The 113,090-nt window shown below is 67.2% G+C and carries 107 protein-coding genes, 1 tRNA gene and 1 riboswitch (1 of these 109 running past the window's edge); of the genes, 57 read left to right on the plus strand and 51 right to left on the minus strand.

From position 1 onward, the window contains the following. A partial coding sequence (locus CGK74_RS09740) for a zinc-ribbon domain-containing protein (protein WP_165770068.1) occupies positions 1 to 715 on the plus strand: 715 nt, incomplete at its 5' end. A gap of 199 nt (positions 716 to 914) precedes the next feature. Continuing rightward, complete coding sequence (locus tag CGK74_RS09745; protein ID WP_094268300.1) at positions 915 to 1,208, plus strand: H-NS histone family protein; 294 nt, start codon at positions 915 to 917, stop codon at positions 1,206 to 1,208. 1,652 nt (positions 1,209 to 2,860) lie between these two features. Here the strand turns inward: CGK74_RS09745 and CGK74_RS09755 are convergent. Next, a tRNA-Ser gene (locus tag CGK74_RS09755) sits at positions 2,861 to 2,953 on the minus strand. Between the two features lie 528 nt (positions 2,954 to 3,481). Here CGK74_RS09755 and CGK74_RS09760 point away from each other — a divergent pair. After that, on the plus strand, positions 3,482 to 3,775 hold the full coding sequence (locus CGK74_RS09760; RefSeq protein WP_094268302.1) for a helix-turn-helix domain-containing protein: 294 nt from the start codon (positions 3,482 to 3,484) through the stop codon (positions 3,773 to 3,775). A gap of 19 nt (positions 3,776 to 3,794) precedes the next feature. Here CGK74_RS09760 and CGK74_RS09765 read toward each other — a convergent pair whose 3' ends face one another. Then, positions 3,795 to 4,667, minus strand: a complete 873-nt coding sequence (locus tag CGK74_RS09765) for a radical SAM protein (RefSeq protein WP_094268303.1) — start codon at positions 4,665 to 4,667, stop codon at positions 3,795 to 3,797. An 86-nt stretch (positions 4,668 to 4,753) separates the two neighbouring features. Between CGK74_RS09765 and queD the strand changes: the two genes are divergently transcribed. Further along, a complete protein-coding gene (queD, locus tag CGK74_RS09770; protein WP_094268304.1) occupies positions 4,754 to 5,197 on the plus strand; it encodes a 6-carboxytetrahydropterin synthase QueD in 444 nt (147 codons plus the stop codon). A gap of 46 nt (positions 5,198 to 5,243) precedes the next feature. Here queD and CGK74_RS09775 read toward each other — a convergent pair whose 3' ends face one another. From CGK74_RS09775 to CGK74_RS09805, 7 genes are all read right to left on the minus strand, one after another. Next, entirely contained in the window at positions 5,244 to 5,885 is a 642-nt protein-coding gene (locus tag CGK74_RS09775; RefSeq protein ID WP_094268305.1) for a trimeric intracellular cation channel family protein, read from the minus strand. A 113-nt stretch (positions 5,886 to 5,998) separates the two neighbouring features. After that, on the minus strand, positions 5,999 to 7,168 hold the full coding sequence (locus tag CGK74_RS09780; RefSeq protein WP_094268306.1) for a DesA family fatty acid desaturase: 1,170 nt from the start codon (positions 7,166 to 7,168) through the stop codon (positions 5,999 to 6,001). A gap of 184 nt (positions 7,169 to 7,352) precedes the next feature. Next, positions 7,353 to 7,904, minus strand: a complete 552-nt coding sequence (locus CGK74_RS09785; RefSeq protein ID WP_094268307.1) for a phospholipase D family nuclease — start codon at positions 7,902 to 7,904, stop codon at positions 7,353 to 7,355. Between the two features lie 34 nt (positions 7,905 to 7,938). Continuing rightward, on the minus strand, positions 7,939 to 9,231 hold the full coding sequence (locus CGK74_RS09790) for an RsmB/NOP family class I SAM-dependent RNA methyltransferase (RefSeq protein WP_094268308.1): 1,293 nt from the start codon (positions 9,229 to 9,231) through the stop codon (positions 7,939 to 7,941). A 7-nt stretch (positions 9,232 to 9,238) separates the two neighbouring features. After that, positions 9,239 to 10,429: a DUF3108 domain-containing protein gene (locus tag CGK74_RS09795; protein ID WP_094268309.1), complete on the minus strand. Its 1,191-nt coding sequence runs from the start codon at positions 10,427 to 10,429 to the stop codon at positions 9,239 to 9,241. Positions 10,430 to 10,441: 12 nt separating this feature from the next. Further along, the gene (gene purN / locus CGK74_RS09800) at positions 10,442 to 11,083 is read right to left on the minus strand and encodes a phosphoribosylglycinamide formyltransferase (RefSeq protein WP_094268310.1); all 642 of its coding nucleotides are present in this window, start codon (positions 11,081 to 11,083) and stop codon (positions 10,442 to 10,444) included. A gap of 32 nt (positions 11,084 to 11,115) precedes the next feature. After that, a complete protein-coding gene (locus CGK74_RS09805; RefSeq protein WP_206186229.1) occupies positions 11,116 to 11,868 on the minus strand; it encodes a hypothetical protein in 753 nt (250 codons plus the stop codon). Positions 11,869 to 11,978: 110 nt separating this feature from the next. On the opposite strand from CGK74_RS09805, the gene mutL reads away from it, so the two are divergent. Next, a complete protein-coding gene (gene mutL, locus CGK74_RS09810; protein WP_094268312.1) occupies positions 11,979 to 13,820 on the plus strand; it encodes a DNA mismatch repair endonuclease MutL in 1,842 nt (613 codons plus the stop codon). A gap of 19 nt (positions 13,821 to 13,839) precedes the next feature. On the opposite strand, the gene CGK74_RS09815 is transcribed toward mutL, so the two are convergent. Further along, positions 13,840 to 14,418 carry a YqaA family protein gene (locus CGK74_RS09815; RefSeq protein WP_094268313.1) on the minus strand — a complete coding sequence of 193 codons (579 nt, stop codon included), beginning with the start codon at positions 14,416 to 14,418 and terminating at the stop codon, positions 13,840 to 13,842. A 179-nt stretch (positions 14,419 to 14,597) separates the two neighbouring features. Between CGK74_RS09815 and CGK74_RS09820 the strand changes: the two genes are divergently transcribed. From CGK74_RS09820 to CGK74_RS09830, 3 genes are all read left to right on the plus strand, one after another. After that, positions 14,598 to 16,346 carry a sensor domain-containing diguanylate cyclase gene (locus CGK74_RS09820; RefSeq protein ID WP_240498682.1) on the plus strand — a complete coding sequence of 583 codons (1,749 nt, stop codon included), beginning with the start codon at positions 14,598 to 14,600 and terminating at the stop codon, positions 16,344 to 16,346. A gap of 144 nt (positions 16,347 to 16,490) precedes the next feature. Beyond that, complete coding sequence (locus tag CGK74_RS09825) at positions 16,491 to 17,066, plus strand: sigma-70 family RNA polymerase sigma factor (RefSeq protein WP_094268315.1); 576 nt, start codon at positions 16,491 to 16,493, stop codon at positions 17,064 to 17,066. Continuing rightward, positions 17,066 to 17,257, plus strand: coding sequence for a hypothetical protein (locus tag CGK74_RS09830; RefSeq protein WP_094268316.1), 192 nt, complete (start codon positions 17,066 to 17,068; stop codon positions 17,255 to 17,257). Before CGK74_RS09825 ends, CGK74_RS09830 begins: the two co-directional genes overlap by 1 nt. A 9-nt stretch (positions 17,258 to 17,266) precedes the next feature. On the opposite strand, the gene CGK74_RS09835 is transcribed toward CGK74_RS09830, so the two are convergent. Further along, a complete protein-coding gene (locus tag CGK74_RS09835; RefSeq protein ID WP_240498691.1) occupies positions 17,267 to 18,184 on the minus strand; it encodes a DNA ligase in 918 nt (305 codons plus the stop codon). A gap of 89 nt (positions 18,185 to 18,273) precedes the next feature. On the opposite strand from CGK74_RS09835, the gene miaA reads away from it, so the two are divergent. The 3 genes from miaA to CGK74_RS09850 all read left to right on the plus strand — a co-directional run bounded on the left by miaA (position 18,274) and on the right by CGK74_RS09850 (position 20,159). Continuing rightward, on the plus strand, positions 18,274 to 19,251 hold the full coding sequence (miaA, locus tag CGK74_RS09840; RefSeq protein ID WP_094268318.1) for a tRNA (adenosine(37)-N6)-dimethylallyltransferase MiaA: 978 nt from the start codon (positions 18,274 to 18,276) through the stop codon (positions 19,249 to 19,251). A 41-nt stretch (positions 19,252 to 19,292) separates the two neighbouring features. Beyond that, the gene (locus CGK74_RS09845; protein ID WP_094268319.1) at positions 19,293 to 19,838 is read left to right on the plus strand and encodes a DUF1415 domain-containing protein; all 546 of its coding nucleotides are present in this window, start codon (positions 19,293 to 19,295) and stop codon (positions 19,836 to 19,838) included. A gap of 99 nt (positions 19,839 to 19,937) precedes the next feature. After that, complete coding sequence (locus tag CGK74_RS09850; RefSeq protein WP_094268320.1) at positions 19,938 to 20,159, plus strand: HP1242/YdcH family protein; 222 nt, start codon at positions 19,938 to 19,940, stop codon at positions 20,157 to 20,159. Positions 20,160 to 20,247: 88 nt separating this feature from the next. On the opposite strand, the gene CGK74_RS09855 is transcribed toward CGK74_RS09850, so the two are convergent. From CGK74_RS09855 to CGK74_RS09880, 6 genes are all read right to left on the minus strand, one after another. Next, complete coding sequence (locus CGK74_RS09855) at positions 20,248 to 23,325, minus strand: efflux RND transporter permease subunit (RefSeq protein ID WP_094268321.1); 3,078 nt, start codon at positions 23,323 to 23,325, stop codon at positions 20,248 to 20,250. Between the two features lie 35 nt (positions 23,326 to 23,360). After that, the gene (locus CGK74_RS09860) at positions 23,361 to 24,470 is read right to left on the minus strand and encodes an efflux RND transporter periplasmic adaptor subunit (RefSeq protein ID WP_094268322.1); all 1,110 of its coding nucleotides are present in this window, start codon (positions 24,468 to 24,470) and stop codon (positions 23,361 to 23,363) included. Between the two features lie 173 nt (positions 24,471 to 24,643). Further along, entirely contained in the window at positions 24,644 to 25,129 is a 486-nt protein-coding gene (locus tag CGK74_RS09865; RefSeq protein WP_094268323.1) for a DUF1810 domain-containing protein, read from the minus strand. Between the two features lie 60 nt (positions 25,130 to 25,189). Beyond that, positions 25,190 to 25,699, minus strand: coding sequence for a GDYXXLXY domain-containing protein (locus CGK74_RS09870; RefSeq protein ID WP_094268324.1), 510 nt, complete (start codon positions 25,697 to 25,699; stop codon positions 25,190 to 25,192). Then, a complete protein-coding gene (locus CGK74_RS09875; RefSeq protein ID WP_094268325.1) occupies positions 25,696 to 26,760 on the minus strand; it encodes a DUF4401 domain-containing protein in 1,065 nt (354 codons plus the stop codon). Before CGK74_RS09875 ends, CGK74_RS09870 begins: the two co-directional genes overlap by 4 nt. Then, a complete protein-coding gene (locus tag CGK74_RS09880; protein WP_094268326.1) occupies positions 26,757 to 27,743 on the minus strand; it encodes a DUF2157 domain-containing protein in 987 nt (328 codons plus the stop codon). The genes CGK74_RS09875 and CGK74_RS09880 overlap by 4 nt, the downstream gene beginning before the upstream one ends. Before the next feature lie 119 nt (positions 27,744 to 27,862). On the opposite strand from CGK74_RS09880, the gene CGK74_RS09885 reads away from it, so the two are divergent. Continuing rightward, positions 27,863 to 28,642: a Mut7-C RNAse domain-containing protein gene (locus CGK74_RS09885; RefSeq protein WP_094268327.1), complete on the plus strand. Its 780-nt coding sequence runs from the start codon at positions 27,863 to 27,865 to the stop codon at positions 28,640 to 28,642. A gap of 12 nt (positions 28,643 to 28,654) precedes the next feature. Here CGK74_RS09885 and CGK74_RS09890 read toward each other — a convergent pair whose 3' ends face one another. The 4 genes from CGK74_RS09890 to purM all read right to left on the minus strand — a co-directional run bounded on the left by CGK74_RS09890 (position 28,655) and on the right by purM (position 32,714). After that, positions 28,655 to 29,113, minus strand: coding sequence for a hypothetical protein (locus CGK74_RS09890; RefSeq protein WP_240498683.1), 459 nt, complete (start codon positions 29,111 to 29,113; stop codon positions 28,655 to 28,657). A 60-nt stretch (positions 29,114 to 29,173) separates the two neighbouring features. Further along, a complete protein-coding gene (locus CGK74_RS09895; RefSeq protein WP_094268328.1) occupies positions 29,174 to 31,069 on the minus strand; it encodes an ATP-binding protein in 1,896 nt (631 codons plus the stop codon). 122 nt (positions 31,070 to 31,191) lie between these two features. Then, entirely contained in the window at positions 31,192 to 31,560 is a 369-nt protein-coding gene (locus tag CGK74_RS09900; protein WP_094268329.1) for a DUF2784 domain-containing protein, read from the minus strand. Positions 31,561 to 31,655: 95 nt separating this feature from the next. Then, positions 31,656 to 32,714: a phosphoribosylformylglycinamidine cyclo-ligase gene (gene purM, locus CGK74_RS09905; protein ID WP_094268330.1), complete on the minus strand. Its 1,059-nt coding sequence runs from the start codon at positions 32,712 to 32,714 to the stop codon at positions 31,656 to 31,658. A 175-nt stretch (positions 32,715 to 32,889) separates the two neighbouring features. On the opposite strand from purM, the gene CGK74_RS09910 reads away from it, so the two are divergent. From CGK74_RS09910 to CGK74_RS09955, 10 genes are all read left to right on the plus strand, one after another. After that, complete coding sequence (locus tag CGK74_RS09910; RefSeq protein WP_094268331.1) at positions 32,890 to 33,996, plus strand: AI-2E family transporter; 1,107 nt, start codon at positions 32,890 to 32,892, stop codon at positions 33,994 to 33,996. After that, positions 33,993 to 34,685, plus strand: a complete 693-nt coding sequence (gene hda, locus CGK74_RS09915; protein WP_094268332.1) for a DnaA regulatory inactivator Hda — start codon at positions 33,993 to 33,995, stop codon at positions 34,683 to 34,685. The genes CGK74_RS09910 and hda overlap by 4 nt, the downstream gene beginning before the upstream one ends. A 24-nt stretch (positions 34,686 to 34,709) precedes the next feature. After that, on the plus strand, positions 34,710 to 35,372 hold the full coding sequence (locus tag CGK74_RS09920) for a histidinol-phosphatase (RefSeq protein ID WP_094268333.1): 663 nt from the start codon (positions 34,710 to 34,712) through the stop codon (positions 35,370 to 35,372). A 70-nt stretch (positions 35,373 to 35,442) separates the two neighbouring features. After that, the gene (gene pcnB, locus CGK74_RS09925; protein ID WP_094268334.1) at positions 35,443 to 36,819 is read left to right on the plus strand and encodes a polynucleotide adenylyltransferase PcnB; all 1,377 of its coding nucleotides are present in this window, start codon (positions 35,443 to 35,445) and stop codon (positions 36,817 to 36,819) included. Positions 36,820 to 36,833: 14 nt separating this feature from the next. Further along, complete coding sequence (folK, locus tag CGK74_RS09930; protein ID WP_094268335.1) at positions 36,834 to 37,319, plus strand: 2-amino-4-hydroxy-6-hydroxymethyldihydropteridine diphosphokinase; 486 nt, start codon at positions 36,834 to 36,836, stop codon at positions 37,317 to 37,319. Positions 37,320 to 37,358: 39 nt separating this feature from the next. Further along, entirely contained in the window at positions 37,359 to 37,742 is a 384-nt protein-coding gene (locus CGK74_RS09935) for a DMT family protein (RefSeq protein ID WP_094268336.1), read from the plus strand. Positions 37,743 to 37,767: 25 nt separating this feature from the next. After that, positions 37,768 to 38,406 carry a deoxynucleoside kinase gene (locus tag CGK74_RS09940; protein ID WP_094268337.1) on the plus strand — a complete coding sequence of 213 codons (639 nt, stop codon included), beginning with the start codon at positions 37,768 to 37,770 and terminating at the stop codon, positions 38,404 to 38,406. 81 nt (positions 38,407 to 38,487) lie between these two features. After that, positions 38,488 to 39,303, plus strand: coding sequence for a 3-methyl-2-oxobutanoate hydroxymethyltransferase (panB, locus tag CGK74_RS09945; RefSeq protein ID WP_094268338.1), 816 nt, complete (start codon positions 38,488 to 38,490; stop codon positions 39,301 to 39,303). Between the two features lie 41 nt (positions 39,304 to 39,344). Then, a complete protein-coding gene (panC, locus tag CGK74_RS09950; RefSeq protein ID WP_094268339.1) occupies positions 39,345 to 40,172 on the plus strand; it encodes a pantoate--beta-alanine ligase in 828 nt (275 codons plus the stop codon). A 130-nt stretch (positions 40,173 to 40,302) separates the two neighbouring features. Further along, the gene (locus CGK74_RS09955; RefSeq protein ID WP_094268340.1) at positions 40,303 to 40,749 is read left to right on the plus strand and encodes a CBS domain-containing protein; all 447 of its coding nucleotides are present in this window, start codon (positions 40,303 to 40,305) and stop codon (positions 40,747 to 40,749) included. Positions 40,750 to 40,831: 82 nt separating this feature from the next. Here CGK74_RS09955 and pepN read toward each other — a convergent pair whose 3' ends face one another. From pepN to CGK74_RS09980, 5 genes are all read right to left on the minus strand, one after another. Next, entirely contained in the window at positions 40,832 to 43,516 is a 2,685-nt protein-coding gene (gene pepN, locus CGK74_RS09960) for an aminopeptidase N (protein ID WP_094268341.1), read from the minus strand. Between the two features lie 100 nt (positions 43,517 to 43,616). Further along, complete coding sequence (locus CGK74_RS09965; RefSeq protein ID WP_094268342.1) at positions 43,617 to 44,513, minus strand: universal stress protein; 897 nt, start codon at positions 44,511 to 44,513, stop codon at positions 43,617 to 43,619. 11 nt (positions 44,514 to 44,524) lie between these two features. Next, positions 44,525 to 46,276, minus strand: a complete 1,752-nt coding sequence (locus CGK74_RS09970) for a cation:proton antiporter (RefSeq protein WP_094268343.1) — start codon at positions 46,274 to 46,276, stop codon at positions 44,525 to 44,527. Next, the gene (locus CGK74_RS09975; RefSeq protein WP_094268451.1) at positions 46,276 to 49,017 is read right to left on the minus strand and encodes a cation-transporting P-type ATPase; all 2,742 of its coding nucleotides are present in this window, start codon (positions 49,015 to 49,017) and stop codon (positions 46,276 to 46,278) included. Before CGK74_RS09975 ends, CGK74_RS09970 begins: the two co-directional genes overlap by 1 nt. Before the next feature lie 139 nt (positions 49,018 to 49,156). Beyond that, positions 49,157 to 49,657, minus strand: coding sequence for an RDD family protein (locus CGK74_RS09980; protein WP_094268344.1), 501 nt, complete (start codon positions 49,655 to 49,657; stop codon positions 49,157 to 49,159). Positions 49,658 to 49,997: 340 nt separating this feature from the next. Between CGK74_RS09980 and CGK74_RS09985 the strand changes: the two genes are divergently transcribed. The 5 genes from CGK74_RS09985 to CGK74_RS10005 all read left to right on the plus strand — a co-directional run bounded on the left by CGK74_RS09985 (position 49,998) and on the right by CGK74_RS10005 (position 55,863). After that, positions 49,998 to 51,710, plus strand: a complete 1,713-nt coding sequence (locus CGK74_RS09985; protein ID WP_240498684.1) for an acetolactate synthase 3 catalytic subunit — start codon at positions 49,998 to 50,000, stop codon at positions 51,708 to 51,710. A 34-nt stretch (positions 51,711 to 51,744) separates the two neighbouring features. Then, positions 51,745 to 52,236 (plus strand): acetolactate synthase small subunit, encoded by a 492-nt coding sequence (gene ilvN / locus CGK74_RS09990; protein ID WP_094268346.1) that lies wholly within the window; start codon positions 51,745 to 51,747, stop codon positions 52,234 to 52,236. A 93-nt stretch (positions 52,237 to 52,329) separates the two neighbouring features. Next, the gene (ilvC, locus tag CGK74_RS09995; RefSeq protein WP_094268347.1) at positions 52,330 to 53,346 is read left to right on the plus strand and encodes a ketol-acid reductoisomerase; all 1,017 of its coding nucleotides are present in this window, start codon (positions 52,330 to 52,332) and stop codon (positions 53,344 to 53,346) included. Positions 53,347 to 53,494: 148 nt separating this feature from the next. Beyond that, positions 53,495 to 54,325, plus strand: a complete 831-nt coding sequence (pssA, locus tag CGK74_RS10000; RefSeq protein WP_094268348.1) for a CDP-diacylglycerol--serine O-phosphatidyltransferase — start codon at positions 53,495 to 53,497, stop codon at positions 54,323 to 54,325. Positions 54,326 to 54,327: 2 nt separating this feature from the next. Then, positions 54,328 to 55,863 (plus strand): 2-isopropylmalate synthase, encoded by a 1,536-nt coding sequence (locus tag CGK74_RS10005; RefSeq protein ID WP_094268349.1) that lies wholly within the window; start codon positions 54,328 to 54,330, stop codon positions 55,861 to 55,863. An 89-nt stretch (positions 55,864 to 55,952) separates the two neighbouring features. Here the strand turns inward: CGK74_RS10005 and CGK74_RS10010 are convergent, their stop codons facing one another. Further along, entirely contained in the window at positions 55,953 to 56,312 is a 360-nt protein-coding gene (locus CGK74_RS10010; RefSeq protein ID WP_094268452.1) for a DUF2069 domain-containing protein, read from the minus strand. Next, on the minus strand, positions 56,312 to 56,911 hold the full coding sequence (gene wrbA, locus CGK74_RS10015) for an NAD(P)H:quinone oxidoreductase (protein ID WP_094268350.1): 600 nt from the start codon (positions 56,909 to 56,911) through the stop codon (positions 56,312 to 56,314). Before wrbA ends, CGK74_RS10010 begins: the two co-directional genes overlap by 1 nt. A 66-nt stretch (positions 56,912 to 56,977) precedes the next feature. Here wrbA and CGK74_RS10020 point away from each other — a divergent pair, with 66 nt between their 5' ends. Continuing rightward, positions 56,978 to 58,204 carry a YihY family inner membrane protein gene (locus CGK74_RS10020; RefSeq protein WP_094268351.1) on the plus strand — a complete coding sequence of 409 codons (1,227 nt, stop codon included), beginning with the start codon at positions 56,978 to 56,980 and terminating at the stop codon, positions 58,202 to 58,204. Here the strand turns inward: CGK74_RS10020 and CGK74_RS10025 are convergent. Continuing rightward, positions 58,192 to 59,661: a hypothetical protein gene (locus tag CGK74_RS10025; protein ID WP_094268453.1), complete on the minus strand. Its 1,470-nt coding sequence runs from the start codon at positions 59,659 to 59,661 to the stop codon at positions 58,192 to 58,194. The two genes, CGK74_RS10020 and CGK74_RS10025, sit on opposite strands and share 13 nt — an antisense overlap. Positions 59,662 to 59,866: 205 nt before the next feature. On the opposite strand from CGK74_RS10025, the gene rpsP reads away from it, so the two are divergent. The 4 genes from rpsP to rplS all read left to right on the plus strand — a co-directional run bounded on the left by rpsP (position 59,867) and on the right by rplS (position 62,002). Beyond that, positions 59,867 to 60,118: a 30S ribosomal protein S16 gene (rpsP, locus tag CGK74_RS10030; RefSeq protein ID WP_004261573.1), complete on the plus strand. Its 252-nt coding sequence runs from the start codon at positions 59,867 to 59,869 to the stop codon at positions 60,116 to 60,118. A 31-nt stretch (positions 60,119 to 60,149) separates the two neighbouring features. After that, positions 60,150 to 60,656: a ribosome maturation factor RimM gene (rimM, locus tag CGK74_RS10035; RefSeq protein ID WP_094268352.1), complete on the plus strand. Its 507-nt coding sequence runs from the start codon at positions 60,150 to 60,152 to the stop codon at positions 60,654 to 60,656. Between the two features lie 8 nt (positions 60,657 to 60,664). After that, positions 60,665 to 61,504, plus strand: a complete 840-nt coding sequence (trmD, locus tag CGK74_RS10040) for a tRNA (guanosine(37)-N1)-methyltransferase TrmD (protein ID WP_094268353.1) — start codon at positions 60,665 to 60,667, stop codon at positions 61,502 to 61,504. A 96-nt stretch (positions 61,505 to 61,600) separates the two neighbouring features. Further along, a complete protein-coding gene (gene rplS / locus CGK74_RS10045) occupies positions 61,601 to 62,002 on the plus strand; it encodes a 50S ribosomal protein L19 (RefSeq protein WP_094268354.1) in 402 nt (133 codons plus the stop codon). 119 nt (positions 62,003 to 62,121) lie between these two features. Here rplS and lptG read toward each other — a convergent pair whose 3' ends face one another. After that, entirely contained in the window at positions 62,122 to 63,198 is a 1,077-nt protein-coding gene (gene lptG, locus CGK74_RS10050; protein WP_094268355.1) for an LPS export ABC transporter permease LptG, read from the minus strand. Continuing rightward, positions 63,195 to 64,277 (minus strand): LPS export ABC transporter permease LptF, encoded by a 1,083-nt coding sequence (gene lptF, locus CGK74_RS10055; protein WP_094268356.1) that lies wholly within the window; start codon positions 64,275 to 64,277, stop codon positions 63,195 to 63,197. Before lptF ends, lptG begins: the two co-directional genes overlap by 4 nt. A gap of 112 nt (positions 64,278 to 64,389) precedes the next feature. Here lptF and CGK74_RS10060 point away from each other — a divergent pair, with 112 nt between their 5' ends. The 4 genes from CGK74_RS10060 to CGK74_RS10075 all read left to right on the plus strand — a co-directional run bounded on the left by CGK74_RS10060 (position 64,390) and on the right by CGK74_RS10075 (position 70,142). Beyond that, positions 64,390 to 65,889, plus strand: coding sequence for a leucyl aminopeptidase (locus CGK74_RS10060; RefSeq protein ID WP_094268357.1), 1,500 nt, complete (start codon positions 64,390 to 64,392; stop codon positions 65,887 to 65,889). Between the two features lie 14 nt (positions 65,890 to 65,903). Next, on the plus strand, positions 65,904 to 66,344 hold the full coding sequence (locus tag CGK74_RS10065; protein ID WP_094268358.1) for a DNA polymerase III subunit chi: 441 nt from the start codon (positions 65,904 to 65,906) through the stop codon (positions 66,342 to 66,344). Further along, positions 66,341 to 67,018, plus strand: coding sequence for a hypothetical protein (locus CGK74_RS10070; protein WP_094268359.1), 678 nt, complete (start codon positions 66,341 to 66,343; stop codon positions 67,016 to 67,018). Before CGK74_RS10065 ends, CGK74_RS10070 begins: the two co-directional genes overlap by 4 nt. 139 nt (positions 67,019 to 67,157) lie before the next feature. Next, positions 67,158 to 70,142: a valine--tRNA ligase gene (locus CGK74_RS10075; RefSeq protein ID WP_094268360.1), complete on the plus strand. Its 2,985-nt coding sequence runs from the start codon at positions 67,158 to 67,160 to the stop codon at positions 70,140 to 70,142. Between the two features lie 227 nt (positions 70,143 to 70,369). On the opposite strand, the gene CGK74_RS10080 is transcribed toward CGK74_RS10075, so the two are convergent. After that, the gene (locus CGK74_RS10080) at positions 70,370 to 70,600 is read right to left on the minus strand and encodes a sulfurtransferase TusA family protein (RefSeq protein WP_094268361.1); all 231 of its coding nucleotides are present in this window, start codon (positions 70,598 to 70,600) and stop codon (positions 70,370 to 70,372) included. A gap of 102 nt (positions 70,601 to 70,702) precedes the next feature. Continuing rightward, positions 70,703 to 72,136, minus strand: a complete 1,434-nt coding sequence (locus CGK74_RS10085; RefSeq protein WP_094268362.1) for a M48 family metalloprotease — start codon at positions 72,134 to 72,136, stop codon at positions 70,703 to 70,705. 112 nt (positions 72,137 to 72,248) lie between these two features. On the opposite strand from CGK74_RS10085, the gene moaC reads away from it, so the two are divergent. Beyond that, positions 72,249 to 72,737, plus strand: a complete 489-nt coding sequence (gene moaC / locus CGK74_RS10090; protein WP_094268363.1) for a cyclic pyranopterin monophosphate synthase MoaC — start codon at positions 72,249 to 72,251, stop codon at positions 72,735 to 72,737. Between the two features lie 16 nt (positions 72,738 to 72,753). Here moaC and CGK74_RS10095 read toward each other — a convergent pair whose 3' ends face one another. From CGK74_RS10095 to adh, 12 genes are all read right to left on the minus strand, one after another. Next, positions 72,754 to 72,984, minus strand: coding sequence for a hypothetical protein (locus CGK74_RS10095; protein WP_338056371.1), 231 nt, complete (start codon positions 72,982 to 72,984; stop codon positions 72,754 to 72,756). After that, positions 72,981 to 73,706 (minus strand): ABC transporter ATP-binding protein, encoded by a 726-nt coding sequence (locus CGK74_RS10100; RefSeq protein WP_094268365.1) that lies wholly within the window; start codon positions 73,704 to 73,706, stop codon positions 72,981 to 72,983. Before CGK74_RS10100 ends, CGK74_RS10095 begins: the two co-directional genes overlap by 4 nt. An 8-nt stretch (positions 73,707 to 73,714) precedes the next feature. Next, positions 73,715 to 74,419, minus strand: a complete 705-nt coding sequence (locus CGK74_RS10105; protein WP_094268366.1) for an ABC transporter permease — start codon at positions 74,417 to 74,419, stop codon at positions 73,715 to 73,717. Between the two features lie 91 nt (positions 74,420 to 74,510). Beyond that, positions 74,511 to 74,801, minus strand: coding sequence for a DUF1330 domain-containing protein (locus tag CGK74_RS10110; protein WP_094268367.1), 291 nt, complete (start codon positions 74,799 to 74,801; stop codon positions 74,511 to 74,513). 61 nt (positions 74,802 to 74,862) lie between these two features. After that, on the minus strand, positions 74,863 to 75,171 hold the full coding sequence (locus CGK74_RS10115) for a hypothetical protein (protein ID WP_094268368.1): 309 nt from the start codon (positions 75,169 to 75,171) through the stop codon (positions 74,863 to 74,865). Between the two features lie 3 nt (positions 75,172 to 75,174). Continuing rightward, complete coding sequence (gene thiS / locus CGK74_RS10120) at positions 75,175 to 75,444, minus strand: sulfur carrier protein ThiS (RefSeq protein WP_094268369.1); 270 nt, start codon at positions 75,442 to 75,444, stop codon at positions 75,175 to 75,177. A gap of 9 nt (positions 75,445 to 75,453) precedes the next feature. Further along, a complete protein-coding gene (locus CGK74_RS10125; protein WP_094268370.1) occupies positions 75,454 to 76,746 on the minus strand; it encodes an NAD(P)/FAD-dependent oxidoreductase in 1,293 nt (430 codons plus the stop codon). 59 nt (positions 76,747 to 76,805) lie between these two features. Further along, positions 76,806 to 78,653, minus strand: coding sequence for an aldehyde ferredoxin oxidoreductase family protein (locus CGK74_RS10130; protein WP_094268371.1), 1,848 nt, complete (start codon positions 78,651 to 78,653; stop codon positions 76,806 to 76,808). 12 nt (positions 78,654 to 78,665) lie between these two features. Continuing rightward, positions 78,666 to 79,145, minus strand: coding sequence for a 4Fe-4S dicluster domain-containing protein (locus CGK74_RS10135; RefSeq protein ID WP_004300497.1), 480 nt, complete (start codon positions 79,143 to 79,145; stop codon positions 78,666 to 78,668). Between the two features lie 163 nt (positions 79,146 to 79,308). Beyond that, positions 79,309 to 81,327, minus strand: coding sequence for a sigma-54-dependent Fis family transcriptional regulator (locus CGK74_RS10140; protein ID WP_094268454.1), 2,019 nt, complete (start codon positions 81,325 to 81,327; stop codon positions 79,309 to 79,311). Positions 81,328 to 81,567: 240 nt separating this feature from the next. Next, positions 81,568 to 81,948: a DUF779 domain-containing protein gene (locus CGK74_RS10145; protein WP_094268372.1), complete on the minus strand. Its 381-nt coding sequence runs from the start codon at positions 81,946 to 81,948 to the stop codon at positions 81,568 to 81,570. 89 nt (positions 81,949 to 82,037) lie between these two features. Next, on the minus strand, positions 82,038 to 83,558 hold the full coding sequence (adh, locus tag CGK74_RS10150) for an aldehyde dehydrogenase (RefSeq protein WP_094268373.1): 1,521 nt from the start codon (positions 83,556 to 83,558) through the stop codon (positions 82,038 to 82,040). 500 nt (positions 83,559 to 84,058) lie between these two features. On the opposite strand from adh, the gene pedF reads away from it, so the two are divergent. Genes pedF through CGK74_RS10170 form a run of 3 tightly spaced genes read left to right on the plus strand, consistent with a single transcriptional unit; the run spans position 84,059 to position 86,291 of the window. After that, positions 84,059 to 84,496: a cytochrome c-550 PedF gene (gene pedF / locus CGK74_RS10160; protein WP_094268375.1), complete on the plus strand. Its 438-nt coding sequence runs from the start codon at positions 84,059 to 84,061 to the stop codon at positions 84,494 to 84,496. Beyond that, a complete protein-coding gene (locus CGK74_RS10165) occupies positions 84,486 to 85,343 on the plus strand; it encodes a substrate-binding periplasmic protein (protein WP_094268376.1) in 858 nt (285 codons plus the stop codon). Before pedF ends, CGK74_RS10165 begins: the two co-directional genes overlap by 11 nt. Before the next feature lie 54 nt (positions 85,344 to 85,397). Continuing rightward, a complete protein-coding gene (locus CGK74_RS10170; protein WP_094268377.1) occupies positions 85,398 to 86,291 on the plus strand; it encodes a transporter in 894 nt (297 codons plus the stop codon). A gap of 90 nt (positions 86,292 to 86,381) precedes the next feature. Here CGK74_RS10170 and CGK74_RS10175 read toward each other — a convergent pair whose 3' ends face one another. The 4 genes from CGK74_RS10175 to katG form a co-directional block, all read right to left on the minus strand. After that, positions 86,382 to 86,960, minus strand: coding sequence for a histidine phosphatase family protein (locus tag CGK74_RS10175; protein WP_094268378.1), 579 nt, complete (start codon positions 86,958 to 86,960; stop codon positions 86,382 to 86,384). Next, entirely contained in the window at positions 86,957 to 87,688 is a 732-nt protein-coding gene (locus tag CGK74_RS10180) for a GNAT family N-acetyltransferase (protein WP_094268455.1), read from the minus strand. Before CGK74_RS10180 ends, CGK74_RS10175 begins: the two co-directional genes overlap by 4 nt. A gap of 14 nt (positions 87,689 to 87,702) precedes the next feature. Continuing rightward, positions 87,703 to 88,575 (minus strand): bactofilin family protein, encoded by an 873-nt coding sequence (locus CGK74_RS10185; protein ID WP_094268379.1) that lies wholly within the window; start codon positions 88,573 to 88,575, stop codon positions 87,703 to 87,705. A gap of 609 nt (positions 88,576 to 89,184) precedes the next feature. Continuing rightward, on the minus strand, positions 89,185 to 91,359 hold the full coding sequence (gene katG / locus CGK74_RS10195) for a catalase/peroxidase HPI (RefSeq protein WP_094268381.1): 2,175 nt from the start codon (positions 91,357 to 91,359) through the stop codon (positions 89,185 to 89,187). A gap of 405 nt (positions 91,360 to 91,764) precedes the next feature. On the opposite strand from katG, the gene bioA reads away from it, so the two are divergent. The 12 genes from bioA (at position 91,765) to CGK74_RS10255 (ending at position 104,472) form a co-directional block, all read left to right on the plus strand. Beyond that, entirely contained in the window at positions 91,765 to 93,204 is a 1,440-nt protein-coding gene (gene bioA, locus CGK74_RS10200) for an adenosylmethionine--8-amino-7-oxononanoate transaminase (RefSeq protein ID WP_094268382.1), read from the plus strand. Then, the gene (bioF, locus tag CGK74_RS10205) at positions 93,170 to 94,396 is read left to right on the plus strand and encodes an 8-amino-7-oxononanoate synthase (RefSeq protein WP_094268383.1); all 1,227 of its coding nucleotides are present in this window, start codon (positions 93,170 to 93,172) and stop codon (positions 94,394 to 94,396) included. The genes bioA and bioF overlap by 35 nt, the downstream gene beginning before the upstream one ends. Next, positions 94,389 to 95,120 carry an alpha/beta fold hydrolase gene (locus tag CGK74_RS10210; protein ID WP_094268384.1) on the plus strand — a complete coding sequence of 244 codons (732 nt, stop codon included), beginning with the start codon at positions 94,389 to 94,391 and terminating at the stop codon, positions 95,118 to 95,120. The genes bioF and CGK74_RS10210 overlap by 8 nt, the downstream gene beginning before the upstream one ends. Beyond that, positions 95,113 to 95,907, plus strand: a complete 795-nt coding sequence (gene bioC, locus CGK74_RS10215; protein WP_094268385.1) for a malonyl-ACP O-methyltransferase BioC — start codon at positions 95,113 to 95,115, stop codon at positions 95,905 to 95,907. Before CGK74_RS10210 ends, bioC begins: the two co-directional genes overlap by 8 nt. A gap of 91 nt (positions 95,908 to 95,998) precedes the next feature. Then, a complete protein-coding gene (gene bioD, locus CGK74_RS10220; protein ID WP_094268386.1) occupies positions 95,999 to 96,724 on the plus strand; it encodes a dethiobiotin synthase in 726 nt (241 codons plus the stop codon). Next, positions 96,721 to 97,734 carry a biotin synthase BioB gene (gene bioB, locus CGK74_RS10225; RefSeq protein WP_094268387.1) on the plus strand — a complete coding sequence of 338 codons (1,014 nt, stop codon included), beginning with the start codon at positions 96,721 to 96,723 and terminating at the stop codon, positions 97,732 to 97,734. The genes bioD and bioB overlap by 4 nt, the downstream gene beginning before the upstream one ends. 88 nt (positions 97,735 to 97,822) lie before the next feature. Next, positions 97,823 to 99,082: an Hsp70 family protein gene (locus tag CGK74_RS10230; RefSeq protein WP_094268388.1), complete on the plus strand. Its 1,260-nt coding sequence runs from the start codon at positions 97,823 to 97,825 to the stop codon at positions 99,080 to 99,082. Positions 99,083 to 99,355: 273 nt separating this feature from the next. Further along, a complete protein-coding gene (locus CGK74_RS10235; RefSeq protein ID WP_094268389.1) occupies positions 99,356 to 101,155 on the plus strand; it encodes a methanol/ethanol family PQQ-dependent dehydrogenase in 1,800 nt (599 codons plus the stop codon). A gap of 66 nt (positions 101,156 to 101,221) precedes the next feature. After that, positions 101,222 to 101,689 (plus strand): cache domain-containing protein, encoded by a 468-nt coding sequence (locus tag CGK74_RS10240; protein WP_094268390.1) that lies wholly within the window; start codon positions 101,222 to 101,224, stop codon positions 101,687 to 101,689. Beyond that, the gene (locus tag CGK74_RS10245; protein ID WP_240498685.1) at positions 101,686 to 102,507 is read left to right on the plus strand and encodes a quinoprotein dehydrogenase-associated SoxYZ-like carrier; all 822 of its coding nucleotides are present in this window, start codon (positions 101,686 to 101,688) and stop codon (positions 102,505 to 102,507) included. Before CGK74_RS10240 ends, CGK74_RS10245 begins: the two co-directional genes overlap by 4 nt. Beyond that, positions 102,504 to 103,484 (plus strand): quinoprotein relay system zinc metallohydrolase 1, encoded by a 981-nt coding sequence (locus tag CGK74_RS10250; protein WP_094268391.1) that lies wholly within the window; start codon positions 102,504 to 102,506, stop codon positions 103,482 to 103,484. Before CGK74_RS10245 ends, CGK74_RS10250 begins: the two co-directional genes overlap by 4 nt. Positions 103,485 to 103,584: 100 nt before the next feature. Then, on the plus strand, positions 103,585 to 104,472 hold the full coding sequence (locus tag CGK74_RS10255) for a trypsin-like serine peptidase (protein ID WP_133091823.1): 888 nt from the start codon (positions 103,585 to 103,587) through the stop codon (positions 104,470 to 104,472). Here the strand turns inward: CGK74_RS10255 and CGK74_RS10260 are convergent. Both CGK74_RS10260 and CGK74_RS10265 read right to left on the minus strand, forming a co-directional pair. Then, entirely contained in the window at positions 104,385 to 104,948 is a 564-nt protein-coding gene (locus CGK74_RS10260) for a DUF2242 domain-containing protein (protein WP_240498686.1), read from the minus strand. The two genes, CGK74_RS10255 and CGK74_RS10260, sit on opposite strands and share 88 nt — an antisense overlap. A 96-nt stretch (positions 104,949 to 105,044) precedes the next feature. After that, the gene (locus tag CGK74_RS10265; RefSeq protein WP_094268457.1) at positions 105,045 to 106,553 is read right to left on the minus strand and encodes an acetyl-CoA hydrolase/transferase family protein; all 1,509 of its coding nucleotides are present in this window, start codon (positions 106,551 to 106,553) and stop codon (positions 105,045 to 105,047) included. A 217-nt stretch (positions 106,554 to 106,770) separates the two neighbouring features. On the opposite strand from CGK74_RS10265, the gene gcvA reads away from it, so the two are divergent. From gcvA to CGK74_RS10290, 5 genes are all read left to right on the plus strand, one after another. Further along, positions 106,771 to 107,694 (plus strand): transcriptional regulator GcvA, encoded by a 924-nt coding sequence (gene gcvA, locus CGK74_RS10270; RefSeq protein WP_094268393.1) that lies wholly within the window; start codon positions 106,771 to 106,773, stop codon positions 107,692 to 107,694. Between the two features lie 49 nt (positions 107,695 to 107,743). Then, on the plus strand, positions 107,744 to 108,658 hold the full coding sequence (locus CGK74_RS10275; protein WP_094268394.1) for a ketopantoate reductase family protein: 915 nt from the start codon (positions 107,744 to 107,746) through the stop codon (positions 108,656 to 108,658). Next, positions 108,658 to 108,863, plus strand: a riboswitch (cobalamin riboswitch). It overlaps the preceding gene by 1 nt. A gap of 157 nt (positions 108,864 to 109,020) precedes the next feature. After that, positions 109,021 to 109,593, plus strand: a complete 573-nt coding sequence (locus CGK74_RS10280) for a GNAT family N-acetyltransferase (RefSeq protein ID WP_133091826.1) — start codon at positions 109,021 to 109,023, stop codon at positions 109,591 to 109,593. Between the two features lie 93 nt (positions 109,594 to 109,686). Further along, positions 109,687 to 112,476 (plus strand): ribonucleoside-diphosphate reductase subunit alpha, encoded by a 2,790-nt coding sequence (locus CGK74_RS10285; RefSeq protein WP_206186231.1) that lies wholly within the window; start codon positions 109,687 to 109,689, stop codon positions 112,474 to 112,476. Then, on the plus strand, positions 112,473 to 113,090 hold the 5' portion of the coding sequence (locus tag CGK74_RS10290) for a ribonucleotide-diphosphate reductase subunit beta (RefSeq protein ID WP_094268396.1). Its footprint extends 561 nt past the window's final position; only the first 618 of its 1,179 coding nucleotides appear in the window; its start codon is at positions 112,473 to 112,475; its stop codon lies beyond the right edge, outside the window. The genes CGK74_RS10285 and CGK74_RS10290 overlap by 4 nt, the downstream gene beginning before the upstream one ends.

Below are 113,090 nucleotides of genomic sequence, written 5' to 3' on the forward strand. Positions count from 1 at the left end.
CTATATGCCGATCATCGGTGGCTCTATTGTGGCGGTCAGTGACACCAAGGGCCACGTTTTTGCCGTTCGTGTGGACAACGTCAAGTCCGGAACCTGGTGTATCGAGTGCGCGCAAAGAACGAGGTGGACGATGGAGCGGGTAGACATGGAGATGCAGGGGCGCGACATACAATGCATCTCAGATCGTCGCGCGGCGGTGACGAATCAATCCCGCCTGAGATGGCGGTGTTCTTACGGCCACGAATGGGAAGCGACCATCGCCAATGTCTGGCATCGCAAGAGCGGCTGCCCATACTGCCGGCACAAATCGGAGTCCCTGTGCAGAGAGGTTTTTGAGGAGTTCTTCAACGCTAGATTCCCCAAGATCCGGACGGCTTGGACACAGGGACTGGAGCTGGACGGGTACTCGTCCGAGCGAAATGTTGCGTTCGAATACCAAGGCACTCAGCATTACAGGACGGTCAAGCACTTTGGTGTGGATGACGAGAAGCTGAAGTTGATTCAAGAACGGGACCGCCAGAAGGTGCTTATATGCCGCTCAAACTTCATCTCGCTCTATCAGATCAAACACCATCCTCACGACTGCAACCGCAAGGATGATTTTCAAGCGTACGTTGAAAGTGAGTTGGTGTCTCAGATCATGAAGGAGCGCGAGGAGCTGGAAGCAGGCAATCACTGGCTTCAAAAGAGCTTTCCCCGGCTCTCACACCGGTAGCAAAAGTGACATTCAAGTAGAAGAGGTCATGATCAAGCGTCCTTCAGCCCATCGAAAGATGGGCTTTTTTATCATTCCGAACTAGATTAACAGAGGCGGCCGGGATAGACTTTGTGCGCTCGCCATCGTTCGGTATCGAAAGTAGCTCTCCGATGGCGACAAGTTTCGAATCAAACCGCGATTTTAAAAAGGAAAAAAGATGACCTCCGCTGAACTCCAAGCGCTGATCGAGCAGCGCAACGAACTCGACGCAAAGATTGCTCAACTCAAAGCCGACAAGCGCAAGGAAGCCGTCCAGCAAGCGCGCTCACTTATCGCCGACTTCGAACTAACTGCCGAAGAGCTCTTCGGCAAGGCGAAATCAGCCGAGAAGGTGGCTCGTAAGAAGCCAACAGCGAAGTACCGCTGCCCTGAAACTGGAGCGGAATGGTCTGGCATGGGTCGCCCGCCGCGCTGGACCGAAGGCAAGAATTTGGACGATCTGCGTATCTAAGGGTCCCGCGCTGCGAACTGGGCGTTGCAACCGTGCAACTCCCACTCTTACTTGCAAGCAACTGTCCGAATTAAGGCGCACTTGGTCGCCCATGTCGGCTCCTTGTCACCAGTTTTGCTGCTGGTGACAAGGATTATGGCGAGGCGACTTCGGGTCCTAGAGCGCCATGCGAGAGACTCACCGAGGCATCTGAGGGCGCGGAATCGGAGGTTGGAACAATTGTTGCTCTCTTCCCGCCGACGTTCCGGCGTGGAAGGCGCAAAGCCGCCAGTCCCCGACTATGAAGCTGCGGCCAAACAAAGCTTCTGGTTTCTTCGGAGTTTGGCCCACCAAGACCGAGCAAGGTTGAATCACCGCTTCCAGTACAGGAGCCACTGTTAGGTCAGAAGCTATGCGACATGGCGGTCCCATCACTCACGCTTGATAACAACGGCTGCTGGGTCGCGGCGGGTTTGAGCCGAGCGGTCCCAAGGTGATGACAGAAACGCTGAAGGCAGCAAAGAGAGTCGCTGATGACGTGACGGGGTGGATACCTGAGCGCGTCTTGACGATGAAGGGCCAAATAGAGACCCGCCATGCCGATGTCTACGCCGATTACCGCCTATGGGGCCCAGCCTCCTCAAGCCCCTTGCGCTTTTGCTGAAGCTCAAGCGCGACAGCATGGATAACCTCAAAGAGTACCCGCGCCGGTAGCGGGACACTAAACCCTTGCTCGATCGTGCTCCGTCCGATCGAAGGTGAAGGTCCCGCCAGCAACGATTTCATTCCTCAAGCAGGCTGAAAGAACCAAGATGCCCTAGGCCGTAACGCCCTGAAGCTACGATCAGGCCCTGTTTAGGACAACGGTCCAGCCGACACCATCAAGGTAGTACGCACGGCGGACGTGACGGCTCTCGTACCTCACAACAAGGGTAGCTCTTGCTGCACCGGCGGCATCATCCTGCAAGCACGAGAGGACGTAGTCCAAGTCCTCACGGCTCTCAGCAAACCCTTTCGTCTCTTGGCGCAGCTGGACACCACTGGACTCCGTCCATCTGACAAAACTGAATGACCACGCGCTGACGGGCAACCCCGGCTGAGTCAAGAACCCTTCGGCCAACTCGACTAAGAAAGCAGCCTCTTGAGGATCTACGCACGATGCTGCAAGACGCCGAGCCACGGTGGCTGCCTGATGGCGCATCTCCATCAGCCGAGCCCCGATGCTGCTCTTAGCTCCGCGAGGCTTACGCTCACCTGCCGACTGTGCGCCGCGCCCGGCACCCTTCGGGCGTACAGCCCCAGTTTGCTCTGGTGACACCCCCTCCTGTCCTCCCGTGGCCAGCCAATCTGCCAACTGGAAGATGTCAACGCACTTGCGCCCCCCCAAAGACTTCAGTTCAAACGGAAGACGGTCTCGCGAGATGAGATGCGCCAAGGCCTTCTCAGTCTTACCGAGAACCTTGGCGAGCTCGGCAGCGTAGAGGACAACCTGCCCAGGGTATTGAGCCTGAAGATGACTGAGGACTTGCTCGGGTGTCACGGCGGCGTCCGCTAGGAGACGTAAAAAAACCCACCAAAAACCCACCAACTGGTGGAGTGCGGTGGGCTTCTGGGGGGTCAGATGGGTTAAACTAACTTAAGCAACTATCCGCTAACCCATTGATTTATAAGGCTGGCGGAGACGGAGGGATTCGAACCCTCGATACCGTTTTTGACGGTATGCTCCCTTAGCAGGGGAGTGCCTTCGACCTCTCGGCCACGTCTCCATCAGGAAGGCGCGATCATAGCGAGTTCGCGTCGCCCGGTCAAACTCTATTCACTGGCTTTATCCAGCCGCACCGACTCCGCCTGCAGCGGCCATTTCCAGCATTATCTTGACGGTGTTGACCGCGCTCTCATCCCGGCACCGCCCGCTGCCGCCGACGGCAGCCTCGCGTTCGCCCCGGTCTTCGCACAGGGCATTTCATCGCCATGCCGGAAAACGCGGGAGACGTGGACACCCGCTTCGCTTCGCTTCTGAACTATCCGTGCCATCGTCCTATCCAACGACGTGTGGATAAAGCTCGGGATTCTCGCGAAGACGGAACTTTGGTGGGAGCTACGAGCCCAACCCAACAAATGCGCCTCATACAACTTCTAACGCAAAAATGCGAAATTTGTCATTGTATGTGGAGCGAATAGTGATTTATACTTTTCTTAGGCTATAACTTTAGTCGTAGAAGCCCGCATACCAAACTGATTCGGAGTCATGCAGAATTCATGCACTCACTCCATACTCAACCGAGGAAACACAGATGAAAGCCACTGACAGCCTTGACGTCCGCGAAATCCGCCGCAAGCTCGGCCTGAACCAGTCCCAGTTCTGGTCGAAGATCGGCGTCACCCAGAGCGGCGGCTCCCGCTACGAAAGCGGCCGCAACATTCCGCGCCCCGTCCAGGCTCTGCTGCGCCTGGTTCATATCGAGCAGATCGACATCAACAAGGTCAAGCGTGACGACGTCGACGTCGCCGAGTACCTGAAGACCACCAACCCCGAGCTCTACAAGACCCTCAAGAAAGAAGCGCGCGCCAAGAAGAAAGACCGCTGAGCGGAATGCCGTCCGGCAATCAAGGGCTGACGCGAACCGTCAGCCCTTTTTTTTCGATCCGGCTGGCGATCGCCTGCAGTTCATCCACTGCCAACGGCGAGAGGTGCGTGGCCTCGGGCTGCATCGATTGCCGCGCGATGCCGTAGAGCAACACGCCCTGCAGCTTCGCCACCCCGGCCTGCTCCAGCAACGCAAGGTAGGCGTCAATCTCCGCCTCCGACGGCACCGCATCGTCCCAGCGGAACATGCAGGTCTGCACCCAGGTAGCACACAGTTCGGTGCAGCGTCCCAGATTGCGCGCGACCGAATCGGGCTCAAGCTGCACACCGTTGATGCGCGCCATGGCCTCCGACGTCCCCGCATCCACCTTGAACCATACTTCGCCGCCCGCCTCGCCGAGCCGCCTTACACCTTCCTGCACCCGCGCCTGCGCCAGCAGGCTGCCGTTGGTGATCAGCCGCACGGGCACGGTCTCGTCCAGCCCGAATTCCGCACGCAGGCGCAATACGAGCTCGACCGCCTCCGGGAATACCGTGGCGCTGGTCGGCTCGCCGTTGCCCGAGAAGGCGATGTCCTTGATCACGCGCGCGTCCTCGGGCACGAAACGCTGCATCCAGTCGCCATGCAGCAGATCGGCAAGGAAGCCGCGCAATTCGTCCTCCAGACGAACGAGGTCGATTTCCGGCGCCTTGCCGCGTACCAGCCCGGGCACCTGGCAGTAGGCACAGTGCCAGTTGCAGGCGTTGTTCGGATTGAGGTTGACGCCAACCGACACGCCTCCCGCACGCCGCGACAGCACGGGATAGACGTAGGTCAGCCCCGCAAGGTCACGGTCGTGGTTGCGGACACTCAGGCTACGTGGATGCACCGGGGATGCGGAAGGGGAAATCATCGTCTGCTCAATCACTTGCGGAATATACGGAACGGCCGGCGCGCAGGCTCGATGCTATAATCCGCGCCCTTTGCCAGAGGTCAGCCATGCGCATCACCCGCCGTCTAGAATTCGATGCCGGACACCGGATCCCCGACCACGCCAGCCAGTGCCGCCACCTGCACGGCCACCGCTACGCCATCGAGGTGACGCTGTCGGGTGAAATCATCAAGGCCGACGGGCTTGCGGTCAATGGCATGGTGATGGACTTCGCCGACGTCAAGCGCATCGCCAACGAACTCGTGGTCAGCCAATGGGACCACGCCTTCCTCGTCTACCGTGACGACACGCTCGTGGCAGACTTCCTCGCCGCCGTCCCTGGCCACAAGACCGTCGTGCTCGACGTGGTGCCGACGGCGGAGAACCTGGCGGCGGAAGCCTTCCGCATCCTCGATCCCGCCTATCGCGACACCTACGGCAATCACCTGCGCCTCGAGCGCGTGCGCCTGTACGAAACCCCCAACTGCTGGGCAGACGCGGTTCGCGCCTGAGGGCCGCCGGCATCGTCCGCGAGCGCTGCCGCTCACTCTGACGGCGTCACCCGGTTCGGTCCATATGCGCCGGCCAGGCCGGCAGCCGCCAGCCAAAGACCACGGCCAGCAGCCGCGAGCCGGTCGCTGTGCAGATGCCGGCGATCATCGACAGGTGCGATGCCATGCCAAGGGCGTCGAGCCCAAGGAATACGCTGCAACCGACCACAGCACACAGGGCATAAGGACGGTGGTCGTGGTAGACCTTCGGGATCTCGTTGCACAGCACGTCGCGCAACACCCCGCCGAACACCGCCGTTATCACGCCCATCAGGACCGCCACCAGAGGAGGCATCCCGGCCGCCGATGCGATGGAGGCGCCAGAAATGGCGAACAGGCCCAGGCCGCAGGCATCGGCAAACTCCATCGCTCTTTCCATCAGTCGATGACGGACGGTCTTCACCCACAGTGGCGCCGTCAGTGCAAGCGCGATCACGAGCCACAGGTATTCCTGGTTCTGGATCCAGAACAGCGGCCGGCGATCGAGCAGGATATCTCGCAAGGTGCCGCCGCCGAAGGCCGTGACGAAGGCCACCGAGAACACACCGACGATGTCCATGCGCTTGCGGATCGCCTCGAGCAGGCCGGACATCGCGAACGCGAGCGTACCGCCGACCTCGATCACCAGCAGAATGGTCTCGAACTTCATCTACTCAGCACAGGAAACACGGTCACGCCTCAAGCGGCGGACCGGTGGTTGGCCAAAGAAAAGGCACGCGTCGCACCGCGAGGCGTGCCGCATCTCCCGAGAGGGCTTCGGGTTCAGACCGCGTAGCGACGCAGGCGCTGCGAGAACTCCTGCAACTGCTTGATGCCGCTCTGTTCGGCGCGCGCGATCCAGTCCTGCAACTGGGCCAGCAACTGCTCGCGAGTCGCGTTCGAACGCGCCCAGATCGCCGCCAACTCCTCGCGCATCGTCATCACGGTGCTGAGCGCCTCGCTCTCCTTGACCACCACCTGCAACTGCTGGCGCTGCTCCTCGGCCAGACCACGGTCCTCGCCCGCCAACACCCAACGCTTCAGCGCGCGGGCATCGAAGCGCACGCCGTGCGTGGATTTCAGGCGCTCGATCTCGTCCGCGCACACCCGCTTCAGCGAGCTCATGTAGCGCGTCATCACGTCGTAGCGGTGGGTGACGATCGCCTGCAGGGTATCGAAGTCGGGCACGTGCTTGGCTTCGCCGAAGCGCGGCGTCGGAATCACCTTCTTCGCCTTCGCCAGCCCGAACATCTCCAGGATGCGGATGTACATCCAGCCGATGTCGAACTCGTACCACTTCGACGACAGCTTGGCCGAGGTGGCGAAGCTGTGATGGTTGTTGTGCAGTTCCTCGCCGCCGATGAGGATGCCCCAAGGCGAGATGTTGCGCGAGGCGTCCACGCAGTCGTAGTTGCGATAGCCCCAGTAGTGGCCGATGCCATTGATGACGCCGGCCGCCCAGAACGGGATCCACACCATCTGCACCGCCCAGATCGTCAGGCCGACGGCACCGAATGCGATCACGTCGATCACAAGCATGATCGACACGCCCAGCACCGAACGGCGATAGACATTGCGTTCGAGCCAGTCGTCCGGCGTGCCGTGGCCGTACCGCTGCAGCGTCTCCTGGTTGTTCGCCTCGGCCCGATAGAGTTCGGCGCCTTGCCACAGCACCTTGCGGATGCCCCGCGTCTGCGGGCTGTGCGGATCCTCGGGCGTCTCGCACTTGGCGTGATGCTTGCGGTGGATGGCCGCCCACTCCTTGGTGACCATGCCGGTGGTCAGCCACAGCCAGAAGCGGAAGAAGTGGCTCGGGATGGGATGCAGCTCCAGCGCCCGATGCGCCTGGTGACGATGCAGGAAGATCGTCACCGAGGCGATGGTGATGTGGGTCAGGACCAGGGCCACGACGACGTAGCCCCACCAGGGAAGATCGAACAACCCGGTATACATGCGGATGAATATCCTTGAAAAACAGATAGCTTGATGATTCTACGTGAAGCGCGGAGCGCCCGTCCTAGGGATTACCCTCGTGCGGCCTGACGATGCCGCAGGGCCGCGGCGACGTGTCCCGAGAGTCCTATGCGGCAGTCGAACTCTGACCCGCTCCGGGTCGGCACGTTCCGTGGCGGCCCGCTCAACGCTTGAGCGGCAACGCGGTCACGGCGACTGCATCGCGGCGGTGCTGCAGCCAGTTGTCGCGATAGGCCCGCGCGACCTCGCAATGGCCGCGCAGGATCAGCACGTTCTCAGAGTTCCGGTTCTGTGCCGACCAGGTGAAATTGAACGAGCCCGTGACCACGGCGCAGCCCGGCCCGTCCGCGTCGACGATCAGCACCTTGTTGTGGGCCGCGTTGTACTTGGTCTCCAGCGCCACCGGCACACCCGCCGCGAGCAAGCGTGGCAGGGCATTGCCCTTCTCGCGCCGGTTCATGCGCTCGTCGGCCAGCACCTGCACGTCGACGCCGCGCCGATGGGCCTTCACCATCGCATCGGCGATGCGGCGATTGGTGAAGGCATAGGCCTGCACATGCAGGCTGCGCCGCGCCTGGCCGATCACACGGACCAGCAGCGACTCGGCATCGTCACGTGGCGTGAATGCGACCTCGATCTCGCCGCGACCGGCAAAGCGTTGCGAAGCCTCGACGGACAGCGCCGCAGGCAGCGACGCACACAGAGCGGCCGCCAATGCAAACCGCCCCAGCCCGCGCCGACTGCAGCGATCAGGCACCCGCAACCCGCTCCATCACCGCGGCGAAGAAGCCGTCCGTATCATGGACATGGGGCAGCAGGCGCAGGCGCTCGCCCGTTTCCAGCGTCACGCCCTGCTTGTCCAGCACCTCCTGTGCCGACACTGCGCGGAACTCCGGATGGGCGGCGAGGAAGGCATCGACCACCGCATCGTTCTCCTCCGCGAGCAGGCTGCAGGTCGCATACACGAGACGGCCACCGGGACGCACGAGGCGGGCCGCGGCAGCGAGGATCGCGCCCTGTTTGGCAACCATTTCATCGACGGCCGCGGGCGACTGGCGCCATTTCAGGTCGGGGTTTCGGCGCAGCGTGCCCAGGCCGGTGCACGGCGCATCGACTAGCACGCGGTCGGCCTTGCCGGCGAGGCGCTTCACCTTGGCGTCGTTCTCGTGCGCGATCAGCACCGGATGCACGTTCGAGAGTCCGGCACGCGCCATGCGCGGCTTGAGCTTCGCCAGGCGCTTCTCCGACACGTCGAAGGCATACAGGCGGCCCGTCGAGCGCATCATCGCGCCCAGCTGCAGCGTCTTGCCGCCAGCGCCAGCGCAGAAATCCACCACCAGCTCGCCGCGCTTGGGCTGGACCAGCAGGCCAAGCAACTGGCTGCCTTCGTCCTGCACTTCGAAGCTGCCGTCGAGGAAGAGCGGATGCTTCTGCAGCGCAGGTTTGCCCGCCAGGCGCACCGCCTGCGGCGACAGGGTTCCCGGCTCGGCTACAATGCGGTCCTCGCGCAGGCGCGCGAGCAGCGTGTCGCGGTCGATCTTGAGCACGTTGGCGCGCAGGTCGAGCGGCGCCGGCCTATTCAGCCCCTGAGCCAGCGCCAGCACGCCCTCCTCATCGAAACTGCGCAGCAGGCGCTCGGCAAGCCAGTCGGGCAGATCGGCCCGCTCCGCCAGCGTCGCTTCGCCCAGGCTCACGGCCTTGAGCTTCTCGATCCACTCGCGCTCGGTCGCCGATGCCAGCCCTTCGAAGTTGCGCATCGGCCAGCCTTCGCCACGGGCGAACCAGGCCAGCAGCAGCTCGCGCGGCGTCGCCTTGTCGCCTGCGAGACGGCGCAGCCAGCGCAGCCGGCGCAGCACGGCATACACGGTCTCGGCGATGAAGCCACGGTCACGATGCCCAAGCTCGCGGTTGTCGCGGAAATGCCGCGACAACACGGCGTCGGCAGGAAACTCGAATGCGAGCACGGTGCCGAGGGCCTGGGTCGCCTGGATGAACAGAGCGCGCGAAACAGCGCCTTCGGGGGTCTTGTCAGTCTTCTTCATATCGGTATCAGTTCCTGTAGAGATCGGCCAGCGGGTCGATCTCTTCCTTCAATTCGATCGGTTCGGTGAGCGCAACACCGCCCCCCTCGTCGTCTTCGGCGCTCTTGGTTGGCTCGCCCGCCGGCGTCAGGCGCAACTGGATGGCCTGCTGATCGAGCACCTCACCCTCATCGTCGGCGATACGGATGCGCACCGGCAGCATGCCGTAGCGGCTCGCCAGCCAGATGTCGATCGTCAGGCTGCCATCTTCGGCCTGCGCCCGTAGCCGCAGCGTGTCCAAGCGACCGATAGGCAGGCGCAGCCCCTCCGGCCCCACCACCTCGAGCAAGGCCGGCTTGGCACTCTTGTTGGTCAGCACCGTCAGCGTCGCCGGCAGACCGTTGGCACCGACGATGCCGACCTGATGCCACAGGCTCAGCACGTCCTGATCGCCCGGCAGGATGCGCGCCGTGCGCGGCGCACGATTGCCGCGGCGGATCGTCGCCTCGCCGGCCTCCCAGTCGAAATCGACCGCATCCGATGCGCGGCCGCGTTGTTCTACGGTGAAGCGCTGGGGGCGCAGGCCGCGGTCGCCCACCTCGCCTTCGCTGCGCTGCGTGTACTGGAAGCTGCGCATCAGCGCCGCCACGCCGGTGGTCTTCAGCTCGACCCGCATGTCGTAGCGCCGGGTGTCGTGCGACCACTGGTGGGTCGCCTGCCCGACCTCGAAGCCCTTGTCGCCCATCATCACGCGATAGACGATGCGCCCCTCGCGCGGCCAGCCGTCCGCATCTGCTACGTCGAAGGCCGCACCGGCCATCGGATCGAGGTTCGGGACTGTCGGCACGAGCGCTGCCGGCGTCGGCAGGTCGGCCATGACGGGCGTAGTCTCGACAGCGGGCACGGCCAGCGCCACCTGCACGGGTTCGGGCGGCGCAATGGCCGCTGGCGCCGGCTTGGCTACGGGCTTGGCGACTGGCCTGGATCTGGGTTTCGGGGCCGGCGCGACCGGCGGCGCACTGGGCGCCGGCGTCTCGGCAAGCGCCGCCGGTGGAGGGACGACTGGTGGCGGAGGCGGCACGATCAGGCGCGCCTGCATGAAAGGCTCCGGCAACTCCGGTTCGACCGTCGGCGACAGGTTCAACTCGGCCCCGCCCAGCAGCGCGACATGCGCCACAAGCGAGATGCCAAGCGCGGCCAGGCCGTAACGGTCGATCACCGGTCCAACTCCTCAATCCAGCGCAGGCACGGTGCAGCCCACGGCATGGTCATCCTCGCCCGCGAGGTGGACGCGCCCCTGCCCGTCCACACTCAGGCGGCCATCGACGAACCAGCGCACGGCCTGCGGATAGATGCAGTGCTCCTGCGCCAGCACGCGCGCCGCCAGGCTCGCCTCGTCATCGCCGGGCAGTACCGGCACCACAGCCTGGACGATGATCGGGCCGCAGTCGAGCGTCGCCGTCACGAAATGCACGGTCGCGCCATGCACGCGCACGCCCGCCTCGAGCGCGCGCCGGTGGGTGTGCAGACCAGGAAAGGACGGCAGCAGCGAGGGGTGGATGTTGATCAGGCGGCCGTCGTAGCGGCGCACGAAATCGTCGGTCAGCACGCGCATGAAGCCGGCCAGCACGACGAGGTCGGGCCGGTAGCCGTCGATGCATTCGGCCAGAGCCAGGTCGAATGCGGCGCGATCGGCGTAGGCCTTGTGATCGACCACTGCGGTCTCGATGCCGTGTTCGGCGGCAAACGCCAGCCCGCTGGCGTCGGGACGGTTGCTGATGACCGCGGCGATGCGGGCACCGGGAATGGCGGCGTCAACGATGGCCTGCATGTTGCTGCCGCGGCCGGATACGAGAATGACGATGGACTTCATCTGGAAAATTTGAATGAAACGCCCGCGCACCTTCAATACACAGGCAGAAAGACCGCGGTGGTCAGGTTCTGGACAACGCGCGTCACCGTGCGTTCGGTCTCTTCCTCGACCACATCGGACAGCACATCGAGCAGACCGACGATGCGGCCGAATTCGCGCTCGAAGCTGAGGTTGGACGATTCGCCGAGTTCGTTAGACAGCAACAGCAGCTGTCCCTGCCCGTCACGGGCGGTCGCCAGCTTCCAGGCTGCGATCTCAACGTTGCGGGCCGCATTGTAGAGGTGCTGGGGCTCGAGATCATCCAGAAGGTAAAAAACTTCGCGATCGCCGAAGGCGGACTGCACCATGCTTCCCAGCCCGACGATCAGCGCCTGCACACGGTCGCCGCGGAACTCCGGGTGCAGGGCGACATGCAAGGCATCGAGATCGCGCCGGTTGCCGAGCGATTCGAAACGCCAGCGGTGCTGCTCGTCGAAGATGCGCGAGATCGCCGCTTCGGCGCTCGGCGCGCCGGTCTTGCGCCATTCGCGGGGGTTGCGCTTGTAGAGCTTGTCGGCCAGGCGGCGCAGGCTCGCGAAGATGTGCTGCTGGTGCGTTTCGGCCACGCGGTTGATGTCGGTCTTGATCAGCTGCCGCGGATCGAAGCCGCGCTCGCGCTTCGCATTCGGCGCCGTGCCCGGCGTGGAGCAGCCAGCCAGCGCAACGACGGCTGCCACGACCAGCCCTGCACACAGCCACGCCAGGGGGCGGCGATCGACCTTCAACGCGAGTGAAGTCTTGCGCATGCGCATCATCCCGGCAGGTGCTCTGACCGCATCATACCGGAAGCTCCCGCCGCAACCGCAGCAAGCCCGCAACGTATAATCGCGCCCTTCCCGACCGCGGCCTTCCACCCATGTCCGTCATCCATCGCCTGTCCGACCTGCTGGTCAACCAGATCGCCGCCGGCGAGGTCGTCGAGCGCCCGGCCTCGGTCCTTAAGGAAGTGCTGGAGAACGCGGTCGACGCCGGTTCGCGCGCCATCGAGGTGCAGCTGGAACAAGGTGGCGTGCGCCGCATCCGCGTCGCGGACGACGGCTGCGGCATCGACCGCGACGACCTCGAACTGGCACTGGAACGCCACGCGACGAGCAAGATCGCCACGCTGGACGACCTCGAACACGTCGGCACGATGGGTTTTCGCGGCGAGGCGCTGGCCGCCATCGCGGCCGTGGCGCGCACCTCGATCACCAGCCGCGCAGCCGGCGCCAGTCACGCCTGGCGCATCGACGGCAGCGACCGCAGCCTGACACCGGCCGCGCTGAACCAGGGCACGGTGGTGGACGTCGCCGACCTGTATTACAACACCCCGGCACGGCGCAAGTTCCTCAAGACCGAAGGCACGGAATACGCTCACTGCGACGACATGTTCCGCCGCGTGGCGCTGGCCCGGCCCGATATCGGCCTGCAGCTGTCGCACAACGGCCGCGTCATCCACCGCCTGCCTCCGGGTAGCCCGGCGACGCGAGTCGCGGCCCTGATGGGCGACGACTTCCTGCAGCATGCGCGCGAGGTTTCGGCCGAGGGAGGGGTGCTGCGCCTGACGGGCTTCGCCTCGCTGCCGGCCTACTCGCGCGCCAGCCGGGATGCGCAGTTCTTCTTCGTCAATGGCCGCTTCGTGCGCGACAAGCTGCTGACCCACGCGGTGCGCGAGGCCTACACCGACATCCTGCATGGCAGCCGCCATCCCGCTTACGTGCTGTTCCTCGAGCTCGATCCCGCCGGCGTGGATGTCAATGTCCATCCGGCCAAGATCGAGGTCCGCTTCCGCGAGTCGCGCGCGGTGCACCAGTTCGTCTATCACGCCCTCAAGCGCGTGCTGGCCGAATCGGGCGCCGGACGCATCGAGGCCGAACCGGCCGCCGCGCAACCTGCGGCGGGTGCGGGCTTCGGCATCGCTGCCAACACCGCCACTTATCCCGTTGCCGGCGGGCATACGAACACAGCGTCGCCGCCCCCGGCAGGCGGACGCTCCTGGGGCGCCGCGCCCCCGCAACAAGGCCAGCTCGCGATGGATTCCGCCAGCCGCGCCTATCTGGATTTCGCCGCCCGGGCACAGACCCCGCTTTCGGGCACCGCGAACGTGGCCGCCCCGCCACTGCCGGATGGCGACGGCGCGCCGCCGCTTGGGTTCGCGCTGGCCCAGCTGCACGGCGTCTACATCCTGGCGCAGAATCGCACCGGCCTCGTGCTGGTCGACATGCACGCTGCGCACGAGCGCATCCTTTACGAGAAGCTCAAGACCGTGCTCGACGGCCGGCCTTCGGTGCAGCGCCTGCTGATCCCCGCGGTGTTTTCCGTCGGCCCCAAGGACATGGCGGCAGCAGAGGAATGTGCCGACGTGCTCGCCGGCATGGGCTTCGACGTGGGCGCGGCCGGCCCGCAGGAGCTGGCGGTGCGCAGCGTGCCGGCACTGCTCGCCAACGCCCCGGTGGCCGAGTTGATGCGCAAGCTGCTCGAGGAGCTGCGCGAGTTCCCGGCGTCCGAGGTCGTCACCGCGCGCCGCAATGAACTGCTCGCCACCATGGCCTGCCATGGCGCGGTGCGCGCGAATCGTCAGCTGACGCTTCCCGAGATGAACGCGCTGCTGCGCGACATGGAAGCCACCGAGCGCGCCGACCAGTGCAACCATGGCCGCCCGACCTGGACGCAGCTCACGATGGCCGACCTCGACCGCTTCTTCATGCGCGGCCAGTGATCGCGCCGCGCCGTCTGGATCAAAGCTTGTAGATCAGCGCCGCAAGCGCGACCACCGCCACCGTTGCCCAGCCGATCCGGTCCACATAGGTACGCAGCACGCTTTCCATGCGTGCGCCGCCCCACGCCATCAGGCCGGCAACGAGAAAGAAGCGCGCCCCCCGCCCGATGAAGGACGCCAGCGTGAATGGCAGCAAGGCCATCGACGCCACGCCGGCAGCGATGGTGAACACCTTGTAAGGGATCGGCGAGAAGCCGGCGATGAAGATCGCCCAGAAGCCCCAGGCGTCGAACCACGCCACCGCCTGTTCGTAGGCGCCCCAGTAGTTCGAGCCGCGCAGCCAGGGCTCGATCGCGTCGAAGGCAAAATATCCGATCAGATAGCCGAACAGGCCACCTGCCACCGAGGTCAGCGTCGTAAGCAGAGCGAACCACCAGGCGCGCCGGGGGTTCGCCAGGCTCATCGGCGCCAGCATCACATCGGGCGGAATCGGAAAGAACGACGACTCGGCAAAACTCAGGCCGCCCAGCAACCAGGGCGCGCGCGGGTGGCGCGACCAGCGCATCGCCCGTTCGTACAGCGGCGAAAAAATCTTCACGTCACGTATTCCCTGAAACATTCTCGACCTCGCACCCGGTCGAGCGCGAGGGCGCAATGATACCCGCACGCCCCTGCCAGCGATGCATTCCACCTTGCCATGCAAAACGAGTTGCGCAATGACGGCGCAGTGGCCAGAATCCTGCGTTCGACCCAATCGCCTCGTTTTGGGGCACTGACGTGTCAGCCACCATGCCGATCCGCTTCTTCAAGCCCTTCTCCCTGCGACTGGTCCTGATCGTGCCCTATGTGGTGCTCGTCATCGGCCTTGCGATCGCGATTGGCATGCTTTCCTATTCGGCGGGCAGCCAGGCCGTCGCGACGGTGTCGTCACATCTGCTGCTGGAGACCGTCGGGCGCATCGCCCAGGCGGTCGACCGCCACATCGTCGGCTCCAGTGCCGTACTCGAGACAGCCTTCCCGACCGGCGTGCCGGCGCCGCAGTCCATCGAGTCGGACTTCCACGAGATCCGCAGCCGCTTCTGGGTCGCCACCACGCTGCACACCGACCCGAACAACTATGTCTATTTCGGCAACGAGGCGGGCCAGGGCCTGGGGTTGTTCCGCCATACCGCCGACGAGGTCGAGCTGCGCATGAAGTTGCGCCCCGACGAGCACAGGGCCATCTACACCTTCAGCGGCATCGACGGCCCGCTGCAGTTCCAGCGCCGCGAAGCCAACCTGTTCGACCCCCGCACACGCCCCTGGTACGCCGACGGCAAGCGCAACAACGGCCATACCTGGACCTCGGTCTACATCGACTTCGGCACCCGCCAACTCGTCGCCACGCGCGCGCGCCAGGTTCATACCGCGAGCGGCAGCTTCGACGGCGTCGTCGCGACGGACGTGTCGCTGAAGGCCCTCAACGACTTCGTCGGACGCCTGAAGGTGTCGCCCAATGGCGTCGCCTTCATCATCGAACCGGACGGCAATCTCATCGCCTCGTCAGCCAGCCGCAACGTCGTCACCCTGCCCGATGGCAGCAGCGGTCGCCTCAACGCGGGCCGCAGCGATCATGGCCTGCTCAAGGCCGCTTACGACACCGTGCAGGGGCGCATCGCCGCGCGCGACGACAAGGACCTGCCGCGCGTATTCGACTTCCACACCGCTGACGGCAGCCTCGTGCATGCGGCATTTGACCGCATCCGCGATGACGCCGGGCTCGACTGGGTGATGATCGTCGCGATGCCCGCCAGCGACTTCCTCGGCGGCGTACGCGAGAACGTCAGCCGGACCATCATCCTCGCGACGCTGGCCGTGCTGTTCGCGATCTTCATCGGCCTCAGCATCCTGGGCTGGGTCTCGGACGATCTGCGCCGCCTGACCGAGGCGGCCCGGCGCGTGGGCAATGGCGAACTCGACGCACCGGTCGGCATCGAGCGCCGCGACGAGATCGGGGCACTGGCCCGCAGCTTCGAGACCATGCAGAACCGCCTGCGCACCGACCGCCTCACCGGGCTCGCCAACCGCGAAGCCTTCATGGACCAGTTGCGCCGGCGCATCGACACCGCGCGCGAGGATCGCCGCAAACACGGTCTGGGCGTGCTGTTCATCGACCTCAACGGCTTCAAGGCGATCAATGACACCTACGGCCACGACGCTGGCGACCGGGCATTGCAGGAAATCGGCCGGCGCCTGTCGGACCATGTGCGTGAGAACGACCTCGTCGCGCGCTACGCCGGGGACGAGTTCGTGATCCTGCTCGACCCGGTGGACGATCGCAGCAGCCTGTTGAGCGTGCGCAGCCATATCGAACGGAGCCTGCGCGAACCGCTGGAATCCATCGGCAGCCCGCACAGTCCGGTAACGAGTGGCGGCGCCGTCGGCGCAGCCCTGTTCCCCGAGGACGGCGACGAGGCCGAGGGTCTGCTGAAGAGCGCCGACCGCGCCATGTATGCAGACAAGCATGGCGAAGCGGGAACGACCTGAAGCCACGCGGCAAATTCTCCTGTCAGGTTTTTCAGCCCCGTCCGACTTGAAGGGTACGCGCGCTTCGTTGCCTGCCTTCCCCGCGGGAGAGATCTGATAGTAAGGCGAAGCGCGCACCATGATCGGCACGACCGAGGAGATTTCTTGCTGGCGCAGAAGATGGATTTTGAACAACTCGCACGCGACTTTCGCCCGCCGATGCTGCGCTTTGCACAACTGCATCTTCCGCGTCGCGAAGATGCGGAGGACGCGGTACATGACGTGCTCACGGCAATGCTCGCCACCGACTGGAGCAAGGTGAGCGAGGGTGGGATCAGGACCTATCTGTTCGGCATCCTGCGTCACAAGATCACCGACCGCCTGCGTCACAAGTACCGCGGTGAGATCGCATGCGGCGAGGTGTTCGAGGATGATCTCGATGACATGCTGTTCACGACTCGCGGACACTGGTCGACCGGGGTTGCCCCCGGCCTGTGGAGTTCCCCCGACGGGCAGCTTGAAACCGAGCAGTTCTTCGCCGTCGTCGATCTCTGCGTCAACAGGCTCCCGCCGAAACCGGCCCGCGTGTTCAGCATGAGGGAGTTCCTCGAATGCGAGGCCGGGGAGATCTGCAACGTGCTCGGCCTGACGCAGGCAGACTACTGGCAGTGCATGAGCCGGGCACGCAAGCAGTTGCAGTTGTGCCTGAACCAGCGCTGGTTTGGAGGACGCACATCGTGATGACGTGCAAGGAATACATTTTCAAGCTGACATCGGGACAACTCGTCGACGCCGGCCTCATCGAGCGCTTCTGGGCCGGACAGCACCGACTCATGTGCCGTCGGTGCCGCACCTTTACCACCAACGACGAGAAGCTGGGCAAGGCAGTACGCGCCTACAGGGCCCACCTCGACGGCGCTCCGAAGGAGTGACCGGGCCGCTCAAGGCAGCTCGCGAACTCGCACGAACACCGGGAAGCGCGGCAGTCCGCCGCCCGTGAGTTCGCGGTAGCGATAGGTCACCTCACTGCCGACCGCCGGCGGATTACGCCGGTCCGCGTCGCTCAGACCGGTGCCGATGCGAAAGCGCCGGCCGTCCGGCCTTTCCACCTCGAGCGCGCCAACCACCTTGGCGTATTTGCCGCGCCCCGGCAGATGCCCGACGACGCGGGCCTCCGCATCGAGGAAGGGCGTCAGCTTGAGCAAGGCCTCGCTGCGGCCGTTATCCCAATGCGCGTCGGCCCGATGCAGCATCAGCCCTTCGCCACCCGCCGCAAGGACTGTGTCGAGCGTTGCCGCGAGCGACGCGGCATCGGCGACGCGGAACTGGGGAACAACCTGTAGCCACGGCAGCTCGGCCCCCTCGACGATGCGTTGCAGGCGCACCAACCGCTCGCCGAAGGTCCCGGCGCCGCCCGGGGTATCGAACACCATGTAACGCACCGAACGCCAGCCGGCCTCGTCCACCGCCTCCCGCCGCACGAGACCCGACAAGGCCTCGAAACGTCCGCGCCCGAGCCACAGCTCGCCATCGAGCGGCACGTCAGGCAGGGCAGCAACGAACCAGCCCGGCGCCGGAATCGAGCGGCCGCTGCGAAAGCGCAGGCGCCGCCCGTCCCAGCAGGCACGCACGCCGTCGAGCTTTTCGCTGACCCAGTAGCGGGCCGGATCGAGTCCTTCGCGCCAACGACCGGCGAGCATGGCAGCGGGCGGAACGTCGTCGCCGGCGATGCCGGGATGGATGAACGCAAGGCCCGCGCAAATGATGGTGCGCAGCGTGCGACGACGTGCTGGAGAGGGGTGGAGGAGCTTCATCTGGCGCTTATGGGGCGGGAACAGGCAGCGCCATAATAATGTCATTTCCATAACCAGATCAGCTTCGGGCGCAAATCGCCTCGCCCGCCCCTGCCCCTTCCCCGCCGGAAAGCGGATAATCCGCGGCGCCTGCCATGAACACCCGAACCGTGACCGACGCTACGTCCTCCCTGCCCCCCGCCCTGCTGCTGATGGGACCCACCGCCAGCGGCAAGACCGCCTGCGCGCTGGCGCTTGCCCGGGCGCTGCCGATCGAGATCATCAGCGTCGACTCCGCGCTCGTGTATCGCGACATGGACATCGGTACGGCCAAGCCGAGCGCGGCGGAACGGGCGAGTTGCCCACACCACCTGATCGACATCGTGTCGCCGGAAGAGGCCTATTCGGCAGCGCGCTTCCGCGCCGACGCCGTGCATCTGATGGCCGAGATCACCGCCCGCGGCAACATCCCGCTGCTGGCCGGCGGCACCATGCTGTACTTCAAGACCCTGCGCGATGGGCTCTCCGACCTGCCGCCGGCCGATGCCGAGCTGCGCCGCGCCATCGACGAGGACGCCGCCGCACGCGGCTGGCCGGCGCTGCACGCCGAGCTTGCGCGGCTCGACCCCGACGCCGCCGCCCGACTCGAACCGAGCGACGCCCAGCGCATCCAGCGCGCGCTCGAGATCGTGCGCCTCACCGGTCGGCCCCTGGCCGAAAGCTACGCCCGCAAGGAAGATGACGCCCTGCCCTGTCGCCTGCTGCCGATCGCGCTTGCGCCCTCCGACCGCAGCGTGCTGCATGTGCGCATTGCCGAGCGCTTCGACGCCATGCTGCATGCCGGCTTCGTCGACGAAGTGCGCCAACTGCGCCGCAACTACCACCTGACGCCGGACATGCCCTCGATGCGCTGCGTCGGGTACCGCCAGGCCTGGGAGTACCTGGATGGCGACATCGGCTACGACGAGCTGCGCTTCAAGGGCATCGCCGCCACGCGCCAGCTGGCCAAGCGCCAGCTCACCTGGCAACGTCAGTTCCGCGAGACCTGGCCAGGCTTCGTCGAAGTCGACTGCCTGCGGCCCGACCTCGCCGACGCGGTCGGCCACGCCGCGCTCAGGCTGCTGGGCCGATAGGCGCCTGCCACCCGACAAACCACCCGCAAGGAATCACGAACATGGACCAGCAGATCATCGACGACATCAACCAATGGCTGGACGAAGTGGTCATCGGCCTCAACCTCTGTCCCTTCGCTGCCAAGCCGCGGCGCGAAAAGCGCGTGCGCATCGCCATCAGCCATGCCACCGACGAGGAAGCCCTGCTCAACGACCTGCAGGCCGAGCTCGAGCGCCTGTCCGACACCCCGGTCGAGGAACTGGAAACGACCTTGCTGGCGATCCCCGACATGCTCGAGAACTTCGAGGACTACAACGACTTCCTCGACGCGGTCGACCTGTGGGTGGAGCAGTTCGGCTGGGAAGGCGAGCTGCAGGTGGCCAGCTTCCATCCGCAGTACCAGTTCGCCGACACCGAGGCCGACGAGCCCGGCAACCTGACCAACCGCTCGCCTTGGCCGATGCTGCACATCATTCGCGAGGAAAGCCTGGAACAGGCCGTCGACCACTACCCCGACGTCGAGGGCATCCCCGAGCGCAACATCAAGCGCATGGAGGCACTGAGCAAGGACGAGAAGCGCAAGCTCTTCCCCTACCTGTTCGGCTGAAACCTGCCCATTCTGGGACCTTGGCCGGTCGCGGACGAAGGAGTAGAGTAGCTGCAACGAATCCGGTTTTACCTACCATTCAACAACCGGAGTGCGCCTATGTTCCCTGAGTACCGCGACCTGATCACCCAGCTCAAGACCACCGATCGTCACTTCCTGCAGTTGTTCGACAAGCACAACGCGCTCGATCAGCAGATCAAGAATATCGAGACGCATATCGAGCACGCCACGCATGAAGAGGTCGAAGTCCTGAAGAAGCAGAAACTGCTGCTGAAGGACCAGATGTACGCGATCCTGAAGAAAGCCGAATCCCCCGCCTGAGGATCCGGCAAGCGAAGGACGGCAGGTTTGCCGAGACGCCCCCCGAAGCCAGATGGCTGCCCGGGGGCTTTTCGTTTCCGCAGCGCGCTCAGGTTTCAACGCCGGCCGGCTTCACGTCCAGCTCCATCGCCTCGCGCTGCCTGCGCGCCAGCAGCGAATACACCGTCGGCACCACGAACAGCGTGAAGAAGGTCCCCAGCAGCAGGCCGCCGACGATCACCCAGCCGATCTGCTGGCGGCTCTCTGCCCCCGCACCGGTCGCCAGCGCGAGCGGCACCGAGCCCAGCACCATCGCCCCGGTCGTCATCAGGATCGGGCGCAGGCGCAGCACCGAGGCCTCGATCACCGCGTCCACCAGCTCGCGCCCCTGCTCGCGCAACTGGTTGGCGAACTCGACGATCAGGATGCCGTGCTTGGTGATCAGGCCCACGAGCGTCACCAGGCCAATCTGGCTATAGACGTTGAGCGTGCCGCCGGTCAGCCACAGCGCGCCGAGCGCACCGGTCATCGACAGCGGCACCGTCAGCATGATGATGAAGGGGTCGCGAAAACTCTCGAACTGCGCTGCGAGCACCAGATAGATGAAGGCCAGCGCCAGCATGAAGACCAGCGCCAGGCTCGCCGAGCTGGTGCGGAACTCGCGCGACTGCCCGTCATAGTCGGTGGCGTAGCCCGCCGGCAGGATGCGCGCCGCGGTCTGGTCCATCCACTGCAGGGCCTCGCCCAGCGCGTAGTCGGGCGCGAGGTTGGCCGAGATCGTCACCGAGCGACGCTGGCCGAAGTGGTTGAGCTCGCGCGGCGCCACCGCCTCGCTCACCTTCACCACGTTGGCCAGCGGCACCATCTCGCCATTGCGCGCACGCACGAAGATGTCGCGGATGTCACGCGGATCGGCCCGGCTGGCGGCGGCGACCTGCACGATCACGTCGTACTGCTCGGCATCCTGCTTGTAGCGGGTGACCTGGCGGCCGCCGAGCATGGTCTCGAGCGTACGGCCGATGACGTCGACCGGCACGCCGAGATCGGCCGCGCGGTCGCGATCGACTTCGACGGAGAGTTCCGGCAGGGTCAGCTTGAGGTCGGTGTCGGGCGAGATGAAGCCCGGGTTGTTGCGCATCTCGTCGAGGATCAGCTCGGTATAGCGGGCCAGTTCGTCGTAGGACTCGGAGGTCGACACCACGAAGCTCAGCGGCCGCGAGCGCGGACTCTGGCCGAAGGATGCCGGCATCACCGGGAAGGCATTCACGCCGGGAATCGCCCTCAGCTTCGGCCCCAGTTCCTCCGCGATCTGCGCCGCACCGCGTTCGCGCTCGCCCCAGTCGGTGAAGCCGACGAAGGAAATACCCTGCGAGACCGTCGGATTGCCCGCGATGACCAGATAGCGGTCCACCTCGGGCAGGCCGGCATAGATGTCCTCGAGTTCGCGCGCATAACGTCCCATGTAATCGATCGTCGCCCCTTCCGGGCCGCTGAAGATGCCGATCACGCGGCCGCGGTCCTCCTGCGGCGCGAGTTCGGTCTTCAACTGGCCCATCAGCAGCACCGAGGAGCCGGCGACCAGCGCGAACACCAGCATCACCAGCCAGCGCGCCTTCAGCGCCGCCGCCAGCACGCCACGGTAGCCCTCGGTCATCCAGTTCAGGAAGCGCTCGATGCCGTTGTAGATCGGGCCGTGCCTGGGCTCGTGGCGCAGCAGCTTCGAGCACATCATCGGCGACAGCGTCAGCGCCACGAAGCCGGACACGATCACTGCGCCGGCCAGCGTCAACGCGAACTCGGTGAACAGCTTGCCGGTGCGCCCGGTCATGAAGGCGACCGGCGCATACACGGCAGCCAGCGTGATCGTCATCGCCACCACCGCGAAGCCGATCTCCCTGGCGCCCCTGAAGGCCGCGGCCACCGGTTCCATGCCCTCCTCGACGTGGCGGTAGATGTTCTCCAACACCACGATCGCGTCGTCCACCACAAGGCCGATCGCCAGCACCAGCGCGAGCAGCGTCAGCGTGTTTATCGAGAAGCCGAACGCGAACATCAGCGTGAACGCGCCCACCAGCGACACCGGGATCGTCACCAGCGGCACCAGCATCGCGCGCCAGTTGCGCAGGAAGAACAGGCACACGCCCGCCACCAGCAGCACCGCCTCCCAGATCGTGGCAAACACCGCGTCAATCGAGCGCTCGATGAACACCGTGGTGTCGTTGGCGATGGTCATCGACATGCCCTCGGGCAGCTCGCTCTCGAGCCGCGGCAGCATCTCGACCAGCCCCTGCTTGAGATCGAGCGGATTGGCCGTGGCCTGCTTGATGAGACCGATCGAGATGGAGGGCCTGCCCATGAAGCGCACCGACGTACGCTCGTTCTCGGGCGCCACCTCGACGCGGCCGATGTCGCGGATGCGCACCGGATAGTCGGCGGCGTTGGCCGGCTGGCGCACCACCACGGCCTCGAATTCGTCCACCTGGGCCAGATCGGTGCGCGCCACCACCGCGAATTCGCGCTGACTGCTTTCGATGCGGCCAGCGGGCAGCTCGACGTTCTGGCCACGGATCGCGTTCTCGATCTCCTGCACGGTGAGGCCGAAAGCCGCCAAGCGGTCGCGATCGAGCCAGATCCGCATCGAATAGCGGCGCTCGCCGAACACCCGCGCATCGGCCGCGCCTGGCAGGGTCTGCAGCCTGGGCTTGATGATGCGGCTGGCGAAATCGCTCATCTCCAGTGGCGAATGCCGGTCGGACGAGAAGGCGACCCAGATGATCGGGTTGGCGTCGGCCTCGACCTTGGCGATCACCGGTTCGTCCACGTCATCCGGCAACCGGCGCCGCACGCGCGACACCCGGTCGCGCACGTCGGCCGCGGCACTGTCGGCGTCGCGCTCGACCCGGAAGCGGATGGTGATCTGGCTGCGCTCGGAGCGGCTGATCGAGGACAGCACGTCCACGCCCTCGATGCCGGCCAGCGAATCCTCCAGCGGCTTCGTCACCTGCGACTCGATGATCTCGGCGCTGGCGCCGGTATAGGTGGTATCGACGGTCACCACCGGCTCGTCGATGTTGGGATACTCGCGCACCGTCAGCCGCGAGTAGGACATCAGCCCCACCAGCAGCACCAGCAGCGACAGCACGGTGGCAAACACCGGGCGCTTGATGCAGATCTCGGAAATGACCATCGTCGCGGCTTCCTGTAGCTCGTCGGGCCCGGCGCTCAGCGCGCGGCAGCCGCGGTGTTCTGCGGCGCCTGCAGCACCTTCACGGGCGCACCGTCGCGCAGCTTGAGCTGCCCGGCGGTCACCACCTGCTCGCCCGAGGCAAGCCCGCTGACGATCTCGACCACCGCCTCGCGCCGCACGCCTGTCGTCACATTCACTCGTTGTGCCTTGTCATCCGCCACACGGTAGACGAACTGCACGTTGCCCGGCGCCGGCACCAGCGCCGCCTCGGGCACCACCAGCACGTCGGGCCGCTCGGCCAGGATGAGGCGCACACGGGCGAACACGCCCGGCCGCAGCCGCCCATCCGGATTGGGCAGACTTGCGCGCAGGCGTACGGCGCGCCCCTGCGCATCGACCAGCGGGTCGATCGCATCCACGCGCGCGGCAAAGGTCTCGCCCGGCAGCACGTCGCTGGCCAGTTCGAGCGACTGACCCGGCTTCACGCGGTCCAGGTACAGCTCTGGCAGGCGAAAATCCACCTTCAGCGTGGCGATGTCCTCCAGGTTGATCAGCGCGTCGCCGTCCTTCACGAAATCGCCGGGACTCACGCTGCGGATGCCGACCACGCCGGCAAAGGGCGCGCGGATCTGCGTGCGCTCGAGCCGGGCCTGCGCCAGCGCCACGCCTGCCCGCGCCAGCTCCAGCTCGGCGCGGGCGTTGTCACGGCTGCTCTGGCTGACGAACTTGCGCGCGAACAGGTCTTCGGTGCGGCCGAAATTGGCCTCTGCCAGCGTCAGCTTGGCGCGCGCCTGTTGCAGCTCAGCGCGCTGCACGGCGGCGTCCAGTTCGACCAGCACCTCGCCGCGTTTCACCGCCTCGCCATCGCGAAAGGCGATGCGCGAGATCCGCCCTGCCACCTCCGGTCGCAGCACCACCGATTCGTTAGACACCAACGAGCCCACCGCCGTCACATCGTCGGCCATCGCGCGCGCCGCCACCAGCGCCACCTCCACCGGGACCGGCGCATTCTGGCCCGCGCCGCCCCCTGCCTGCTGTGGCACCGCGCTGCGGCTACCTGGCTGGTTGGCGTACCAGGCGTAAGCCACCAGGCCGGCAAGACCGATGACGCACAGGGCGATGACGAGGGGACGACGAGAGGACATGGCGATCCGCTTGGGCTACGAAAAGGGGAAACCCCGCGATTGTCACACAGGGTGGCGAGACGGCGCTGAAGGCTGACAGCGCACGCGGGCCGCGAGTTCATGGACCGGCGAAAATCGAACTGTCCAGAGGTCTCCGGGCATTCGCAGATCGGCCATGACGGCGCCCAGCGCCCCTAGTCACGGGATTCGGCGGTCCTCTCAGGCGAGTCGTACTCCAGCAGCTGCAGGGTGCGTACGTCCCGTTCGCCGCCGTAATACTTGTCCAGCACTGCACTGAAGCACGAGTCGCCATCCGCAACCGCGTCGAACAAGCTCATGCAAGAGCGCAGCTTGAGCACGTCGGGGTAGCCGAAGATCTCCGCCGCCGAACGCCCGTGCAGGTCGAGCAAGCGCTGCGCGCACTCACGCAGGCGGGCACCCAGAGTCGGATGTGCGAGGTAGGCTCGGGCCTCCGCGCAACTACGGATGCCGTAGAACCACGCCGTGGGGCTGTTGCCGAGCCCGGCCAGTTGCGGGAAAACGAACCACATCCAGTGCGAACGCTTGGACCCCGCACGCAACTCGGCGAGGGCCTCGTCGAACACGGCCGCCTGCGCCGTCACGAAGCGCTCGAGATCGAAAGGATCGGCATCGCCTGCCGCACGCCCGTCCGTCGTCATCGCCGTTCTCCACGCAGACTCGCACCGGCTTCGGTGCGAGCGATGTCAGTTCCAGTGCCCTCAGCGCAGCTGCTCGCCCAGCCGGTTCAAGTCGGCATCGCGCAGATGCGTCAGCAGTGCGCTGCCATCGGGCGCGACGCGGAACTCGCCCCAGCGGGCCGCCTCGTAGCGGTCGGCCGTGCCCTCCTGGAAGAAGAAGGCATTCGGGCCGATCGTCGGGCGCCCGTCCCGCTGCCGGATGCGCATCGCCACGGCCTCGCCGGCGGGCCGCTTGTCGGACATGCCCGCCAGGCGCGCGCGATCCTGCACGTCCAGCGTGAGCACCGCATAGCGAGCAGGTGTCGCGCGTCGCGCAGGGTCCGGCGCCGCCAGCTCGTTATCGATGGCGAAGCGCAGCGCCATGTAGTCGCCCTGCATCAGCGAGCGCGGATCCACCGGAGCCAGTTGCACCAGCACGACGCGACCCTGCGCCAGGGTCTGCTCCCTGTCGTGGATGGCCTTCGACGCCGCACCCAGCACCAGGGCAAGCGCCGCGAGGATGGCGGCAGGAACGTGGCCTGCAGGCTTCATGACACGTCTCCCGGATTCAAGCGCCGCAACCCGCTGCGCACGGCCAGCAGGGCCACGCCCCCCAGCGCCAGCAGGCCCGACTTGTGCAGCAGGCTGACGTCCATCAGATAGTAGAACTCGCCAACGTAGAGCACGGCCGCCAGCAGCGCGAACGCGGCGAGCGTGCGCTGGCTGGCCTGGAATGCAGCAAGGAACACGATCGCAGCCACGATCAGCCCCGGCGCGGCCTGGAACGCCAGCACCCACAGCAGCGCCACCACCGCGACCGTCAGGCGCAAGCGTTGCGACACGCCCCGCAACAGATATGCGCCCAGGGCAAACAGCACCAGCGCAGACCCCGTCGCCAGCCAGCCCATGCCGCCGGCAAAGCCGGCATGGCCGACAAAGGCAGCCGCCCACGCATCGCCCCGCGCCAGCCTCAGAATGGCCGGCAGGGCCAGCGCAGCCACGCCCGCCGCCAGCATCAGCGCGCCAAGCAGTCCGCCGCGCGGATGCGCCGTCCAGCGCGGGCGCGTCACGCACGACCACGCCACGCCCGCTGCCAGTGCCACGCCCAGAGCCTCGACGCCCGGACCGGTACCGACCAGCACGCCGACGTCAAAGATCAGGATCAGGCCGCACACCACCCGGTGCAAGCGACTCGCACGCGGCAACAGCATCGCCCCCGTCACCAGCACCCCGAAGCCCGCCAGCTGTCGCTGGTTATCGAACACCAGGTCCCAGCGATCCCCCAGGGCCCACACCAGCAGGCCCTGCCCCGCAAGGGAGAACGCCAGCGCCATCTGGTTGGTGAACAGGCCGTCGCGGCGGAACAGCCAGATGGCCGTCGCGCACAGCAAGGCTCCCGCCACGCCGCGCACCAGCGCCGTGGTGCCGAATCCGGCCAGCGGCAGCGAGACGGCCGACATGATCAGCAACGAAGCGAACCACGCCGCCAGTCCCTGCAGCAGCATCAGCCACCACGGCCCGGGCCGTCTGGCCAGCAATGCCGCGTGGCCCGCCGCATCGACGATGCCGCGTTCGCGCAGCACGTCCACAAGCTCCGCCTCGGTCGCCCTCATGACGTGGCCTCCTCGCCCCGGCCCTCGCGATGAAGGCGCATCAGCCACAATCCTGCCGCCGCGGACGTGAAGATGACGAAGAGCCCCAGCCCGTTCAGCGCCAGAAAACTGCGTCCGTCGAGCAACTCAGCCAGTCCAGCCGTCAGCACCGCGATCGTGGCGTAGCTCAGCAGCGCGAGGATCGCGATGTCCTGCCGCAACGCCCGATACACGATCGCCCCCACGAGCGCTGCCGCGGCGAACACTACCAGGCCCGGTCGGAAGGCCGTCTCGAACCAGCCGGCGACCGCGGCCACGCACAGCGGTGCCACGACCCCGATCGCGGCCAAGCGTGGTATCCAGCGCCGCGGCTCCCCAACAAGCACGCGTCCGAAGGCCTCGAACATCAGCAGCACGAGCAGGTTCAGCCCCGCAATCGCCAGCAGCGAACGCAGATGGAACAGGCTGTCGATGTAGCCCCAGACGGCCGATTGCGGCAGCGCACGCAGCATGGCCGCGTTGACGACGACCAGCCACAGCGCCCAGCAGGCCGACGAGCGCGACAGGAGCGCGAAGGGCAGCATCAGGACCGCCCACGCCGCGAACAGCTCCCAGACGTCCGCGCCGGTCTGGTAAGCCTGACCGATGAGGGCCAGCAGCGCCCCGGTCGCGATGCAGGCGCCGAGCAGCGCGGCGCGGAATGCGACATCGCGCGGCCTGGCCCACAGTGCGACCAGTCCGCAAGCCACCAGCGCGGTCGCCGCGAGGCCGAACTTGGCGAAGCGGTGCAGGGCATCCCAGTTGTAGGCGAAGAAGAACACCAGCGCGGCACCCAGCAGCAACGCGCCGCCGAAGGCGAGCAGGCGGTCGAAGGTCCGCAGCCACTCCCGCGGCTCGGGCTGCATCGGCGCCTGCGCGACGGCCTGCCCGAACTGCGCGGGGGTCAGCGCAGCGGCCTCTGCGAGGCCGAGGATCTGCGCACGTTGTGCGAATGTCCAGCGCATGAATGGGACCCCGAAAATGAAGATTGCGTAGCGTAGCAGCAAGAAGGCCGCCCGGCGCCACGGAGGCCCCGGCAAGCGCTATGCTTTGTTCGTTGCCATCCGCCAGGCCGATCAGGTCGATGCCGAACACGCCGCCCGCGGCCACCACACCTCCGGTCACCGCCGCATTCCGCTTCTACGAGGAGCTCAACGACTTCCTCGCGCCCCAGCATCGCCGTCGCGAGTTCGAGGCCCGCTGCGCCCGCGCCGCCACCGTCAAGCACATGATCGAGGCGCTCGGGGTGCCGCATACCGAAGTCGAGCTGATCCTGGTCAATGGCGAGTCCGTCGGCTTCGACCACCTGTTGCGCGACGGCGACCGCATCTCGATCTATCCCCGCTTCGAAACCTTCGACATCACCCCCCTGCTGCGCGTGCGGCCGCAGCCGCTGCGACAGACGCGCTTCATCGCCGACGCCCACCTCGGCGGCCTCGCCCATCTGCTGCGCCTCACCGGTTTCGACACCCTCTATGACAACGGCTACGACGACCCCGAAATCGTCGCCATCGCGGAACGCGAGGGTCGTATCGCACTCACCCGTGACCGCGAGCTGCTCAAGCGCCGAACGCTCACGCACGGCTGCTTCGTCCATGCGCTGAAGCCCGAGCAGCAGGCCGCGGAGATCTTCACCCGCCTGGACCTCGCCCGCAGCGCACGGCCCTTCTCGCTGTGCCTGGAATGCAATGCGCCACTCCGCCCGATCGACAAGGCCCTGGTCGCAGAACGGGTACCGCCCGGCGTGAGCGACAGGCAGAGCCGCTTCTCGACCTGCGACCGCTGCCGCCGCGTGTTCTGGGAAGGCTCGCACTGGCGACGCATGCGCCAGATCGTCGACCGCCTCCTCGGTAACGATGCATGACGATGCTCAGGGCTATTCAACCTCGCCCTGATCGTCGGCGACTGCGAGTGCCCATACGACCAGCACGCCGAACGCCAGGAGCAGAGTCCATTTCAGCCCCGAACATGCGGTGCTGGCGAGATACACCTGCGGCACGTCGAAGCGGGGCATCTCGGTAAGCCACGCATGCAGCACGTTCTCCGCCGCATCGAACAAGGCCGCCAGCGCCAGCACTGACGGCGCCAGACGGCGCAACCGGGGCGGCAAAGGCGTGAACAGTCCGGTGCGCGTCGCAAGCAGGTAGCCGAAGGCGCCGTAGGCGAACAGCAACGCAAAATCGACCGGCAGATGCGCGCGATAGCGCGCCAGATCCTCCGGCGGCCACACATGCACGATCTCGCCGAAAGCACGGGGCGACCACGCGAACTGCAGCACCACGATGCCCGGGGAAAGCGGCATCACCATCCAGGCCACGATGGCGGCCAGGATCACGACAAGCGCCGCACTTAACCACAGCGCGCCGCGTCTGCGGGCCTGATGGAGGCCGTACACTCAGCCCCCCATGAGCGACAGGTGAATATCGCTGCCATAACGCCGGATGATCTCGCGCTTGGCAGCGTGAAAGGCTTGGACGTCGGCCGCCTGCCCCGCCTTCGCCAGCCTGCGCCGCGCCAGTTCATCCGAGATGACATCCATGAACAGCTCGGCCAGCAGCAGGCGGGCCGAATCGCGGAAGCTGCCGCGGCCGTCGACGTAAAGCTGCACGGTGGGCGCGGCGGTGTTGATCAGGATGATGCGCTCCTCGGGGCTGTAAACCGCGCGGTCGGCGTCCTTCCCGAGGTAGCGGAAGGCGTAGCCGGCGAACAGGGCCTCGCCATGGTCGCGCGGCGGGCGGGCGTGGCCCACGTGCGGCCGCGGATGATGGCTGTGAGTCGACGCATGCTCGGCAATGACGATCTCGCACCACGCCAGGTAGCTGCCGACGCGGGCGAGGAGCTCGCCGCGGTCGCCGGGCGCAGCCCCGATCGCGGTCCATTCCACGACGTGCGCCTCGCGCAGATCGGCGAGCGGAATATCGCTTCGTACCGGATCGAGCTTCAAGCCCGAGCTGGTGGTGAGTTCCAGCTCGAGCCTGGCATCCCCTCCGAACTGCGCCGGGTCGAGCAACAGACGGACATGGAAAGCATGATCGGGCCGGCGGTAGTAGAAAGGGGTACTGAAGCGCAGCGGCGCGTGCCCGTCCTCCGGCGCCGGCACGTGCGCGCCGCCTGCAGCTGGCGGAGACGGCACGATGCCGAAATCGTGGATCGCGGCGCGGTTCATGCGCTGCAGCAGGTGATCGATCATGTGGGCGGTGCGCCCGGAAGTCGTCGCCCGTTCGATGTGGCTGAGCTTCTCCTGCTCGGCCAGCACGCAGGGCGCGATCATCCGGCTGACCGCCCGGGCGAAGGCCGCCACGAAAGGCGCCTTGAGGTTCAGTCCCGCGCGCTCGTCGCTGATGACGGCGACACCCTGCCCCAGCATGTCAGCCAGCGCGGGACAGCGGACGGTACCGAACAGGTACTCCGTACCCACCTGGTTCTCGTAGTCGAACAACTGGCAGTCCAGCACCGCGGTGCCAGCCAGCACCAGCAGGCCGTTGGTGCGCTCGTCGCCACGCGGAATCAGGTCTGCATCCAGCGCGCGCTTCAGGGTCAGCGCAAACGAATACGTCTGCCGCTCGTGCTGGAACTGCCCTTCCAGCTCCGGCCCGAGCAGCACGATCGCCGGCGGCTCCTCGAAGCGCAACGGGCCGCTGCGCTCGATCTCGACGCTGTCCTGCAGATGCAGGAGCTCGACCTGCCGTCGCCGCAGGATGTCGCGCAGATAGATGTTGTTCGCCAGCGCATGCACCAGCGCGCCGAACTGCGAAATGCTGACCTGGGCGCCGTCGATGACGATGGCAACGCGCGTGCCATGGTCGGCGATGGCCAGGCGCGCACGGTCGCGCTCGGTGGCGAACCGGTCCTGACCACCGTCGTCGTACAGGTACTCGCCCTGCTCTCCGCGGAAGAGCTCGATGCGCGACAGGCGTCCGTCGCGGATCGTTTCGATCCAGCCCGAGCCCAGCCCGAAGACGGCCTGCTTGAGGCCACGGCCGAAGAAGCCGCGCCCGCCGCCCAGCCCCCGCGCCAGCGGACTGTGCGCGCCACCGTAGCTGAGGATGGCGCAGGCCTGGGCGAAACGCATGCCTTCGGCCTCGTCGCCCACCATGACCAGTGCGCCGCGCCGGTGGCGCTCGTAATGGATCAGGATCTTCCCCGACACCGGCACGCCGGCGCCTTCGAGCCGGGCGTAGCTGTCGTCGCTGTTGGTGATCAGTTCGACCAGCGCCTTCTCGATGGAAGCAAAGCGCCGGGAATCGATGTCGATGACCCGCTGATCGACGGGAATTGCATTGACAGCCATCGTAGCCCCCCTGCCGCAGTCGGGCGCGGCGTGCGAACGGCGGGGCCATCGTCATTCGCCCTGCGCCTCGGAGCCAGTTTATCCCTCCTCACGCGCGGCGGGGGCTGCGTACGGCTGTGCCCTCAGCGCCGCCTGCACCTGCGCCGGAGGACGAAACCGTAGGCCAGCAGATTCACGATCACCACCACGCCGGCCAGCACGAACTGCGTGTCACGCGTGAGGTCGGCCGGATAGATCAGGGGCAGCAGGTAATGTTCGATGAAGCCGCCTTCGAAGCCCGCCTGCCCGGCCAGCACCCGCAGGCGGTTCTCCAGCGGGGTAAGGGGACAGAGGCCGCCGCTGAGCTCGATGTACACACCCCACACCACCGCAGGCAGATGCAGCAACGGCGCCCGGCGCCAACGCAGCGCGAGCAGGCCGCCGAGCAGGACGAAGACGATGAAGCCCAGGTGCAGCAGCAGGACGGCATCGGCAGCGAGGCGGTAGAGCATGATGCGGGTTCCGTTAACGCAAAACCCGGCGCACGGCCGGGTTTCGGGACAAGGTCGGCCGCACGGCGACGCGCTGCCTCGGCGAACCGCCGGCCTCAGCCAACGATGGTCTGCGCCTCGCCGTCCTTCCGCGCATCGATGCGACCGATGCGATGGACGGTCTCGCCGGCCGCCTTCAGTGCAGCCTCGGCCGCGTCGGCGTCAGCCGCTGCCACCACCACCGCCATGCCGATGCCGCAGTTGAACACGCGGTACATCTCCTGCACGTCGACGTTACCTTCCTTCTGCAGCCACTGGAACAGCGGCGGCAGCGTCCAGCTCGTGGCGTCGATGCGGGCGGTGAGTTCGTCGCGCAGGATGCGCGGCACGTTCTCGGTGATGCCGCCGCCGGTGATGTGGGCCATGCCCTTCACCACTCCCGGCTGCGCCTGCATCAGCGCCAGCAGCGGCTTGACGTAGATGCGGGTCGGCTCCATCACCACGTCGCGCAGCTTGCGACCGTGGAAATCGGCGTCGAGGTCGGGCTTGGCGACCTCGATGATCTTGCGGATCAGCGAGTAGCCGTTGGAGTGCGCGCCGCTCGAGGCCAGGCCCAGCACGACGTCGCCCGGAACGATCTTGCTGCCATCGATGATGTCGGCCTTCTCCACCGCGCCGACGGCAAAGCCGGCGAGGTCGTACTCGCCGGCCGGGTACATGCCCGGCATCTCGGCAGTCTCGCCGCCAATCAGCGCACAGCCAGCCAGCTCGCAACCCTGGGCGATGCCCTTGACCACGTCGGCGGCGGTGTCGACGTCGAGCTTGCCGCAGGCGAAGTAATCGAGGAAGAACAGCGGCTCTGCACCCTGCACCAGGATGTCGTTGACGCTCATCGCCACCAGATCCTGGCCGACGGTGTCATGCTTGTTCAGCTGGAAGGCAAGCTTGAGCTTGGTGCCTACGCCATCGGTGCCCGACACCAGCACCGGCTCCTTGAACTTCTTCGACAGCTCGAACAGCGCGCCGAAGCCACCGATGCCGCCCAGCACCTCGGGGCGCATGGTGCGCTTGGCGAAGGGCTTGATGCGGTCGACCAGCGCGTCGCCGGCTTCGATGTCCACACCGGCGTCGCGGTAGGAAAGGGAGGCTTGGTTGGAGGAGGTGGGTGCGCTCAAGATCGTTCCTCTGGGCTCGGAGTAAGACAGGAAGAAGGCTGTAAGAAAGCAGGCCTGCAAGTTGGCCGGATGCCGCGTGGCGGCAGACTCGGCTTGAGACCGTAACGCCAAGTGGCTACATTTACGGGTTTCGCGGGTGGCATGCCCCCGCGCCAAGTCCGCGATTTTACTTGAAATGAACCCTCCCCGCGCCCATCGTCTGCAAACCTTTGCCTGGACCGCGGCAGGCATCGCGCTGATCGGGCTGTTCTGGCTGCTGGGCCCCATCCTGGCGCCCTTCGTGATCGGCGCGGTGTTCGCCTACATCTGCGACCCCGCGGTCAACTGGATGGTGGCGCGCCGTGTACCGCGCGCCCTGGCGGTACTGGTGGTGATCTTCTGCCTCGGCCTGCTGCTGGTGGCACTGGCCCTGATCCTCGTCCCGATGGTCTATCGCGAGGGCGTGCTGCTGGTGCGCCGCCTGCCCGACCTGGTCGAGATGTTCAACGCCCAGGTCGCCCCCCTGCTGCAGGCACGACTGGGCATCGAGCTGCAGCTGGACGCCGCGCAATTCCGCCAGCTGATCGCCGACAACTGGACCAGCGCTCAGGATCTGGTCCCGATCGTTCTCGGCCACCTCAAGACCGGCGGCATGGCCCTGCTGGCCTTCGTCGCCAACCTGTTCCTGATTCCGCTGGTCATGTTCTACCTCCTGCAGGAGTGGCCTCGCATCCTCGCCGAGCTGCAGCGCATCGTGCCGCGCCCCTGGCTCGAACGCACGATGCGCATCATCAACGACATCGATTCGGTGATGTCCGAGTTCCTGCGCGGACAACTGTCGGTGATGCTGCTGCTGGCGGTGTTCTACAGTGTCGGGCTTTGGTTCGCCGGGCTCAATTTCTGGTTGCCGGTGGGCGTCCTGACCGGCCTGCTGGTGTTCATCCCCTACGTCGGCTTCGGTGGCGGGATGATCCTGGCCGTGCTGGCCGCGCTGCTGCAGGCCGAAGGCTGGCCGCTGCTGATCGGCGTGGCGGCGGTGTATGGCCTGGGCCAGCTGGTCGAGAGCTTCGCGCTGACGCCCTACCTGGTGGGCGAGCGCATCGGTCTGCATCCGCTGACCGTCATCTTCGCGCTGATGGCCTTCGGCCAGCTGTTCGGCTTCGTCGGCGTGCTGGTCGCCCTGCCGGCCAGCGCGGCGCTGCTGGTCGGCCTGCGCGAGGTGCGTGACGCCTGGTTCGCAAGCCCGGTCTATCTGGGCAAGCAGGCGCCGGCGCCCATCGTGCCGGACCAGGACGAACGATGAAGCAGCTGGTCCTCGACATCCGTCCCGACGCCCCGCCCACGCTCGAGAACTTCGTCGCCGGCGCCAACGCAGAACTGGTGGCGATGCTGTCGCTGCAGGCCTCGCTGACCACCGCGGGCCAGCTGCCGGCGCGCCACCTCTACGTATGGGGCGCGCCGGGAAGCGGTCGCAGCCACCTGCTGCGCGCCACGGTGGCGATGGCGCGCGAACACGGCCGCCCCACGCATCTGCTCGCAGCCGAAGACATCGATGACGGCCTGCCCGAGACGGCCGATGCGCTGGTGGCCATCGACGACGTCGACCAGCTTTCGGCCGACGCCCAGATCGGCCTGTTCAACGCCTTCAACCGGAGCCGCGGCAATGGCCAGTCGCTGCTGCTCACCGGACCGGCCGCACCGTTGGGACTGCGTCTGCGCGAGGACCTGCGCACCCGCATCGGCCAGTGCCTGATCTACGAAGTTCAGCCGCTCGACGACGACTCGCGCGCCACCATCCTCGCCACGCTGGCCGAGCGCCGCGGCCTGCGCCTGGCCGACGAGGTCGTCGATTTCCTGTTGCGCCACGGCCGGCGCGAGTTGTCCAGCCTGCTGGCGGTGCTGGATGCGCTCGACGCCGCCTCGCTCGAACGCAAGCGCCCGATCACCCTGCCCCTGCTGCGCGAGATGATTCAGCAGGGCCTAGAAATCTGAAACTATGAACACCGGAGCTCCAACGTGAACCTCGTCCTCTTCGACCTCGACAACACCCTGCTCACCGGCGACTCGGACTTCGCCTGGGCGCAGTTCCTGATCGGCAAGGGCGTGCTCGACCGCGAGGTGCAGGAAGCGAAGAACATCGAGTTCTACGAGCAGTACAAGGCCGGCACGCTCGACATCTTCGCCTTCCTCGACTTCCAGCTCGCGCCGCTGGCGCGTCACCCGCGCGCCCAGCTCGACGCCTGGCACCGCGAGTTCATGGATCTGTCGGTGCGTCCGATGATCAGCGACAAGGCCCGTGCGCTGGTCCGCCAGCACCTGGACGACGACGCGATGGTGGCCGTAGTGACCGCGACCAACGCCTTCGTGACCGGTCCCATCGTGCGCGAATTCGGCATCCCCCACCTGGTCGCTACCATCCCGGCCCAGGAAGGCGGCGCCTTCACCGGCAAGCCGCGCGGCATGCCTGCCTTCAAGGCCGGCAAGATCGAGCGCGTCGACGCCTGGCTCGAGTCGCTCGGCCTGCACATGGGCAGCTTCGAACGCAGCTGGTTCTACAGCGACTCGCACAACGACCTGCCGCTGATGGGCCGCGTCACCGACCCGGTCGCCGTCGACCCCGATGACACGCTGCGCGAACACGCTCGCCAGCATGCCTGGCCGGTGATCTCGCTGCGCTGAATCCGGGCCGGCGTCCGTCATGGCCGATCGGTTATCATTGCCCGCTTATGCAAGAACGACACCTTTTCCGATGATCCGCAAGCTGCTGCGCAAGGTTTTCAAGCGCCCGCAAAACGAACGCCACGAACCTGCCCTGATCCCCGTCGAGCGCCACGGCATCCGGCGTGAACAACTCTCTCCTGCAGCGCGCAAGGTCTGCTCGGTACTGCAGGAGAAGGGCTACAAGGCCTTCGTGGTGGGTGGCGCAGTTCGCGACCTGCTGATCGGCCACCCGCCCAAGGACTACGACGTAGCCACCAGCGCCACGCCCGAAGAGGTTCGTGCCGCCTTCCGCCGCTCGCGCATCATCGGCCGCCGCTTCAAGATCGTGCATGTGATGAGCGGCCCGGAGACGATCGAGGTCTCCACCTTCCGTGCCAGCCAGGACGCCGAGTCGGCCGAGACCGACGAGCACGGCCGTGTGCTGCGTGACAACGTCTACGGCAATCAGGAAGAGGACGCGACTCGGCGCGACTTCACGGTCAACGCGCTGTACTACGACCCCTCGACCGAGACCATCGTCGATTACCACCACGGCGTGGCGGATATCCAGCAGAAGACGCTGCGCATGATCGGCGACCCGCGCACCCGCTACCGCGAGGACCCGGTGCGCATGCTGCGCGCGGTGCGCCTTGGGGCCAAGCTCGGGCTGACGATCGACCCCGCGGCGCGCAATCCGATTCGCGAGATGGGCGTGCTGCTGGAAAACGTGCCCGCGGCGCGGCTGTTCGACGAGATGCTCAAGCTGCTGTTCTCGGGCTATGCGGTGAAGTGCCTCAAGCAGTTGCGCGAGGAAGGGCTTCACCACGGCCTGCTGCCGCTGCTCGACGTGATCCTCGAGCAGCCGATGGGCGAACGCTTCGTCTGGCTGTCGCTGGAGAACACCGACGAGCGTGTGCGCCAGGACAAGTCCGTGTCGCCCGGCTTTCTGTTCGCCACCCTGCTGTGGCACGAGGTGCTGACCGCCTGGGAGCGCCGCAAGGCGGCCGGCGAACACGCCCAGCCCGCCCTGTTCGAAGCCATGGACGAGGTACTCGACGCCCAGGCCGGCAAGCTCGCCATCACCCGCCGTATCGTCGGCGATATCAAGGACATCTGGGCGCTGCAGCCGCGCTTCGACAAGCGCGCGGGCAAGACGCCCTACCGCCTCATCGAACAGCCGCGCTACCGCGCCGGCTGGGACTTCCTGCGCCTGCGCGCGCAGGCGGGCGAGATCCCGATGGAAATTGTCGACTGGTGGGACCGCTTCGCCCATGCCGGCCACGACGAGCGCGAGGCACTCATCCGCCAGGCGCCGGCCGACGCTGCCCCGGCGGCGAAGAAGCGCCGCCGCAAGCGTCGCAAGCCGGCGGGTGCCGCAAGCGCCGCGCCGGCTGGCGAAACCGCAACGGGCGGCGAAGGCGCCTGAGCCGGCTGCAGCACATGACGCCCCGCGTATGCGCCTTCATCGCCTTCGGCGCCAACCTCGGTGATCCGGCCGCGGCATTTGCCCTCGCCCTGCAGCGACTTGGCGACCTCCCGGACTCCCGGGTCCTTGCCCGGTCGTCCCTGTACCGCACCGCGCCGGTCGGCGTCGAAGGCCAGCCCGACTACATCAACGCCGTGATCGAGCTATCCACGGCCCTGCCCGCCCGCCACCTGCTCGAGGCGCTGCTGGCGATCGAGCACGAGGGCGGCCGCACGCGCGACTTCCACATGGCGCCGCGCACGATGGACCTCGACCTGCTGCTGTATGGCGATGCTGTCATCGACGAGCACGGCCTGCAGGTGCCGCATCCACGCATGCACCTGCGCGCCTTCACGCTTGTACCGCTGGCCGAGATCGCGCCCGAGGTGATCATCCCCGGCCGTGGACGGGCCGCGGACCTGCTGCCCGGCGTTGCCGACCAGGCCATCGCGCGCGCCTGAATCCGTCGCCCGCCTTCTTCCCCTCCTGCGTTCATCACCATGCCCGCCTGGCTCCAGTCCGCCACCACGGCCGTCACCGCCAGCCCCGTCTGGCTGCAGACGGCGCTGCTGCTCACCGCCTCCAACGTGTTCATGACCTTCGCGTGGTATGGCCACCTGAAGAACATGCAGAGCAAGGCCTGGTACGTGGCGGCGCTGGTGAGCTGGGGCATCGCCCTGTTCGAATACCTGCTGCAGGTGCCCGCAAACCGCATCGGCGCCACCACGCTGAGCCTGGCGCAGCTCAAGATCATGCAGGAAGTGATCACCCTGCTGGTGTTCATCCCCTTCGTCGTGCTGTACATGAAGCAGCCGATCAAGCTTGACTATCTCTGGGCCGCCTTGTGTATGCTTGGCGCGGTCTATTTCATCTTCCGCAGCTAGGACGGATCGAGGATCGGCCACGCACATGCTCGACAAAGCACACTACATCGTCGTCGAAGGCCCGATCGGCGCCGGCAAGACCTCGCTGGCCAAGCGACTGGCAGAGCGACTGCAGGCCGAAACCCTGTTCGAGCAGGCTGAGTTCAACCCCTTCCTGTCGCGTTTCTACCAGCACCCCGAACGCTGGGCGATGGCGACGCAGCTGTCCTTCCTGTTCCAGCGCATCGACCAGCTCGCCGCCCTGGGACCGATCGACGAGGAACGGCGTGTCGTGTCCGACTTCATACTCGACAAGGACCGCCTGTTCGCCGCGCAGAACCTCAGCGAGGACGAACTGGCGCTGTACCAGCGCATATACGACAGCGTGCGTCCCGCCGAGGGCCCCAAGCCGGACCTCGTCATCTACCTGCAGGCGCGTCCCGACACGCTGATGGAGCGCATCCGCAAGCGCGGCCTCGATGCCGAGCGCCGCATCACTGAAGCCTATCTGCAGCAGGTCGCCGACCGCTACACGCGCTACTTCTACCAGTACGACGCGGCGCCGCTCTTCATCGTCGATGCCGGCCAGCTCAATCCCGTCGACAACGACGACGACTTCGAGATGCTGCTCACCCGCCTGCGCGACATGCGCAGCTACCGCGAGTTCTTCGGCTACGCCGGGTAAACCCTTGCCAAATTCGGGCGCAACCGGCTTGTGCGTTGCACCAAATTGGTGAAAACTCCGGCCTCCCATCAGGAGCGATCTATGAGTTACCTCCAGGATCAGAAGCCCGTCACGCTGTTCGAGTTGGGCAAGATGCGCGCCGAAGGCCGCAAGATCGTGATGCTCACCGGCTACGATGCCAGTTTCGCCGCCCTGCTCGGCCGCGCGGGGGTCGACGTCGTGCTGATCGGCGATTCGCTCGGCAACGTGCTGCAGGGGCAGAAATCTACGCTGCCGGTCACGCTGGAGCACATGGCCTACCACACCGAATGCGTGGCGCGCGCCGGCGCGCGTCCGCTGGTGCTCACCGACATGCCCTTCGGCTCCTACCACGAGAGCCCGGAGCAGGCCATGCGCAACGCCGCGCGCCTGATGGCCGCCGGCGCGCAGATGGTCAAGATTGAAGGCGGCGAGTTCATGGCCGAGACCGTTCGCTTCCTCGTCGAGCGTGGCGTGCCGGTGTGCGCCCACATCGGCCTGACGCCGCAGTCGGTGCATCAGCTCGGCGGCTACCGTGTGCAAGGCCGCAGCGACGAAGGCGCGGCCCGCCTGAAGGCCGACGCCCTGGCGCTGGAACAGGCCGGTGCCGCGCTGATGGTCATGGAGATGGTGCCCGCCGCCCTCGCCAGCGAAATCACCGCGAGCCTCAGCACGATGGCCACCATCGGCATCGGTGCCGGCGCCGGCTGCGACGGCCAGGTGCTGGTGCTGCACGACATGCTCGGCATCTTCCCCGGCAAGACCGCGCGCTTCGTGCGTAATTTTATGGATGGCGCGAGCAGCATCGAAGATGCCGTCGCGCGCTACGCCGCCGCCGTGCGCGACGGCAGCTTCCCCGCCCCCGAACACTGTTACTGACCATCGCGCGCGACGGTCACGACCCGAACCACGGTTTCCGCATGCAGATCCATCACACCATCGAAAGCCTGCGCGCCGCCCGCGCCCGCGCCGGCAAGGTCGCCCTCGTCCCCACCATGGGTAACCTGCACGAGGGCCACATCACGTTGATGCGCCAGGCCGGCGAGAAGGCCGACTGCGTGATCGCCAGCATCTTCGTCAATCGGCTGCAGTTCGGCGCCGGCGAGGACTTCGACCGCTACCCGCGCACGTTCGCGGCCGACTGCGAGAAGCTCCAGGCCGCCGGTGTTGCCCACCTGTTCGCGCCGGACGAGGCGGAGATGTACCCTCAGCCGCAGCGCTATCACGTCGATCCTGCGCCGGCCCAGGTCTCCATCCTCGAGGGCGAGTTCCGTCCCGGCCACTTCCGCGGCGTCGCCACCGTGGTGCTGAAGCTGCTGAACATCGTGCAGCCCGACATCGCGCTGTTCGGCAAGAAGGACTACCAGCAGCTGATGGTGCTGTCGAACATGGTGCGCGAGATGGCGCTGCCGGTTGAAGTGCTGCCCGGTGAGACGGTACGCGCCGACGACGGCCTGGCGCTGTCTTCGCGCAACGGCTACCTGAGCGCCGACGAGCGCGCACGGGCGCCGCTGCTCTATCGCCTGCTGTGCCGCATCCGTGATGCGGTGCGGGCCGGCGACCACGACCTGCTCAAGCTCGAGACCGACGCCATGGACGAACTGGTCGCGGCCGGCTGGGCGCCCGACTACATCGCGGTACGCCGTCGCGCCGACCTGCAGCCGCCGGTGCATATGGACGACCCGCTCGTCGTGCTCGCCGCCGCGCGCCTTGGCCGCACCCGGCTGATCGACAACCTCGAAATCTGAGCCGCAGCGCCATCAGGGTTCGTCCCTGCTTGCACTCCGCTGCGCTTCGTTCCACTCTATGCAGACCCGGCGGCCAGCCGCATTCCGGCCGGCCGCCCTGTCGCGCACAACCAAAGGAGGGAGAAGAACGATGACGACGAGCGTTAAGCAGATCCTCGACCAGAAAGGCAGCGCGTTTCATGCCGTGCGTCCGACCGACTCGGTGTTCGACGCACTGTCGCTGATGGCCCAGTTCGACATTGGCTGCGTGCTCGTCACCGACGGCGACCGCCTGCTGGGCATCTTCACCGAGCGCGACTACGCGCGAAAGGTCGTGCTGAAGGGCCTGCTGTCGCGCGACGTGCGCGTCGGCGACCTGATGACGCCCAATCCCTGCACCGTCACGCCCGCCCATACCGTGGATGAGGTCATGCACATCATGACCGAGAACCGCTTCCGCCACGTGCCGGTCGTCGAGCACGGCAGGATCACGGGCATCGTGACGATCGGCGACATGGTGAAATCCATCGTCAGCCAGCAGCAGGCCACCATCAAGCAGCTCGAAAGCTACATCGCCGGAGACCTGGCGGCCGAGTAAGGTGCCCTCCCACCACTGAAAGCAAGACGCCGGGTCACAGCCCGGCGTCTTGCTTTGTAGCGCTCTCGTTTGCGATACGCGCTCAGTCCAGCGCCTTGCCGACGATCTCGGCCACGTCGGGCGACAGGTTCGGGCTGGCCAGCACGCGCTCGAGCTGCGCACGAATGCTCGACTGCAGCGCCGGCACGAAATGGCGCCAGTTCTCCAGCGCGCGCGCCATGCGCGCCGCAACCTGCGGGTTCCTCGCATTGAGGGCGATCACCTGGTCAGCCCAGAAGGCATGCCCGCTGCCGTCGGCGGCATGGAACTCGCCCGCGTTGGCGCGGAAGTACGTCCCCAGCAGCGCATAGACCTTGTTGGGGTTCGACAGACTGAACGCCGGGTCAGCCATCAACGCCTTCACCCGTTCCAGCGTGGGCACGGCGGCGGCATCCCAGCGCCAGGCACCGGCCTGCAGCGCAAACCACTTGTCGAGCACCAGCGCATCGTCGCGGTAGCGCGCATGGAAGGCGGCCAGTGCCGCCTCGCGCGCAGGGTGCGTGCTCTGCACCAGCGCCGCGAGCGCACCGAAACGCTCGGTCATGTTGGTCGCGGCATCGAAGCGGGCCTGCGCGAGCGCCAGCCCTTGGGCGTTCCCCGCCGCCGCCAGGTAGCGCAGCGCCAGGTTCGCGAGCGCGCGGCGGCCGGCGTCGGCAGGATGGTAACGATACGGGCCAGGCACCTGCATCGCCTCGCAGGTCGCGAGCCATTCGGCCGCGAACGACGCCCCCAGCGTGCGCATCAGGCGCACGAGCGCCGCCCGCAGCGCCAGCGGATCGGCCGGCGTCATGCGCTCGAGCAGATAGGCCTCGCCGGGCAGCGCCAGCGCCTGCGCGCGGAAGGCCGGGTCCAGCGCGGCGTTGCCAAGCAGCGCGCGGAAGGCCTCGAGGAACGCGGCAGGCACGCCGGCCGACGGGTCGGCCGCCATCGCAAGCGCAACGCGCTCGGCGTAGCGCTGCGCGGCGTCCCAGCGGTTGCAGGGGTCGGCATCGTGCGCCATGCGGAAGGCGAGACGCGCATCGTCCTCGTCCAGTTCGAGAATCACCGGCGCCGAGAAGCCGCGCAGCAGCGAGGGCACGGGCTCGGCCGCCAGGCCGACGAAGCGGAAGCTCTGCGCCTCCTCGGTGAGCTTGAGCACCCGCGTCGTGGCGCCCGGCTGGGACTCGCCCTCGAGCCGCAGCGGGTAGTCGCGCCCGTCCGGTCCGATGAGGCCGGCCGCCACCGGGATCACCAGCGGCAGCTTGGCGTGCTGGCCCGGCGTGGCCGGCGTGCTCTGGGCCAGCGTCAGCGTGTAGCTGCCGTCGGCGGCATTCCACTGCCCGCTGGCCTTCACCCGCGGCGTGCCGGCCTGGCTGTACCAGCGCATGAACTGGTCGAGATCGAAGCCGTTGTTGGCCTCGGACATCACCTCGACGAAATCGTCGCAGGTCACGGCCTGGCCGTCGAAGTAGCTGAAGTAGAGATCCATGCCGTTGCGGAAACCCTCGGGACCCAGCAGGGTGTGCAGCATGCGGATGACTTCCGCGCCTTTCTCATACACCGTGGCGGTGTAGAAGTTGTTGATCTCCTGGTAACTGTCCGGGCGAATCGGATGCGCCATCGGCCCGGCGTCCTCCGGAAACTGCGCGGCGCGCAGCACACGCACGTCGTCGATGCGCTTGACCGCGCGCGCGGAAGCGGCGCCCTCGGGACCGGCGGCCTCATTTGCCATCCTCCCCAGCATGTCGGCCGAGAACTGCTGGTCGCGGAAGACGGTGAGTCCTTCCTTCAGCGTCAGCTGGAACCAGTCGCGGCAGGTGACGCGGTTGCCGGTCCAGTTATGGAAGTACTCGTGCGCCACTACGCTCTCGACGTTCTCGTAATCGATGTCGGTGGCGGTGTCGGGCTTGGCGAGGATGAACTTGGTGTTGAAGATGTTCAGCCCCTTGTTCTCCATCGCGCCCATGTTGAAGTCGGCCACGGCGACGATCATGAAGCGGTCGAGGTCGAGCTCCAGGCCGAAGGTTTCCTCGTCCCACCGCATCGAATGGACGAGCGAGTCCATCGCATGCTCGACGCGGTCGAGGTTGCCCGCTTCCACCCACACCTGCAGCAGAACCTCACGGCCGGACATGGTCTCGACCTTTCGCTCGAGCGCGACGAGGTCGGCAGCGACCAGGGCGAACAGGTAGGACGGTTTCGGGAACGGGTCTTCCCACTTCGCGTAGTGGCGGCCGCCGGGCAGCTCGCCCTGCTCGACGAGGTTGCCGTTGGACAGCAGGACCGGGCAGGCCGCACGGTCTGCCTCAAGCGTGACGGTGAAGCGCGCCATCACGTCCGGACGATCGGGGAAGCAGGTGATGCGGCGGAAGCCCTCGGCCTCGCACTGGGTGAAGAAACCGCCGTTCGACAGGTAGAGCCCCGACAGCGTGGTGTTGGCCTTCGGATTGATGCGGGTCTGGACCTCGACGACGACGCGCTCACCGTCGGCATCGATCTCGAGCAGCGCGCCCTGTTCGCGCACGGCCTGTGGCGCCTGCCCGTCAACGGTCAGCGACAGCCGTTCGAGATCCTCGCCCCACAGGCGGATCTGGCCGGCCTCGGCTTCGCGGTTGCGCACGCAGAGCATGCGGTTGGTGACGACGGTGGCCTCGGGTTCGAGGCAGAAGTGCAGGTCGACGGTCTCGACCGTCCAGGCCAGGGGCCGGTAGTCAGCGCGCTGGATGCTTGGGGCGTGTTCTGTTCTCATTGTTTCTCCGGGTCCGCGCTCGGGCGCGGAAAGACGTGAGTGTACGCCGCGCGCCCGACGGCGCACAGCGTGAAAGCCACAAGGCGTGGTGCGTGAGACGCTAGGCCGCGCTGCCGTCGATGACCAGCACGTCGGTCGCGGACTGCGCGAGGACATGTTTGGTGACACTGCCGAGCAGGAGTTCCTCGACCAGCCCCACCCCGCGCTTGCCGATCACGATCAGGTCGCAGTCCTGTTCCTGTTCCTGCGCCAGGATCTGCATCGTGGCTTCGCCGTGGATCACCAGCCGCCGCACGCGGTGTTCGTCGACGCCCGACGCCGCGACGAGTTCGTTCATCTTCGCGGTGGCATCGCGCTTGGCATGGACGCGCAGGCTCGCCAGTTCGCTCTCCTCGACGCCCGCATAGCGCAGCTTGCCCTCGAACGGCACCTCGAATGCGTGCAGCAGCACGTACTCGGCCTGCGGCGCGACGGCCTGGGCAAGCGTCAGGGCCTCGACCGAGCGTGCCGAAAAATCAACCGGCAGCAGCACGCGACGGTAGGTTTCGTGCGCCATCTGCTTGACCACGAGCAGTGGGCGGCGGCTCGTACGCAGCACGCGCTCGGTGGTCGATCCGACCAGCAGTTCACGCACGAAGCCCGCACCGCGCGCACCGAGCACGAGAAGGTCGGCATCGATCGCGTCGGCGTGGCTGCCGATCTCGCGCTGCACCGAGCCCACCACCAGATGGACGTCGGGCGACACGCCATGACGCTGTCCGATTTCGCCCGCCAGGGTCTGGACCTCGCCGCGCACCTCGTCGAGCAGCTTCTGCTCGAGGTTCTTCGAGTCGGCGTCGAGCAGGTGGCGCAATGCGTCGAAGGCACCGACATTGACGACGTGCTGCAGGGACAGGCGCGCGCCCGACTCCGCGGCAATCAGCGAGGCGCGTGCCACGGCATGGCGGGCCAGCGCGGACAGGTCGGTGGCGGCAAGGATGGTGCGCAGATCATGCATGTGTCCGGCTCCTAGGGTTGAAGGGGCTTGGTCGCGGCATCGGGCGCAGCGTCGCGTGCCAGGCCGCCGGGCGTTGCGGACTCAGGCGAAGCATCGGTCCGGTGAGCCTCCTCGAAGGCAATCTCGGCGGCAAAGGTGCGCGCTGCATAGTCCGCCGCGTCATTGAAGGGATTCAGCACGCGCGCGACGCCCGCCTCGTCGAGCGCCTTGCCGTGGATCTCGTCACGCACGACGCCGGCGATACGCCCGCGGAAGCCAGCCTCCTTCAGCGCACTGAGGAAGGCGCGGTTCGACTCCCACTGCGGAAAGGTCGTGATCACCCAACGCGCATGCTGCAGCGGCAGCGACTCGAGGAAACTGGGGTCCTCGCCATCGCCGTAGCGCACCGGCTGCCGCAGCTTGCGCAGCTCGCGCACCGTCTCCGGGTCGAAATCGACACCGAGTACCTCGATGCCGGCCTGTCGCAACTGCCGCATCAGGCGCGAACCGTAGCGCCCCATGCCGAACACGATGATGTCGGGATCGCCCGCAGGCCGCCCCTGGCGCTCCACCGCCAGTTCGCGAAACGGCCGCTTGCGCTCGAAGAGCCCGAGCCAGGGCGCGAGCTTCTCGTAGAGTGTGTGCGAGAACAGGATCATGTAGGTCGAGATCATGATCGTCACCAGGCCGACCAAGGTGGTCAGGCCCAGCGCCTCGACGCCGACGTGGCCGAGCGTGATGCCCATGGCGACGAACACGATGGAAAACTCGCTGATCTGCGCGACCGTCAGCCCGGCCAGGAAGCCGGTCCGCTTCCGATAGCCCATGTAGCCCATGATCGCCATCACGATCAGCGGATTGCCGATCAGCACGAACAGGGACAGCACGACGGCGGGCCACACCTCCGCGCCCAGCGTGGAGAAATTGAGCTCGGCACCGAGGTCGACGAAGAAGAACAGCAGCATGAAGTCGCGGATGCCGGTCAGGCGCGCATTCATCGCCTCGCGGTAGGCGGTCGACGCGAGCGAGAAACCGGCCATGAAGGCGCCCGCCTCCTTGCTGAAACCGGCCCATTCGCCCAGCGCCGCCAGACCCGTTCCCCAGGCAATGGCGAAGATCAGCAGCAGTTCCTGCGAACGCGCCATCGCCTCGACCAGGCGCGGCAGCACGAAGCGCATCAGCACGAACATCAGCACGGCCGCGCCCGCGAGCCGCAGCAGCAGCGAGCCCGCCACTTCGACCATCGCGGCGTCGCCCGCACCGCGCAGCGCGCTCATGGCCATCATCGCCAGCACCACCGCCACGTCCTGCACGATCAGGAAGCCGACCGCGATACGGCCATGCAGCGAGTCGAGTTCGCGCTTGTCGGACAGCAGCTTGACCACGATGATGGTGCTGGAAAAGGTCAGCGCCACGGCGACGTAGATCGCCTCCATCACGTCCTTGCCCATCAGCAGGATGAGGACGAAGCCGAAAACGATGGTGAACGCGAGCTGGCCCAGCCCGGTCGCAAGCGCAACCGGGCCGATGTGGCGGATGTGGTGCAGGTCGAGCTTCAGGCCGACGACGAACAGCAACACCGTAACGCCGATCTCGGACAGCAGCGCGATCTGGTCGTGCGCCTTGACGATACCGAACACCGCGGGCCCGACCAGAATACCGACCACGATGTAGGCGATCAGCACTGGCTGGCGCAGACGGACCGCAATGGCCCCGGCCACCGCCGAAATGAGCAACAACAGCGCAAATTCGGCATAGGGCCCATGGGCCATCATTTCCTGCATCAGGCGTCCCCGTTCGGTCTCCGGCGGATTCTACGACGAACGAGCCACTTTTCCGCCTCGACCAGCAGCAGCACTGCCACGCCGAAGCCGAGGATGCGCAGCCAGGCCGCCAGCGGCAGCCCCTCCGTGCCGAACAAGGCCTGCATCGCCGGCAGATAGGTGAACAGCGCCTGGCACACGAGCAGCAGACCGATGGCCCACAGCACGTAGCGATTGCCGAGGAAACCGTCCGGATTCAGCACCGGCCCCGTCAGGCTGCGCATGTTGAAGAGATAGAACACCTCGCCGATCAGCACCGCATTGACGGCGGCGGTGCGCGCCGCCTCGATGCTGGCGCCCTGATCCAGCTCCCACAGGAACATGCCCATGCCGCCCGCCACCAGCAGCAGGCCGACGAAGATGATGCGCCAGACGAGGAAGCCGGTGAGCAGCGGCTCACGCGGGTCGCGTGGCCGGCGCTGCATGATGTCGGGCTCGGCGTCCTCGAATGCCAGCGCAAGCGCCAGCGTGACGGCCGTAATCATGTTGACCCACAGGATCTGCGCCGGCGTGATCGGCATCGTCAGCCCAAGCAACACGGCGAAGAACACGATGCCGGCCTGGCCGATGTTGGTCGGCAGGATGTAGGCCACCGCCTTCTTCAGGTTGTCGTAGACCGTACGCCCCTCCTCGACCGCCGCAGCGACGGAGGCGAAGTTGTCATCGGCGAGCACCATCTCGGCGGCTTCCTTGGCCGCCTCGGTGCCCTTGTGGCCCATTGCCACGCCGACGTCGGCACGCTTCAGGGCCGGCGCGTCATTGACGCCGTCGCCGGTCATCGCCACCACCTCGCCACGCGCCTGCAGGGCCTGCACCAGGCGCAGCTTGTGCTCCGGGCTGGCGCGGGCAAAGATTTCGGTTTCAATCACGACCTTCTCCAGCGCCTCGTCATCGAGTTGCTCGATCTCGGCGCCGGTGACGGCACGTACCTCGCGCGCCAGACCGAGCTGCTGGCCGATCGCCTTCGCCGTCGCAGCATGGTCGCCGGTGATCATCTTGACGTGGATGCCGGCGGCGAGGCAGTTGGCCACCGCCTTGACGGCCTCGTCGCGCGGCGGGTCGGTGATGCCGAGCACCGCCAGCAGCACGAAGTTGCCACGCTCGACGTCGTCGAAGTCCAGGCTCTCGTTGCGGCCGGATTCGTGCCGCTCGGCCACCGCCAGCAGCCGCATGCCCTCGCCCGCGGCTTCATCCATCGCCCTCTGCCAGGCCTCGGCATCAAAGGGCTGCGGCACGCCGTCCAGGCTGAGGCAGGTCGAGCACAGTTCCAGCACACGCTCCGGCGCGCCCTTGAGCAGGATGTGCGCGTCGCCCTCATGGTCATGGTGCAAGGTCGCCATGAAGCGGTGCTCGGACTCGAACGGGATCACGTCGTCCCGCGGCAGCTCTTCCCGCTGCCGGCGTGGGTCGATGCCCGCCTTGAGCGCGAGCGTCACCAGCGCCCCCTCGGTGGGGTCGCCCACCATGCGCCATTCCTCGTGCTCGAGCGTCAGCTCCGCGTCGTTGCACAACAGGGCCACCCGCCCGATCTCGGTCAGCAGCGGCGCCTGGTCGGGCGACAGATCGTGCCCGTCACGCTCGAAGCCGCCCCGCGGGGCGTAGCCCGCGCCGGTCACGTCCAGCCGGCCGTCGGCGGTGATCACGCGCTGCACCGTCATCTCGTTGCGGGTGAGCGTGCCGGTCTTATCCGAACAGATGACGGTGACCGAGCCGAGCGCCTCCACCGCCGGCAGCCGGCGGATGATGGCGCGCCGCCGTGCCATGCGCTGCACGCCGATGGCGAGCGTGATGGTCATGATCGCCGGCAGCCCTTCGGGAATCGCCGCCACAGCCAGCCCCACCGCAGCGAGGAACATGTCGTCCGGCGCATAGCCGCGCACCAAGGTACCGAACGCGAAAGCCACGACCGCCACCGCGAGGATGACCCAGGTCAGCAGCGCGCTGAAGCCGGCCATCTGGCGCAGCAGCGGCGTGGTCATCGATTCGACGGCCGTCAGCATCGCGCTGATGCGGCCGATCTCGGTCTCGGCCCCGCTCGCCACCACGACGCCGCTGCCCTGGCCATAGGTGACGAGGGTGCCGGAGTAGGCCATCGAGCGTCGGTCCCCGAGGCTCGCATCGTCGGCCACGGCGTCGGGCGACTTCTCCACCGCCAGCGATTCGCCGGTGAGCACAGCCTCCTCGATCCGCAGGCTGCGCACCTCGAACAGGCGCAGGTCGGCCGGCACCTTGTCGCCGGATGCGAGGAAGACGATGTCGCCCGGTACCAGTCCGCTGGCCTCAATCTCCTGCCGGCGCCCGTCGCGCAGCACCTGCGCCCGCGGAGACAGCATGTCGCGGATGGCATCCAGCGCGCGCTCGGCCTTGCCCTCCTGCAGGAAGCCGATGATGGCGTTGATCACCACCACGCCGAAGATCACGCCCGAATCGACATGATGACCGAGGACCAAGGTGATCACGCCAGCCGCGAGCAGCACGTAGATCAGGACATTGTGGAACTGCAGCAGGAAGCGCTTAAGCGGGCCGGTGCGCGGCGGCGCAGGCAGGGTGTTGGGCCCGTGGCGCGCGAGACGTGCAGCAACTTCGTCCGCGCTCAGGCCCTCATGTCGGCGGACGTCGAGGTCCGCCAGGCAGTCATTCGCACTGAGGGCGTGATGGGGCAAACGGATATCGGCGGGGGCGCGGGAAGGAGGGTTCGTCATGGCCTTGAGGGCGCGCACGACGGTCGCGACGACCGCCACCGCGCCGCATGGGTGGTTGCACTCCCTAATGCTACCGCCCCGCCATGACAAAAGTTCCCCTGCACGGCCGCTTTCGGGTGGCCGCCGGCGCGCGCGCGGATCAGGTCTTGACGGCGGGCGGAAGCAGCACGATGCAGGTGCCGCTCAGGCGGTCGTGCAGGAACTGGCGGTCGCGATCGATCAGCGCCCACAGCAGACCGATCCCGAACAGCAGCACGGAGGGCCAGCACAGTGCATAGCGCAGCCAGCAGCGCGCGGTCGCGGGATGGTGGCCATCCCGAGCGTCGACCAGCTTCAGCCGCCAGGTCTGCATCGCGAGCGTCTGGCCGTGGCGGCGCCAGTACCAGACGAAATAGGCACCCAGGACCACGAAGATATGAAGCCAGGCGAACCAGCCCGGCGGCGCGACCCCGAAGCCGACACCCAGCATCAGGTAGGGCACGAGGAAGGTCAGCGCCAGCACGCCCAGCAGCAGCATCGATTCGTACAGCATGCTCGCCAGGCGCCGCCTGAGCCCGGCAAGCTCGACGGGCGTGCGTTCGCCGCGCGGTGCGGCAGGTTCGGGCGAGGCCGCAGCCGCTTTGGGGGAATTGCGCTTCATGACGGAATCCGAATGTGTTGCACACGCGAAGCCAGGCACCCGCACATGCTGGAAGGGCTTCGAGACGCGAAAGAGGATGGGGAAACAGGTCGGTCGGCGCAGCACCCGATCGGGGACGGCCGGGTTCGGCCTCCCGCCCCACCACAGCCGGGAGTACGTGAAACCACGTAGCAGCGCGATCCGGCAATCCGGGCGATGCAAAAGGAATGCCGATCGCGGTGAAACCGGCCATTCTCAAGGACAAACCACACCCCGCCACAAGCCGCATCAACCTTGACCAAACCCGATGCGGCCGGTAACGTTTCGTGTTTCTTCAAACGACTTGTCGAGCGAGCTTGCGATGGTGCTTACCGGAGCCGAAATTGTAATCAGGTGCCTGCAGGAAGAAAAGGTCGAGTATGTCTTCGGCTATCCCGGCGGTGCCGTGCTGTACATTTATGACGCTCTGTTTCAGCAAGAAGCTGTTCGTCATGTCCTGGTCCGCCACGAACAGGCGGCCGTGCACGCGGCCGACGGCTACGCGCGCAGCACCGAGAAGGTCGGCGTCGCACTGGTGACCTCCGGACCCGGCGCCACCAACGCCGTCACCGGCATCGCCACCGCGTTCTGCGACTCGATCCCGATGGTGATCATTTCCGGCCAGGTGCCCACCGCCGCCATCGGCCAGGACGCGTTCCAGGAAGTCGACACCGTTGGCATCACCCGCCCCTGTGTGAAGCACAACTTCCTGGTCAAGGACGTGCGCGACATCGCCGCGACGATCAAGAAGGCTTTCTACCTTGCGAAGACGGGCCGTCCGGGTCCGGTGCTGGTCGACATTCCCAAGGACGTGTCGATGCACAAGTGCGAGTTCGAGTATCCGAAGGAAATCTCGATGCGCTCGTACAACCCGGTGGTCAAGGGCCACTCGGGCCAGATCAAGAAGGCCGTTCAGCTGCTGCTCGAAGCCAAGCGCCCGATGATCTACACCGGCGGCGGCGTCGTGCTGGCCAACGCGGCCGAACAGCTCACCAAGCTCACCCGCCTGCTCGGTTTCCCGATCACGAACACCCTGATGGGCCTGGGCGGCTACCCAGCGAGCGACCGCCAGTACCTGGGCATGCCCGGCATGCACGGCACCTACGAAGCCAACATGTCGATGCACTACTCCGACGTGCTGCTCGCCGTCGGCGCCCGCTTCGACGACCGCGTCATCGGTCTGCCCTCGCATTTCGCCGAGGAACCGCGCAAGATCATCCACATCGACATCGACCCGTCGTCGATCTCGAAGCGCGTCAAGGTAGACGTTCCCATCGTCGGCGACGTCAAGGAAGTGCTGGAGGAGATGATCCGCCAGCTCGAGTCCGGCGAGGCCCGCCCCAACCCCGAGGCCGTGGCTGCGTGGTGGAAACAGGTCGAGGAATGGCGCGGCCGCAACTGCATGGCTTACAAGAACTCGGACGAGATCATCAAGCCGCAGTTCGTGGTGCAGAAGCTGTGGGAAGTGACCGGCGGCGAGGCCATCGTCACCTCGGACGTCGGCCAGCACCAGATGTGGGCCGCGCAGTACTACCGCTTCGACAAGCCGCGCCGCTGGCTCAACTCCGGCGGCCTGGGCACGATGGGCGTGGGCATGCCCTACGCCATGGGCGCCAAACTCGCCAATCCGGACATGCCGGTCGCCTGCATCACCGGCGAAGCCTCGATCCAGATGAACATCCAGGAACTGTCGACCTGCAAGCAGTTCCGCCTGCCGATCAAGATCTGCAACCTGAACAACCGCTACCTGGGCATGGTGCGCCAGTGGCAGCAGCTGTTCCACGGCCAGCGCTACTCCGAGTCCTACATGGACTCGCTGCCCGACTTCGCCAAGTTGGCCGAGGCCTATGGCCACGTCGGCATCCGGGTGGACAAGCCGTGCGACGTCGAGGGCGCGATCCGCGAGGCCTTCACCACGCACAAGAACGATCTCGTGTTCCTGGACTTCCAGATCGACCAGACGGAAAACGTCTATCCGATGGTGCAGGGTGGCAAGGGTCTCACCGAGATGATCCTGTCTGCCGAAGACCTGTAATCGCCCTCCTCCCGAACTCCGGACCGAATCCATCATGCGTCACGTCATTTCCCTCCTGATCGAAAACGAATCCGGCGCGCTGTCGCGCGTCTCGGGGCTGTTCTCGGCGCGCGGCTACAACATCGAGTCGCTCACCGTAGCCCCGACCGAAGACGCGTCGATGTCGCGCATGACCATCGTCACCTCCGGCTCGGACGACATCATCGAACAGATCACCAAGCAGCTGAACAAGCTGATCGAGGTTGTCAAGGTCGTCGACATTTCCGAAGCGGCGCACATCGAGCGCGAGCTGATGCTGGTGAAGATCCGCGCCACCGGCAAGGACCGTGAGGAGATCAAGCGCACCGCCGACATCTTCCGCGCCCGCATTATCGACGTCACCGACGCCTCATACGTCGTCGAGCTGACCGGCAACCAGAGCAAGCTCGACGCCTTCATCGGTGCCATCGATCCTGCGCTGATCCTAGAGACCGTGCGTTCGGGCGTGTGCGGCATCGGCCGCGGCGACCGCGTACTGAAGCTGTAAGCGCGTTTTCCGTCCGGCAGGCGTGGGCATCCTCACGCTCGCCGGCAGCAACACCCGTTTCACATTCCGACCCAGCTAGCGAAAAGGAAAGACATGAAGGTTTATTACGACAAGGACGCCGACCTCTCCCTCATCAAGGGCAAGAAGGTCACCATCGTCGGCTATGGCTCGCAGGGCCATGCCCACGCCCAGAACCTGTCCGACTCGGGCGTCAAGGTCACCGTCGGCCTGCGCAAGGACGGCTCGTCCTGGGACAAGGCCAAGGCTGCCGGCCTGAAGGTCGAAGAGATCGCCAAGGCCGTCAAGGGCGCCGACGTCGTCATGATCCTGCTGCCGGACGAGAACATCCCGCAGGTCTACAAGGAAGAAGTCGAGCCGAACATCAAGAAGGGCGGCGTGCTGGCCTTCGCGCACGGCTTCAACGTGCATTACAACCAGGTCGTGCCGCGTGAAGACCTGGACGTGATCATGGTCGCCCCGAAGGGCCCCGGCCACACCGTGCGTTCCGAGTACCTGCGCGGGGGCGGCGTGCCGTCGCTGATCGCGGTCTACCAGGACAAGTCCGGCAAGGCGCGTGACATCGCCCTGTCCTACGCTGCAGCCAACGGCGGCACCAAGGGCGGCGTGATCGAGACCAACTTCCGCGAAGAGACCGAGACCGACCTCTTCGGCGAACAGGCCGTGCTGTGCGGCGGCGCCGTCGAGCTGGTGAAGATGGGCTTCGAGACCCTGACCGAAGCCGGCTACGCGCCGGAGATGGCCTACTTCGAGTGCCTGCACGAGCTCAAGCTGATCGTCGACCTGATGTACGAAGGCGGCATCGCGACGATGAACTACTCGATCTCGAACAACGCCGAATACGGCGAGTACGTGACCGGCCCGGAAGTCATCAACGAGCAGTCGCGCGAAGCCATGCGCAACGCGCTCAAGCGCATCCAGACTGGCGAATACGCCAAGATGTTCATCCTCGAGGGCAAGACCAACTACCCGAGCATGACCGCCCGCCGCCGTCTGAACGCCGCCCACCCGATCGAGCAGGTCGGCGCCCAGCTGCGCGAGATGATGCCCTGGATCAAGGCCAAGGCCCTGGTCGACAAGTCGAAGAACTGATCTTCGCCCCGTCCCCGTGACGAGCAGGGGCCGGAGTCGCGCAACGCGGCTCCGGCCCCTTTCCTTTGCCCGCGGGCAACATCCGGAAATCCGGATGCCACGCCGCATGCGCTAGAATCGAAGCTCCTGAGTGGAAGAACGAGACACAGTGGCCCATCCCGACCGCACGCCCCTGCTGCCGCTGGAAAAGCGGCGCCGCGGCATCTACATCCTGCCCAACCTGTTCACCACGGCGGCGCTGTTCGCCGGCTTCTATGCCATCGTGCAGGCCATGAACCAGCGCTTCGAGGTCGCGGCGGTGGCGATCTTCGTCGCCATGGTGCTCGACGGCCTGGACGGGCGCATTGCGCGCCTCACCCACACCCAGAGCGAGTTCGGCGCCGAGTATGACTCCCTGTCCGACATGGTCTCCTTTGGTGCCGCGCCTGCGCTCGTCATGTACGAATGGGCACTGCAGGATCTCGGCAAGCTCGGCTGGATCGCTGCCTTCATCTACTGCGCCGGCGCGGCCTTGCGGCTGGCGCGCTTCAACACCAACATCGACGTCGTCGACAAGCGTTATTTCCAGGGCCTGCCCAGCCCCGCCGCCGCCGCGCTGATCGCAGGCATGGTGTGGGTCGGCATCGACAACGGCTTCACCGGCGACGAACTGCGCGGTTACGCCTGCGCACTGACGATCTTCGCTGGCGTGTCCATGGTCAGCAACGTGCTTTTCTGGAGCGGCAAGAGCATCAACCTGCGCAAGAGCGTGCCCTTCATCGTCGTCATTGCGCTGGTACTGGTATTCGCGCTCGTCTCCAGCTATCCGCCGGGCATCCTGTTCGGCCTGTTCCTCGTCTATGCCGCATCCGGCTACGTGATGTGGCTGCTGCGCTGGAAGCGCAAGCACGACCGGGGCGAGGCGACCCCCGCCCCCCAACCCGACAGCACGGTACCGCCCGCAGCCGGCGACGATACCGCCCCCCCTCCGAGGAGCTGAGCATGAAAGACGCCCTGATCATCTTCGACACCACCCTGCGCGACGGCGAGCAGAGCCCCGGCGCCTCGATGACGCGCGAGGAGAAGCTGCGCATCGCCCGCCAGCTCGAACGCATGCGCGTCGACGTCATCGAGGCGGGCTTCGCCGCGGCCTCCAACGGCGACTTCGAGGCGGTGCGCTCGATCGCCGAAACCATCAAGGAATCCACCGTCTGTTCGCTGGCCCGTGCCAACGAGAACGACATTCGCCGCTCGGGCGAAGCAATCCGCCCTGCTGCGCGCGGACGCATCCACACCTTCATCGCCACCAGCCCGATCCACATGGAGAAGAAGCTGCGCATGACGCCCGACCAGGTCGTTGAGCAGGCCGTGAAGGCCATCGGCTGGGCGCGCGAATACACCGATGACGTCGAGTTCTCGGCCGAGGACGCCGGGCGCTCGGAGATCGACTTCCTGGTGCGCATCTTCGACGCCGTGATCCAGGCCGGCGCGAAGACGATCAACGTCCCCGACACCGTCGGCTACAACGTACCGGAGCAGTACGCCGCGACGCTGCGCACGCTGATCGAGCGCGTACCGAATTCGGACAAGGTGATCTGGTCGGTGCATTGCCACAACGACCTCGGCCTGGCCGTCGCGAACTCGCTCGCCGCCGTGCGTGCGGGCGCCCGCCAGGTCGAATGCACGATCAACGGCCTGGGCGAACGCGCGGGCAACGCCTCGCTCGAGGAAATCGTCATGGCCGTGCGCACGCGCGCCGACGTCTTCCCGGTCGAGACCCGCATCGATACCACCCAGATCGTCCCGGCGTCCAAGCTGGTGTCGCAGATTACCGGCTACCCGGTACAGCCGAACAAGGCCATCGTCGGCGCCAACGCCTTTGCCCACGAGTCGGGCATCCACCAGGACGGCGTACTCAAGCACCGCGAAACCTACGAGATCATGCGTGCCGAGGACGTCGGCTGGGGCGCCAACAAGCTGGTGCTGGGCAAGCACTCCGGCCGCAATGCCTTCCGTGCGCGCCTGCAGGACCTTGGCATCGAGATCGAGAGCGAGGAGCACCTGAACCACGCCTTCGCGCGTTTCAAGGAACTCGCCGACAAGAAGCACGAGATCTTCGACGAGGACCTGCACGCGCTGATGCGCGACGAGACTGTCACGCCCGAGACCGAGCACTTCCGCCTGGTATCCAGCCGTTTCCACTCCGAGACGGGCGAGACCCCGCGTGCCGAGCTGACGCTGGTCATCGGCGGCGCCGAGCATCGCGCGCAGGCCGAAGGCTCGGGCCCGGTCGATGCAGCCTTCAAGGCGATCGAGGCCGTCGCCACGAGTGGCAGCGAGTTGCTGCTGTATTCGGTCAACGCGATCACCACCGGCACCGACGCCCAGGGCGAAGTCACCGTGCGCCTGTCGAAGAACGGCCGCGTGATGGATGGTCAGGGCGCCGACACCGACATCATCGTCGCCTCGGCCAAGGCCTACCTCAACGCCCTGAACAAGCTGCAGAGCAGTGCCCAGCGCCTGAACCCGCAGGTCTGAACGGGCGCCACATGCAACAACGCCCCGTGTGCCGGACCGGCCGCGGGGCGTTTTTCTTGGGCGTTCGCGAGCCCCGGGCTACACCTGTCCTATTCCACCGCCTTCTGCTGACGCGACGGCGCCGTGTTGCGCGCATAGAGCATCGTGCTCAGGAACAGCAGCACCGAAAGCACGATCTCGGCGCCCGCCAGGGTGGCGGTCAGGCCGGGGTCGCTGACACGCAGCACACCCTCGGTGAAGTACAGCAGCGACAGCATCGACAGCCACTGATAGGTGTAGCGCTTGCCACGCAGCACGCCGAACACGGCCGGCAGCAGCGGCACCGCCTTCAGCATCATCCACGAGCCGCCGGGGCGCAGCGGCGCCAGCCAGGCTTCCCACAGCACGCAAAGGCCGATGAGCGCCAGCAAGCTGGCGCAGGCGACGAAATACAAAAGGCGCGGACTCATCATCGCACCCCCGCCAGACGCAAGGTCACTTCGGCCAGGCGACGTCCCTGCGCGCGCGCCAACTCGACCTCCTCGGCGCTCAGCACCGGCGACCCATCGGCGCCCGCGACGTGAGTGGCACCGTAGGGCGTGCCGCCGCTGCGCGTACCATTGAGCGCCGGCTCCGAGAACGGAATGCCGAGCAGCAGCATGCCATGGTGCAGCAGCGGGACCATCATCGTCAGCAGCGTGCTCTCCTGGCCGCCGTGCAGGCTGGCGGAGGACGAGAACACGCAGGCCGGCTTGCCTGCCAGCGTGCCATTGACCCAGGCACCGGCCAAGCCATCAAGGAAGTACTTCATCGGCGCCGCCATGTTGCCAAAGCGGGTCGGACTGCCCAGCGCGAGGCCGGCGCACTCCTCGAGATCTCGCACCTCGACGTAGGGCGGGCCATCGGCCGGAATGTCGTCCTCGACCGCCTCGCACACCGTCGATACCCTCGGCACCGTTCGAACGCGTGCTGCCGCACCGGGAACCTGGTGTATGCCGACGGCAACCTGCTCGGCCAGCGCGCGCACCGAACCGCGATGGCTGTAGTAAAGGACGAGGATTTCCTGCATGACGGACCGTAGTGGCTAGAATGCGGGAATTATACCGTCCGCACCGCCCCTGCCCGGCGTCGCCCCATGAACCTGCACGCCCTGCGCGATTTCTTCCTGCTGCTGGCTGAACGCTTCGCCGCCACCCGCGGCCCCCAGGTCGCCGGCAGCCTCGCGTTCACTACCCTTCTGGCGCTGGTGCCGCTGATCACCGTCACCCTCGCCGTGTTCGGCAACCTGCCCGGGATGGACCAGCTCGGCGACTCGGTGCGCAACTTCCTGCTGCAGAACCTGCTGCCCGACCGCGCTGGCCACATCATCGCGACCTACGCGCTGCAGTTCTCCGAGCAGGCCGGTCGCCTGACCCTGATGGGCATCGGCCTGCTGGTGCTGACCTCGCTGATGCTGCTCGGCACCATCGAGAAAGCCTTCAATCACATCTGGGGCGTCCGTCGCCCACGGCGCATGCTGACGCGCATCACGGTGGGCTGGTTCGTGCTGACGCTGGGTCCCATCCTGTTCGGCGCTTCGGTCATCGGCACCGGCTACGTCATCAGCACCTCGATGGCCTGGTCGAACCACCTGCCGTGGATCGGAGAGTTCACCGCACGCCTGCTGCCACCGCTGCTGCTGTGCGTGCTGTTCGGCTTCCTTTACTACGCGGTGCCGAACCATCCGGTGCGGATCCCGCATGCCATCGTCGGCGCATTGGTCGCCGCACTGGTGTTCTTCCTGATGCAGCGCGCCTTCGGCCTCTTCATCGCGCGCTTCCCCACCTACACGCTGATCTTCGGCACCTTCGCCGCCTTGCCGATCTTTCTCGTGTGGCTTTATCTGTCGTGGTCCGTGATCCTGCTCGGAGCCCTGATCACCGCCACCCTGCCTGCCTACCTCGAGCGTCGTCAGCTCGCCCCCCGCTTCGCCGGCGACGAAGCCTGTGCCGCCACCGCGCTGCTGTCGCGGCTCGCGCGCGCACAACGGCTCGGGCAATGCCTGGATGCTGAAACGCTTGTCGAGTGCAGCGCGCTGGCCCCCCATCGTACGGACGGCATCCTGGAACGCCTGCAGGAGGAAGGCTGGGTCGCGCGCACCGAAGAGGGAAGCTGGGTGCTGCGTACAGCCCCGGACTCGATCCGCATGCGGGACGTCGTGACCCGCTTCGCACTGGATCTGAGCGCCTGGCGCCGGACTGAAGCGCCAGCGGACATCCATGTGCTGGCGCTACACCTCGATCGGACGCTTGACACAGGCGATCTGAGCCTCGCCGAGTTGCTGCGCCTGGCCGATCGAACGGCCGACGCTCAGATCGGATAGGGGTCGATCTCGTACTGGAACAGCTCGACGCTGGCGGTCTGAACGTCCAGTCCCAGTGCGCGCCCTTGGGCGACATACAACGGTGGCCCCTCGCGCACGAAGACGAAGCGCCGCGAAACATAGGTGCCCGCAGGCGCCAGAAAGGCCGGATGGTGGCGATCGGGCTCCATCGGCGGCAAGGCCAGCGCAGGCGCCACGCCGTCGACCGATCCGCTGCGAAACGCCAGTTGCACCGAGTAGTAGGACTGCGCGACGGTCTGCAGGCCGATTTCGATCTGCTCCGGGCTGTCGCTCCGGACCCAGCGCACGATGCACACCGTCCACGGCTCCGCTGCGCTCTTCCGCAGCCCCAGCACGATGCCGGGCGCGACCTCGCCCTCCACCCCCGACACGTTCATGATCGCGTAACCGCCCGGGCTCTCGTTGCGCACCTGCCAACCAACCACCCGCCCCGGCTCGCGCCGGCCGCGCCCGAGCTCCCACATCGCGCGCAGCCCAGCGCACACCTGCACCTCGTAGTGCTGCTCACGTCGCACCCCGAGGCGAAGCTGGGGCGCGACCCAGTGTTCGCGCATGCCCCGCAACAAGGCCAGAATCTCCGACGGCGTCAGCCCCGGCGGCAGCGCCTCGTCCGCGGCCTCCAGCGTATCGACCTCTGCCAGATGCCCCTCGACCTCTGCCGTCGACATCCACTCCTCGAGATGCTCGATACGTTCATCCACCGCGCGGGCGAGCGGGCGCGGACTCAGAAAACGCAACCCGCTCCGGTCGTGCGGCGGCGGCTTGCGCGCCGAGGGCAATGGCCCCTCGTCGGCATCCGGATCGATCCACCAGGTCGAACTGCCTTGGGGCGGCGCGTCCGGGGTCATGCCGACGCCCGCCAGCTCAACCTCGAGATAGTCGGCGGCCCAGGCAAGCTCCCGCGCGGTAAGGCGCTCAGGCTGCGCCGCCGCAATCGCAATCATGCTGCGATACGCCTCATGCCCGGGCCGGAGCGCAGCCAGGCGATGCGCAAGACTCCATAAACCCGAAGGGGGCTCTGCCGCAGACATCACCGAGACCAGATACGCCTCGCGCAGCGTGGTCAACCCAAGCGCAGCCAGCAGGGCTGCCTCACCCGCAGTTGTCGCACCTGCAGCCGCCCGCTCGCCAATGCGACCAGCGAGTCGCAGCAACACGCCGCCAAGCTGCGACGACGCCGCATGCAAGGGCCGCGGCAACGGCAGGCCCGCGCCCAGCAACTGCGCGCGAATCCTGCCACTGATGTCGAGCGCACGCTCGACAAAGGCAAGGACCATGTCCTCATACCCGGCCTCGGCGCCAGACCCAGGCAGGCGCGCGACAAGCACCTCCAGCGCACGGATGTCCACAACCGGATCGTCGGCCGGTTCGGAGGCGAGCCACTCCAGGATCCGGTCGACTCCCTCGGCAGTATCGGTAGGCGCGGACTCGATCATGGACAGGCACATCATTTGGGGAAGAGCCACATTCTAGTCAAACTCCGGCGCGCCGGCATGTCCTCTGCCTGTGTCCCCGAGCGCGAGGAGGCCCGTGAGGGCGGCCCGTACGCCATCTGCCTCGACATCGACGATTGATCTTGCCCTTCCGGACGACTTACCTTAAACTCCACCGCTTTTCGCATCTACCGATCAGGAAAATCAGATGGTCGTCATTCGCCTTGCCCGTGGTGGCGCCAAAAAGCGCCCGTTCTTCAACATCGTTGCCGCCGACTCGCGTAACCGTCGCGACGGCCGCTTCATCGAGCGCGTTGGCTACTACAACCCGGTCGCTTCCGGCGCCGAGAAGGGCCTGGTCGTGAACGCCGAGCGTCTGGCCTACTGGCAGCAGAACGGCGCCCAGCTGTCGCCGACCGTTGCCCGTCTGGCCAAGCAGGCCGCCAAGGCGGCTGCCTGATCAGCGCCGGTCTGCTGCGGCGGATCCACGCATGATCGTACTGGGGCGCATTGTCGCCCCTTTTGGCGTTCAGGGCTGGCTCAAGATCCATCCCTTCGGCGATGACCCGGAGTCGTGGCGCAAGATGCCCCAATGGTGGCTCAGCGCAGACGACAACGCGCCGCCCGAGCAGTGGAAGCCCTACACGCTCAAGGCGTGCAGGACTCACGGCAAGGGTCTGGTCGCCGCCTTCGGCGAAGTACCGGACCGCAACGCGGCCGAGGCGGTCGATGGCTGGTACATCGGCGCCCCGCGCGAGGCCTTGCCGACAACCGCCGAGAACGAGTTTTACTGGGGTGACCTCGTCGGCCTCGACGTCGTCAACGAGAGCGGGGAATCCCTGGGGTCAGTGAAGGGTCTCCTCTCGACCGGTGCACACGACGTGCTGCAGGTCGGCGAGGGCGAAACCGAACGCCTGATCCCCTTCGTCGCAGCCTTTGTGCTCGACGTCGATCTTGCCGCACGGCGCATCCGCGTCGCCTGGGGCAAGGACTGGTAAGGGCGACGGTGAAGGCCCAGGCTGAAACCGGCGCCGAACGGAAAGACACGACGATCGCAGTACCCGGCGGCCCCCGCCGCTACGATGTGATCACGCTCTTTCCGGAGATGTTCGCCGCCCTGACCGGCAGCGGCATCACGCGCAGGGCGATGGATCGCGGGCTGTATGCGCTGGGTTTTCACAACCCGCGCGACTTTACCCACGATCCGCACCGCACGGTGGACGACCGCCCCTACGGCGGCGGACCCGGCATGGTGATGCTGGCAGAGCCGCTGATGCAGTCTATTGCGGCCGCGCGGTTGGCACAGCAGGCCTCAACGGGAACGACAGGAAGAGTCATCTACCTGTCGCCGCAAGGTCGCCGGCTGGACCAGGCGGCGGTGCTGGAACTGGCCGCACAGCCGGGACTGGTCCTGCTGTGTGGTCGCTACGAAGGCGTCGACCAGCGCCTCATCGACCGCGCGGTGGATGAGGAAGTGTCGCTCGGCGACTTCGTGTTGTCGGGTGGCGAACTGCCTGCGATGGTGCTGCTCGACGCGATCGTGCGGCAACTGCCGGGGGCATTGAACACGGCGGATTCGGCGCTGGAAGACTCCTTTGCCGACGGCCTGCTGGACTGTCCGCATTACACGCGGCCAGAGGTGTATGAAGACGAACGGGTGCCTGACGTGCTGTTGTCGGGCAACCATGCGGCAATCCGCCGCTGGCGGCTGAAGCAGTCCCTCGGCCGCACCTGGCTGCGCCGGCCCGACCTGCTGGCCGCGCGGCAACTGAGCAAGACTGAATTGAAACTGCTTGAGGAATTCAGGCAGGAGCAAGCCGGGACCGAGGGCGGCAGCATCGCCTGACAGTCCTTTCATAAACGGCGCGCATCAGGTGGCGACCTGCTCTGCGGCCAGGCCGATGCAATGACAAAGGCCGACAACATTGATGGAGTATCCGCAATGAACCTGATTCAGCAACTCGAACAGGAAGAAATCGCCCGCCTGACCCAGGGCAAGGCCATCCCGGAATTCGCCCCCGGCGACACCGTGATCGTCCAGGTCAAGGTCAAGGAAGGCAACCGCGAGCGTCTGCAGGCGTATGAAGGCGTGGTGATCGCGAAGCGCAACCGCGGTCTGAACTCGTCCTTCATCGTCCGCAAGATTTCGTCGGGCGAAGGCGTGGAACGTACGTTCCAGACCTACTCGCCGCTGGTGGCCGGCATCGAGGTGAAGCGCCGCGGTGACGTCCGTCGCGCCAAGCTGTACTACCTGCGCCAGCGTTCGGGCAAGTCCGCACGTATCAAGGAAAAGCTGGACTACAAGGCCGCCGCCGCCAAGAAGGCAGCCCAGCAGCAGGCTTGATCGCCGCCGCGGTAACGCAAATGAAAAACGGGCCTTCGGGCCCGTTTTTCATTGGTCCTGCCGCCCATCCTGCGGCGCACCGAAGCCGCACAGGGCTCCCGGCGATCTGGCGCCCCGACTCAGCGCCGCTCGACGTAGTGCAGCATGCCCGCCGCCGCAGCAAGGAAGATCAGGCTCGGCGTCAGCGCGGCAAGGATGGGCGGCCACGCGTTGATCATGCCAAGGTTGGAGAACAGTCCATTGAGCAGGTGGAAGCCCACACCCAGCATCACGCCGAGGAAGATCCGTGCGCTCGCGCCACCCATGCGGTCATGGATGAAGCCAAACGGCAAGGCCAGCGCCATCATCACCAGCACCGCGAAGGGATAGATGAGCTTCTTCCACAGCGCGATCTCGAAGCGGTCGGCACTCTGCTGGTTGTCGCGCAGGTGCTGGATGTAGGTCCACAGCTTCGCAAGCGGCATGTGTTCAGGCCCGACCATCAGCACGCTGAGCACCTCGGGCGACAGTTCGGAGCGCCAGCTGATCTCGGGCAACTGCTCGACCTCGGTCCGCTCGCCGAGGAAGCGGGTGCGCGAAACGTCCATCAGGCGCCAGTGATTGCCCCCGTCATGCACGCCGCGCTTGGCCTCGCTGATCGACACCAGTGCATAGTCGGCATCGAATTCATACACCCGGGCGTTACGCATCGTGCGATCCGGAAGCATCGTGCGAACATTGATGACCAACGCCCCGTCCTTGACCCACAAGCCCGAGCGCAGCTGCTGCGACACTGTGGATTGGGTCGCGGTCAGCTTCCACTGCTGGGCCGCGCTCTCGGCCGGCGGCGCGACGTACTCGCCAATCAGGAAAGTCAGCACAACCAGCACACTGCCGATCATGCCCAGCGTACGCATCAGCATCACATTCGACATGCCCGATGCACGCATCACCGTGATTTCGGAATGCCGCGCAAGTGTCGCGAGGGCATACAGCGTGCCGATCAGCACGGCTATCGGGAACAGCTCGTACATCCGGCCCGGCAAGGTCAGCGCGACATATACCGCCGCATCGAGCAACTGATAGCCGCTCTTGCCGACGTCCTCGAGCTCGGCAATGAAGTCGAAAAAGGCGAACAGCCCGAGGAAGGCCAACAGCACCAGCGCGGAGGCGGCATAGATTTCGCGGGCAAGATAGCGGAACAGGATACCCATCACGCCCTCGCCCGCCAGAACGGCGACACCGCCAGGCGCTTGTAGAAGAGCACGGCCAGCAGACACAACACGATCACGTGGGGCAGCAACAGCCCCACGGCAAACCCGAACTTGCCCTGCGCGACCCAGCTCTGGAACACCGACACCGCGTTGCTGTAAAGAAGATAGGTCAGCAGCGCGATCAGCAGGTTGTTCCCGCGGCCGGCGCGCGGATTGACAAAGGACAGGGGGATCGCGAGCAGCGCAAGCAGCAGCGCCGAGACCGGCAGACCGATGCGGCCGAGCAGTTCGCCCAGGCTGCGCGAATCGCCCTGCGCGAGCAGGACGACCGTCGGCAGGGCCCGCATGCGCGAGGGCTGGGTCGCCGCCGGCTTCTGTTCCACCTGCACCTCGTAGCGCTCGAACTCCATGACCCGGTACTCGGGCGTACCCGGCTGCCCGTCGTAGCGCCGCCCCTTCTCGAGCACGACGAAGCGACGCCCCTCCTCGTCCGTCCGCATGAAGCCTTCGGCCGAGGCGATCACGACGAGCTTACCCGCCTCGGTTTCCTCGCTGACGAAGACGTTGCGCACGCGACCATCCTCACCCGCCCCCACTTCGACGAAGAACACCCGGCGCGCGCCGGAGGATTCACGGAAAACGCCGGGCGCCACGCGATGGGTGTCGTCGCGGCTATCGAGGCGCTCGCGATATTCGGCGCTCTTCGCCTGCGACCAGGGCGTGAGATAAAGGGCGCCCGCGCCCACGACCACGACCAGCGGCAAGGCGAACATCAGCACGGGTCGTATCCAGGCGGTCAGGGGCACGCCCGCGGCGAACCACACCACCATCTCGGAGTCGCGATAGCTGCGCGAAAGTGACACCAGCACTGCGATGAAGAGCGTCAGCGTCAGGACGGTCGGAAGCTGGGCAAGCGCGCCGAACCCAATCAGCGCCAGCACGGCCTCCGGCGGCACTCGCCCGCCAGCGGCCTGGCCGAGCAGACGGATCAGCACGGTCGAGATCAGGATCGCGAACAGTGCAACGAAGACGGCAGCGGCGGTTTGGGTGAATTCCCGCTGAAGGGCGCGGCGGAAGATCATCGCGCGATAAAAGTGAGCCTGATGGCGTTGGGAACGGTTTTTGACGGGCTCGTCACGAAGGCGCCATAATCGGCGGCAGTCCGCAAGACGCGTCATTCCAAGGAAAAAGCTGATGGAATTTACCATAAAGACCGGTTCGCCGGCGAAGTCGAAGGCCGGGATCCTCGTGCTCGGCGCCTTTGCCGACGGCGTTCTCCCCGCCGCCACCGCCAACGTCGATGCCGCCGCCCAGGGCCGCATCGCTCACCTGCTCAAGCGCGGCGACCTGGAGGAAAAAGCTGGCGCGACGATGCTGCTGCCCGAACTCGCCGGCACCCAGGCCGAACGCGTGTTGCTGGTCAGCCTCGGCAAGCAGGACGAGTTCGGTGACAAGGCCTACCGCGACGCGCTCGGCGCAGCTGCCAAGGCGCTCGCCGCCACGCCCGCGAAGGACGCGGTGGTCACCCTCGCCGATGTCGAGATGGAGAAACGCCCGCTCGCATGGCGTCTGCAGCAGGCCGCCCGCATCCTCGCCGACGGCGCCTATCGCTTCGACACACTGAAGTCGGGCAAGGACAAGAAAGACAAGAAGGACCGTGGCGTCAGGAAGCTGACCCTGCAGGTCGAGGCAGAGCTGACAGCCGAGCTCGACACCGCCGTACGCCAGGGCCAGGCCATCGCCACCGGCATGGCGCTGGCGAAGGATCTCGGCAACCTGCCGGGCAACATCTGCACGCCCACACACCTGGCCGAGACCGCCGAGGCGCTCGGCAAGCAGTACAAGTTCGACGTCGAGGTACTCGAACGTGCCGACATGGAAAAGCTCGGCATGGGCTCCTTCCTGTCGGTGGCGCGTGGCTCGCACCAGCCGCCCAAATTCATCGTCATGAATTACAAGGGCGGCAAGGCCAAGGCAAAGCCCATCGTGCTGGTCGGCAAGGGCATCACCTTCGACACCGGCGGCATCTCGCTGAAGCCCGCCGCCGAGATGGACGAGATGAAGTACGACATGTGCGGCGCCGCCAGCGTGCTCGGCACCTTCAAGGCCATTGCGCAGATGGGCCTGCCGCTCAACGTCGTCGGCCTGATTCCGACCACCGAGAACATGCCGGGCGGCGGTGCGACCAAGCCGGGCGACGTCGTGACCTCGATGTCGGGCCAGACCATCGAGGTCCTCAACACCGACGCCGAAGGCCGGCTGATCCTGTGCGACGCGCTCACCTACGCCGAACGCTTCAAGCCGGAGTGCGTGATCGACATCGCCACGCTGACTGGCGCCTGCGTGATCGCACTGGGCAAGATCCCCAGCGGCCTGCTCGCCAACGACGACGAACTCGCTGCCGAGATCCTGCGACGCGGCAGCGACTCGGGCGATCGCGCCTGGCAACTGCCGCTGTGGGACGAGTACCAGGAACTGCTCAAGAGCAACTTCGCCGACATGGGCAACATCGGCGGCCGTTACGCCGGCACCATCACCGCAGCCTGCTTCCTGTCGCGCTTCACCAAGGCCTACAAGTGGGCGCACCTCGACATCGCCGGCACCGCCTGGGTATCGGGCGACGCCAAGGGCGCGACCGGCCGGCCGGTGCCGCTGCTGTCCGAGTTCCTCATCGGCCGCGCCAGCGCGGACTGAGCCCCGGCACGACGATGGACACCCGCGTCCAGTTCTACCACAACGCACCGGACCGGCTCGCGCTGGTCTCGGAACTGGTCGCGCGTGCTCACGGAAAGGGACGCAAGGTGGCCGTACGCATGCCCGACGCCGCCAGTGCCCAGCAACTCGACCGCCTGCTGTGGACGAGTGAACCGCTCGCCTTCGTCCCGCACGTGATGCTCGACTCCCCGCTCGCGGCCGAAACGCCGGTGGTGCTCGGCACAGCGGGCGCCGACGCGGACTGGCCGCATGGCGACACCCTCTTCAACCTCGCGCCGGATCTGCCGCCTGCCTACGACCGCTTCCGTCTCGTGATCGAGATCGTGGGGCAATCCGAGGCCGAGAAGGTCCCGGCGCGCGCCCGCTGGAGTGCCTATCGCCAGCGCGGACTCGAGACCAAGGCCTTCGACGCCGAACGCCGGGTGGCCCTATGAACGAATGGAAGCCCTTGCCGCACGACGAGGACCTCGAACGCGCCGACGACCTGCTCGATCAGGCTGACGCGCTGCTCAGGCGGCATCGCAGCACGATCGACTTCACCCCCGGCGCTCCATTCCACGATGCAGGTCGAGACCAGCCGTCCGAGAGCGACCTGGAAAGCCTGGACCTCGAGGACGAAGACCTGCCGATCCTCACCGAGGTCGTGGAAGACCTCGAGATCGCAGACGACTGGCACCCGCCAATCAACGCCAGGCCGCTGGATTTCGGCCCCATCGCCCCGCCGGCGCTCACGCCAGTCGCCCCGGGATCGCACCCGCCGCCTGCTGCCGCGACCGAGTCCGCCGCGCCGCACTCGCCCGAGCCGCAAGCTGCGCCGGCTGTCGCTTCGCCGGATGTGTCGGCCGCCCTGCTGCGGGAACAGATCCACGAGCAGCTATCGCACCAGTTCGCCGAACAGCTCGTCGACCTCGACACCCGCATCGCGCGCGAGGTCAGCAACTGGATGGCCACCGAGTTCCCCCAGGTCGTCGGGCGTGAGCTCGACCGCCTCGTCGAGCGCCTGCATATCGAGTTGCAGGCGCACCTGCGCGCCACCCTGCTCCCGGATCTCTCGGGACGTATCAGCGAAGTGCTCGAGGACATCCAGTCGCCCCTGAAGCGCCACTGAGCAACTCCCTTCCCCCGCCGCAAACCAGGGCACCCGCCCCTGCCCGGCCGCGTGCGGGCGAAGCTGCGCCACGCACACACCGGGGCCGGCAGGCGCATCCGCTATAATCCGCGCTTTGCCTTCAAGCGCGTAGAACACCATGGAACTGGCCAAGAGCTTCGAGCCCACCGACATCGAACGTCGCTGGTACCCGGAATGGGAATCCCGCGGCTATTTCGACGCCGGACTCGACAAGTCGAACCCCAACGCCTTCTGCATCCTGCTGCCGCCGCCCAACGTCACCGGCACGCTGCACATGGGGCACGGCTTCAACCAGACGATCATGGATGCGCTCACGCGCTACCACCGCATGCGCGGCGACAACACGCTGTGGCAGCCGGGCACGGACCACGCCGGCATCGCCACGCAGATCGTCGTCGAACGCCAGCTCGATGCCCAGGGCATCTCGCGCCATGACCTCGGCCGCGAGAAGTTCCTCGAGAAGGTATGGGAGTGGAAGGAATACTCCGGCGGCACCATCACCCGCCAGATGCGCCGCCTGGGCACCAGCCCGGACTGGAAGCGCGAACGCTTCACGATGGACGAAGGCCTGTCGAAGACGGTCACCGAGACCTTCGTGCGCCTCTACAACGAGGGCCTGATCTACCGCGGCAAGCGCCTGGTGAACTGGGACCCCAAACTCGGCACTGCGGTGTCCGACCTGGAAGTGGTGTCCGAGGAAGAGGACGGCAAGCTCTATCACATCCTCTACCCCTTCTCGGAAGGCCCCATCGGTGAGCTGAAGGGCCTGACCGTCGCCACCACCCGTCCCGAGACCCTGCTCGGCGACGTCGCGGTGATGGTGCATCCCGAGGACGAACGCTACGCCCACCTGATCGGCAAGACCGTCGCCCTGCCGCTCACCGGCCGTCACATCCCGATCATCGCCGACGACTACGTCGACCGCGAGTTCGGCACCGGCTGCGTCAAGGTCACGCCCGCGCACGACTTCAACGACTACGCCGTCGGCCAGCGCCACAGGCTCGACATGATCGTGGTGCTCAAGCTCGACGGCAGCGTGCCGACCGTGGCCGAGCGCTACACCACAGACGGCCAGGCCCTCGAAGGCGTGCCGATGCCCGGCAGCGTCGCCGGCCTCGACCGCTTCCCGGCGCGCGACCAGGTCGTCGCCGAACTCGAGACGCTCGGCCTGATGCTGGAGATCAAGGCACACAAGATGCAGGTGCCGCGTGGCGACCGCACCGGTGTCGTCATCGAGCCGATGCTGACCGACCAGTGGTTCGTCGCCATGTCCAAGGCAGGCGCGGATGGCAAGAGCATCACACAGAAGGCGCTCGACGTCGTCGCCTCGGGCGAAATCAAGTTCTACCCCGAGAACTGGGTCAACACCTACAACCAGTGGCTCAACAACATCCAGGATTGGTGCATCTCGCGCCAGCTGTGGTGGGGCCACCGCATCCCGGCCTGGTATGACGAGGAAGGCCGCATCTACGTCGCCACCTGCGAGGAAGCCGCCATCGCCGCCTGGAAGGCCGAGCTCGAAGCCGAAATCGGTACGCTGCAGGCCGAGGTCGCCGCGCGCCAGAGCCAGGGCCAGACCGCCGAGCAGTATCCCGAACTGGCAGAGCGCCTGTCGACGCTGCACGCGCGCTACGAAGAAGGTAGGCTGCGGCAGGAAGAGGACGTGCTCGACACGTGGTACTCCTCCGCGCTGTGGCCGTTCTCGACGCTGGACTGGACCGCCGAGTGGCCGGAGAAGAGCAACGACGCGCTCGACCTCTACCTGCCCTCGACCGTGCTCGTCACCGGCTTCGACATCATCTTCTTCTGGGTGGCGCGCATGGTCATGATGACCAAGCACATCACCGGCAAGATCCCGTTCAAGCACGTCTACGTGCACGGCCTGATCCGCGACGCGGAAGGCCAGAAGATGAGCAAGTCCAAGGGCAACGTGCTCGACCCGATCGACCTGATCGACGGCATCTCGCTGGACGAACTGGTCAAGAAGCGCACCTTCGGCCTGATGAACCCGAAGCAGGCGCAGAGCATCGAGAAGAAGACGCGCAAGGAATTCCCCGAAGGCATCCCCGCCTTCGGCACCGACGCGCTGCGCTTCACCTTCGCCAGCCTCGCCAGCCCGGGCCGCGACATCAAGTTCGACCTCGCGCGCTGCGAGGGCTACCGCAACTTCTGCAACAAGCTGTGGAACGCCACCCGCTTCGTGCTGATGAACTGCGAAGGCCAGGACTGCGGCATCGGCGACAACGTCGCCTGCTCCACCGAGGTGCTCGATTTCTCCTTCGCCGACCGCTGGATCGTGTCGCGCCTGCAGCGCACCGAAGCCGAGGTCGCCGAGCAGTTCGAAGCCTACCGCTTCGACCTCGTCGCGCGCACCGTGTATGAGTTCGTGTGGGACGAATACTGCGACTGGTACCTGGAGCTCGCCAAGGTACAGATCCAGACCGGCACGCCCGCCCAGCAGCGCGCCACCCGCCGCACCCTGCTGCGCGTGCTCGAGACCGTGCTGCGCCTCGCCCACCCGCTGCTCCCCTTCATCACCGAGGAGCTGTGGCAGACCGTGGCCCCGCTCGCGGGCCGCAAGGACGGCGACAGCATCATGTGCGTGCGCTACCCGCAAGCCGACATGAGCCGCATCGACGAGACCGCCGAGGCCAAGGTCGCCGAGTTGAAGGCGATGATCTACGCCTGCCGCAACCTGCGCGGCGAGATGAACATCTCCCCGGCGCAGCGCCTGCCGCTGGTGGCCGCCGGCGACAAGGCCGCGCTGGCCGTGTATGCACCCTACCTCGCCGGCCTGGCCAAGCTGTCGGACGTGCAGGTCGTCGCCGAGATCGGTGCCGACGAACTCGCCCCGGTCGCGGTCGCCGGCGACACCCGCCTGATGCTGAAGGTGGAGATCGACGTCGCCGCCGAGCGCGAGCGCCTGGGCAAGGAGATCACCCGCCTCGAAGGCGAAATCGCCAAGGCCGAAGGCAAGCTCGGCAATGCCAGCTTCGTCGACCGCGCACCGGCCGCGGTGGTCCAGCAGGAACGCGACCGCCTGGCCGGCTTCAGGGCCACGGTCGAAAAGCTGAAGCCGCAGCTGGCGAAGCTGGGCGGATAAGGCAACGCCTGCTTGCTTCCGGCGTGCGCCGAGGCAAGCAGGCGGCGGCCGGGGTATTCGTGGCGCAGGCGAGGACTGTCTGAGCCCGCAGGGCGAGTTCCGCAGACTGCAGAACGAATACCCCGGCCGCCGCCTGCGATTAACCCGAGATCGCCGTAAACAAGAAACGGGCTGCCCGACTTAACGTGGCAGCCCGTTTCACATCCAACGCAGAAAGCGCGAAATTCTTATTTCCGCTTCAGGAAGAACTCGAACGCCTTGTCCGCCGTCTCGCCCTGCTTCAGCAATTCATTGCCGGTCTGCTTGGCGAACGCCTGGAAATCCTTCACCGAACCCGGATCGGTCGCCACGACGCGCAGCACCTGACCCGCCTGCATCTCGGCCAGCGCCTTCTTCGCACGCAGGATCGGCAGCGGGCAATTCAGGCCACGCGCGTCCACTTCCTTCTCGAAATTCATCCCTTGCTCTCTCCGTTATCGGTATCTGGGAAAAGACGGCATTCTAATGGATGCCCCCCACAGCCGAAAGACGCACCCGCCGCAAACGCCCCGCGCCGGGCATCAACCCTCGCGCTCCCTGCGTTCCTCCAGCAGGCGCTGCTTCAGTTCGCGCATGCGCGCATCGACCGCCGACAATTCATAGAAATCCCCGTCTCCCGCCTTGCGCGCGATCTCCAGCTGCTCGATCGCCGCCGGCAGGCTGCCGCGCAGCAGATAGACTTCGGCCTGCGCACGATGCTGCGCAGTACGCTTGCCCAGCGCCGCATAGCCCCGCGACAGCAAGGCCCACAGGCGCGGATCGCCCTGGCGGTTGTCGAGCGCACGACGCACGCCCTCGACTGCCGCACCGGGCTGGCCGCCCAGGATGCGCGCGTCGGCGAGGGAATACACCAGGCTGCGGTTCGACGGGAAATCGCGTACCGCAGCCTCGAGCGTACGGATGGCGCCGACGCCGTCCTTGCGCGCCAGTCGGATGCCCGCCTCCAGCGTGTCCAACCAGGGCGAGGGCGGCGCCTTCGCCCGCACGGCCTCGAGGCGCTTTGCCGCCTCATCCAGCCGCCCGGCTCGGAACAGCGCACGCGCCAGCCCGTAACCGGCCGCCGGATCGTCCGGCGCCTGCGCGACAAGGTTCTCCATGTCCCTCACCGCGTCCGCCGCCTGGCCGGCGTTGGCACGCAACTTGGCACGCGCATAACCGAAGTCCGGTGAATCAACGACCTGACGGTAACGCATCGACGCCGCACGGTTCTCCATGTCGGCGATGCGTTCCGTGGTCAACGGGTGGGTGCGCAGATAGGCCGGCGCATTGTTCTCGTACATGCGTGTCGCACGCTGCAAGCGCTCGAAGAAGCCGGGCATGCCGCGCACGTCGAAGCCAGCGTTCTCCAGCGTCTCCAGCCCGGCGCGGTCGGCCTCGCGCTCGAAGGCGCGTGTGTAGCCCAGTTGCGACTGGATCGCCCCCGCCTGGCCCGCCGCGATCGCCGCCTGGCTCACGTCCGAATTGCTGCGCGCCGCCAGCACCGCCACCAGCAGCGAGGCCATCATCAGCATCGCCGACTGGCTCTGCTTGCCGACGATCTGCGCGATATGGCGCTGCGTGACGTGCGCGATCTCATGCCCCAGCACCGAAGCGAACTCGGATTCGGTCTCCGCCGCCAGCAGCAGGCCGGTGTGCACGCCGATGAAACCGCCGGGCAGCGCGAAGGCGTTGAGCGTCGGATCATTGACGACGAAGAAATCGAAATCCAGGCCCGGATTGCTGCTCACCGCCGCGAGCTTGTGGCCGATGCGGTTGATGTACTCCTCCACCTCCGGATCATCCAGGTAGGCGGCATCGCGCCAGCGGATCTGGCTGATGATCTGCTCGCCGATGCGGCGCTCGGCCGCCGGCGAAAGCTCGGATGCCGCCACGTCGCCCAGGTCGGGCAGATCGTAGGCGTTGACGGGAAAGGCCAGCGCGAGGCTGAGCAGCAGGGCAAGAGGTCGGCGCATCATCGGGTGCTATGATACCCGCCGTTTCCAAAGCGTTCCCGCGCGCATGTATCCGCCTGTAGCGGGCGCCGGGAAGCGCCCTCCCCCAGCGCCTGCGAGCGAATTCCGAAGCACCATGACCGCACCCTCCCCCAATCCGCTGACCCATTTCGATGCCGATGGCCAGGCCCACATGGTCGATGTCGGCGGCAAGTCCGAAACGCGCCGCGTCGCCGTCGCCACCGGCCGCATCCTGATGCTGCCCGACACCTTCGCCATGGTCCGCTCGGGCACGGCGAAGAAGGGCGACGTGCTCGGCATCGCCCGCATCGCCGCCATCCAGGCATCCAAGCGAACCAGCGAGCTGATCCCGCTGTGCCACCCCATCCCGCTCACCCGCGTGGCGGTCGAGTTCGAACTCGACGACGCCGAGCACGCGGTACGCTGCACCGTCACCGCCGAAACCGTCGGCCGCACCGGGGTCGAGATGGAGGCGCTGACCGCGGTGAATGTCGGCCTGCTCACGATCTACGACATGTGCAAGGCGGTCGATCGCGGCATGCGCATGGACGGCATCCAGTTGCTGGAAAAGCTCGGCGGCAAGTCGGGGCACTGGCGGGCCTGAAGCACCCGGCGCAGGCTCAGGCTGCATCCTCGTCGCGCTGCGCCAGGCGCGACATCACGAGCGGAAACGCACCCGACCCCGCCAGGGCGATCGCCGACACCAGAAAGGCGAGCCCCGCCATGGGGTCGGCGAGCGCCGGATGCAGGCGTGCCCCTTCTCCAGCGAAGCACGCCACCGCAGGCAGCAGGCACAGCCCGGCCAGCATGAAGAGCACGCGCGCAGTCAGCGGCACAGGACGGCGGTTCACAGTCTCATCCGCCATGGCAACTCGCCCTGGATGAACAACCGCGCCTCGTCGGACTGCGGCCGGGCGAAAAAGCGCTGTACCGGCGTATGCTCGCGCACGCGTCCGCCGGACATGAACACGATGTCGTCGCCCAGGCGGGTGGCCTGGCCGAGGTTGTGGGTGACCATGAGGATGCGGGTGCCGTCGGTACGGATCTCGCGGATGATGCGTTCGACCTCGCCGCTGGCCGAGGGGTCGAGGCTGGCGGTGGGCTCGTCGAGCAGCAGCAGGCGCGGCTTCGTCAGCCACGCGCGCGCCAGCGCGAGGCGTTGCTGCTCGCCGCCGGAGAGTTGGCGGGCGCTGTCCTCGGCACGGTCGGCCAGGCCGACACGCTCGAGCATCGCCAGCCCCTGCCGGCGGCGTTCGGCGGCGGACAGCCCAAGGGGTTTCAGCCCCAGCGCCACGTTCTGCAGTACAGAGGCACGCAGCATCATCGGCCGCTGGAACACCATCATCACGCCCTGCTCCGGCCGGCGCGCGCCCTCGTCGCCCCAGGCCATGCTGCCGGCGCCTGGTTCGATCAGGCCGCAGATCACCCGCAGCAGCACGCTCTTGCCCGCCCCGTTGGGGCCCAGCACCAGGGTGATGCCTTCGTCGCCCAGTTCCAGGTCGATGCCGGCCAGCACCTCGCGGCCGTTGGGCTGGTAGCGCAGGTCGCGGACACGAAGGGGAAAGATCGCCATCGTCCGTCTCAGCCGTAGCGCCGCATCGCCCAGTGGCGCAGCATGAAGGCCAGCGCGTTGAGCGCGAGGATGATGACGATGAGCACCGCGCCGAGCGCGATCGCCAGCGCAAGGTCGCCCTTGCTGGTCTCGAGCGCGATCGCGGTGGTCATCACGCGCGTCGCCCGGTCGATGTTGCCGCCGACGATCATCACCGCCCCCACCTCGCTCATCGCGCGCCCCAGGCCCGCCAGCACCGCCACCAGCAAGGAGTGGCGACAGTCGTAGAGCAGCGTGGTGACGCTGTCCCACCACGAAAAGCGCATCAACTGCAGTTCTTCTGCGTAGCGCTGCCACACGTCCTCCACCACCTGGCGCGTGATCGCCGTCATCAGCGGAATCACCAGCAGGGTCTGCGCGATGACCATCGCCAGCGGCGTGTACAGTAGGCCGAAGCCACCGAACGGCCCCGAGCGCGACAGCAGCAGGTACACCACCACCCCCACCACCACCGAAGGCAGGCCCATCAGTCCGTTGACCAGCACCGACATCGTGCTCTTGCCCGGGAAGCGCCCCACCGCGATGCAGGCGCCGAGTGGCAGCCCGATCAGCGTACCCAGCAACACCGCGCCACCACTGACCTGCAGCGACAGCACCACGATCTCGGCCACGGTGTGGTCGAAGGTGGCGAGCAGCGAAAAGGCGTCGGAGAAGGTGGCGGCGAAGGCGGACATCGGCGGGGAGCATACCCGAAAGGCCGGCAGCACCGGAACGGCGGATGCCCTGTCCGGCGGGGGCCGGCCCCTGGGCCCGCCCCCGCTGCTGCTACACGGACTCGTAATTCAGCAGCACCACCTCGGCCGCCTGCTCGCGCAGCGGAATCAGCGCCTGATAGGCGGGCGAAGCGAACCATCCGTGCGCTGCCGCGACACTCGGGAAGCCGATGACAACCACGTCCGCATGCGGGCTCTCGCCCGCGAACGCCGCCACCTGATGGCCACGAAAGACGAGTTCCGCCCCCCACGGGGCGAGGGTTTCGGGTACCCGGCTACGGTACTCGGCCCACTTGTCCGCATCCTTCACCGTGATATGACCGACTACGTATCCCTTGCTCACCCGTGCGCCTCCATTGCCGCATCCGAACCGAACGATCGAGTGGCGATCGCGACCTCGCCGCTCACCCCCCACCCTTCTGCATCGCCCGGTCGAGACGCGCCAGCAGCACGCGGCGCACGGCTTCTTCACCGGGCCCGAAGCGGTAGCGTACGATCAACTGCGGCAACTCGAACAGCCCCAGGCGACGCACGCCGGCCGGCTCCAGTTCGATGACGAGCATTTGCGCCCCCTCCTGCAGGCTCAGGCGCCGAGCTTCCGCGCTGCCCTGCACCGCGGGCCAGGCCTGGCGCAGGTCGCGCTCGAATTCACGCGCGGTGGCGGTGACCCGGCGCTCGAAGGACTCGGGCACCGGGCCATTGATGAAGGCCACGCCTCAGCCGCCGGCGATCGGCGGCCAGATGGCGAGCTCGTCGCCGTCCTGCAAGCGGCGCCTGGCGCGCTCGGCCGGCGGCACGAAATGGCCGTTGACCAGCACCAGGTGGGCGCTGCGCTCGGGCACGCGGTAGCGGTGAATCATTTCCGCCACGGTCGTGCCCTCGTCCACGTCCAGTTCCAGCCGGTTGCCGCGGTGGCCGTCGGGCAGGTAGTCCGACAGCGAGGCAAAGAGCTTGAAGGCGATGCGGATCGTCACACGGGTCTCCATGCGCCGCCCTCAGCGCGCCAGCGCCATCGGTTGCTGGCTGCGGGCAACGTAGGCATCGACGAAGGACAGCGGGTTGGCGAGCAAACGGTCCTTCCAGTCGCCAAGCCTGACCTGGCCGTGGATCAGGCCGCGCAGCGCGCCGACGTGCTGGGTCAGGCCGATGGAGGTGGCGCCGATCAGCACGTCGTCCTTGAACTGCAGGCTGAGGTAGCGGTAGCGCGCCTCGTCGACCAGCTCGACACCGCTGCCACCGGCGTCCGGCTTCTCGCCCCACCACTGGCCGAAGGACGAGGAGATCAGGCCCAGCGTGTCGAGCACGTTGATCGCCAGCACACCATTGAGCTTCGTGTCCCTGGCGATGGCGCCGCGCGCCATGTTCATCGCCGCGATGCGCGCCTGGTCGGCGGCGTTGGGCTGGATCGCGGCGACGAGGTGCGCGCCGGTGAAGAGATCCGGCGCCTCGGCCACATCACCGGCGGCGAAGATGCCGGACACGCTCGTCTCCATGCGGTCGTCGACAAGCACGCCCTTGGCGACATGCACCGGGGTTTCCTCCAGGAAGCCGACATTGGGCGCGACACCCGCGGCGACGATGACCAGGTCGCAGTCCAGACGATCGCCGGTGGACAGGGTCACCGCCAGCGGTGCGTCGGCACCCACTTCGCTGCCGCGGTCGATACGCTGCACGCCCGCGGAGGTGACGACCCGGATGCCCTTCTCCTCGACCCAGCGCTTGATCATGCCGCCGGCCTTGGGCGTCATCATGCGCGGCACCATGCGGTCGCCCATTTCCACCACGGTGAGCTGCACGCCGCGTTTGGCCAGCGCCTCCATGATGATGCAGCCGATGAAACCCGCACCGAGCTGCAACACGCGCGCGCCCGGCCTGGCATGGGCGGCGATCGCGCGTGCGTCGGCCAGCGTCCAGCAGGTCTGCACCTCGGGCAGGTCCACGCCGGGGATCGGCGGGCGCACCGGATGCGAGCCAGTGGCGATCAGCAGGCGGTCATAGCTTTCGAAATGGCCGTCGTCGAACAGCACGGTGCACTTTTCGGTGTTGAGCGCCACCGCGCGGCCACGCATCTGGCGGACGCGCAGGCGTTCGAAATGGTCGGCGCCCTTGCGCAGATACGTGCCCGATTCGTCGATGTTGCCTTCGAGCAGGTAGGGGATCGCCATGCGCGAATACGGTGGCGCGTCCTCATGGCCAACCATGACGATCTCGTCGTGCGGCGCGGCCTTGCGCAGCGTTTCGGCAGCAACGACGCCTGCCGGGCCGTTGCCGAGAATAAGGTGTTTCATTGGAGCATCCTCGAACGAAAGGCGGGCGCCCCGAAGGGCGCCCGCTCAGGCTTGCACCGTTACAGTCCCAGACGGGCCCGCGTCTCGGCCGTCGGCTGGCCTTCGGGCGTCCAGCCGCGCACCTGGTAATACTCGGGCAGCATCTTCGCCAGGCCGTTGACCATGCCCTTGGCCGGACCGGTCTTGGCCGGTTCCTGCGTCAGACGCGGCGGCAGGTTGTCGTCCTTGGCGGTGAAGCCGGCGGCGTTGTTGAACATGCGCTCCATGTTCCAGATGCGCTCACCCACCTCGTTCAACTTCTCCATGCTCCAGTCGCCCTCGCAGGCGGCGGCCACCTGCGGCTGCACGTCGGCCAGGGTCCATGCGAAGCTGGTGAAGACGCAGATGCCGGCCGAGTCGAACACCGCGGTGGCGTCCTGGAAGGCCTTGACCAGCTCGGGCTTGCCGTCGGTGGCCAGCGGGTCGGTCTTGACCGGAATGCCGAGCACTTCGGACGCCACCGTATAGCCGCGCAGGTGGCAGGCGCCACGGTTGGAGGTGGCGTAGGCCAGGCCCATGCCCTGAATGCCGCGCGAATCGTAGGCAGGGAACTCCTGGCCCTTCACGCTCATCGACAGCTCGGGACGGCCGTACTTCTCGCACAGGCGCTTGCTGCCCATGCCGAGCTCCTTGCCGAAACCCTCGCCCACCGCGGTCATCTCGACCATCTTCGCCAGCGCCTCGGCCGAACCGAAGGGCGCCGCCATCCCGATGATGTCGTCGTTGAGGATGCCCAGCTCGTACAACTCCATCGCCGCGCCGACCGTGGCGCCGAAGGAGATCGGGTCCATGCCCTGCTCGTTGCAGATCAGGTTGGCGTACTGCAGCGCCTCGAGGTCGCCGACACCGTTGGCCGCACCCAGCGCCCAAGCGGCCTCATACTCCAGGCCGCCGGAGGCGCCCCAGTACTTCGGGCTGTTCTTGACGGTGAAGTGCCCCTTGTCGATTTCCGAGATGCGCCCGCAGGCGATGGTGCAGCCGAAGCAGGCGGCGTTTGTGACCAGGTGGGTCTTGCCATCGGACTCGCGCTTCTCGTGCATTGCCTCGGCGGAGATCTTGGACGCATCCTCGAACTGCACGTCGCGGTGGTTGCGGGTCGGCAGCGCGCCAATCTCGTTGATCACGTTCATCAGCACCTGGGTGCCGTACTTGGGCAGACCCTGGCCGGTGACCGCGTTGTCGGCGAGCACCTTCTTGGCGTCGTTGGTCGCCTTCAGGAAGGCGCCGAAATCCTTGATGCCCGACACGCCCTTGGTGCCACGGATGGCCACCGCCTTGAGGTTCTTCGAGCCCATCACCGCGCCAACGCCGGAACGGCCGGCCGCGCGATGCAGGTCATTGACCACGCAGGCATACAGCACCTGGTTCTCGCCCGCCTTGCCGATCGACGAGATGCGCACGAGCGGGTCCTGCAGTTCGTCCTTGATCTGCTCCTCGGTCTCCCAGCAACTCTTGCCCCACAACCCGGCGGCGTCGCGCAGTTCGGCCTTGTCGTTCTCGATGTAGAGCCACACCGGTTTCGCCGATTTGCCCTCGAAGATCACCATGTCCCAGCCGGCGAACTTCATCTCGGCGCCGAAGAAACCGCCCGAGTTCGAACAGGCGATGGCGCCCGTCAGTGGCCCCTTGGTGACGACGGTGTAGCGGCCTCCGGTCGAGGCCATGGTGCCGGTGAGCGGCCCGGTGGCCATGATCATCTTGTTGTCGGGCGACAGCGGATCGACCTTGGGGTCGATCTCGGACACCAGATACTTGGTGGCCAGGCCGCGCGAGCCGAGGTACTCGTCGGCCCACTGCATGTTGAGCGGCTCCACCGAGCAGGTGCCGGCCGTGAGGTTCACCCGCAGGAGTTTTCGATTCCAACCCATGATCCGTCCTCCTCAGGCTGCGGCCGAAGCCGGGGTGTTGGCCTTGGCGGCCCAGGCGCGCATCTTGTCGATGCCGGTCCAGTCGGCATCCACATAGGTGATGGCGCCGGTCGGACAGGCGCTGGCGCAGGCGGGGTTGCCCTCGCACAGGTCGCACTTCTGCACCTTGCCGGAGTCCTGGTTGTAATTGATGGTGCCGAACGGACAGGCGATCGTGCACACCTTGCAGCCGACACAGGTGTCCTCGAACACCATCTTGGCGCCGGTGCTCAGGTCGATGCGGATCGCGTCGACAGGACAGGAATTCAGGCACCAGGCTTCGGTGCATTGCGTACAGGTGTAGGGCACCTTGCGGCCCTCGTGTTCGAAGTTGAACACCTTGATGCGCGACTTGCTCGGATTGATGACCCCGGTGTGCTCGTAGGAACAGGCCATCTCGCATTGCAGACAGCCGGTGCACTTCGCGGGATCAATGTGCAGTGCTTTCCACATCGATCGTCTCCTCACTGATTATTGGTCTTGCAGCCGCTCTATGCATGCGGCGGAATCCGCCGCACACAGGCGGGTCGAGCATCCGGCCCACCTATGAAACTCAGAGCATATGTTCCATCTTTCAAAGGTCAACACGGGAATACCCCTTTACGAGTCAAAGGAATCAGAAGTCGCGGCCGAGCTTGCGGTACAGCGTGTTGCGCGCAATGCCCAGCGCCCGGGCGGCCGCGGACACGTTGCCGTCGTACTCGGCCAGCACCCGCAGGATCGTGTCCTCCTGCACGTCCTTCAGCCGCTGGCCACGTGTCTTCGGCGGGGTGCATCCGACCGGCGGCGTCAGACGCGCGGGCGCGGGCAAGCCCTCCGCCGTGGTCGCCTCGGCGCTGAAGATCTCCTCCGGCAGATGGCGCGGCTGGATCACGTCCTCGTCGTCGTCGAGCAAGGCCAGCGCTACCCGCAGCACGTTCTGCAACTGGCGGATGTTGCCGGGCCAGGCGTAGCGCTCGAAGAAACGCATGACTTCATCGCTCACCGTGACGCTGCCCGGCGCGCGGCCATCCAGGTCTTCGTCGATGAGGCGCTCGACGATGATTCGGATGTCACTGCGCTCGCGCAGTGGCGGCAGATAGACCGTCAGGCCATTGACGCGGTAATACAGGTCCTCGCGGAAGCTGCCCGCCTTGACCGACTCGCTCAGCACCCGGTGCGTGGCGCACACCAGCGCGATATCCACCGGCACCGCCTCGCTGGCGCCTATCGGCAGCACGCGCCGCTCCTGCAGCACGCGCAGCAGCCGGGCCTGCATCGACAACGGCATGTCGCCGATCTCGTCGAGAAACAGCGTGCCGCCGTGCGCCTGCTGGATACGGCCGACCGCCCCCTCGCGCCGCGCGCCGGTGAAGGCGCCGCCGACGTAGCCGAACAGTTCGGACTCGATCAGGTTCTCCGGGATGGCCGCGCAGTTCAGCGCGACGAAAGGGCCGCTCGCGCGCGGCCCGCTGTTGTGGCAGGCCTGGGCCAGCAGTTCCTTGCCCACGCCCGATTCTCCCTGGATCAGCAGCGGGATGTTGCGCCCGATGACCTTGCCGGCGCGGTCGAGCGCCAGTTGCAGCGCGGCATCGCCGGTAGCGAGGTGTTCGAGCGTGATGCGTCCCTCCGCCGCAACGGCAGTGGTCCGGGCACGCGCAGTGGCCCGCGACGCGGTCGAACGCGCCGGAGACGACACCGCCGAACGCGACAGGTGAAACGCCATGCTTGCCCGTGCGCGCGCGAAGACCACCGCACCATTGCGCAACTCGAGCTCGAGCAAGGCTTCGGGCGAACGCGCCGCGCGATCGAGCATCGTCCCCAGTGCCGTGCGGAACAGATTGGCGAAGCCGCCGAGGCTGGTGCAAGGGCGTTCGTCGATGCCCAGCAGGGCGCGCGCAAGACGATCCGCGCCCATGATCTCGCCCTCGCCCGACACAGCAAGCAGGCCTTCCTGCAGGCCGCCCACGCCTTCGGGCCGGTCGTGGAACGCAATCAGGATGTGACGGGCGTGGTCGGCCTCGAACAGCCTGCGCTCCAGCAGCCCCGCGCCGACCCGAGCGAGCCCGAGCGTATGCGGCTGGTAGGCGCGCTGGTCGCCGGAGATATCCAGCACGCCCAGCATCTGCCCGCAGGGATCGAAGATCGGCGCCGCACTGCAGGTGAGGATGCTGTTGCGCTGCAGATAGTGCTCGCCGCCAAAGATCTCCACCGGACTGCGTTCGATCAGGGCGGAGCCGACGGCGTTGGTGCCACGGTGCTTCTCGCTCCAGTCCGCCCCCGGCTGCAAGGCGACACGGCTGGCGCTGTCAACGAAGCCGGGATCGCCAATGGCGTGCAGGATCATCCCTTGGGCGTCGGCCAGCACCACCATGCTGCCGGAGGCACGGATCTGCTCGTAGAGATGCTCCATGACGCCGCTCGCGTGGCTCAGCAGGCGGCCGTTGCGTTCCCGTGCCATCGCAAATTCGCTACGCGTCGCGTTGTCGACCCGCCTCATGTCGCACTCGTCGAGTCCGCTCTTGCGGCAACGCTGCCACGAACGCATCACCGGGGCGGGCAGGCCCGCTTCCGGCACCCGCCCGAGTTCGAAGAATTGCCGCCGCAAGGACTCCAGCGCGGCAGCCTGCGCAGCCCGCGTGAGGGTCTGACCCATGCTCTTGTCTCCACCATCGGCCGCTGCACCGTGCGTGATCGCCGGCACTGCCACCTGTCCTTTGGACATTGTTCGGACCGGATCGCGTCACGTGGATGCTTCCGATTCTTTGTAGGAGAGTAATGCAAGACCCTTGCCAGCAGTGCACGGTTGCGTCCTGCGTGCGCCATGGAGCACATGGAGCAAATCATGAATTGCTCCATGTGCTCCATATGCTCCAAGCTGGCAACACAGAGACGATCAGCGGCCCCGCAAGCGGTCCTCGCTGAGGATGTCCGCCATCTCCGCATCGTCGAACAGCCGAGACCGGGTGTGAAAGGCCTTGCCGGTGTTGCCTTCCAGCGAGAAGGTGCCACCGTGCCCGTCGACGACGTCGATGATCAGTTGCGTGTGCTTCCAGTATTCGTACTGCGATGCGCTGATGTAGAACGGCACGCCGCCGATGTCGCCCAGATGCACGTCGTGGGGGCCGATCGTGAGGTCGGTGGGCAGGTAGCAGTTCGCCGCGCTGTTGTCGCAACAGCCGCCGGACTGGTGGAACATCAGCTCGGGGCCATACTCGGCCTTGAGCTGCGCGATCAGCTCCAGCGCCGCCGGCGTGGCAATGACGCGTTCGACCATGGCTTCGTCCTCCGCAATGCAAAAAAGGGGGCGGTTGCCCGCCCCCGAGGAGATGCCCCGGACAGGGCATGGGGAGAGAGGACGGTCGCTCAGAAGAAGCCGAGCTTGTTCTCGCTGTAGCTCACGAGCAGGTTCTTGGTCTGCTGGTAGTGGTCGAGCATGACCTTGTGCGTCTCGCGGCCGATACCCGACTCCTTGTAGCCGCCGAAGGCCGCATGCGCCGGATAGGCGTGGTAGCAGTTGGTCCACACGCGACCGGCCTGGATGGCACGGCCCATGCGGTAGGCGACGTTGCCGTTGCGGCTCCACACGCCGGCGCCCAGCCCGTACAGGGTGTCGTTGGCAATCTCGAGCGCCTCGGCCTCGTCCTTGAAGGTGGTCACTGCGAGCACCGGCCCGAAGATCTCCTCCTGGAAGATGCGCATCTTGTTGTGGCCCTTGAACAGCGTCGGCTGGATGTAATAACCGTCGGCAAGGTCACCGCCGAGCTGTGCACGGGCACCGCCGATCAGCACCTGCGCGCCCTCTTCCTTACCCAGCTGCAGGTACGACTGAATTTTGCTCATCTGCTCGGCGGAAGCCTGGGCGCCCATCATGGTGTCGGTGTCGAGCGGGCTGCCCTGCTTGATGGCGGCGACGCGCGTCACTGCGCGCTCGATGAAGCGGTCGTAGATCGATTCCTGGATCAGCGCGCGGCTCGGGCAGGTGCACACTTCGCCCTGGTTGAAGGCGAACAGCACCAGGCCCTCGATCGCCTTGTCGAGGAAGGCGTCGTCCTTGTCCATCACGTCCGCGAAGAAGATGTTGGGCGACTTGCCACCCAGCTCCAGCGTGGCCGGGATCAGGTTGTTTGCAGCGGCCTGGGCGATGACGCGGCCGGTGGAGGTCGAGCCGGTGAAGGCAATCTTGGCGATGCGCTTGCTGGTGGCGAGCGGCATGCCGGCCTCACGGCCATAGCCGTTGACGATGTTGAGCACGCCCGGCGGCAGCAGGTCCGCGATCAGTTCCATCAGCACCAGGATAGAGATCGGGGTCGATTCGGCGGGCTTGAGCACCACGCAGTTGCCCGCGCCCAGCGCCGGCGCCAGTTTCCACGCCGCCATCAGGATCGGGAAGTTCCACGGGATGATCTGGCCGACCACGCCCAGCGGCTCGTGGATGTGATAGGCCATGGTGTTCTCGTCGATCTCCGAGATGCCGCCTTCCTGCGAACGCAGGCAGCCGGCGAAATAGCGGAAGTGGTCGACGGCGAGCGGAATGTCGGCGTTGAGCGTCTCGCGGATCGGCTTGCCGTTGTCGACGGTCTCGGCGTAGGCGAGCAGCTCGAGGTTGGCTTCGAGGCGGTCGGCGATCTTCAGCAGGATGTTGGAGCGGGTCGTGGCGTCGGTCTTGCCCCACGTCGGGAAGGCGGCGTGCGCGGCATCCAGCGCCAGCTCGATGTCCTCGGCGGTGGAGCGCGCCGCCTGGGTGTACTTGCAGCCGGAGATCGGCGTGACGACATCGAAATATTGGCCCTTGACCGGGGCCACCCACTTGCCGCCGATGAAGTTGTCGTAGCGGGTCTTGTATTGAACCTTGGCACCAGCCTGGCCGGGCATTGCGTACAGCATTCTCAGTCTCCTCGTGTGATGTGTAAGCGGGCGTCGAACGCCACAATCAACATTCAGCACGGGCCGTGCCAGGAAAAACTCACCTTTAAATATCAATTACTTAGAATTTTCTCACGGTTATTCTGCTGTTTCGCCCGCATTTGGAGCACGTCAGTCCTGAACACCTGCTCCAGAAGACCGATGTCGATGGAGCAGTCATACGGCTGCTCCACGGTGCTCCATCCCGCCCCGAGGTAGCAGGTGCTCCGGAGGCGTACGGAACGCATGGAGCACAGCGCGCCTGTCTCTGCCGCCGCTCGTACATCACCCATCGGCGATCTCCCGACGCACCGCAAAGCGCTCCAGCACAGGCCTTGCGGCACGGGCGCCCGGTTCCTGCGCTCAAGGTTGGCATCCGAGTGGCACAGCCATTGCACCCCTGCGGCAGGCCGGCCGTCGCGGGGTCGAGACTTCGCTCCCGCGGCTGCTCCAGATCATCCAGTACAACAACGGAGGAAGACATGACCCAATCCCACAAGCGACTCCACAGCCTGCGAACGGCAACCCTCGCAGCCGCACTGTCGGTCAGCGCCGCCCTCGTCCATGCCCACGGCGACGTCACGCCGCAGGCGGTCGACACCTCGGCGCTCAAGCAGATCGGCGGTGACTGGCTGGAACAGAACCCCTACCGCCAGAACGCCGACGCCATCCGCATCGGCGACTCGGCCTACAACCAGAACTGTGCCCGCTGCCACGGCCTCGGCGGGGTTTCCGGCGGCATCGCGCCCGACCTGCGCATGCTGCCGCTCGGCGACGAAGGCGACGAGTACTTCATCCAGCGCATCCGCAACGGCGTGACCCGCAACGGCGCGGTCTACATGCCGCCGTTCGAGGGCACGCTGACGCAGGAGGCGATGTGGGCGATCCGCGCCTGGCTGGAGACCGTCCATGAAGAATGAGCGCCGCCGCCTCCTGCTGGCCGCCGGCGCCGTACTCGCCCAGGCCGCCCTGCCCGGCGCGGCCCGTGCGCTGGCCGCCGACACCGCTTTCGAAACGCAGCAACCGGGGGCGCTTCGAATCGCCCTGTATGCCGACTTCCCGCCCTACTCGGCGCGCGGCAAGGGCGTGGATGTCGCGCTCGGCAAGGCGCTGGCCGAAAAGCTCGGACTGCGCGCCGAATTCGTCGAGTTTCCCCCCGGCGAGGATATGGGCGACGACCTGCGCAACATGGTGTGGCGCGGCCACTACCTCGGCACGCGCCCGGGCGACGTGATGCTGCACGTGCCCGTCGATGCTCGCTTTGCCGCACAGCACGACAAGGTGCGGATCTTCGGCCCCTACCACCTCGAGACCATGGCCATCGCCCGCAACCCGGCACGCGTGCCACCGGTCGCGGGATCGGCCGCGGTGGGGCTGGAGGTCTTCACCCGCGAAGCGATCGGCGCCGAAGTGGATACCCATGCCAGCGACTTCCTGCTCCACGTGCTGAACGGCCGCCTGCGTGAGCAGGTGCGGCACTACCGCAGCGCAGCCGAAGCCGTCGAGGCGATGCGGCGCGGCGAGATCGCTGCCGTGATGGGCACGCACACCGAACTGCAGGGCGCGCTGGGGGGCGACGGCGCCTTCGCGCTCGACCGCCTGACCTTGCCCGAGATGCGCGCCAGCCAATGGCCGATCGGCATGGCGGTGAAGGCCGACGCCGGACCGCTGGCCGATGCGCTGGCCCGCGCACTCGCCGAGTTGCAGCGCTCGGGTGCGCTCGCCCGGCTGTATGCCGAACATGGCCTGAACCTCAACACGCCCTGACACAACGCACTTTCCACCCGCAGCAAAACCACAACATCAAGAGGAGACAACACGATGAACCCACCCAGGCACCTGCGCACCGCTCTCGCCCGCACCGCCCTCGCCGGCTGTGCGCTGGCCGCGTCCGGCGCCGCCTCGGCCCTCGACGTCGATGCCGGCGACTACACCGCGCTGCCCGAAGGCACCCAACTCGCGCTGGTGTACTACCAGCACGCCGACATCGACCACCTGTACGCCGACGGCCGCAAGGGGCCGGGCAAGCTCAGCACCGATGCGGCATTGTTCCGCTACGTCTATTTCACCCGCATCGGCGACTACGTCATCGACCCGCAGATCATCGTCCCCTACGTCGGCATCGACGCCAAGGGCGCGCTGGCCGATGCCGGCGTCAACAGCCCGAGCGGCTTCGGCGACACCCTGCTCGGCGCCACGCTGTGGCTGCACAACGATCCGAAGGCGGGCGACTACTTCGGCCTCACCTATTTCCTGTCGGTACCCACCGGCGACTACGACCGCAACGACGCCCTCAACATCGGCGCCGACCGCTACAGCCACATCCTGCAGGCCGGCTACATCAAGCGCCTGAGCCCGAAATGGACGATGGACCTGGTGCTGGACGCCACGATTCACGGCGACAACAAGAGGGCCAACGCCGCCGGCGACACGCTGGAGCAGGACACGACCTGGCAAGCCCAGGCCTGGCTGCGCTACCACGTATCCGACGCGCTCGACCTGCGTGCCAGCGTGTCGCGCTACTGGGGCGGCGAGACGAAGCTGGGCGGCGTGTCGCAGGACGATGAAACGAACCGCTCGAAGTTCACGATTGGCGCGGCATGGTTCGTCGAACCCAGCCTGCAGCTGATCGCCAACGTCGGCCGCGACATCTCGGTGGACAACGGCGCCAAGGAAGACAGCCGGCTCAATCTGCGCTTGCTGAAGGTGTTCTGAGCGCCCGTCGGCGGATCATGCATCGGTCCGCCCCACTCTGCACGGGCCGCAAGCCTACAGCCCGTGCAGGGCCTTCTGCCTGGCCGACCTTCAGTCGTCCGCGCGCATCCGCCCAACCACCGTCAGCACATCGCCGTTTGCGCGCAACACCACGATCTCGCCCGAAGCCGGGTAGATGCCGCTGAGCGCGGTGACGTTGACCTGATGCGTGACGAGCACCAGCGGCCCCTGCGCGGGCACGCCAGATGCCAGCTCGCGCGCGATCAGCGCGCGCACTTCCGCTGTCTGCGCGGCTTCGCGCCCCCCGTCACGGAAGAAAGAGTTCAACCCGGCGAAGGGCGTGATCTCACCCAGGCCCAGCATGCGCGCCGTATCGAGGCAGCGGCACCACTGGCTGGAGTACACACGCGCGGCGGCGATGCCCCGCGCCCGAAACCGCTCGCCGATGCGCCGCGCCTGCTCGCGCCCCGCGGCCGAAAGATTGCGCTGGGTGGCGCAGTCCTCCACCTTGAACCCGGCCGGATCGCCCACCCCCGGGGCCGTGGCATGACGCATCAGCGCGACATGCCCGCCCCCGCGCAGCGCGGCCCACAGCGTATCGTCCGCCAGCGCGGGGGCGGATGCGACGAGACCGACAAGGAAGAGGAAGGTGAGGACGAGCGCGTTCATGCGTCCTCAGACAGGACAAGACTCGCGGAGTTTTCCGATCCGCGCAGCAGGCTGCTTGCCTTCGCGCGACCGAGGCTCCAGCGCGCGCCGAACAGGATCATGCGCGTGTTCAGATCCTCCCGCAGGCGAGGCTCGACCTCGGTCCCAAGGTCATGCAGGCGTTTGTCGACGATGGCGACGTAGCGCAGCGGATGCCGGCGCCCCAATGCGCGCCACAGGGCGTGGGCGCCGACCGACTGGCGCGCGCCACTGACGAGGCAGATGCCTTGTGCCAGCGCCCATTCATAGACCGCGGTGGCAATGCCGCGCCCCTGGTAAGCAGGAGCGTACTTCGAGTGGGGGGCCCGCACGTGGCGATCGGTGCGGCGGTCGACTTCAATCAGCCGATTGAAGACGGTGTAGCCGGCGAGGCGGCCTGCGGCGGGGTCCTCGACGTAGATGTAATGCTCGCCGTCAGCCTCGCGGTGGCGAAAGATCAGGCCGGGCAAGAGGATGGGCAGCGTGGCGCAGGCGCTCACGGGGTCTGCGGCGGTATGGAGGCGCCGGTAGAGGGTGTCGAGCTCGGTTTCGATGCTCTCCTCCGGGTGCTGGACGTCGATGCGCAGTTCCATGCGAGCAGCCCGGGCGGGCGCCGGAAGCCGGCGAAACAGCAGATCGCGCAGCCTGCGCAGCGGTGGCGGCTGCGGGAAGGCACCCGATGCGCGCGGGGAAAGAACCAGTGCGTTCATGTGCATGCCCTCCCTCAGCACGGCGCCGGGCCGGCCCACCAGCCGCTCATCAGCCCTTCGGGCTTCTCCGGCGCGCTGACACGGGCACTGCTTTCCCACGACTCGATCTGCACGTCGAGGCCGGCGAATACGCCATAGCCGCTTCCCGCACGGATGCCCTCGCCCGCCTGCAGGCTCTCGCCGGCGCGGATCGCAGCGTCGGCGCTGATCAGCCCGCCTGCCTTGATGCCCCAGCCCGCCTCCAGATGCATGGCGCCGTGGATCGAACCGCCGGCAGCAATGCCCTGAGCGACGCGGACATTCGCCTCGGCGCGGATGTCGCCCCCCACCTGCAGCCCCTTGGCGCAACGCAACACACCTTCGCTGTGCAGGTCGAGTCCGATGAAGGCGTTGCCGTCCAGCCGCAGGCGGCCGCCGCAACGCAGATCCCAGCCGATGCGCGCCTCGCCACCGCAGCGCAGGTCGCCAGCCGACTCCACGCCCCAGCCGGCACGCAGGTCGCCGTCGATGACGACACGGCCTTCACCGCGCACATTGCCCTCGACGCGGAGATCGCCGCCGACGATCAGGTCGCCGCCGACGCGCACGCCCCCGTCAACCTGCAGCCCGCCGCCGACATGCAGCTTGCCCTCGACGTCGACATTGCCGCGCACCTGCAGCGTGCCGGCGAACACGAGGGCATCGGCCTCGATCGCATCGACCACGCGGACCTCGCCGGTCGGCCCGAACTGCTCGAGCAGCCAGCATGCATCGCCGACGCGGCCAGCGGCCACCATCGTGTCGAGCAGTTCCTGATAATTCCCGCCTTCGTCGAACTGGCGCACGAACCAGCGGAACCCGTCGGTGCAGGGACGCTTTGCCCTGACAAAACTACGTGTGAGAACCATGAGACATCACCCAAGTGCAGATCTCCACCGCGCGGTGCGCGGCGATTCGGTTGCAGCCCGGGCTGGGAAAGCGTTCCGCCTGAAAATGTTCTCGTCCCCGAATGAGTCAGGGAAGTGGCCGGTCAAGGCCTTGAATTGTCGGGGGAGGCTTCAGGTTCCCGCACTGGCTGCACGTTGATCAGGGCACGAACGACATGTGCCCTGGCAAGGTGCCGTGCGGGGTGGCCTGGGATCAGTCCCGGTTCCGGCCCCGCACGGCCGAGAAAAGCACGGCCGGAGACCCCGTAACCTTGAATGCCTGCGCCAGCCTGAGGGCGTCGCGCGCCGATTCGGCGCTCAGCCGGCTGCCCACGCGCGGTCCCGCGGCGTCGAGCGCGTGCGAGAACGGGTTCGCAGCGAAAAGCGGCATGGCGAATGGAAAGTAATGCAGTGACAAACAGCCCAAAGTATACGCCATAGTCCGCGCCCGGTCCGCCCGCAGCGGCCGAAGCGGATGCGCGCCCCGGAATGAAAAGGGGCACCCGAGGGTGCCCCATGTCGGCTTTCGCCCGCCGTGCGCCGGTCAGCGCGGCCCGGATGGCCGCAGCGACCGGCGCAGGCTCGCCGCGATCACTTCAGGTCGAAACGGTCGGCGTTCATGACCTTCGTCCAGGCGGCGACGAAGTCCTTCACGAACTTCTCCTTGTTGTCGTCCTGGGCGTACAGCTCGGCGTAGGCGCGCAGGATCGAGTTGGAGCCGAACACCAGATCGACGCGGGTCGCGGTCCATCGGGTGGCGCCGCTCTTACGATCGACGATGGCGTAGCTGTTGCGCCCGGTGGGCTTCCAGCTGTAGCTCATGTCGGTGAGATTGACGAAGAAGTCGTTCGTCAGCGCGCCGACGCGATCGGTGAAGACGCCATGCTGGCTGCCGCCGTGATTGGTGCCCAGCACGCGCATGCCACCGATCAGCACCGTCATCTCCGGGGCCGTCAGGCCGAGCAACTGGGCGCGGTCGAGCAGCATCTCCTCGGGTTGGACCACATAGTCCTTCTTCTGCCAGTTGCGGAAGCCGTCATGCAGCGGCTCGAGCACTTCGAAGGACTCGACGTCGGTCTGCGCCTGCGTCGCATCACCACGACCCGGGGCGAACGGCACCTCGACGCTGAAGCCCGCGCCCCTGATCGCCTGCTCCAGGCCGACGTTGCCGCCCAGCACGATCACGTCCGCCACGCTGGCACCGGTCTCGGCGGCGATCTTCTCGTACGCCGCCAGCACCTTGGCCAGGCGCGCCGGCTCGTTGCCTTCCCAGTCTTTCTGCGGCGCAAGGCGGATGCGCGCACCGTTGGCGCCGCCGCGATAGTCCGAGCCGCGGAAGGTGCGGGCGCTGTCCCAGGCGGTGGCGACCATCTCGCTCACCGAGAACCCCGCGGCGGCGATCCTCGCCTTGACTGCGGCGACGTCGTAGTCGTGGCGGCCGGCCGGCACCGGATCCTGCCAGATCAGATCCTCGGAAGGCACGTCGGGGCCGATGTAGCGCGCCTTCGGGCCCATGTCGCGGTGGGTCAGCTTGAACCATGCACGGGCGAAGACTTCCTCGAAGTAGGCCTGGTCGTTGCGGAAACGCTCGGCGATCTTGCGGTACTCGGGGTCGAATTTCAGCGCCATGTCGGCATCGGTCATCATCGGCTTGCAGCGGATCGAGGGGTCCTCGACATCCACCGGCATGTCCTCTTCGGCGATGTTGACCGGCTCCCACTGCCAGGCGCCCGCCGGCGACTTCTGCAGCCACCAGTCGTGCTTGAACAGCATGTCGAAGTAGCCGTTGTCCCACTTGGTCGGATGCGTGGTCCACGCGCCCTCGATGCCGCTGGTCACCGTGTTGCGGCCGATGCCGCGGGTCGTGTGGTTCATCCAGCCGAAGCCCTGCTCTTCGAGGTCGGCGCCTTCCGGTGCCGGGCCGAGATTGGCCGCGCTGCCATTGCCGTGCGCCTTGCCGACGGTATGGCCGCCAGCGGTGAGCGCCACGGTTTCCTCGTCGTTCATCGCCATGCGGGCGAAGGTCACGCGCATGTCCTGGGCGGTCTTGAACGGGTCGGGCTTGCCATCGACGCCTTCGGGGTTCACGTAGATCAGGCCCATCATCACCGCGGCGAGCGGGTTCTCGAGGTCGCGCTGACCGGAGTAGCGCGAGCCCTCGCTACCGCTGGGGGCGAGCCATTCCTTCTCCGAGCCCCAGTAGATGTCCTTCTCGGGATGCCAGATGTCCTCGCGACCGAACGCGAAGCCGAAGGTCTTGAAGCCCATCGACTCGTAGGCGATGTTGCCGGCGAGGATGATGAGGTCGGCCCAGCTGACCTTGTTGCCGTACTTCCTCTTGATCGGCCACAGCAGGCGGCGGGCCTTGTCGAGGTTGCCGTTGTCCGGCCAGGAGTTGAGCGGTGCGAAACGCTGGTTACCTGTGCCGCCACCACCACGACCGTCCGCGACGCGATAGGTCCCCGCGGCATGCCACGCCATGCGGATCATCAGACCGCCGTAGTGGCCCCAGTCGGCCGGCCACCACGCCTGGCTGTCCGTCATCAGGGCCTTGAGGTCGTTCTTCAGCGCATCGACGTCGAGCTTCTTCAGTTCCTCGCGGTAATTGAAGTCCGGCCCCAGCGGGTTGGTCTTGGTATCGTGCTGGTGGAGGATGTCGAGGTTAAGCGCCTTCGGCCACCATGCCATGACCGAATTGGCCGCAGCGGTATTGCCGCCGTGGATCACCGGGCACTTGCCCGTCGCGTTCATGCTGTTCTCACTCATTTCGTTCTCCTGTCGTCACGTCGTTGGCTGAAGTCCGCGAATAACACGATCGCCCCGATTGGGCTCCGGGCCAGGCGCGATCGTTCCCGTTCGCACGCATTCCTTCGTCTTCGTCATCTGCTGCCCACGACCTCAATGTAGCAAAGCGCCATGGTCGCCACAGCAATGAGGAGTATTGAGTGAAGCTATTAGATTGTTTTTATAAACATCAATATCAACTATTGAACGACCCGTGGTACAGCACAAAGCCTTCCCTGGGCAGGTAGCGGGCGCGGCGGGAGCTTGATATCGCGCACCGTGTATCGCGCCCCGGCGGGGACATCGCGCTGACTTGGTCGCGTATTCCCATTTTGTGTCACTGCTGACACAATCGCGCCTTCGTAATTATGTATTCAAAATCACGAAATGCTGATCGACCCCGCCTTGCGACAGTCCGACGGTCGCGCGGAAACGCAGGCTGCGTGGCAGCGCCGCAGCATCGACAACGTGTGGCACCCCTGTACCCAGATGCAACGCCTGGGCACCGTGCCGCCCCTGCCGATCGCCCGCGGCGAAGGCGCGTGGCTGCATGACTACGCGGGAGCCCGCTACTTCGACGCCAACAGTTCGTGGTGGGTGAACCTTTTCGGTCACGCGGACGCCCGCATCAATGCGGCGCTGCGCGACCAACTGGAAACCCTGCCGCACGTGATGCTCGCAGGCTGCACGCATGCGCCCGCGGTCGAGCTGGCCGAGCGCCTGCGGACCATGACCGGCGGCGTGCTCGGCCATGCCTTCTATGCCAGCGATGGCGCCTCGGCGGTCGAGATCGCGCTCAAGATGAGCTTCCACGCCTGGCGCAACCAGGGGCGAAGCGACAAGAACGAGTTCGTCTGTGTGCGGCAAGGTTATCACGGTGAAACACTCGGGGCCCTGGCCGTCACCGACGTCGCCGTGTTCCGCAACACCTACGATCCGCTGCTGATGCGGGCCCATCTCGTGATGTCGCCCGATGCGCGCCAGGCCTTGGATGGCGAGACGGCAGCGGACGTGGCCGCCCGTGCGCTCGGCGACGTACGGGTACTGTTCGAGGCGCGGCACGAACACATCGCCGCCTTCATCGTCGAGCCGCTGGTGCAGTGCGCAGCCGGCATGGCGATGCACGACCCCGCTTACCTGCGCGGCGTGCGCGCCCTGTGCGACGAATTCGAAGTCCACCTGATCGCCGACGAGATCGCCGTGGGCTGCGGCCGCACCGGCAGCTTCTTCGCCTTCGAGCAGGCGGCACGCCCCGGCGAGGCGCCGCTGTGGCCCGACTTCGTCTGCCTGTCGAAAGGCATCAGCGGCGGCTACCTGCCCTTGTCGCTGGTGCTGACGCGCGATGCGATCTACGAGGTCTTTCTCGATGACGACGTGGCGCGCGGCTTCCTGCATTCGCACTCCTACACCGGCAACGCGCTCGCCTGCCGCGCCGCGCTGGCCGTGCTCGACCGCTTTGCGGAAGACGATGTGCTGGCGCGCAACCGCGCCACCGCCCCCCTGCTCAGCGCCGCGCTTGCGCCGCTTGCCGACGACACGCGCATCGAACACCTGCGCCACAAAGGCATGATCTGGGCCTTCGACGTGCCCCCAGACGTGGCGGGCGAGCGTTTCGCCGAGCGCTTCCATCTCGCCGGCCGCGCCAACGGCCTGCTGATCCGGCCGATCGGCCGCACGGTCTACCTGATGCCGCCCTACGTGCTCGACGACGACCTGGCCGCCTGGCTGGCGGCGCGCGTGCGGGCGACGCTCGACGAGACGCTCGGCGGGCACACCTCCACCCGGAGCGACAATGCTGCTTGCGCATCTGACCCGGCGACGGCTTGAGCGCGAGGCGGCGGCACTGCTGCGCCGCCGGCGTGTGGCCGCCTCGCCCTGCGCGCCCCTGCAGACCGTCGAGGACGGACGGGGCCGCTCGCGCCAACTGCTGAATTTCGGCAGCAACGACTATCTCGGCCTCGCCAGCCACCCCGTCATCGCCGCGGCACTGGCCGAAGGCGCGCAGCGCTGGGGCGCAGGCAGCGGGGCGTCGCATCTGGTCACCGGCCACAGTCTGGCCCATGCCCGGCTTGAAGGCGAACTGGCGCGGCTGCTCTCACCTTGGGTGCCGGACGCGGCGGCGTTGCTGTTCTGCAGCGGGTTCATGGCCAACCTGGCGCTGCTCACCACGCTCGGCGACGGCGAGGCCGCAATCTTCGCCGACAAGCTCAACCACGCCTCGCTGGTCGATGGCGGTCTGCTCGCCGCCGCCCGCATGCGGCGCTATCCGCATGGCCGGCTCGACCTGCTCGACGCCATGCTGCGCGACTGCGAGCAACCGATCCGGCTGATCGTCACCGACGCGGTGTTCAGCATGGACGGCGACATCGCGCCCCTGCCCGCACTGCTGGAACTGGCCGAACGCCACGACGCCTGGCTGATCATCGACGACGCTCACGGCTTCGGCGTGCTCGGTCCGAACGGAGAAGGCGCGCTGGCGCATTACGACCTGAGCAGCACGCGCCTGATCTACATGGGCACGCTGGGCAAGGCCGCCGGCGTCGCGGGCGCTTTCGTCGCCGCCCATCCGGCCATCGTCGATGCGCTGGTGCAGAGTGGGCGCAGCTACATCTACACCACCGCGATGCCGCCGGCGCTGGCGCATGCGTTGAGCGCCAGCCTGAAGCTGATTACCGGCGAGGAAGGCGCGTCACGGCGGCGACAGCTCGCCACGCTGACGGCTGCGCTGCGTGACCGCCTGTCCGGCTTGATCGCCCGCGACCCGGGCAGAGGCTGGCAACTGGCGGATTCCGCCACGCCCATCCAGCCGCTGATCGTCGGCGACAATGCCGCCGCGCTGGCGCTGGCTTCGACGCTCGACGCGGCAGGCCTGTGGGTGCCTGCGATCCGCCCGCCCACCGTGCCGGCCAATACGGCGCGGCTGCGCATCACGCTCAGCGCGGCGCACACGCTGGACGACGTCGAACGCTTATCCACAACACTGGCCGCATGCCGGCCCGGGGGGAACGGCCATGCATAAGCACCTGATCCTGCTGCAGGGCTGGGGTCTGGGTAGCGCGCCGCTGGCACCGCTGGCCGAAACCCTGCGCGTGCTCGATCCGATGCTGCGGGTGGACATCGAACCCCTGCCCGAACGGGCCAGTGGCGACCCGCGGGATTGGCTGCAGGAACTGGACGAGCGCCTTCCGCCGCAGACCTGGCTGGGCGGCTGGTCGCTCGGCGGCATGCTCGCCAGTGAACTGGCGGCGCTGCGCGGCGAACGCTGCCGCGGCCTGCTGACCCTGGCCAGCAACCCACGTTTCGTGGCGGGCGCCGACTGGTCGCACGGGATGGGCGAGGTGACCTTCAACGCCTTCGTCGAGGGCTGCCGCGCCGATCCCGCCGCCACCCTCAGACGCTTCTGCCTGCTCTGCGCGCAGGGTTCGGTGGAAGCCCGCGGCTTGGCGCGCCAACTGCAGGCCGCGGTGTCCGAGGCCGCGCCACAGGTGCTGCTGGCCGGACTGCAGGTACTCGGCAGCCTGGATGGGCGCAGTGCGCTGCAAGGCTTCGCCGGGCCGCAGTTGCACCTGTTTGCCGGTGCCGACGCCCTGGTGCCAGCCGAGGTGGCCGGCGACCTGCTGGCCTTACGGCAGAACACCGGGATCGGGCTGATCGAGGACGTCAGCCACGCCTTCCCGCTGGAACAGCCAGGCGAGGTCGCGGCGGCGATCCAGGCCTTCATCGGCGGGGACGGCGATGCTTGAGCAACTGCCTGTCGTACCGGACAAGCGTCGGGTGGCCGCCTCCTTCTCCCGTTCGGCGGGCAGCTACGACGCGGTCGCCTCGCTGCAGCGCCAGGTTGGTGCACAGTTGCTGGCGCGCCTTCCGCATCTGACCTCCCCCCGCTGGCTCGACCTGGGCTGTGGCACCGGACACTTCACCCGGCTGCTGGCCGAGCGCTTCGGCGCCGATTCGGGCGCGGCCCTGGATCTGGCCGAAGGCATGCTGCACCATGCCCGACCCCGGGGCGGTGCGCGTCATTTCATCGTCGGCGATGCCGAGGCCCTGCCGCTGCGCGACGCCAGCCTGGACCTGATCTACTCCAGCCTCGCGGTGCAGTGGTGTGGCGACTTCGCCGCCGTGCTGGGCGAGGCGCAGCGGGTGCTGCGGCCCGGCGGCGTACTGGCCTTCAGCAGCCTGTGCGCGGGCACCCTGGGCGAACTGCGCGACAGCTGGCGGGCGGTGGACGGCTTCACCCACGTCAACCGCTTCCGCGCATTCCGCGACTACGAGACCTTGTGCGCGGAAAGCGGGCTCGAGGTGAGCACGCTTGAACGCCGGGCGCAGACGCTGCACTTTACCGACCTGCGTGCGCTGACCCGTTCGCTCAAGGATCTCGGTGCGCACAACCTCAACCCCGGTCGTCCGGACGGGCTCACCAGTCCGGCGCGGATCCGCGCGCTGGCCGCTGCGTACGAGCGCTTGCGCACTCCCGAGGGTTTGCCGGCCACCTATCAGGTGGTGTACGCCGTTCTGAACAAGCGCCTGTAAGGGCCCGCAATAGAGGATGAAGGAACATGAGCCGAGCCCCGCGCCATCGTCCAGGTTTCAACGCTTTCATCGAATTTCGGGAGACGCCGTAATGGTCCGTGGCTGTTTCATCACCGGCACCGACACCGAGATCGGCAAGACCACCATCGCCGCCGCCATCGTCAGCCTGCTGGGCAAGACCGGGCTGCGCGTCGCCGGACTGAAGCCGGTCGCCGCCGGCATGAGTGCGATCGATGGCGAGCGCATCAACGAAGACGTCCATGCGCTGCGTGCGGCGAGCAGTGTGCCACTCGGCGTCGATGAGATCGCGCCTTTCCAGTTCGAGGCCGCCTGCGCGCCGCACGTCGCCGCGGCGCTCGAAGGTCGCAGCATCGACCGCGACCGCATACTCGCGACCATCCAGGCTGCGGCGGCGCGCTGCGACCGGGTGGTGGTCGAAGGCGTCGGCGGTTTCCGCGTACCTTTCGACGCCGCCGGCGACTGGGACAGCGCCGACCTGGCACGCGACCTGGGCCTGCCGGTGCTGCTGGTCGTCGGCCTGCGCCTGGGCGCGATCAACCATGCCCTGCTCACCGCCGAAGCCGTGCGTGCGCGCGGACTACGGCTGTGCGGCTGGGTCGCCAACACAGTCGACCCGGCCATGGCCCAGGCCTCCGCCACGATTGATGCCCTGACCGTCGGGCTGGGCAATGCGCCCTGCCTGGGCCTGGTGCCCCGCCTGCCGGCACCGTCACCCGAAGCCATCGCCCCGTACCTGAACGTGCCCGCGCTGCATCACCTTTTCGATTCCGATTCCACCCTCAAGGAGAGCCCATGACCACTGTCGCCACCGTGTCACCCGACGCCCTGCGCCGTACCGCACCCCAGCCCGCCCCGGTCGCCACCGGCCCCTGGCGCGTCGAAGACGTCGAGGCGCTGTTCGCCCTGCCCTTCATGGACCTGGTGTTCCGCGCCCAGCAAGTGCATCGCGAGCACTTCGACCCGAGCGAGATCCAGCTTTCGACCCTGCTGTCGATCAAGACCGGCGGCTGCGCCGAGGACTGCGGCTACTGCTCGCAATCCGCGCATTTCGACACCGGACTGAAGGCCGAGAAGCTGATGCCGGTCGACGAGGTGCTGGAAGCCGCCCGTGCCGCCAAGGCGCAGGGCGCCAGCCGCTTCTGCATGGGCGCGGCCTGGCGCTCGCCCAAGGCGCGTGACATGGAGCGCGTGACGACGATGGTGCGCGAGGTAAAGGCGCTCGGCCTCGAGACCTGCATGACGCTCGGCATGCTCGACGCCGAACAGGCCAACTCCCTGAAGGACGCCGGCCTCGACTACTACAACCACAACCTCGACACCGCACCGGAGTACTACGGCAAGGTCATCGGCACGCGGACCTACCAGGACCGCCTCGACACGCTGGACAACGTGCGCTCGGCCGGCATCAACGTCTGCAGCGGCGGCATCGTCGGCATGGGCGAGACGCGTGCGCACCGCGCTGGCCTCATCGCTCAGCTCGCCAACCTCGAGCCCTATCCCGAGTCCGTGCCCATCAACAACCTCGTCCCCATCCCGGGCACGCCGCTGGCCGACGTCGAGCCCATCGACCCCTTCGAGTTCGTACGTACCATCGCCGTCGCGCGCATCACCATGCCGCGCACCTACGTGCGCCTGTCGGCCGGGCGGGAGAAGATGGACGATGCGCTGCAGGCGCTGTGCCTGATGGCGGGCGCCAATTCGATCTTCTACGGCGACCACCTGCTGACGACCTCCAACCCGCGCACCGGACGCGACCGCAGCCTGCTCGAACGCCTCGACATGCGCATCCAGGGTCAGGGCGACTGAGACCGGCACGGCAAGGCTGGCCGCGCACGCGCCACTCGGTTAGCATGCGCGGCCCCACCCGCCCTGCGGCCCGACGCCGCCCGCCCCCATGCACGCTCCCGCCCGCGCCTGCGGCATCGACTTCGGCACCTCCAACTCCACTGTCGGCTGGCTGCGCCCCGATGCGAGCACCCTGCTCGTGCTGGAGGACGACAAACCGACCCTGCCGTCCGCGGTGTTCTTCAATGCCGACGAGGACAGCACCCATTTCGGCCGTGACGCGCTGGAACAGTACCTCGAGGGCTACGAAGGCCGGCTGATGCGCGCGCTGAAGAGCCTGCTCGGCTCCAGCCTGATCGACGGCCAGACCGAGGTCGGCGGGCGGGCGCTGCGCTTCCGCGATCTGCTGGCGAGCTTCATCGGCGAACTCAAGTGCCGCGCCGAGATGCAGGCGGGCCGCGCGTTCGACCAGGCCGTTTTCGGGCGCCCGGTGCACTTCGTCGATGACGACGAGGCCGCCGACCGCAAGGCGCAGGACACGCTGGAAGCCATTGCCCGCCAGGTCGGCTTCAGCGAGGTGAGCTTCCAGTTCGAGCCGATCGGCGCCGCGCTGCACTACGAGCGCTCGCTGACTGCCGAGGAGGTCGTGCTGATCGCCGACATCGGCGGCGGCACCGCCGACTTCTCGCTGGTTCGCCTTTCGCCCGAGCGCGCGCGGCGCGACGAGCGTGCCGACGACCTGCTCGGCAACGCCGGCGTGCACATCGGCGGCACCGATTTCGACCGCGCGCTGAGCCTGGACTGCGTGATGCCCTTGCTCGGCTACCGCGGCCTGATGAAGAACGGCGCCCATATCCCCGCCAGCCTCTACTTCCAGCTCGCCACCTGGCACACCATCAACTTCGCCTACAGTCGCCAGGCCTGGGCCGACCTGCAGAACATCTACCGCGACGCCGCGGCCCGCACCGAACTCGACCGCCTGGCACGCCTCGTCAGCCAGCGCGAGGGCCACTGGCTGGCGCTGCAGGTGGAGCAGGCCAAGATCGACCTGTCGACCGCCGCCGCCGCCCACCTCGATCTCAACCGGCTGGAAGACGGCCTGCAGCACACGATCACCACGGCGGACTTCGTCGCCGCCACCGCCACGCTGGTCGAGCGCGTCGGCGAATGCGTGGGGCAGTTGCTGCAGGACGCCGGCCTGCGGCGCGACCAGGTCGACACCGTGTACTTCACCGGCGGCGCCAGCGGCGTCGCGCAGCTGCGTGCCCGCATCGCCGCCGAACTGCCCGCTGCGCGCAGCGTGGAGGGCGACCTCTACGGCAGCATCGGCGCCGGCCTCGCGGTGGAAGCCGCGCGCCGCTACGGCTGACCGCCCCGCCCGTCCCCACGACGGGCTCCCGCCCGCTCCCCTCCTCGGCCGCCGCTCCGCGTCGCCACCCGCCTGCTCTACGGAGCGCTCCGCTCCAGCGTCCGCATGGCGCGCTGGAGCATGTGGAGCAGCCCATGTAGCAGCGTCGGCACGCGATTGCGGGCCTGCGGGCCGATGGCATGGTGCTTGCGCTTGGTGCTCCCAGGCCCGGACGCGCACGTCGCAACCGGGCTCCCGAATGGCAAACGCGCCAAACCACAAGAGGAGACCACCATGCACACCCCACTGCGCAGCGCACGCCGTCCGCGGCTGCTCGCCAGCTTCGCCGCCACGGCCTTCGCCCTCGCCGCGCTCAACGCCCAGGCCAAGGGCGTGAGCGACGACGACATCGTCAACGACGCCACCATCACCACCCAGGTCGTCACCCACGGCCTTGGCACCAAGGGGCAGCGTTACAGCCCGCTCGACCAGGTCAACATCGAGACGGTGAAGAACCTCGTGCCCGTCTGGTCCTTTTCCTTCGGCGGCGAGAAGCAGCGCGGCCAGCAGTCGCAGCCGCTGATCCACGACGGCAAGATGTACGTCACCGCCTCCTACAGCCGCATCTTCGCCCTCGACGCCACGACCGGCCAGAAGCTTTGGAAGTACGAGCATCGCCTGCCAGACGGCATCATGCCCTGCTGTGATGTGATCAACCGCGGCGCCGCGCTGTACGACGACCTGGTCATCTTCGGCACGCTCGACGCCCAGCTCGTCGCGCTGAACAAGGACACCGGCAAGGTCGTGTGGCGGCAGAAGATCGAGGACTACAAGGCGGGCTACTCCTTCACCGCCGCACCGCAGATCGTCAAGGGCATGGTCATCACCGGCAACTCGGGCGGCGAATTCGGCATCGTCGGTCGCGTCGATGCGCGCGACGCGAAGACCGGCAAGCTGATCTGGACCCGCCCGACCGTCGAAGGTCACATGGGCTACACCTACGACGCCGAAGGCAAGCCGGTGGACAACGGCATCTCCGGCACCACCAATGCCACCTGGCCGGGCGACCTGTGGAAGACCGGCGGCGCGGCACCCTGGCAGGCCGCCTACTACGACCCCGACGTCGACCTGATCTACATCGGCACCGGCAACCCCGCGCCGTGGAACAGCTGGCTGCGCCCGGGCGACAACCTGTACTCGTCGTCCACGATCGCGATCGACCCCGACACCGGCAAGATCGTGTGGCACTACCAGAGCACGCCGCACGACGGCTGGGACTTCGACGGCGTCAACGAATTCATCTCCTTCGAGTACAACGACCCCGCCACCGGCAAGCTGGTGAAGGCCGGCGGCAAGGCCGACCGCAACGGCTTCTTCTTCGTCAATGACCGCACCGACGGCAAACTGCTCAACGCCTTCCCCTTCGTGAACCGCATCGACTGGGCCAAGGGCATCGACCTCAAGACCGGGCGTCCGATCTACGACGAGGAGAAGCGTCCCGGCAACCCCTTCGCCGAAGGCGTGGGCGAGGACAAGAAGGGCAAGGTGGTGTTCAACGCGCCCTCCTTCCTCGGCGGCAAGAACCAGATGCCGATGGCCTTCAGCCCGAAGACCGGCTACTTCTACGTGCCCGCCAACGAATGGGGCATGGACATCTGGAACGAGCCCATCTCGTACAAGCGCGGCGCGGCCTACCTCGGCGCGGGCTTCACCATCAAGCCGCTGCACGAGGACTTCATCGGCGCGATGCGTGCGGTGGACCCGGTGAGCGGCAAGATCGTGTGGGAGGTGAAGAACAACGCGCCGCTGTGGGGTGGCGTGATGACCACCGGTGGCGACCTGGTGTTCTATGGCACGCCCGAGGGCTACCTGAAGGCGATCGACGCCCGCAACGGCAAGGAGCTGTGGCAGTTCCAGACCGGTTCGGGCGTGATCGCGCCGCCGGTGACCTGGGAGCAGGACGGCGAGCAGTACGTCGCCGTCGTCTCGGGCTGGGGCGGCGCCGTGCCGCTGTGGGGCGGCGACGTGGCCAAGCGGGTGAACATGCTCGAGCAGGGGGGCTCCGTCTGGGTGTTCAAGCTGCACAAGTCCTGAGCCTGCCGGCCGGGCCGCGCCCGCCGCGCGGCCCGGCGCCATTTCTTCCACGAAGGAGTCCCCGCAATGAAGACCCGCATCCTCAACGGCGCACTCGCCGCCGCGCTCGCTGTAACGGTCGCCGGCAGCGCCCTGGCCGCCGACCGCGGCACGCCGGCCGAAGCCCGCGCCATGTTCGACCAGGCCGTGCAGTACATGGAGACAAACGGCGCCGAACGCGCCTTCGCCGCCTTCAACAACCAGAAAGGCCAGTTCGTCCGCAAGGACCTGTACGTGTTCGTGATCGACGACCAGGGCGTCTACCACGCCAGCGGCGCCGCGCCCGAGGCGCTGGTCGGTCTGAAGGTGCTCGACACCACCGACGCCGCCGGCACGCCACTGTTCCGCGAGATGATCGACGCCACGCGCAAGGCGCCCGAAGCCACGGTGCGCTACGTATGGCTGAACCGGACCACCAACAAGGTCGAGCCCAAGGCGAGCTACGTGCGCAAGATCGGCGACTACGTGCTCGGTGTGGGGCACTACCTCGAATGAAGCCCGCCCACCCCGCGCGACGGACCGTGTGCGCCGCGCTCGGCCTCGCCTGCGCGGCCGCCCTGCCGTTCGTTGCCGCGGGGCGGGTGCTCGCCGCCGCGCCGGCGTTGCAGCCCGGCGCGGACCCGCTCGACTCCTCGCGCTGGGACGACATGCGGCGCGCCTTCTTCGCCGACGCGCCGGTGGTGTTCGACGACCGCATCGCGGTCACCGCGCCGTTCAGCGCCGAAGACCCGCTCAACGTGCCGGTGGCCATCGACGCCACCGCGCTGGGTGCGGTGCGCGAGGTGCTGGTGTTCGCCGACTTCAATCCCATCGTCAAGGCGCTGCGGGTGGAACCGCTGGCCGCGCCGGCCGCCTTCGGCCTGCGCCTGAAGCTGCAGCAGTCGAGCCCGGTACGTGCCGCCGCGCGCACCGCCGATGGCACCTGGCACCTCGGCGGCGCCTGGGTGCGCACCAGCGGCGGCGGCTGCACCCTGCCTTCGCTCGGCTCGGGCTCGGCCGAATGGCAGCAGCGCCTCAACGAGGTCGGCGCCCGCCTGTGGCCGGGCGTGGGCCATGGTGACCGTCTGCGGCTGCGCATCGTGCATCCGATGGACACCGGACTCGCACCGGGCATCCCCGCCTTCCACATCGAGACGCTCGAGATCGCCGACGGCGCCGGCCGCGTGCTGGTGCGCGCCGAAGCCTTTGAACCGGTGTCGGAGAACCCCGTGTTCAGCTTCGACCTGCCGGCAGGGATCGGCGCGGCCGGCCCGCTGCGCATCCGCGGACGCGACAACAACGGCAACCTCATCGACGCCGAGGTGAGACCGTGAAGCGGCTCGGCTCCACCGCCCGCAGCTGGCGGTATGTCTTGCTGGCTTTCATGCTCGCCCCGTTGCTGCTCGCGCTTGCCCTCGATCGCGCTCACGCCCGGGACTCGGCCGCCTTCGACTACGGCCTCGTGCCGCGCCAGATCGCCGACGGCGTGTATGTGCTGGAGGGCCGCAAGGAGGACTTCTCCACCGCCAATGGCGGCGACATCGCCAACACCGGCTTCATCGTCGGCACGGCCGGGGTGATCGTCATCGACACGGGTTCCTCGCGCCGCTACGGCGAGCAGATGCGCGTCGCCATTGCCCGCATCACCCCGCTGCCGGTGGTGCTGACGATCAACACCCACCACCACCCCGACCACTTTCTCGGCAACCAGGCCTTCCCGCCCGACACGCTCGCCGCCCTGCCTGCCACCATCGCCGGCATCGAGGCCGAAGGCGGCGCCTTCAACGACAACCTCTACCGCCTGGTCGGCGACTGGATGCGCGACACCGAGGTGGTGGTGCCACGCCGCCGTCTTGCCGCCGGCCGGCAGCTTGTCGCCGGGCGTGACATCGAGCTGCTGGCGCTCGGTGGCCACACCGCGGCCGACCTGGTGGTGATCGACCACGTCAGCGGCACGGTGTTCGCGGCCGATCTCGTCTTCAACGGCCGTGCCCCGACCACGCCACACGCCGACATTCCGCGCTGGATGGAGGCAATCGCGCAGCTTGAGCGGCTACCGGCCCGTCGCTGGGTGCCCGGCCACGGCGCGGTCCACGAGGACACCGAGCCGCTCCGCCAGACACGCGCCTATCTCGACTGGCTGTCCCGCACACTGCAGGCCGCGGCGGAAAGCGGGCTGGACATGGCCGAAGCGATGACGCTGCCGGTCGCGGCGGAATTCCGCACGCTCGCGCTCGTCGAACACGAGTACCGACGTTCGGTCGTGCATCTCTTCCCGGCGGCGGAGCGCGCCGCACTCGGCAGCCGCTGAACCGGTCGTGGCGTCATCCGGGCGCGCCTTGCAAGACGCGCCCGTGGCGTGCAGCATGCAGCCGTGCCGAGATCATGCGGAATCCTTCAGGGAATCAGCCATGTCCCCGTCCCCGCTCGCTCAAAATCCACGCAAGCCGTCGTCTGCCGGCCGCCGGTTCGCCATTGTCTTGCTCGCCGGCCTGTCGCTGCTCGCCCTGCCTGCGCTGGGCAACGTCTTCGGCGAGGACGGCCGCGCCTACAAGCCGGCAACCGAGCCGGTGCTGCGCGCGGTCGGCATGCTGAGCAAGGGCGAACGACAGGTCGGCAGCGCCTTCCTGGTGGGGGAGTGCCACGCCGTCACCGCCCATCACTCCGCCTTTCTCGGCGACGACGAAGGTCGCGGGCTGACGCTGCACATCGGCCCCGACCCGCTCAACGCCGGCCGCTTCTCCGAGCACATCCCCGCCCGGCCGGTGCTCGCCGGCCGCTACTTCCCCGGCTCCGCGGTCGGCATGCGCGGCGACTGGGCGGTGCTGGAACTGGACGACTGTGCCGGGCGCCGCTATGGCTACCTGCCGGTGGCCGACGACGGCGAGGCCGACCGTCCGCCGGCCGGGCCGCTGATGACGGTCAGCTTCCCGCGCGACAAGCGCCGGCCCGGCGTAGCCGTCGAGGAAGGCTGTCGCGCGCGGGAGAGCGGGCCGGTATTCGGCCTCATCGGCGTCGATTGCGCCTTCGGTGCTGGGATGTCGGGCGGCCCGGTGCTCGAGCGCCAGGCCAACGGGCAGTGGAAGGTGATCGGGCTGATCCAGTTGCGCCACGCGCCGACCGAGCGCGTGCTGCCCGCCTACAGCCATCGCCACCGCAACCAGATGCTGCACGCCGCCACTTTCGTGCGGCAGGTGCAGCAACTCATCGGTCAGCGCGGCACTTCGGCACTGCCCAGGTCGGCACTGCCGACACTGGTGCCATCGAGCGCCTCGATCAGCGCGAACAAGCGGCGGTAGAAATCGGGATCGGTCACGGTTTCCTCGCCGACCTTCACCATCGCCTCCTTGTCCGCCGACCACGGCAGCGAGATCGAGCCGAGGCCGGCCACGCTGACGCCGGTGCTGGTCGAGGCGGCCTTCAGCGCAAAGCGCGTTTGCAGCGCGTTGGCGTAGACCACCGCGCCGACGTTGCTCGGCAGGCAGACCAGGGTGATGTCGAGGCTCACGCCCTGATCCGGCTTGGGCTGGAACAGCTTCTGCCCCTTCACCCGCACCGGGTCGGTGCCGTCGATCTGGTAGCCCTGGCTCAGCAGTGCGCGCTTGCCCAGTTCGCAGGCACCGGCCGGCTCGCGCGTGCTCCAGGTCACGAAGGGCGACTCGCGCTGGAAGGATTCGGACTGATACACCGCCGGGGGTGCCGACGCGCAACCTGCACCCACCAAGGTGACGGCAGAAGCAAGAAACGGGACGAGACGACGGCGGGCGCAGGACATGAAGCAGGCTTCCGGGCAGATCGGGAAAGTCGGAGCCCGAATGTTAGAGCATCCGGCCCCCGCCTGCGCGGCGCCTGTCGCCGCGTTAACAGGAACTTACATCCGCTCGCCGCGCAGCGCACGCAGGTGCCAGTCGAAGACCTCGCCCAGCAGGTGCGGCGTGTGGCGACCCGGCCCATGGGCAAGCGCGCGCTCGTGATAGTCGCGCAGCGCGGGACGAAAGTCGGGATGCGCGCAGTTGTCGATGACCACCTTGGCGCGCTGGCGCGGCGACAGCCCGCGCAGGTCGGCGAGGCCTTGCTCGGTCACCAGCACCTGCACGTCGTGCTCGGTGTGATCGACGTGCGACACCATCGGCACGATGCACGAGATCGCGCCGCCCTTGGCCTGCGACGGCGTCATGAAGATCGACAGGTAGGCGTTGCGCGCGAAGTCGCCCGAGCCGCCGATGCCGTTCATGATCTTCGAGCCCATCACATGGGTCGAATTGACGTTGCCGTAGATGTCGGCCTCGATCAAGCCGTTCATTGCGATCACGCCCAGGCGCCGGATCACCTCGGGGTGGTTGCTGATCTCCTGCGGGCGCAGCACGATGCGCTCGCGGTAACGGTCGAGGTCGGCGTTGAGCTCGGCCAGCGCCTCGTTGCTGAGCGAGAAGGCGGTGGCCGAGGCGTGCGCGAGCTTGCCCGACTTGATCATCTCCAGCATGCCGTCCTGCAGCACCTCGGTGTAGGCGGTGAGGTTCTCGAACGGCCCCTCGTTGAGCCCGGCCATCACCGCGTTGGCGATGTTGCCCACGCCCGACTGCAGCGGCAGCAGATCGGCGGGCAGGCGGCCCTTCTTCACCTCGTGCTGCAGGAACTCGAGGATGTGGCCGGCGATGCGGCGCGAGTTCTCGTCCGGCGCAGAGAAGGCCGAGTTGCGGTCCGGGCTATGGGTTTCGACCACCGCGATGACCTTGCCCGGGTCACAGCGCAGGTAAGGCTCGCCGATGCGGTCGGCCGCGCCCACCAGCGGAATCGGCTTGCGGTGCGGCGGCAGCTGGGTGCCGTAGTAGATGTCGTGCATGCCCTCGAGCCTGGAGTTCTGCCACGAATTGACCTCGAGGATGACCTTGTCCGCCTGCTCCAGCCAGGTCTTGTTGTTGCCCACCGACGAGGACGGGATCAGCCGGCCGTCGGGCAGGATACCCGCCACCTCGACCACCGCCACGTCGAGCTTGCCGAGGAAGCCGAACCACACGAACTGCGCCACGTGCGACAGGTGGATGTCGATGTATTCCATCTCGCCGGCGTTGATGCGCTCGCGGCACACCGGGTCGGACTGGTAGGGCAGGCGCATCTCGATGCCGTCGACCTTAGCCAGCGCGCCGTCGAGTTCGGGCGCGGTCGACGCCCCGGTCCACACCCCGATGCGGAAGCGCTGGCCGCGCGCATTCTCGGCCTCGATACGCCGCGCGAGCGCCGCCGGCACCGCCTTCGGGTAGCCGGAGCCGGTGAAGCCGCTCATGCCGACATTGACGCCGGAGGGGATCAGGGCCGCGGCCTCGTCGGCCGACATGATCTTGGCGCCCAGGGCGGCGCAGTGGATGCGGGATTCGCTCATCGGATGGCTCTCAAAAGAAACGCGCCAGTCCTTGCGGAAAATGGCGCGCAAACCCGGTCGCCCGAAGGGGGTCCGGCGCCCCGCCCAAGGAGAGGAGGGAGGGACGGGGTGCCGGGGGGCATTACCGATACATGAGCGCGCAGTCTAGTCGGCGGCTGGCTGCGCCACAAACGACGATTTATTATTCGATGATTAAGCTCCACTTAACCATCGCGCCATGACCTACCGTCTCCCCAGCCTGCCCCTGCTGCGCACCTTCGAGGCTGCGGCACGCCACCTGAGCTTCAAGAAGGCGGCCGCCGAGGTGTGCGTGACGCCGGCCGCCGTCAGCCAGCAGATCCGCGCGCTGGAGGCCTATCTGGGCGTGCCGCTGTTCCATCGCAAGGTGCGCGCGCTGGCCCTCACCGAGCACGGCGCGGCGATGCTGCCGGGCATCCGCAAGGGCTTCGACTGCCTCGCCGCCGCGGTGGAAAGCACGCGGCAAGCGTCGGCCGGCCCGCTGGTCGTCACCGCGCCGCCCTCCTTCGCCAGCCACTGGCTCGTGCCCCGTCTGCCCCGCTTTGCCGCCGCACATCCCGATGTTGACCTGCGGCTCGCCAGCACCTCCGACACGGTGGATGGCCCGCGCGAGGCCAGCGTGCTCGACAGCCTGCGCACCGACCCGCGCGAGGCACGCAGCGACGTGGCAATCCTCTACGGCAAGGGGCGTTATCCCGGTTTTCGTGTCGTACCCCTGTTCGCCCCAGACTACGTGCCGGTGTGCGCCCCTTCGCTGGTCGAGGCCGGCTTGCACGCACCGCCAGACCTCCCGCGCTTCGCGCTGATCCACGACGACACCCTCAGCGACGTCGGCTGGACCGCCTGGCTGCACAAGGCCGGGCTGGACCCGCAACTCGCACGCCGCGGACGCCATTTTTCCAACGCTGCGCTCGCGCTGGCCGCCACCCTCGACGGCCAGGGCGTCGTGCTCGCCCCACGGCCGCTGGTGGCAGAGCGCATCCGCGCCGGCCACCTCGTCATTCCCTTCGATCTCGGCCTGCCCTCGCCCAGCGCCTACTACCTGGTGATGCACGAGCGCGTGGCGAACCGCCCCGCGCCGCAGGCCCTGGAACGCTGGCTGCTGCATGAAGCGGCACAATAGCGCCCGTCGCCATCAGTCCTCACCGCCACGAGACAGGAGAGCCGCCACAATGACCGTCGCACCCGATACGCCCCGCCCGCACTACCCCATTGCGATCGTCGGCGCGGGAGCGCTTGGCCTCGCCTTCGCCGCGCGGCTTGTCGCCACCGGCCGGGTGGCGGTGATCGCGCGCAATGCGGCGCGCGCAGCCGAGCTGGCGCGCGGTGTGCAGATCGGCGGCCAGTCACGCCGGCTCGACGTCTTCGCCCCCGACACCCTGCCCACCGCCGACTGGGCGGTGCTGCTGGTGAAGACCGGCGACACCGCCGACGCCGCCCGGCTCGCCGGCGCGCTGCAGCCGCGCGGCCTGCTGTCGCTGCAGAACGGACTGATCGAGGCGCAGTTGCGCGCGGCCTGCCCGGCGGTGACAGTCGGCCAGGGCGTGACGACCGAAGGCGCCTACCGCGACGCGGCCGGCATCCACCCGTCGGGCGCCGGCGAAACCCTCTTGCCGCCCGGCTTCGAGGACCTCGCGGCGCTGTTCGTGCGCGCCGGCTTCGTCGCCCGCGTCGATCCCGACATCGTCCGTGCCCGGCTCGCCAAGCTGCTGATCAACCTCGCCATCAACCCGCTCGCGGCGCTGTTCCGCGTGCCCAACGGCGCCCTGCTCGAACCGCCGCACCGCGCACTGCTCGACGCCCTGGTGCGCGAGGCGCTGCCGGTACTGCGCGCCAACGGCCTCGAGCTCGACGAAGCGGCAGCACTCGCGCGAGTGCATGGCGTCGCCCGCGCCACCGCCGCCAACCGCGCCAGCATGCTGCAAGACGTGCTTGCCGGCCGCCGCACCGAGATCGACGCCATCACCGGCGCGCTGCTCCCAATGGCCGAGGCGGCCGGACTCGAAGTGCCGACGCATCGCGCGGTGCATACCCTGGTGCGCACGATCGAACGCGGCACGTTTGACAGCGCCGGGGGCCAGGGCTAACCTCCGCCCCTGTTCATGGTTGTCCGCTGTCATCGGCGGACATGAAAAGGGAATCCGGTGCCGCGCCCAGCGCGAAACCCGGAGCTGCCCCCGCAACTGTAATCGGCGAGTCCTGCGCCCTCTCTGCCACTGGAAATCTTCCGGGAAGGCTGGCGCAAGGCGATGACCCGTGAGCCAGGAGACCTGCCATGCACATCACCTTCAACAGTTTGGGGCGGGGTGTCCCTGACAAGAGGCATGGCTCACACCATTTCACTTGCTCGTTTTCCTGATGGCACGGCAGCACCGCATGGCATTGCCATGCGCGTGACGCATCACGCCCGTGCGTCGGAGATCCGCCCTGCCCGCACCGGATCTCCGCCATGTCCACCGCCGACCGCCCCGCTGCAACGCTGACACCGCCGACCGATTCCACGGGCGCCGTTCTGAGGCCGATGTTCCGCTTCGGCCCCGCCGACGCCCCCCGCATCCTCGAACACCTTCTTGCGCTGGATGCCGATGACCGCCTGCTGCGCTTCAGCCACGGCATCCGCGACGAAGGCATCGCCGCCTACGTCGCCACGCTCGATTTCGCACGCGACCATGTGCATGGTCTGGGCACCGCACAAGGCGACATCGTCGCCCTCGCCCATGTCGCGGTGCGCGATGGGGAGGTCGACTTCGGGCTCAGCGTCACCGCAACTCATCGCCAGCGCGGACTGGGCCGAGCACTGTTCAACCACGTCATTGCACTGGCCCGCCTGCACGGCGCAGGCCGGATCGTGTGTCACAGCGTCAGCCCGGCGGTACTCCACATGGCTGCCGCCAGCGGCTTCCGTCGGCCTGGCGGCAGCCACACCGCCCCCCTGACGCTGGATCTGCGGGCCGAGTCCCACGCCGGCGACGACGCCCATCCTTGCCCGGCCCCCAGCGCAGTCAGCCTCGCGGCCGCCTGAAGCTCGCCTTCCCTCAGAAACCCGTTTCATCCGCACTCACCCAGACGAGGACCACCCGTGGACCGACTTCCCGCCGAAGCACTTGATAGCGCCATGCAACTCGCCGCTTTCCAGATCATCCGCCGCAATGGCGCCGTCGTTGCCTTCGATCCGAACAAGATCGCCGTCGCCATGACCAAGGCCTTTCTCGCCGTCGAGGGCCGCCAGGGCGCGGCGTCCTCACGCGTACGCGACATCGTGGCCCGACTCACCGATACCGTGGTCGGCGCCCTCACCCGTCGCCTGCCCGACGGCGGCATACTGCACATCGAGGACATCCAGGACCAGGTCGAGCTGGCGCTGATGCGCTCGGGCGAGCACGACGTCGCGCGCGCCTACGTGCTCTACCGCGAACGCCGCGCCGCCGAACGCGCCGCGCAGCAGGACACCGAAGCGCAGGCGGGCGGCACCGGCCCCGTGCTGCACGTCGTCGATGGCGAAGCGCGCCGCCCGCTCGACCGCGCCGCCCTGCTCGCCGTGTGCCGCGAGGCCTGCGAAGGGCTGGACGGCGTGTCCGCCGACACCGTGCTCGAACACGCCCTGCACAACCTCTACGACGGCGTGCCGATTGCCGCTGTGCGCCAGGCATTGGTGCTGGCAGCACGCACGCTGATCGAGCGCGAGCCGGACTACGGCCACGTCGCCGCGCGCCTGCTGTTGTCGGCCATCCGCGTCGAGGTGATCGGGCACGAGATCTCGCAGGCCGACATGGCCGACCCCGATCGAGGCTACGCCGCCTGCCTGCCCGCCTTCATCCGCCAAGGCATCGAGGCGGAGCTGCTCGATCCCCGGCTGGCCGACTTCGACCTCGCCCGCCTGGCGGCGGCGATCCGGCCCGAGCGCGACCTGCAGTTCGACTACCTCGGCCTGCAGACGCTGTACGACCGCTACTTCCTGCATGTCGACGACCGCCGCATCGAGCTTCCGCAGACCTTCTTCATGCGGGTGGCGATGGGCCTGGCGATCAACGAGATCGACCGCGAGGCACAGGCCATCGCGTTCTACGAGCTGCTGTCGAGCTTCGACTTCATGAGCAGCACGCCGACGCTGTTCAACAGCGGCACCCGCCATTCGCAGCTGTCGTCCTGCTACCTGACGACGGTGGCCGACAGCCTCGAGGACATCTACCAGTCGATCAAGGAAAACGCCCTGCTGCAGAAGTTTGCCGGCGGTCTGGGCAATGACTGGACGCCCGTGCGTGCGCTCGGCAGCCGCATCAAGGGCACCAACGGCCAGAGCCAGGGCGTGATCCCCTTCCTCAAGGTGGTCAACGACACCGCGGTGGCGGTGAACCAGGGCGGCAAGCGCAAGGGCGCGGTGTGCGCCTATCTCGAAACCTGGCACCTCGATATCGAGGAATTCCTCGAGCTGCGCAAGAACACCGGCGACGAGCGCCGCCGCACGCACGACATGAACACCGCGAACTGGATCCCCGACCTGTTCATGAAACGCGTGCTGGAGAACGCCGAGTGGACCCTGTTCTCGCCGGTCGACGTGCCCGACCTGCACGAGCGCTACGGCCAGGACTTCGAGGCGGCCTACCGCGCGTATGAGGAAAAGGCCGAGCGCGGCGAGATCCGCCTCTTCAAGCGCCTGCCCGCCCTCCAGCTGTGGCGCAAGATGCTGACCATGCTGTTCGAGACCGGGCATCCGTGGCTCACCTTCAAGGACGCCTGCAACCTGCGCTCGCCGCAGCAGCACGTGGGCGTGGTGCATGGCTCCAACCTGTGCACCGAGATCACGCTCAACACCTCGGCCGACGAGACCGCGGTGTGCAACCTCGGCTCGGTGAACCTGCCCGCCCATCTGGTGCGCGACGGCGACGGGCGCTGGACGCTCGACCACGACAAGCTGCAGCGCACCGTGCGCGTCGCGATGCGCCTGCTCGACAACGTCATCGACCTCAACTACTACGCCACGCCCAAGGCGCGCGCCGCCAACCTGCGCCACCGCCCGGTGGGCCTGGGCATCATGGGCTTTGCCGACGCCTTGCACATGATGGGCCTGGCCTACGCATCGGATGCCGCTATCGAGTTCGCCGACCGTTCGATGGAAGCCGTGTGCCACGCCGCCTACTGGGCCTCGACCGAGCTGGCCGAGGCGCGCGGGCCGTATTCCAGCTTCCGCGGCAGCCTGTGGGACCGGGGCATCCTGCCGCAGGACAGCCTCGCGCTGCTGGCCGAGGGCCGTGGCCGCAGCAGCGCCGGCGGCGGCGCCCTGCTCGAAGTCGACCGCTCGTCCGCGCTCGACTGGGGCCCGCTGCGCGAACGCATCGCCCGCCATGGCATGCGCAACTCGAACTGCGTCGCCATCGCGCCGACCGCGACGATCTCCAACATCGTCGGCGTGTCCGCCTCGATCGAGCCGGACTACCAGAACCTGTACGTCAAATCCAACCTGTCGGGCGAGTTCACCGTGGTCAATGCGCATCTCGTGCGCGAGCTGAAGGCGCTCGGCCTGTGGGACGAAGTGATGGTGGCCGACCTCAAGTATTTCGACGGCTCGCTCGCCCCGATCGAGCGCATTCCCGCCGAACTCAAGGCGCGCTACGCCACCGCCTTCGAGATCGAGCCGCACTGGCTGGTTGAAGCCGCCTCGCGCCGGCAGAAGTGGATCGACCAGGCGCAGTCGCTGAATCTCTATGTCGCCGCCGCGTCGGGTCGCAAGCTCGACGAACTCTACCGCCTGGCCTGGCTGCGCGGGCTCAAGACCACCTACTACCTGCGCACGCTGGGCGCCACCGCCATGGAGAAGACCGGCACCACCACGCCGTCCGCCGCCAGCGCCGGCCCGGTGCCCAAGACCTGCTCCATTCTCGACCCCGACTGCGAGGCCTGCCAATGACCGCCTTCTTCGACGACTGGGACACGCCGGTTCGCCCTCGGGTAGCCACTGCTCCAGCCACTACGCCAGCCTCCCGCCAGGCAGGCTCCCCGGCGCCCTCGGTGACGCCCACGGCACCGGCATCCCGCCCCGACGCGGCCCTGTCCGCCACCGATGCACGGCCGGGCGCGCTGGCGCCGGTGCGTGCTGCCGACAAGCGCATCGTCAATGGCAAGGGTGACATCAACCAGCTCGCGCCCTTCAAGTACCCCTGGGCGTGGGAGTTCTTCCTCAACGCCAACAAGAACCACTGGACGCCGCTGGAAATCTCCATGGCGCAGGACGTTCACGACTACCACCATCGCCTGACGCCGGCCGAGCGCCATGTGTTCGAGAACGTGTTGTCCTATCTGACCACCTCGGACATCCTCGCCATGCGCAACATCGGCCTGGCGGTGATGGAAAAGATGACCGCGCCCGAACTGCAGATCTACCAGGCCCGCCAGGTGTATGAGGAAGCCCTGCACACCTGGACCTACCAGCACTGCATCGAAAGCCTGGGCCTGGACCAGCAGGAGATCTACAACCGCTACCGCGTCGTGCCCGAGATCCACGGCAAGATCGCGCTCGCCAAC

The organism is Thauera propionica, assembly GCF_002245655.1.
Taxonomy (GTDB): domain Bacteria; phylum Pseudomonadota; class Gammaproteobacteria; order Burkholderiales; family Rhodocyclaceae; genus Thauera; species Thauera propionica.

What these genes read in the sequence shown, in the direction of transcription:
- pcnB (WP_094268334.1), top strand. Translation starts at nt 35,443, where the DNA reads ATGATCCGCAAGCTGCTGCGCAAGGTTTTCAAGCGCCCGCAAAACGAA.
- queD (WP_094268304.1), top strand. Translation starts at nt 4,754, where the DNA reads ATGCGCATCACCCGCCGTCTAGAATTCGATGCCGGACACCGGATCCCC.
- CGK74_RS09865 (WP_094268323.1), bottom strand. Translation starts at nt 25,129, where the DNA reads ATGACGACGGACGGGCGTGCGGCAGGCGATGCCGATCCTTTCGATCTC.
- pedF (WP_094268375.1), top strand. Translation starts at nt 84,059, where the DNA reads ATGACCCAATCCCACAAGCGACTCCACAGCCTGCGAACGGCAACCCTC.
- CGK74_RS09845 (WP_094268319.1), top strand. Translation starts at nt 19,293, where the DNA reads ATGGACCAGCAGATCATCGACGACATCAACCAATGGCTGGACGAAGTG.
- CGK74_RS09875 (WP_094268325.1), bottom strand. Translation starts at nt 26,760, where the DNA reads ATGAGGGCGACCGAGGCGGAGCTTGTGGACGTGCTGCGCGAACGCGGC.
- CGK74_RS10010 (WP_094268452.1), bottom strand. Translation starts at nt 56,312, where the DNA reads ATGAGTCCGCGCCTTTTGTATTTCGTCGCCTGCGCCAGCTTGCTGGCG.
- pepN (WP_094268341.1), bottom strand. Translation starts at nt 43,516, where the DNA reads ATGAGAACAGAACACGCCCCAAGCATCCAGCGCGCTGACTACCGGCCC.
- CGK74_RS10245 (WP_240498685.1), top strand. Translation starts at nt 101,686, where the DNA reads ATGAAGCCCGCCCACCCCGCGCGACGGACCGTGTGCGCCGCGCTCGGC.
- CGK74_RS10240 (WP_094268390.1), top strand. Translation starts at nt 101,222, where the DNA reads ATGAAGACCCGCATCCTCAACGGCGCACTCGCCGCCGCGCTCGCTGTA.
- CGK74_RS10065 (WP_094268358.1), top strand. Translation starts at nt 65,904, where the DNA reads ATGGACACCCGCGTCCAGTTCTACCACAACGCACCGGACCGGCTCGCG.
- rplS (WP_094268354.1), top strand. Translation starts at nt 61,601, where the DNA reads ATGAACCTGATTCAGCAACTCGAACAGGAAGAAATCGCCCGCCTGACC.
- CGK74_RS09985 (WP_240498684.1), top strand. Translation starts at nt 49,998, where the DNA reads ATGGTGCTTACCGGAGCCGAAATTGTAATCAGGTGCCTGCAGGAAGAA.
- CGK74_RS09895 (WP_094268328.1), bottom strand. Translation starts at nt 31,069, where the DNA reads ATGGCTGTCAATGCAATTCCCGTCGATCAGCGGGTCATCGACATCGAT.
- mutL (WP_094268312.1), top strand. Translation starts at nt 11,979, where the DNA reads ATGTCCGTCATCCATCGCCTGTCCGACCTGCTGGTCAACCAGATCGCC.
- CGK74_RS10275 (WP_094268394.1), top strand. Translation starts at nt 107,744, where the DNA reads ATGACCGTCGCACCCGATACGCCCCGCCCGCACTACCCCATTGCGATC.
- hda (WP_094268332.1), top strand. Translation starts at nt 33,993, where the DNA reads ATGAAGCAGCTGGTCCTCGACATCCGTCCCGACGCCCCGCCCACGCTC.
- CGK74_RS09880 (WP_094268326.1), bottom strand. Translation starts at nt 27,743, where the DNA reads ATGCGCTGGACATTCGCACAACGTGCGCAGATCCTCGGCCTCGCAGAG.
- CGK74_RS10070 (WP_094268359.1), top strand. Translation starts at nt 66,341, where the DNA reads ATGAACGAATGGAAGCCCTTGCCGCACGACGAGGACCTCGAACGCGCC.
- CGK74_RS09965 (WP_094268342.1), bottom strand. Translation starts at nt 44,513, where the DNA reads ATGCATGATCTGCGCACCATCCTTGCCGCCACCGACCTGTCCGCGCTG.
- CGK74_RS09855 (WP_094268321.1), bottom strand. Translation starts at nt 23,325, where the DNA reads ATGGTCATTTCCGAGATCTGCATCAAGCGCCCGGTGTTTGCCACCGTG.
- CGK74_RS10265 (WP_094268457.1), bottom strand. Translation starts at nt 106,553, where the DNA reads ATGAGCGAATCCCGCATCCACTGCGCCGCCCTGGGCGCCAAGATCATG.
- katG (WP_094268381.1), bottom strand. Translation starts at nt 91,359, where the DNA reads ATGAGTGAGAACAGCATGAACGCGACGGGCAAGTGCCCGGTGATCCAC.
- CGK74_RS10085 (WP_094268362.1), bottom strand. Translation starts at nt 72,136, where the DNA reads ATGATGCGCCGACCTCTTGCCCTGCTGCTCAGCCTCGCGCTGGCCTTT.
- CGK74_RS10170 (WP_094268377.1), top strand. Translation starts at nt 85,398, where the DNA reads ATGAACCCACCCAGGCACCTGCGCACCGCTCTCGCCCGCACCGCCCTC.
- CGK74_RS10005 (WP_094268349.1), top strand. Translation starts at nt 54,328, where the DNA reads ATGAAAGACGCCCTGATCATCTTCGACACCACCCTGCGCGACGGCGAG.
- CGK74_RS10230 (WP_094268388.1), top strand. Translation starts at nt 97,823, where the DNA reads ATGCACGCTCCCGCCCGCGCCTGCGGCATCGACTTCGGCACCTCCAAC.
- CGK74_RS09860 (WP_094268322.1), bottom strand. Translation starts at nt 24,470, where the DNA reads ATGTCCTCTCGTCGTCCCCTCGTCATCGCCCTGTGCGTCATCGGTCTT.
- CGK74_RS10180 (WP_094268455.1), bottom strand. Translation starts at nt 87,688, where the DNA reads ATGAACGCACTGGTTCTTTCCCCGCGCGCATCGGGTGCCTTCCCGCAG.
- CGK74_RS10260 (WP_240498686.1), bottom strand. Translation starts at nt 104,948, where the DNA reads ATGTCCTGCGCCCGCCGTCGTCTCGTCCCGTTTCTTGCTTCTGCCGTC.
- CGK74_RS09885 (WP_094268327.1), top strand. Translation starts at nt 27,863, where the DNA reads ATGCCGAACACGCCGCCCGCGGCCACCACACCTCCGGTCACCGCCGCA.
- folK (WP_094268335.1), top strand. Translation starts at nt 36,834, where the DNA reads ATGACGCCCCGCGTATGCGCCTTCATCGCCTTCGGCGCCAACCTCGGT.
- CGK74_RS09830 (WP_094268316.1), top strand. Translation starts at nt 17,066, where the DNA reads ATGACGTGCAAGGAATACATTTTCAAGCTGACATCGGGACAACTCGTC.
- CGK74_RS10185 (WP_094268379.1), bottom strand. Translation starts at nt 88,575, where the DNA reads ATGGTTCTCACACGTAGTTTTGTCAGGGCAAAGCGTCCCTGCACCGAC.
- CGK74_RS10175 (WP_094268378.1), bottom strand. Translation starts at nt 86,960, where the DNA reads ATGAACGCGCTCGTCCTCACCTTCCTCTTCCTTGTCGGTCTCGTCGCA.
- CGK74_RS09980 (WP_094268344.1), bottom strand. Translation starts at nt 49,657, where the DNA reads ATGAAGCGCAATTCCCCCAAAGCGGCTGCGGCCTCGCCCGAACCTGCC.
- ilvN (WP_094268346.1), top strand. Translation starts at nt 51,745, where the DNA reads ATGCGTCACGTCATTTCCCTCCTGATCGAAAACGAATCCGGCGCGCTG.
- CGK74_RS09850 (WP_094268320.1), top strand. Translation starts at nt 19,938, where the DNA reads ATGTTCCCTGAGTACCGCGACCTGATCACCCAGCTCAAGACCACCGAT.
- panC (WP_094268339.1), top strand. Translation starts at nt 39,345, where the DNA reads ATGCAGATCCATCACACCATCGAAAGCCTGCGCGCCGCCCGCGCCCGC.
- CGK74_RS09975 (WP_094268451.1), bottom strand. Translation starts at nt 49,017, where the DNA reads ATGACGAACCCTCCTTCCCGCGCCCCCGCCGATATCCGTTTGCCCCAT.
- CGK74_RS10060 (WP_094268357.1), top strand. Translation starts at nt 64,390, where the DNA reads ATGGAATTTACCATAAAGACCGGTTCGCCGGCGAAGTCGAAGGCCGGG.
- CGK74_RS09790 (WP_094268308.1), bottom strand. Translation starts at nt 9,231, where the DNA reads ATGAAGAAGACTGACAAGACCCCCGAAGGCGCTGTTTCGCGCGCTCTG.
- panB (WP_094268338.1), top strand. Translation starts at nt 38,488, where the DNA reads ATGAGTTACCTCCAGGATCAGAAGCCCGTCACGCTGTTCGAGTTGGGC.
- CGK74_RS09780 (WP_094268306.1), bottom strand. Translation starts at nt 7,168, where the DNA reads ATGTATACCGGGTTGTTCGATCTTCCCTGGTGGGGCTACGTCGTCGTG.
- miaA (WP_094268318.1), top strand. Translation starts at nt 18,274, where the DNA reads ATGAACACCCGAACCGTGACCGACGCTACGTCCTCCCTGCCCCCCGCC.
- CGK74_RS10140 (WP_094268454.1), bottom strand. Translation starts at nt 81,327, where the DNA reads ATGGGTCAGACCCTCACGCGGGCTGCGCAGGCTGCCGCGCTGGAGTCC.
- CGK74_RS10075 (WP_094268360.1), top strand. Translation starts at nt 67,158, where the DNA reads ATGGAACTGGCCAAGAGCTTCGAGCCCACCGACATCGAACGTCGCTGG.
- CGK74_RS09745 (WP_094268300.1), top strand. Translation starts at nt 915, where the DNA reads ATGACCTCCGCTGAACTCCAAGCGCTGATCGAGCAGCGCAACGAACTC.
- CGK74_RS09970 (WP_094268343.1), bottom strand. Translation starts at nt 46,276, where the DNA reads ATGCAGGAAATGATGGCCCATGGGCCCTATGCCGAATTTGCGCTGTTG.
- CGK74_RS10135 (WP_004300497.1), bottom strand. Translation starts at nt 79,145, where the DNA reads ATGTGGAAAGCACTGCACATTGATCCCGCGAAGTGCACCGGCTGTCTG.
- CGK74_RS10255 (WP_133091823.1), top strand. Translation starts at nt 103,585, where the DNA reads ATGTCCCCGTCCCCGCTCGCTCAAAATCCACGCAAGCCGTCGTCTGCC.
- CGK74_RS10165 (WP_094268376.1), top strand. Translation starts at nt 84,486, where the DNA reads ATGAAGAATGAGCGCCGCCGCCTCCTGCTGGCCGCCGGCGCCGTACTC.
- adh (WP_094268373.1), bottom strand. Translation starts at nt 83,558, where the DNA reads ATGCTGTACGCAATGCCCGGCCAGGCTGGTGCCAAGGTTCAATACAAG.
- CGK74_RS09900 (WP_094268329.1), bottom strand. Translation starts at nt 31,560, where the DNA reads ATGCTCTACCGCCTCGCTGCCGATGCCGTCCTGCTGCTGCACCTGGGC.
- purN (WP_094268310.1), bottom strand. Translation starts at nt 11,083, where the DNA reads ATGAAGTCCATCGTCATTCTCGTATCCGGCCGCGGCAGCAACATGCAG.
- CGK74_RS09835 (WP_240498691.1), bottom strand. Translation starts at nt 18,184, where the DNA reads ATGACATTATTATGGCGCTGCCTGTTCCCGCCCCATAAGCGCCAGATG.
- CGK74_RS10025 (WP_094268453.1), bottom strand. Translation starts at nt 59,661, where the DNA reads ATGATCGAGTCCGCGCCTACCGATACTGCCGAGGGAGTCGACCGGATC.
- CGK74_RS09760 (WP_094268302.1), top strand. Translation starts at nt 3,482, where the DNA reads ATGAAAGCCACTGACAGCCTTGACGTCCGCGAAATCCGCCGCAAGCTC.
- CGK74_RS09955 (WP_094268340.1), top strand. Translation starts at nt 40,303, where the DNA reads ATGACGACGAGCGTTAAGCAGATCCTCGACCAGAAAGGCAGCGCGTTT.
- bioC (WP_094268385.1), top strand. Translation starts at nt 95,113, where the DNA reads ATGCTTGAGCAACTGCCTGTCGTACCGGACAAGCGTCGGGTGGCCGCC.
- CGK74_RS10285 (WP_206186231.1), top strand. Translation starts at nt 109,687, where the DNA reads ATGCAACTCGCCGCTTTCCAGATCATCCGCCGCAATGGCGCCGTCGTT.
- lptF (WP_094268356.1), bottom strand. Translation starts at nt 64,277, where the DNA reads ATGATCTTCCGCCGCGCCCTTCAGCGGGAATTCACCCAAACCGCCGCT.
- CGK74_RS09765 (WP_094268303.1), bottom strand. Translation starts at nt 4,667, where the DNA reads ATGATTTCCCCTTCCGCATCCCCGGTGCATCCACGTAGCCTGAGTGTC.
- bioA (WP_094268382.1), top strand. Translation starts at nt 91,765, where the DNA reads ATGCTGATCGACCCCGCCTTGCGACAGTCCGACGGTCGCGCGGAAACG.
- CGK74_RS10105 (WP_094268366.1), bottom strand. Translation starts at nt 74,419, where the DNA reads ATGTCCGCCTTCGCCGCCACCTTCTCCGACGCCTTTTCGCTGCTCGCC.
- CGK74_RS10145 (WP_094268372.1), bottom strand. Translation starts at nt 81,948, where the DNA reads ATGGTCGAACGCGTCATTGCCACGCCGGCGGCGCTGGAGCTGATCGCG.
- moaC (WP_094268363.1), top strand. Translation starts at nt 72,249, where the DNA reads ATGACCGCACCCTCCCCCAATCCGCTGACCCATTTCGATGCCGATGGC.
- CGK74_RS10080 (WP_094268361.1), bottom strand. Translation starts at nt 70,600, where the DNA reads ATGAATTTCGAGAAGGAAGTGGACGCGCGTGGCCTGAATTGCCCGCTG.
- CGK74_RS09805 (WP_206186229.1), bottom strand. Translation starts at nt 11,868, where the DNA reads ATGCGCAAGACTTCACTCGCGTTGAAGGTCGATCGCCGCCCCCTGGCG.
- ilvC (WP_094268347.1), top strand. Translation starts at nt 52,330, where the DNA reads ATGAAGGTTTATTACGACAAGGACGCCGACCTCTCCCTCATCAAGGGC.
- CGK74_RS10235 (WP_094268389.1), top strand. Translation starts at nt 99,356, where the DNA reads ATGCACACCCCACTGCGCAGCGCACGCCGTCCGCGGCTGCTCGCCAGC.
- CGK74_RS10280 (WP_133091826.1), top strand. Translation starts at nt 109,021, where the DNA reads ATGTCCACCGCCGACCGCCCCGCTGCAACGCTGACACCGCCGACCGAT.
- CGK74_RS09870 (WP_094268324.1), bottom strand. Translation starts at nt 25,699, where the DNA reads ATGAAGCCTGCAGGCCACGTTCCTGCCGCCATCCTCGCGGCGCTTGCC.
- CGK74_RS09935 (WP_094268336.1), top strand. Translation starts at nt 37,359, where the DNA reads ATGCCCGCCTGGCTCCAGTCCGCCACCACGGCCGTCACCGCCAGCCCC.
- CGK74_RS09940 (WP_094268337.1), top strand. Translation starts at nt 37,768, where the DNA reads ATGCTCGACAAAGCACACTACATCGTCGTCGAAGGCCCGATCGGCGCC.
- bioB (WP_094268387.1), top strand. Translation starts at nt 96,721, where the DNA reads ATGACCACTGTCGCCACCGTGTCACCCGACGCCCTGCGCCGTACCGCA.
- CGK74_RS10210 (WP_094268384.1), top strand. Translation starts at nt 94,389, where the DNA reads ATGCATAAGCACCTGATCCTGCTGCAGGGCTGGGGTCTGGGTAGCGCG.
- thiS (WP_094268369.1), bottom strand. Translation starts at nt 75,444, where the DNA reads ATGGAGACCCGTGTGACGATCCGCATCGCCTTCAAGCTCTTTGCCTCG.
- bioF (WP_094268383.1), top strand. Translation starts at nt 93,170, where the DNA reads ATGCTGCTTGCGCATCTGACCCGGCGACGGCTTGAGCGCGAGGCGGCG.
- rpsP (WP_004261573.1), top strand. Translation starts at nt 59,867, where the DNA reads ATGGTCGTCATTCGCCTTGCCCGTGGTGGCGCCAAAAAGCGCCCGTTC.
- CGK74_RS10125 (WP_094268370.1), bottom strand. Translation starts at nt 76,746, where the DNA reads ATGAAACACCTTATTCTCGGCAACGGCCCGGCAGGCGTCGTTGCTGCC.
- CGK74_RS09910 (WP_094268331.1), top strand. Translation starts at nt 32,890, where the DNA reads ATGAACCCTCCCCGCGCCCATCGTCTGCAAACCTTTGCCTGGACCGCG.
- CGK74_RS10130 (WP_094268371.1), bottom strand. Translation starts at nt 78,653, where the DNA reads ATGGGTTGGAATCGAAAACTCCTGCGGGTGAACCTCACGGCCGGCACC.
- rimM (WP_094268352.1), top strand. Translation starts at nt 60,150, where the DNA reads ATGATCGTACTGGGGCGCATTGTCGCCCCTTTTGGCGTTCAGGGCTGG.
- CGK74_RS10100 (WP_094268365.1), bottom strand. Translation starts at nt 73,706, where the DNA reads ATGGCGATCTTTCCCCTTCGTGTCCGCGACCTGCGCTACCAGCCCAAC.
- CGK74_RS10020 (WP_094268351.1), top strand. Translation starts at nt 56,978, where the DNA reads ATGAACCTGCACGCCCTGCGCGATTTCTTCCTGCTGCTGGCTGAACGC.
- wrbA (WP_094268350.1), bottom strand. Translation starts at nt 56,911, where the DNA reads ATGCAGGAAATCCTCGTCCTTTACTACAGCCATCGCGGTTCGGTGCGC.
- bioD (WP_094268386.1), top strand. Translation starts at nt 95,999, where the DNA reads ATGGTCCGTGGCTGTTTCATCACCGGCACCGACACCGAGATCGGCAAG.
- gcvA (WP_094268393.1), top strand. Translation starts at nt 106,771, where the DNA reads ATGACCTACCGTCTCCCCAGCCTGCCCCTGCTGCGCACCTTCGAGGCT.
- CGK74_RS09775 (WP_094268305.1), bottom strand. Translation starts at nt 5,885, where the DNA reads ATGAAGTTCGAGACCATTCTGCTGGTGATCGAGGTCGGCGGTACGCTC.